The organism is Fundidesulfovibrio butyratiphilus, assembly GCF_054657235.1.
The window spans coordinates 800,237-914,221 of sequence record NZ_BAAHXA010000002.1 but is presented as its reverse complement, the minus strand read 5'-3'; the positions used below and the strand labels follow the sequence as shown (position 1 = coordinate 914,221).

Annotated in this window: 99 protein-coding genes and 1 tRNA gene (2 of these 100 only partly in view); 46 read left to right on the top strand and 54 right to left on the bottom strand. The window is 65.1% G+C overall.

Annotated features, from left to right (window positions below; all coding sequences use genetic code 11):
* The 4 genes from secF to ACYQ01_RS15120 form a co-directional block, all read right to left on the bottom strand.
* Nucleotides 1-1,003: the 5' portion of a protein translocase subunit SecF gene (gene secF / locus ACYQ01_RS15135; RefSeq protein ID WP_459934694.1), read on the bottom strand. The gene continues 86 nt to the left of window position 1, outside the view; only the first 1,003 of its 1,089 coding nucleotides appear in the window; the start codon lies at nucleotides 1,001-1,003; its stop codon lies beyond the left edge, outside the window.
* A gap of 633 nt (nucleotides 1,004-1,636) precedes the next feature.
* The gene (locus tag ACYQ01_RS15130; RefSeq protein WP_459934693.1) at nucleotides 1,637-1,978 is read right to left on the bottom strand and encodes a hypothetical protein; all 342 of its coding nucleotides are present in this window, start codon (nucleotides 1,976-1,978) and stop codon (nucleotides 1,637-1,639) included.
* Between the two features lie 245 nt (nucleotides 1,979-2,223).
* The gene (locus ACYQ01_RS15125; RefSeq protein WP_459934692.1) at nucleotides 2,224-3,006 is read right to left on the bottom strand and encodes an energy-coupling factor ABC transporter ATP-binding protein; all 783 of its coding nucleotides are present in this window, start codon (nucleotides 3,004-3,006) and stop codon (nucleotides 2,224-2,226) included.
* Nucleotides 3,003-3,815 (bottom strand): energy-coupling factor transporter transmembrane component T family protein, encoded by an 813-nt coding sequence (locus tag ACYQ01_RS15120; RefSeq protein WP_459934691.1) that lies wholly within the window; start codon nucleotides 3,813-3,815, stop codon nucleotides 3,003-3,005. Before ACYQ01_RS15120 ends, ACYQ01_RS15125 begins: the two co-directional genes overlap by 4 nt.
* 120 nt (nucleotides 3,816-3,935) lie before the next feature.
* On the opposite strand from ACYQ01_RS15120, the gene ACYQ01_RS15115 reads away from it, so the two are divergent.
* Nucleotides 3,936-5,012, top strand: a complete 1,077-nt coding sequence (locus ACYQ01_RS15115) for an energy-coupling factor ABC transporter permease (protein ID WP_459934690.1) — start codon at nucleotides 3,936-3,938, stop codon at nucleotides 5,010-5,012.
* Between the two features lie 187 nt (nucleotides 5,013-5,199).
* Here ACYQ01_RS15115 and ACYQ01_RS15110 read toward each other — a convergent pair whose 3' ends face one another.
* On the bottom strand, nucleotides 5,200-6,948 hold the full coding sequence (locus ACYQ01_RS15110) for an aldehyde ferredoxin oxidoreductase C-terminal domain-containing protein (RefSeq protein ID WP_459934689.1): 1,749 nt from the start codon (nucleotides 6,946-6,948) through the stop codon (nucleotides 5,200-5,202).
* 109 nt (nucleotides 6,949-7,057) lie between these two features.
* Between ACYQ01_RS15110 and ACYQ01_RS15105 the strand changes: the two genes are divergently transcribed.
* On the top strand, nucleotides 7,058-8,122 hold the full coding sequence (locus ACYQ01_RS15105) for a hypothetical protein (RefSeq protein ID WP_459934688.1): 1,065 nt from the start codon (nucleotides 7,058-7,060) through the stop codon (nucleotides 8,120-8,122).
* A gap of 396 nt (nucleotides 8,123-8,518) precedes the next feature.
* Complete coding sequence (gene uvrA, locus ACYQ01_RS15100; protein ID WP_459934687.1) at nucleotides 8,519-11,269, top strand: excinuclease ABC subunit UvrA; 2,751 nt, start codon at nucleotides 8,519-8,521, stop codon at nucleotides 11,267-11,269.
* An 18-nt stretch (nucleotides 11,270-11,287) separates the two neighbouring features.
* Here the strand turns inward: uvrA and ACYQ01_RS15095 are convergent, their stop codons facing one another.
* Nucleotides 11,288-12,256, bottom strand: a complete 969-nt coding sequence (locus ACYQ01_RS15095) for an HD-GYP domain-containing protein (protein WP_459934686.1) — start codon at nucleotides 12,254-12,256, stop codon at nucleotides 11,288-11,290.
* A gap of 259 nt (nucleotides 12,257-12,515) precedes the next feature.
* On the opposite strand from ACYQ01_RS15095, the gene ACYQ01_RS15090 reads away from it, so the two are divergent.
* The 4 genes from ACYQ01_RS15090 (at nucleotide 12,516) to ACYQ01_RS15075 (ending at nucleotide 16,691) form a co-directional block, all read left to right on the top strand.
* Complete coding sequence (locus tag ACYQ01_RS15090) at nucleotides 12,516-12,836, top strand: putative quinol monooxygenase (protein WP_459934685.1); 321 nt, start codon at nucleotides 12,516-12,518, stop codon at nucleotides 12,834-12,836.
* A 217-nt stretch (nucleotides 12,837-13,053) separates the two neighbouring features.
* On the top strand, nucleotides 13,054-14,037 hold the full coding sequence (locus ACYQ01_RS15085) for an NAD(P)-dependent oxidoreductase (RefSeq protein WP_459934684.1): 984 nt from the start codon (nucleotides 13,054-13,056) through the stop codon (nucleotides 14,035-14,037).
* Nucleotides 14,038-14,328: 291 nt separating this feature from the next.
* Nucleotides 14,329-15,486 (top strand): class II aldolase/adducin family protein, encoded by a 1,158-nt coding sequence (locus ACYQ01_RS15080; protein ID WP_459934683.1) that lies wholly within the window; start codon nucleotides 14,329-14,331, stop codon nucleotides 15,484-15,486.
* 248 nt (nucleotides 15,487-15,734) lie between these two features.
* On the top strand, nucleotides 15,735-16,691 hold the full coding sequence (locus ACYQ01_RS15075) for a sialate O-acetylesterase (protein ID WP_459934682.1): 957 nt from the start codon (nucleotides 15,735-15,737) through the stop codon (nucleotides 16,689-16,691).
* 145 nt (nucleotides 16,692-16,836) lie between these two features.
* On the opposite strand, the gene ACYQ01_RS15070 is transcribed toward ACYQ01_RS15075, so the two are convergent.
* Nucleotides 16,837-18,015 carry a response regulator gene (locus ACYQ01_RS15070; protein WP_459934681.1) on the bottom strand — a complete coding sequence of 393 codons (1,179 nt, stop codon included), beginning with the start codon at nucleotides 18,013-18,015 and terminating at the stop codon, nucleotides 16,837-16,839.
* Nucleotides 18,016-18,582: 567 nt separating this feature from the next.
* Here ACYQ01_RS15070 and ACYQ01_RS15065 point away from each other — a divergent pair.
* The 4 genes from ACYQ01_RS15065 (at nucleotide 18,583) to ACYQ01_RS15050 (ending at nucleotide 23,071) form a co-directional block, all read left to right on the top strand.
* Nucleotides 18,583-20,247, top strand: a complete 1,665-nt coding sequence (locus tag ACYQ01_RS15065) for a tetrathionate reductase family octaheme c-type cytochrome (RefSeq protein ID WP_459934680.1) — start codon at nucleotides 18,583-18,585, stop codon at nucleotides 20,245-20,247.
* Nucleotides 20,244-20,894 (top strand): cytochrome b/b6 domain-containing protein, encoded by a 651-nt coding sequence (locus tag ACYQ01_RS15060; protein WP_459934679.1) that lies wholly within the window; start codon nucleotides 20,244-20,246, stop codon nucleotides 20,892-20,894. Before ACYQ01_RS15065 ends, ACYQ01_RS15060 begins: the two co-directional genes overlap by 4 nt.
* 528 nt (nucleotides 20,895-21,422) lie before the next feature.
* The gene (locus ACYQ01_RS15055) at nucleotides 21,423-22,442 is read left to right on the top strand and encodes a hypothetical protein (RefSeq protein WP_459934678.1); all 1,020 of its coding nucleotides are present in this window, start codon (nucleotides 21,423-21,425) and stop codon (nucleotides 22,440-22,442) included.
* A gap of 17 nt (nucleotides 22,443-22,459) precedes the next feature.
* A complete protein-coding gene (locus tag ACYQ01_RS15050; protein ID WP_459934677.1) occupies nucleotides 22,460-23,071 on the top strand; it encodes a hypothetical protein in 612 nt (203 codons plus the stop codon).
* A 77-nt stretch (nucleotides 23,072-23,148) separates the two neighbouring features.
* On the opposite strand, the gene ACYQ01_RS15045 is transcribed toward ACYQ01_RS15050, so the two are convergent.
* From ACYQ01_RS15045 to ACYQ01_RS15025, 5 genes are all read right to left on the bottom strand, one after another.
* Entirely contained in the window at nucleotides 23,149-24,423 is a 1,275-nt protein-coding gene (locus ACYQ01_RS15045; protein ID WP_459934676.1) for an Nramp family divalent metal transporter, read from the bottom strand.
* Between the two features lie 118 nt (nucleotides 24,424-24,541).
* Nucleotides 24,542-24,781 carry a hypothetical protein gene (locus ACYQ01_RS15040; RefSeq protein ID WP_459934675.1) on the bottom strand — a complete coding sequence of 80 codons (240 nt, stop codon included), beginning with the start codon at nucleotides 24,779-24,781 and terminating at the stop codon, nucleotides 24,542-24,544.
* A gap of 274 nt (nucleotides 24,782-25,055) precedes the next feature.
* Nucleotides 25,056-25,835, bottom strand: coding sequence for an enoyl-CoA hydratase/isomerase family protein (locus tag ACYQ01_RS15035; RefSeq protein ID WP_459934674.1), 780 nt, complete (start codon nucleotides 25,833-25,835; stop codon nucleotides 25,056-25,058).
* Nucleotides 25,836-25,981: 146 nt separating this feature from the next.
* Nucleotides 25,982-26,869, bottom strand: coding sequence for a glycosyltransferase family 2 protein (locus ACYQ01_RS15030; RefSeq protein ID WP_459934673.1), 888 nt, complete (start codon nucleotides 26,867-26,869; stop codon nucleotides 25,982-25,984).
* 25 nt (nucleotides 26,870-26,894) lie between these two features.
* Nucleotides 26,895-27,242, bottom strand: a complete 348-nt coding sequence (locus tag ACYQ01_RS15025) for a hypothetical protein (RefSeq protein ID WP_459934672.1) — start codon at nucleotides 27,240-27,242, stop codon at nucleotides 26,895-26,897.
* Nucleotides 27,243-27,430: 188 nt separating this feature from the next.
* Between ACYQ01_RS15025 and ACYQ01_RS15020 the strand changes: the two genes are divergently transcribed.
* Nucleotides 27,431-27,916: a peroxiredoxin gene (locus ACYQ01_RS15020; RefSeq protein WP_459934671.1), complete on the top strand. Its 486-nt coding sequence runs from the start codon at nucleotides 27,431-27,433 to the stop codon at nucleotides 27,914-27,916.
* Nucleotides 27,917-27,925: 9 nt separating this feature from the next.
* On the opposite strand, the gene ACYQ01_RS15015 is transcribed toward ACYQ01_RS15020, so the two are convergent.
* Entirely contained in the window at nucleotides 27,926-28,135 is a 210-nt protein-coding gene (locus tag ACYQ01_RS15015; RefSeq protein ID WP_459934670.1) for a hypothetical protein, read from the bottom strand.
* A gap of 154 nt (nucleotides 28,136-28,289) precedes the next feature.
* On the opposite strand from ACYQ01_RS15015, the gene ACYQ01_RS15010 reads away from it, so the two are divergent.
* A complete protein-coding gene (locus ACYQ01_RS15010; RefSeq protein WP_459934669.1) occupies nucleotides 28,290-28,958 on the top strand; it encodes a TIGR04211 family SH3 domain-containing protein in 669 nt (222 codons plus the stop codon).
* 90 nt (nucleotides 28,959-29,048) lie between these two features.
* Here the strand turns inward: ACYQ01_RS15010 and ACYQ01_RS15005 are convergent, their stop codons facing one another.
* Nucleotides 29,049-29,246, bottom strand: a complete 198-nt coding sequence (locus ACYQ01_RS15005) for a DUF2065 domain-containing protein (RefSeq protein ID WP_459934668.1) — start codon at nucleotides 29,244-29,246, stop codon at nucleotides 29,049-29,051.
* A gap of 102 nt (nucleotides 29,247-29,348) precedes the next feature.
* On the opposite strand from ACYQ01_RS15005, the gene ACYQ01_RS15000 reads away from it, so the two are divergent.
* From ACYQ01_RS15000 to ACYQ01_RS14950, 11 genes are all read left to right on the top strand, one after another.
* On the top strand, nucleotides 29,349-30,662 hold the full coding sequence (locus tag ACYQ01_RS15000; protein ID WP_459934667.1) for a nucleotide sugar dehydrogenase: 1,314 nt from the start codon (nucleotides 29,349-29,351) through the stop codon (nucleotides 30,660-30,662).
* A gap of 227 nt (nucleotides 30,663-30,889) precedes the next feature.
* Nucleotides 30,890-31,594: a futalosine hydrolase gene (mqnB, locus tag ACYQ01_RS14995; protein WP_459934666.1), complete on the top strand. Its 705-nt coding sequence runs from the start codon at nucleotides 30,890-30,892 to the stop codon at nucleotides 31,592-31,594.
* A 44-nt stretch (nucleotides 31,595-31,638) separates the two neighbouring features.
* On the top strand, nucleotides 31,639-32,607 hold the full coding sequence (locus ACYQ01_RS14990) for a polyprenyl synthetase family protein (protein ID WP_459934665.1): 969 nt from the start codon (nucleotides 31,639-31,641) through the stop codon (nucleotides 32,605-32,607).
* Nucleotides 32,608-32,628: 21 nt separating this feature from the next.
* A complete protein-coding gene (locus tag ACYQ01_RS14985) occupies nucleotides 32,629-35,118 on the top strand; it encodes an HDOD domain-containing protein (RefSeq protein WP_459934664.1) in 2,490 nt (829 codons plus the stop codon).
* 20 nt (nucleotides 35,119-35,138) lie between these two features.
* Nucleotides 35,139-38,126, top strand: coding sequence for an AIR synthase-related protein (locus ACYQ01_RS14980; protein ID WP_459934663.1), 2,988 nt, complete (start codon nucleotides 35,139-35,141; stop codon nucleotides 38,124-38,126).
* A 314-nt stretch (nucleotides 38,127-38,440) separates the two neighbouring features.
* Nucleotides 38,441-38,599 (top strand): rubredoxin, encoded by a 159-nt coding sequence (rd, locus tag ACYQ01_RS14975; protein ID WP_459934662.1) that lies wholly within the window; start codon nucleotides 38,441-38,443, stop codon nucleotides 38,597-38,599.
* A gap of 62 nt (nucleotides 38,600-38,661) precedes the next feature.
* Nucleotides 38,662-39,870 carry an FprA family A-type flavoprotein gene (locus tag ACYQ01_RS14970; RefSeq protein ID WP_459934661.1) on the top strand — a complete coding sequence of 403 codons (1,209 nt, stop codon included), beginning with the start codon at nucleotides 38,662-38,664 and terminating at the stop codon, nucleotides 39,868-39,870.
* Nucleotides 39,871-40,196: 326 nt separating this feature from the next.
* A complete protein-coding gene (locus ACYQ01_RS14965) occupies nucleotides 40,197-40,661 on the top strand; it encodes an RrF2 family transcriptional regulator (RefSeq protein WP_459934660.1) in 465 nt (154 codons plus the stop codon).
* A 25-nt stretch (nucleotides 40,662-40,686) separates the two neighbouring features.
* Nucleotides 40,687-41,982, top strand: a complete 1,296-nt coding sequence (locus ACYQ01_RS14960) for a cytochrome ubiquinol oxidase subunit I (RefSeq protein ID WP_459934659.1) — start codon at nucleotides 40,687-40,689, stop codon at nucleotides 41,980-41,982.
* Between the two features lie 21 nt (nucleotides 41,983-42,003).
* Nucleotides 42,004-43,032 (top strand): cytochrome d ubiquinol oxidase subunit II, encoded by a 1,029-nt coding sequence (gene cydB, locus ACYQ01_RS14955; RefSeq protein ID WP_459934658.1) that lies wholly within the window; start codon nucleotides 42,004-42,006, stop codon nucleotides 43,030-43,032.
* Between the two features lie 104 nt (nucleotides 43,033-43,136).
* On the top strand, nucleotides 43,137-45,515 hold the full coding sequence (locus tag ACYQ01_RS14950) for a mechanosensitive ion channel family protein (RefSeq protein WP_459934657.1): 2,379 nt from the start codon (nucleotides 43,137-43,139) through the stop codon (nucleotides 45,513-45,515).
* A gap of 256 nt (nucleotides 45,516-45,771) precedes the next feature.
* Here the strand turns inward: ACYQ01_RS14950 and ACYQ01_RS14945 are convergent, their stop codons facing one another.
* From ACYQ01_RS14945 to ACYQ01_RS14900, 10 genes are all read right to left on the bottom strand, one after another.
* Nucleotides 45,772-46,749, bottom strand: a complete 978-nt coding sequence (locus ACYQ01_RS14945; RefSeq protein WP_459934656.1) for a hypothetical protein — start codon at nucleotides 46,747-46,749, stop codon at nucleotides 45,772-45,774.
* Nucleotides 46,736-48,007, bottom strand: coding sequence for an MFS transporter (locus ACYQ01_RS14940; RefSeq protein ID WP_459934655.1), 1,272 nt, complete (start codon nucleotides 48,005-48,007; stop codon nucleotides 46,736-46,738). The genes ACYQ01_RS14945 and ACYQ01_RS14940 overlap by 14 nt, the downstream gene beginning before the upstream one ends.
* Nucleotides 48,008-48,146: 139 nt before the next feature.
* On the bottom strand, nucleotides 48,147-48,866 hold the full coding sequence (locus ACYQ01_RS14935) for a LexA family transcriptional regulator (protein WP_459934654.1): 720 nt from the start codon (nucleotides 48,864-48,866) through the stop codon (nucleotides 48,147-48,149).
* A gap of 338 nt (nucleotides 48,867-49,204) precedes the next feature.
* Nucleotides 49,205-50,173 (bottom strand): thiamine-phosphate kinase, encoded by a 969-nt coding sequence (gene thiL / locus ACYQ01_RS14930; protein ID WP_459934653.1) that lies wholly within the window; start codon nucleotides 50,171-50,173, stop codon nucleotides 49,205-49,207.
* Nucleotides 50,170-51,375, bottom strand: coding sequence for an oligosaccharide flippase family protein (locus ACYQ01_RS14925; protein ID WP_459934652.1), 1,206 nt, complete (start codon nucleotides 51,373-51,375; stop codon nucleotides 50,170-50,172). The genes thiL and ACYQ01_RS14925 overlap by 4 nt, the downstream gene beginning before the upstream one ends.
* The gene (locus ACYQ01_RS14920; RefSeq protein ID WP_459934651.1) at nucleotides 51,372-51,977 is read right to left on the bottom strand and encodes a D-glycero-alpha-D-manno-heptose-1,7-bisphosphate 7-phosphatase; all 606 of its coding nucleotides are present in this window, start codon (nucleotides 51,975-51,977) and stop codon (nucleotides 51,372-51,374) included. The genes ACYQ01_RS14925 and ACYQ01_RS14920 overlap by 4 nt, the downstream gene beginning before the upstream one ends.
* 136 nt (nucleotides 51,978-52,113) lie before the next feature.
* Nucleotides 52,114-53,148, bottom strand: coding sequence for a tRNA-specific 2-thiouridylase (locus tag ACYQ01_RS14915; RefSeq protein WP_459934650.1), 1,035 nt, complete (start codon nucleotides 53,146-53,148; stop codon nucleotides 52,114-52,116).
* 72 nt (nucleotides 53,149-53,220) lie between these two features.
* Nucleotides 53,221-54,075 (bottom strand): zinc metalloprotease HtpX, encoded by an 855-nt coding sequence (locus tag ACYQ01_RS14910; protein ID WP_459934649.1) that lies wholly within the window; start codon nucleotides 54,073-54,075, stop codon nucleotides 53,221-53,223.
* An 87-nt stretch (nucleotides 54,076-54,162) separates the two neighbouring features.
* The gene (locus tag ACYQ01_RS14905; RefSeq protein ID WP_459934648.1) at nucleotides 54,163-54,615 is read right to left on the bottom strand and encodes an Hsp20/alpha crystallin family protein; all 453 of its coding nucleotides are present in this window, start codon (nucleotides 54,613-54,615) and stop codon (nucleotides 54,163-54,165) included.
* A gap of 322 nt (nucleotides 54,616-54,937) precedes the next feature.
* Nucleotides 54,938-55,141 (bottom strand): Trm112 family protein, encoded by a 204-nt coding sequence (locus ACYQ01_RS14900; RefSeq protein ID WP_459934647.1) that lies wholly within the window; start codon nucleotides 55,139-55,141, stop codon nucleotides 54,938-54,940.
* A 118-nt stretch (nucleotides 55,142-55,259) separates the two neighbouring features.
* Between ACYQ01_RS14900 and ACYQ01_RS14895 the strand changes: the two genes are divergently transcribed.
* Complete coding sequence (locus ACYQ01_RS14895; protein WP_459934646.1) at nucleotides 55,260-56,120, top strand: PHP domain-containing protein; 861 nt, start codon at nucleotides 55,260-55,262, stop codon at nucleotides 56,118-56,120.
* Nucleotides 56,121-56,308: 188 nt separating this feature from the next.
* Here ACYQ01_RS14895 and ACYQ01_RS14890 read toward each other — a convergent pair whose 3' ends face one another.
* The 7 genes from ACYQ01_RS14890 to ACYQ01_RS14860 are packed head-to-tail and all read right to left on the bottom strand — an operon-like array spanning nucleotide 56,309 to nucleotide 61,611.
* The gene (locus tag ACYQ01_RS14890) at nucleotides 56,309-56,770 is read right to left on the bottom strand and encodes a chemotaxis protein CheX (protein WP_459934645.1); all 462 of its coding nucleotides are present in this window, start codon (nucleotides 56,768-56,770) and stop codon (nucleotides 56,309-56,311) included.
* Nucleotides 56,767-57,183 (bottom strand): response regulator, encoded by a 417-nt coding sequence (locus ACYQ01_RS14885; protein ID WP_459934644.1) that lies wholly within the window; start codon nucleotides 57,181-57,183, stop codon nucleotides 56,767-56,769. The genes ACYQ01_RS14890 and ACYQ01_RS14885 overlap by 4 nt, the downstream gene beginning before the upstream one ends.
* 49 nt (nucleotides 57,184-57,232) lie before the next feature.
* Complete coding sequence (locus tag ACYQ01_RS14880) at nucleotides 57,233-57,976, bottom strand: hypothetical protein (RefSeq protein ID WP_459934643.1); 744 nt, start codon at nucleotides 57,974-57,976, stop codon at nucleotides 57,233-57,235.
* Nucleotides 57,973-58,287 (bottom strand): hypothetical protein, encoded by a 315-nt coding sequence (locus ACYQ01_RS14875; protein ID WP_459934642.1) that lies wholly within the window; start codon nucleotides 58,285-58,287, stop codon nucleotides 57,973-57,975. Before ACYQ01_RS14875 ends, ACYQ01_RS14880 begins: the two co-directional genes overlap by 4 nt.
* Nucleotides 58,265-59,215: a metallophosphoesterase gene (locus tag ACYQ01_RS14870; RefSeq protein WP_459934861.1), complete on the bottom strand. Its 951-nt coding sequence runs from the start codon at nucleotides 59,213-59,215 to the stop codon at nucleotides 58,265-58,267. Before ACYQ01_RS14870 ends, ACYQ01_RS14875 begins: the two co-directional genes overlap by 23 nt.
* A complete protein-coding gene (locus ACYQ01_RS14865; protein ID WP_459934641.1) occupies nucleotides 59,205-60,434 on the bottom strand; it encodes an AAA family ATPase in 1,230 nt (409 codons plus the stop codon). Before ACYQ01_RS14865 ends, ACYQ01_RS14870 begins: the two co-directional genes overlap by 11 nt.
* A gap of 22 nt (nucleotides 60,435-60,456) precedes the next feature.
* Complete coding sequence (locus ACYQ01_RS14860) at nucleotides 60,457-61,611, bottom strand: PAS domain-containing sensor histidine kinase (RefSeq protein WP_459934640.1); 1,155 nt, start codon at nucleotides 61,609-61,611, stop codon at nucleotides 60,457-60,459.
* Nucleotides 61,612-61,694: 83 nt separating this feature from the next.
* Here ACYQ01_RS14860 and ACYQ01_RS14855 point away from each other — a divergent pair, with 83 nt between their 5' ends.
* The 12 genes from ACYQ01_RS14855 to ACYQ01_RS14800 all read left to right on the top strand — a co-directional run bounded on the left by ACYQ01_RS14855 (nucleotide 61,695) and on the right by ACYQ01_RS14800 (nucleotide 77,767).
* A complete protein-coding gene (locus ACYQ01_RS14855; RefSeq protein ID WP_459934639.1) occupies nucleotides 61,695-63,401 on the top strand; it encodes a methyl-accepting chemotaxis protein in 1,707 nt (568 codons plus the stop codon).
* On the top strand, nucleotides 63,398-65,491 hold the full coding sequence (locus ACYQ01_RS14850) for a methyl-accepting chemotaxis protein (RefSeq protein ID WP_459934638.1): 2,094 nt from the start codon (nucleotides 63,398-63,400) through the stop codon (nucleotides 65,489-65,491). The genes ACYQ01_RS14855 and ACYQ01_RS14850 overlap by 4 nt, the downstream gene beginning before the upstream one ends.
* Complete coding sequence (locus ACYQ01_RS14845; protein WP_459934637.1) at nucleotides 65,491-66,030, top strand: chemotaxis protein CheW; 540 nt, start codon at nucleotides 65,491-65,493, stop codon at nucleotides 66,028-66,030. Before ACYQ01_RS14850 ends, ACYQ01_RS14845 begins: the two co-directional genes overlap by 1 nt.
* Nucleotides 66,027-67,346 (top strand): CheR family methyltransferase, encoded by a 1,320-nt coding sequence (locus tag ACYQ01_RS14840; protein WP_459934636.1) that lies wholly within the window; start codon nucleotides 66,027-66,029, stop codon nucleotides 67,344-67,346. Before ACYQ01_RS14845 ends, ACYQ01_RS14840 begins: the two co-directional genes overlap by 4 nt.
* 5 nt (nucleotides 67,347-67,351) lie before the next feature.
* Nucleotides 67,352-67,927, top strand: a complete 576-nt coding sequence (locus ACYQ01_RS14835) for a chemotaxis protein CheW (RefSeq protein WP_459934860.1) — start codon at nucleotides 67,352-67,354, stop codon at nucleotides 67,925-67,927.
* Nucleotides 67,924-70,341, top strand: a complete 2,418-nt coding sequence (locus ACYQ01_RS14830) for a hybrid sensor histidine kinase/response regulator (protein ID WP_459934635.1) — start codon at nucleotides 67,924-67,926, stop codon at nucleotides 70,339-70,341. The genes ACYQ01_RS14835 and ACYQ01_RS14830 overlap by 4 nt, the downstream gene beginning before the upstream one ends.
* Nucleotides 70,338-70,928: a CheB methylesterase domain-containing protein gene (locus ACYQ01_RS14825; protein WP_459934634.1), complete on the top strand. Its 591-nt coding sequence runs from the start codon at nucleotides 70,338-70,340 to the stop codon at nucleotides 70,926-70,928. Before ACYQ01_RS14830 ends, ACYQ01_RS14825 begins: the two co-directional genes overlap by 4 nt.
* Nucleotides 70,912-72,081, top strand: a complete 1,170-nt coding sequence (locus tag ACYQ01_RS14820) for a SpoIIE family protein phosphatase (protein WP_459934633.1) — start codon at nucleotides 70,912-70,914, stop codon at nucleotides 72,079-72,081. The genes ACYQ01_RS14825 and ACYQ01_RS14820 overlap by 17 nt, the downstream gene beginning before the upstream one ends.
* A 562-nt stretch (nucleotides 72,082-72,643) precedes the next feature.
* Entirely contained in the window at nucleotides 72,644-73,591 is a 948-nt protein-coding gene (locus tag ACYQ01_RS14815; protein ID WP_459934632.1) for a hydrogenase small subunit, read from the top strand.
* Nucleotides 73,592-73,637: 46 nt separating this feature from the next.
* Nucleotides 73,638-75,326, top strand: coding sequence for a nickel-dependent hydrogenase large subunit (locus tag ACYQ01_RS14810; RefSeq protein WP_459934631.1), 1,689 nt, complete (start codon nucleotides 73,638-73,640; stop codon nucleotides 75,324-75,326).
* A 161-nt stretch (nucleotides 75,327-75,487) separates the two neighbouring features.
* Nucleotides 75,488-76,003: a HyaD/HybD family hydrogenase maturation endopeptidase gene (locus ACYQ01_RS14805; RefSeq protein ID WP_459934630.1), complete on the top strand. Its 516-nt coding sequence runs from the start codon at nucleotides 75,488-75,490 to the stop codon at nucleotides 76,001-76,003.
* 72 nt (nucleotides 76,004-76,075) lie between these two features.
* Nucleotides 76,076-77,767, top strand: coding sequence for a bifunctional metallophosphatase/5'-nucleotidase (locus ACYQ01_RS14800; RefSeq protein ID WP_459934629.1), 1,692 nt, complete (start codon nucleotides 76,076-76,078; stop codon nucleotides 77,765-77,767).
* Nucleotides 77,768-77,944: 177 nt separating this feature from the next.
* On the opposite strand, the gene ACYQ01_RS14795 is transcribed toward ACYQ01_RS14800, so the two are convergent.
* The gene (locus tag ACYQ01_RS14795; RefSeq protein WP_459934628.1) at nucleotides 77,945-80,377 is read right to left on the bottom strand and encodes a ComEC/Rec2 family competence protein; all 2,433 of its coding nucleotides are present in this window, start codon (nucleotides 80,375-80,377) and stop codon (nucleotides 77,945-77,947) included.
* Nucleotides 80,378-80,650: 273 nt separating this feature from the next.
* Entirely contained in the window at nucleotides 80,651-81,904 is a 1,254-nt protein-coding gene (murA, locus tag ACYQ01_RS14790; protein WP_459934627.1) for a UDP-N-acetylglucosamine 1-carboxyvinyltransferase, read from the bottom strand.
* 153 nt (nucleotides 81,905-82,057) lie between these two features.
* Between murA and ACYQ01_RS14785 the strand changes: the two genes are divergently transcribed.
* Together ACYQ01_RS14785 and ACYQ01_RS14780 are read left to right on the top strand one after the other, a co-directional pair.
* A tRNA-His gene (locus tag ACYQ01_RS14785) sits at nucleotides 82,058-82,133 on the top strand.
* Between the two features lie 87 nt (nucleotides 82,134-82,220).
* Nucleotides 82,221-82,952, top strand: a complete 732-nt coding sequence (locus tag ACYQ01_RS14780; RefSeq protein WP_459934626.1) for a DUF1571 domain-containing protein — start codon at nucleotides 82,221-82,223, stop codon at nucleotides 82,950-82,952.
* A 125-nt stretch (nucleotides 82,953-83,077) separates the two neighbouring features.
* Here ACYQ01_RS14780 and ACYQ01_RS14775 read toward each other — a convergent pair whose 3' ends face one another.
* Nucleotides 83,078-83,500 carry a hypothetical protein gene (locus ACYQ01_RS14775; protein WP_459934625.1) on the bottom strand — a complete coding sequence of 141 codons (423 nt, stop codon included), beginning with the start codon at nucleotides 83,498-83,500 and terminating at the stop codon, nucleotides 83,078-83,080.
* 291 nt (nucleotides 83,501-83,791) lie between these two features.
* On the opposite strand from ACYQ01_RS14775, the gene ftsH reads away from it, so the two are divergent.
* Nucleotides 83,792-85,636 carry an ATP-dependent zinc metalloprotease FtsH gene (gene ftsH, locus ACYQ01_RS14770; RefSeq protein ID WP_459934859.1) on the top strand — a complete coding sequence of 615 codons (1,845 nt, stop codon included), beginning with the start codon at nucleotides 83,792-83,794 and terminating at the stop codon, nucleotides 85,634-85,636.
* Between the two features lie 63 nt (nucleotides 85,637-85,699).
* Complete coding sequence (locus ACYQ01_RS14765; protein WP_459934624.1) at nucleotides 85,700-86,344, top strand: VTT domain-containing protein; 645 nt, start codon at nucleotides 85,700-85,702, stop codon at nucleotides 86,342-86,344.
* Between the two features lie 404 nt (nucleotides 86,345-86,748).
* Here the strand turns inward: ACYQ01_RS14765 and ACYQ01_RS14760 are convergent, their stop codons facing one another.
* From ACYQ01_RS14760 to ACYQ01_RS14745, 4 genes are all read right to left on the bottom strand, one after another.
* Nucleotides 86,749-88,431 carry a glycosyltransferase family protein gene (locus ACYQ01_RS14760; protein WP_459934623.1) on the bottom strand — a complete coding sequence of 561 codons (1,683 nt, stop codon included), beginning with the start codon at nucleotides 88,429-88,431 and terminating at the stop codon, nucleotides 86,749-86,751.
* A 9-nt stretch (nucleotides 88,432-88,440) separates the two neighbouring features.
* Nucleotides 88,441-88,701 carry a hypothetical protein gene (locus ACYQ01_RS14755; RefSeq protein ID WP_459934622.1) on the bottom strand — a complete coding sequence of 87 codons (261 nt, stop codon included), beginning with the start codon at nucleotides 88,699-88,701 and terminating at the stop codon, nucleotides 88,441-88,443.
* Between the two features lie 19 nt (nucleotides 88,702-88,720).
* Nucleotides 88,721-89,353, bottom strand: a complete 633-nt coding sequence (locus ACYQ01_RS14750; RefSeq protein ID WP_459934621.1) for a hypothetical protein — start codon at nucleotides 89,351-89,353, stop codon at nucleotides 88,721-88,723.
* Between the two features lie 83 nt (nucleotides 89,354-89,436).
* Complete coding sequence (locus ACYQ01_RS14745) at nucleotides 89,437-89,835, bottom strand: flagellar protein FlaG (RefSeq protein ID WP_459934620.1); 399 nt, start codon at nucleotides 89,833-89,835, stop codon at nucleotides 89,437-89,439.
* 254 nt (nucleotides 89,836-90,089) lie between these two features.
* On the opposite strand from ACYQ01_RS14745, the gene ileS reads away from it, so the two are divergent.
* Entirely contained in the window at nucleotides 90,090-93,179 is a 3,090-nt protein-coding gene (gene ileS, locus ACYQ01_RS14740) for an isoleucine--tRNA ligase (protein ID WP_459934619.1), read from the top strand.
* A gap of 354 nt (nucleotides 93,180-93,533) precedes the next feature.
* Here the strand turns inward: ileS and ACYQ01_RS14735 are convergent, their stop codons facing one another.
* From ACYQ01_RS14735 to ACYQ01_RS14705, 7 genes are all read right to left on the bottom strand, one after another.
* The gene (locus tag ACYQ01_RS14735; protein ID WP_459934618.1) at nucleotides 93,534-94,397 is read right to left on the bottom strand and encodes a DMT family transporter; all 864 of its coding nucleotides are present in this window, start codon (nucleotides 94,395-94,397) and stop codon (nucleotides 93,534-93,536) included.
* A gap of 97 nt (nucleotides 94,398-94,494) precedes the next feature.
* Nucleotides 94,495-95,325, bottom strand: coding sequence for a helix-turn-helix transcriptional regulator (locus tag ACYQ01_RS14730; protein WP_459934617.1), 831 nt, complete (start codon nucleotides 95,323-95,325; stop codon nucleotides 94,495-94,497).
* A gap of 119 nt (nucleotides 95,326-95,444) precedes the next feature.
* Nucleotides 95,445-96,605: an ABC transporter substrate-binding protein gene (locus ACYQ01_RS14725; RefSeq protein ID WP_459934616.1), complete on the bottom strand. Its 1,161-nt coding sequence runs from the start codon at nucleotides 96,603-96,605 to the stop codon at nucleotides 95,445-95,447.
* 49 nt (nucleotides 96,606-96,654) lie between these two features.
* Nucleotides 96,655-97,578: a branched-chain amino acid ABC transporter permease gene (locus tag ACYQ01_RS14720; RefSeq protein ID WP_459934615.1), complete on the bottom strand. Its 924-nt coding sequence runs from the start codon at nucleotides 97,576-97,578 to the stop codon at nucleotides 96,655-96,657.
* Nucleotides 97,579-97,580: 2 nt separating this feature from the next.
* Nucleotides 97,581-98,453, bottom strand: coding sequence for a branched-chain amino acid ABC transporter permease (locus tag ACYQ01_RS14715; RefSeq protein WP_459934614.1), 873 nt, complete (start codon nucleotides 98,451-98,453; stop codon nucleotides 97,581-97,583).
* 18 nt (nucleotides 98,454-98,471) lie between these two features.
* Nucleotides 98,472-100,142, bottom strand: a complete 1,671-nt coding sequence (locus tag ACYQ01_RS14710) for a VCBS repeat-containing protein (RefSeq protein ID WP_459934613.1) — start codon at nucleotides 100,140-100,142, stop codon at nucleotides 98,472-98,474.
* A 368-nt stretch (nucleotides 100,143-100,510) separates the two neighbouring features.
* Entirely contained in the window at nucleotides 100,511-101,251 is a 741-nt protein-coding gene (locus ACYQ01_RS14705) for a TrmH family RNA methyltransferase (RefSeq protein WP_459934612.1), read from the bottom strand.
* 293 nt (nucleotides 101,252-101,544) lie between these two features.
* Between ACYQ01_RS14705 and ACYQ01_RS14700 the strand changes: the two genes are divergently transcribed.
* On the top strand, nucleotides 101,545-103,476 hold the full coding sequence (locus ACYQ01_RS14700) for a LysM peptidoglycan-binding domain-containing protein (RefSeq protein ID WP_459934611.1): 1,932 nt from the start codon (nucleotides 101,545-101,547) through the stop codon (nucleotides 103,474-103,476).
* Between the two features lie 236 nt (nucleotides 103,477-103,712).
* Here ACYQ01_RS14700 and ACYQ01_RS14695 read toward each other — a convergent pair whose 3' ends face one another.
* The 3 genes from ACYQ01_RS14695 to ACYQ01_RS14685 form a co-directional block, all read right to left on the bottom strand.
* Nucleotides 103,713-104,828, bottom strand: coding sequence for a glycosyltransferase (locus tag ACYQ01_RS14695; RefSeq protein ID WP_459934610.1), 1,116 nt, complete (start codon nucleotides 104,826-104,828; stop codon nucleotides 103,713-103,715).
* Between the two features lie 250 nt (nucleotides 104,829-105,078).
* Nucleotides 105,079-106,194, bottom strand: a complete 1,116-nt coding sequence (locus ACYQ01_RS14690; protein WP_459934609.1) for an N-acetylneuraminate synthase family protein — start codon at nucleotides 106,192-106,194, stop codon at nucleotides 105,079-105,081.
* Nucleotides 106,191-106,808, bottom strand: a complete 618-nt coding sequence (locus tag ACYQ01_RS14685) for a winged helix-turn-helix transcriptional regulator (RefSeq protein ID WP_459934608.1) — start codon at nucleotides 106,806-106,808, stop codon at nucleotides 106,191-106,193. The genes ACYQ01_RS14690 and ACYQ01_RS14685 overlap by 4 nt, the downstream gene beginning before the upstream one ends.
* Nucleotides 106,809-107,125: 317 nt before the next feature.
* Here ACYQ01_RS14685 and ACYQ01_RS14680 point away from each other — a divergent pair, with 317 nt between their 5' ends.
* The 3 genes from ACYQ01_RS14680 (at nucleotide 107,126) to ACYQ01_RS14670 (ending at nucleotide 109,346) form a co-directional block, all read left to right on the top strand.
* The gene (locus tag ACYQ01_RS14680) at nucleotides 107,126-107,878 is read left to right on the top strand and encodes an ABC transporter ATP-binding protein (RefSeq protein WP_459934607.1); all 753 of its coding nucleotides are present in this window, start codon (nucleotides 107,126-107,128) and stop codon (nucleotides 107,876-107,878) included.
* A 290-nt stretch (nucleotides 107,879-108,168) separates the two neighbouring features.
* Entirely contained in the window at nucleotides 108,169-109,032 is an 864-nt protein-coding gene (locus tag ACYQ01_RS14675) for a PilZ domain-containing protein (protein WP_459934606.1), read from the top strand.
* A gap of 113 nt (nucleotides 109,033-109,145) precedes the next feature.
* Entirely contained in the window at nucleotides 109,146-109,346 is a 201-nt protein-coding gene (locus tag ACYQ01_RS14670) for a hypothetical protein (RefSeq protein WP_459934605.1), read from the top strand.
* 255 nt (nucleotides 109,347-109,601) lie between these two features.
* Here the strand turns inward: ACYQ01_RS14670 and ACYQ01_RS14665 are convergent, their stop codons facing one another.
* The 6 genes from ACYQ01_RS14665 to ACYQ01_RS14640 all read right to left on the bottom strand — a co-directional run.
* Nucleotides 109,602-110,558 carry an RluA family pseudouridine synthase gene (locus ACYQ01_RS14665; RefSeq protein ID WP_459934604.1) on the bottom strand — a complete coding sequence of 319 codons (957 nt, stop codon included), beginning with the start codon at nucleotides 110,556-110,558 and terminating at the stop codon, nucleotides 109,602-109,604.
* A gap of 233 nt (nucleotides 110,559-110,791) precedes the next feature.
* Entirely contained in the window at nucleotides 110,792-111,670 is an 879-nt protein-coding gene (locus ACYQ01_RS14660) for a hypothetical protein (protein WP_459934603.1), read from the bottom strand.
* 61 nt (nucleotides 111,671-111,731) lie between these two features.
* Nucleotides 111,732-112,211, bottom strand: coding sequence for a hypothetical protein (locus ACYQ01_RS14655; protein WP_459934602.1), 480 nt, complete (start codon nucleotides 112,209-112,211; stop codon nucleotides 111,732-111,734).
* Nucleotide 112,212: 1 nt separating this feature from the next.
* The gene (locus ACYQ01_RS14650; protein ID WP_459934601.1) at nucleotides 112,213-112,878 is read right to left on the bottom strand and encodes a tetratricopeptide repeat protein; all 666 of its coding nucleotides are present in this window, start codon (nucleotides 112,876-112,878) and stop codon (nucleotides 112,213-112,215) included.
* Nucleotides 112,879-112,910: 32 nt separating this feature from the next.
* Nucleotides 112,911-113,678 carry a hypothetical protein gene (locus ACYQ01_RS14645; RefSeq protein ID WP_459934600.1) on the bottom strand — a complete coding sequence of 256 codons (768 nt, stop codon included), beginning with the start codon at nucleotides 113,676-113,678 and terminating at the stop codon, nucleotides 112,911-112,913.
* Between the two features lie 99 nt (nucleotides 113,679-113,777).
* Nucleotides 113,778-113,985 carry the 3' end of a hypothetical protein gene (locus ACYQ01_RS14640; protein ID WP_459934599.1) on the bottom strand. 1,154 nt of this gene lie beyond the right edge of the window, so only the last 208 of its 1,362 coding nucleotides appear in the window; the start codon falls outside the window, past its right edge — the gene reads right to left on this strand; its stop codon occupies nucleotides 113,778-113,780.

Genomic DNA, 113,985 nt, shown 5'->3' with positions numbered 1-113,985 from the left:
CCACGAAGATCGAAGAATATGTGCCCGTGACGATGCCGATGATCATGGCCAAGGAGAAGTCGCGCATCACGCTGCCCCCGAACAGGAACAGGCAGACCACGGCCAGCAAGCTGGTGCCCGACACCAGCAGGGTGCGCGACAGGGTCTGGTTGACGGCTTCGTTGATCACCTGGGCCATGGGTTTGCCGTCGCCGTGCCGGAAATTCTCACGGATGCGGTCGTAGACGATGATGGTGTCGTTGAGCGAATAGCCCAGAATGGTGAGCAACGCGGCCACGATGGTCAGGTCGAACTCGATATTGAACAACGAAAAGATGCCCACCGTGATCATGATGTCGTGTATGTCTGCCAGCACCGCTCCCAGGGCGAACTTGAGCTTGAGCGCCCAGCACAGGAGCAGGGTCACCGCCAAGGCCGCCAGAATGAGGTAGGCCGTGGGCACGCCCAGTTTGGCCAGGGCCCAGGAGCAGGTCCACAGGCCGCCGGCCATGGCCCCGGCCGCCAACCAACGTTGTTCGAACCGGCCGGAAATGTAGATGGCGATGAGCAACACGGCGTAATACACCGCGTTGAGCGCCCCGGCGCGTAGGTCCGCGCCGACCTTGGGGCCGACCATCTCCACGCGTTGCACGTCGTAATTTTTGTCGCCGAAGGCCTTGCGCAAGGCCGTGTCCACCGTGGAGCGCATGGTATCGAGCGCGTCGCCGTGTTCCGAGGCCCTGATAAGGAAGGTGTTGTCCTTTTCCTGTCCCAGGCGTTGCACCACCAGGTTCGGCAGTCCGGCCTCGTCCAGCGGGGCTTTTATTTTTTGCGGCGCCACGGGAGCCGTGAACTTCACCTGAATGGTCATGCCCCCGGCAAAGTCCACCCCGTAGCGGGGACCACCCTTGGCCACCAGCGAAACCACACCGGCCAGCACGAGCAATATGGAGAAACAATAGGCTATCTTGCGAAAACGCATGAAGTCGATATTGATGCCGGGTTTTATCAGCTCAAATCCCATGGGCCCCCCAATGGCGAGAGTTCGCGCCCAAGCGGCGCAAGAGCAGTGATTTCGGATTTTTCGCAGGCCTTGTCAAGGCGAACGCCCGGACAGAGGCGTTCCACCGGTCGCACCGTCCGCGCTCCCCGCCCTCGGCCACGACGACTCGTCGTCGCCAAGCGGGGGCGGCTGGGCCACTGCCGGCGCTGGACGCGCCTTTCCGACCGGGCATCTTCTTCAGCCCCCGCACGCGCGGACGCCATTTTGAGCGCCTGACGCAAGATAAGGTCGTCGCCCTTCTGCCCCCGCACGTGCGGACGCCATGCTCCGGCCACGTTCGTTTGCCACGCAATTCGGCGTCACCCCCCGCGGCGTGTACGCCGTTTCACCTTCCCCCGGGCAGCGCCCAGCTTTTGGCGTTCACGCCCCGCGCATGCGGACGCCGTGCGGTCGACCCGGGACGACTCTTGCCCGGTACCGTTCACGCCCCGCACATGCGGACGACGCCGTATTGGGAAAGACCCGGTTCGTTCACGCCCCACGCATGCGCACGCCGTTGCGACGCGGCGTGAACGCCTCACACCGGCACGCAAACGGAACCATGTCGTTCACGCTCCGCGCGAACAGATTAAAGGAGGGGGAGAACGCTTCCGGTCAGCCCTTTTTGCCGGCCTTTTTGGCCGAGTCCTTGGCGGACGGAGAGGAGCCGCTTTTGCCGGGCGGATTCGAGGCCTTGGAAACGGGAAGACGCGCGGGAGTCTTGACCACGCGCCTCGATGGCGTGATGCGTTCCGTCAAATCAGGACGCGGACTGATGCCGCGAAAGTCCTGCGCCGCGCTGCGCGGTTCGTAGGGAGCGACCGGGACGATACGCATGGGCTCAACCAATCGGGTCATGGCCATGACGCCGCCGGCCGAACAGATTTGCCCCCCCTTCACGCACAGAGCCACGAAGAGGGAGACCAACACGAGAATCTTGACAAAATAGATATTCATTTCAGACCTCTGGAATATCCCAACCCATCGGGAGTTCCACTGGCCAAGTGGTTACACCCGGCCCCGACGTTTGACAAGTTCGATGCCCTCCCTCGGGGCGGTCGCGGTCCCTCCCCCTCGCGAAAAAGCCCGTCCCGCCTGGCTTGCGGCGAACGAGCTTTTTTTTGCAAATCCCGCATTGCGACCCCGCCCAACGCGCCGAAAACGCCCGCAGGGCTCGAAACTGCCGGACGAACGTGGCGTTTTCACGCCCGTTCCGTGACATCCGGGGCCTTTCCTCTCGCTCCGCACAGGGGACATCCCTGCAGTCGCAGAGGACGTTCCAGCCTGCAGGACGCCAGCAGGGCGTCATCGCGAAAGATCGTGTCCACGGGACCGTCGGCGGCCACCCGGCCGGACCTGAGCACAATGGCCCGGGTGCACAGGTCCAGGGCCATGTCCAGGTCGTGGGTGGCCAGAATTTTGGTATGATCGAAGGTGCGCAACAGATTGATGAGCCCCCGGCGCGACACGGGGTCCAGGTTGGCGCTGGGCTCGTCCATGACCAAAACGTCCGGCCAGACGGAGAGCACGCTGGCAATGGCGGCCAGACGTTTCTCTCCGCCGGACAGGCGGTACGGCGGACGGTCGGCCAGGGCCTCGGCGCCCACCATGGCCAGGGCCTTTCGCACTCTGGCCCGCACCTCGTCTTCGGGCAGGCCGAGGTTTCTGGGGCCAAAGGCCACGTCCTCGGCCACGCTGGAAAGGAAAAGTTGGTCGTCCGGGTCCTGAAACACCAGTCCCACGCTGCGGCGCACGGTTTCCAGCGTGCCCGGGGTCACGGGCGTCTCGCCCACGCGCACCTCGCCCGAAGACGCCAGCAGGCACCCCGCAAAGTGCAACAGCAGAGTGGACTTGCCCGAACCGTTGGCCCCCACCACGGCCACGGACTCCCCGTGCACCACCCGGAAACTGACCCCGCACAGGGCTTCGCCGCCGCCGGGATAGGCGTACGTCAAATCGCGCGCTTCAACCAAATGGTGACTCACCGAAAACCTCCCAAGGCCAGACGGCCGACCAGAAGGGAAAGGTCATAGGTCCTGGCCAGGACCAGCCCCGCGCAGACGCCGGCCACCAGCACCGTGTCGCGCAGTCGCCAACGCGCGCGTTCGGGCAGGGGAACCTGTCCGGTAAATCCCCGGCAGAGCATGGCCTGGTGCACCCGCCTGGCGCGCCCCAGGCTTCGCAGGAGCAACTGTCCCAACAAGGCGGCGTACACGCCCAGGCCCAACCCCCTGCCGCCGAAACTGCGCAACTGTCTGGCCCGGCTCATCCGCGCCCCCTCCTCGGCCAGAACGAAGGCGAACCGGTACAAGAGTCCGAGTTGCACCACAAAGGCCCTGGGGGCGTACAGCCCGGAAAGCCCCGCGCAGACGCGGTCCATGCCCAGACCGGCGGCCAAGGCCAAGGCCGCCCAGGTGGTGAGCGCGAAACGCAAAAGAATGGAAGCGAACGACACCATCCCCCCGGTCACGGCATACGAGCCCAGATACAGCACCGTTCGGGTGTCCAACCAGAGGTTGGCCGCCCCGACCAGGGCCGCGAACGGCAGGGCCGCGCCCACGCGGGCCAGCAGGAACCCTGCGGACACCCCGCTCAAGCGTCCCAGCACCAGCGGAAAAACCGCAAGCGGCATCAAAGCCGCGAGCGACTGGGCGTCATACGATACCACCACCGCCGCGAATCCCAGCACGCACAGCACCAGCGCCCGGGGATCGAAATCCCTCAGGGCGTTCTCCCGACGACCGGCCTCGTCAAAGGTGCGCAGCCCGTGCAGGGCTCGGTCCAGAGCGTTCATGGCAGGGTATTACGAATTTTATCCATGTAACATGAAATGTGGTTGACTTCTTAAATTTTATACCACAGCATATTTCCGGTCAACAGCCCGCAACACACCACCACAGCAGGAGGGCTTGTCATGCACATGGCCGACGCCTTGATTTCACCCGCGATCGGCGGCACGTTCTGGGTCGTCTCCGCCTCCACTCTGGCTTTCGCCTCCAACCGCCTGGGCAAACAGGCCCAAAGTCCGGCCGCGCCGCTCATGGGCGTCATGGGGGCCTTCGTCTTTGCGGCGCAGATGATCAATTTTTCCATTCCCGGCACGGGATCGAGCGGACACTTGGCCGGCGGCCTGCTCCTGTCCGTTCTTCTCGGGCCGCACGCCGCCTTCATCACCATGGCCTCCATTCTCACGGTCCAGTGCCTGTTCTTCGCCGACGGAGGACTCTTGGCCCTGGGCTGCAACCTCTTCAACATGGGCTTTCTCTCGTGCTACGTGGCCTACCCGCTGATCTTCAAGCCCCTGGCCGGGAACTCGCCCTCCGGCGGCAAGCTCACCCTGGCCTGCGTCACGGCGTCCGTGCTGGGGCTGGCCATGGGCGCGGCCTGCGTGGTGGCGCAAACCACCCTTTCCGGCATCTCGGACCTGCCGGTGGGTCCCTTCGCCGCCCTCATGCTGCCCATCCACCTGGCCATCGGCCTTGTGGAAGGTCTGGTCACCGCCGGCGTGCTCAGCTTCGTGCGCCGAGCCGAACCGGAACTCCTGGCCGGAGACCATCACGCCGCCAAGCCCCTGGGCACCCACGGCAAGACCGTGGCCGGCTTGGCCGTTGTGGCCCTGCTCGTGGCGGGCGGCCTCTCCTGGTTCGCCTCGTCCGACCCTGACGGGTTGGAGTGGTCCATGAAGGGCCTGACCGGCAAGACCGAGATCGAAGCCCCGGAATCCGGCATGCACTCCACCGCGGCCAAGATTCAGGAAAGCACGACCGTTATGCCCGACTATGCCTTCAAGGCCGAAAAGAAGGAAGCCCCGACCGAACATAATGGAGCCGCGGCCGAACAAACCATGGCCCCGGCCGAGGAAGCCAAGCCCTGGCCCGACCCCTCGGCCGCCACATCCCTGGCCGGCGTGGCCGGCGGCGGCATCACCCTGGCCCTGGCCGCCGGCATCGGCATGCTCGCGGGGCGACGGAAGTTGAAGAGGGAAGAATAAGACACTCGAAAACCGGGTGAGGACGGTCTTTGCATCAAAGACGCCTCTCCAGAACATTTTCTCGGCTTCGCGTCGAACCAGGCGCGTTGCGAACGGACATCACCATCCCCTTCCCCTGAGGCCCGAGTCATGGCGAAAGCCTGGCCCGGGCCGTCTTGTTTCGAACCGGGCCGGGGTCAGGACGCTTTCACGCGGACAAAAGAGAGGAAAGCCCCAGTGACGCGGCGGTTTCCCGCGTGGGATGGCCTTCGGCGTCCAGACCGCGCAAGGCGTAGTACTTGGACCGGGCCAGGAGAAAGTCCTGGCGGGGAATGGGGCGCGCGTCCTGGTCCGCGCCTGAAGAGCCGGGCGCGGCGAACAGGCGCGCGGGCAGGTCGTCGTGTTGCGCCGAAAACCCCAGGCGAGCGAGCAGGATGCGTTCGCGGTAGCACACCCGCTCCCCCGAGGCGGCAAGCGACAGGGCCGAGGCCTCCACTCCGGTCACGGCCTGGAAAGCATGGGCGAATTCCTCCAGCGAGGCGGACAGCAGCGCCCGCGGACAGGCCGTCAGACACTCGGCGGCGGCCAGGGCGTCTTCGCTGTTCTTGATGATGCGGGCCTTTCCCTGAAACGTGAACCGGTCCGTGGACACCGGCTTGCGCAAGATTTCGTGGCTTACGGGATTGGCCCGGTCCTGCGTCGCGCCCAGGGTGGAGACGGCCATGGCCAGGGCCGCGCCGTAGGCCCCGCGCGGGTCCAGGGCGGGCGGTTCCAGGCCTTTGACGGTCATGTCGACCTCGGGACGGCGGCGCTCTTCGGCCAGGCTGGCCGCCCCCCGGGCGAGGGACGGCGCGCGGCCTCGGGCCATGTCGTCCAGCAGGGGCAAGACCTGGTCCGCAGCCAGGTCGCGGCCTTCCAACTCGGCGTGCGCGGCCAAGACGGCGGCCGCGCTCACCGGGTCCAGCCCCAGGTCCAGGCAGGCGCCGTGGGCGGCCACGGCAAGATCCAGGTCCGCCAGGCCGAGCAGGGCCGTAAAGTGGGACAGGGCGTCGCAGCCGGGCAGGAGCCGTCCGTCCGCCGCCCGCTGGGCGCACCCCACCGGGCAGTCGGAGCAGCCGGTCGAAACGCCGGAGAACTTCCGGTTCAGGGCCACCGCGCCCAACTCGGGGCCGTGCGCAAAGCGTGACGCCCGAAAGTTGCGCGTGGGCGTCATGCCCCGGGCGTCGAAGAGATCGAACAGGGCCGCCTCGCCGAACGAGGAAAACCCATGCCCCCCGGCCAGGGCCGGCGAGGCGGCGGTCAGGCGCAAAATATCCTCCCGGGCTGTTTCCAGGCCCGCCGGGTCGGCCACGTTCACCCTCCCGGAGCCTTTCACCGCCAGGTATTTGAGGTTCTTGGCCGCCAGGCACAAGCCCAGTCCTCCACGCACGGGGGCGCAGCCGTCCACCGAGATCCCGGCGAAGCGCACGCCGTTTTCCGCCGCCGGACCGGTGACGGCCACGGAGCCCGCCGCGCCCAGGGCGCGGAGCGCCTGGGAACAGGTCCGGCCGACCAAGTGGCTGGCGTCGTCGATTTCGGCCCGGCCATCCGTGACGCGCAGTCCAACGGGAACGTCGGCCCGTCCCGTGACCAGCACCGCGTCGAACCCGGCCCGCTTGAGCTGGACGCCCAGGCTGGCGCCGGTGGGCCAGTCGAAAAGCGCGCCGGTCAGGGGGGAGCGCGAGGCCAGGCGAGCCCGGCCGGAAAAGGGAACGCCCGTCCCGGTGAGGGGGCCGGCGGCCAGGACCACGGGCATGTCCGGGTGGTTCCACTCCAGAGAGATGCTCGGTGCGAGCAAATGTCCGACCAAGCCGCGCCCGCCGATCTCGCGGAGCAGGGTTTCCCGGTCCAGGGGCTCCGGGCGGGCCGTGCGGGCCGAAAGGTCCACGCGCAGGAGTTTTCCGGTCCAACCGTTCATGGGTCTCCTTGGCGCGCCGCCTGGCGACGCCGGCCCGGTTGTAGCCGCAGGCCTGGCCGGTTGCAAGGCGAGCCTAAAGATTCCCGCCGAGCAGTCCGATACGCTTTTTATGAAGATCGGTTCGACGCTCACCCAGTCCTCCCTGTTCGGACAGACCGCGACCACGCGCCTGTTCCAGGGCCAAATGGCCCTGGACACCAAGGCCGTGGACGGTTTCGCGCAGGAGTTGACCCGCCGGGCCCAGCAGGGAGCCGATCCGCAAACCTCCCAGACCGTGGACAATCAGGGCCTGACCCAGGCCATGACCGGAGCCGTGGACTGGGTGAAGGACACCCTGGGGTCCAACGCGGCCAGGGCGGTCATGGGCATCGTCATGGGCAGCGTGGGGAACGGGGCCCTGAGCGAGGAGTCGCTGGGCGACGGATTCGTCAAGGCGTTGCAATTCATCGACAACACCTTTGGCACGAAGATCGGCGACCAGGCCATAGGCACCTTCAACGGCCAGCTCAATCAGGCCCTGAACGGCTATTTTCAAAACGGCCAGGACGAATCGTTTCTGGCCATGGACCTCGACACCGCCATGAGCCAGGCCGGCGCGGCCATGGGCGAGGTGGTCTCCCAGTTCTTCAAGAACACCCAGGGCAATACGGCGGACGCCGGTTCCTCGCTTCTGGAGGGGATGGACAAGGACCGGCGCGAACGGGAAGCCGAAGAGGAAGCCCACCTGGAAGCCCAGCAAGAGGCCAAGGCCGAGGCCGAGGCCCAGACGCGCGACGCCTCCCTGGAAGGCAGCGGCCAGGGAGCGGTGACGGATCAGGTGCAGGCCACCGTGCAGGCGGCGGCCCGGGCCGCCCAGACCACCGCGCAGGGTTCGGGCCAGGGTTCGAGCCAGGTCGACACCGCCCAAAGCGTCGGGGACGCCGCCCAGACCCGGGACGGCGAAACCGCCCCGGCGGCGGACGCGGACGCCGCGCAGGCCTCCGAGGCCGCACAGACCACCGGCCAGGCTTCCGCCGAAGCCTCCGACGCCCAGACCCGGACCGCCCAAGCCACCCAGTCCGCGCCTTCGGTGAGCATGGCCAGGGTGCGCCGGCTTTCTCGGCACGCCGCATCCCTGCGGGGCTATGCCTCCTCGTCGTTGCCGACGGGCGTGGTGGTGCAGGCCACAGCCTAGCCCCAACCCCTTTCCCCTCCCTGCGCCCAGCCTCCAGGCCTTCTCCCCGCCCCTCCCGAGCCCAGCTCCCAGGCCTTTACCACGGCTTTGCTACGGCCCTTTCTCGCCGCGTCCCTTCCTCCCGCCCGTATCGCCCCCCCCTGACAAAGTTTTTTGAAGGCGGGGGCTCGGGGGAGGAAACTTTTTTTCAAAAAAGTTTCCTCCCCCGATTCCTCCCTTTTCACTTCCTCCCCAATCCCCCCCTTTCACTCTTCCTCACCCCCTGCCTGCCTCCCGCCGCCCCCCTTCCACACGCCCCATCTTCTCTCCTCACGTCCGCGCACAGCCCTTGCTTTTTCCTCACGGGGGCTTATCTGGCTAGGTCTTCGCATTTTTCCCACCGGAGCCGAACCAGCCATGAACCAGACCAAATCCATCCACATAGAGGGCGCACGCCAGCACAACCTGAAAAACGTTTCCCTGGACATCCCCCGCGACCAATTGGTGGTCATCTGCGGTCCGTCCGGGTCAGGCAAGTCCACGCTGGCCTTCGACATCGTGTACGCCGAGGGGCAGCGCCGCTACGTGGAGTCGCTGTCGGCCTACGCCAGACAGTTTCTGCCGCAGATGGACAAACCCCAGGTGGACAAGATCGAAGGGCTTTCTCCGGCCATCTCTCTGGAGCAGCAGTCCGCCACGCGCAATCCGCGCTCCACGGTGGGCACGGTGACCGAAATTTACGACTTTCTGCGCGTGTTCTTCGCCCGACTGGGCAAGCCGCACTGTCCCAAGTGCGGTCGGGCCATCTCGGCCCAGACCGCGGACCAGATCGTGGACTCCATAATGGCCCTGCCCGAGGGCAGTCGGTTCCTGGTGCTGGCCCCCCTGGCCGAGCACCAGAAGGGCAGCCAGGCCGACCGGCTGAAAAAGCTCAAGTCCCAGGGGTTCGCCCGGGTGCGGGCCGACGGCCAGGTGCTCTCCCTGGACCCTTTGCCGGAACTCGACAAAAACAAGCGCCACACCCTCGAACTCGTGGTGGACCGGCTGGTGGCCAAGGCCGGGGCGCGCTCGCGCCTGGCCGACTCGGTGGAGCTGGCCCTGGCCCAGGGCGGAGGACGCCTGACCGTCCACCTGCCCGACTCCGGCGAGGATCGTCCCTTTTCCACCACGTCGGCCTGTCCGCATTGCGACATCAGCCTGCCCACGCCGTCGCCGCAGCTTTTTTCCTTCAACAGCCCGCAGGGAGCCTGCCCCACCTGCGCCGGCATCGGCAGCGTGGAGTACTACGAACCCGACCTGCTGGCCCCGAACAAGGGCCTCTCCCTGGCCGAGGGCGGGGTCATTCCCTGGAGGGGAGCGGCCTTCACGCGCTTCAAGGCCCAACTGGAAGGCTTGGGCCAGCGCCACGGCTTCACCTTGTCCACGCCGTTGGCCAAGTTTTCGGAAAACGCCTGGCGGGCGCTCTTTCAGGGAGATACCGACCTGGGCTGGCGCGGCGTGGTGGCCCTCATGGAAATGGGCCAAGCCGTGGGCCAGACCTGGCGCGACGAACTGGCCCGTTTCCGCCAGAGCCGCCCCTGCCCGGCCTGCCAGGGAGCCCGGCTCAAGCCCGAGGCCCTGGCCGTGCGCGTGCAGGACAACAATATCCACGAGTTCTGTTCCCTGCCCATCGAACGGGCCCTGGCCTGGATCAAGGCCCTGGACTTCACAGGCGCGCGGGCCCTGGTGGCCGAACCCTTGCTCAAGGAACTCACCCACCGCCTGGGATTTCTCTCGGGCGTGGGGCTCGACTATCTGAGCCTGGGCCGGGCCATGGCCACCCTCTCCGGCGGCGAGGCCCAGCGCATCCGCCTGGCCGGGCAGTTGGGCTCGGGCCTGGTGGGCGTGACCTACGTGCTCGACGAACCGAGCATCGGCCTGCATCCCAGGGACAACGAACGCCTGCTGGCCACGTTGCGCACCCTGAACCGCCGGGGCAACACCGTGCTTGTGGTGGAGCACGACGAAGCCACCATCCAGAGCGCGGACCACGTGATCGAACTGGGGCCTGGATCGGGCATCCAGGGGGGGGAAATCGTGCACCAGGGCGACGTGAAAAGTCTGCTCGAAGCCGACACCCTGACCGGAAAGTACCTGCGCGGCGACCTGGTGATCCCCAGGCCCGAGACCAGGCGCACGTCCAAGGGGTTCGTCACGGTGCGCGGAGCCAGGGCCAACAACCTGAAAAACCTGGACGTCGCCTTTCCCCTGGGCTGCCTGACCTGCGTCACCGGGCCCTCGGGCTCGGGCAAAAGCTCGCTGGTGGTGGACACCCTCTACAAGCATCTGGCCCTGGCCCGGGGAATCAAAGTGGACCTGCCCGGCGGCATAGACGGCATCGAGGGGCTGGAACGCGTGGAAAAAATCGTCTCCATCGACCAGACCCCCATCGGGCGCACCCCGCGTTCCAACCCGGCCACCTACACCAAGATCTTCGACGAGATCCGAGACATCTTCGCCAACACCTCCGACGCCAAGAAGCGCGGCTACAAGCCCGGACGCTTCAGCTTCAACGTGCGCGGCGGACGGTGCGAGGCCTGCCAGGGCGACGGGGTGATCCGGGTGGAGATGCACTTTCTGCCCGACGTGAACGTCACCTGCGAGGTGTGCGGCGGCCGGCGCTACAACCGCGAAACCCTGGAAGTGCGCCACAAGGGACTCAACATCGCCGAAGTGCTGGATCTCTCGGTGAGCGAAGCCAAGCGGTTCTTCGAGAACCATCCGGCCCTTGCCCGACGGCTGGAGGTGCTCGAACAGGTGGGGCTCGAATACGTGCGCCTGGGCCAGCCGGCCACCACGCTCTCCGGCGGGGAAGCCCAGCGCATCAAGATTTCGCGGGAACTTGGCAAGCGCAGCCTGCCGGGAACGCTCTACATTCTGGACGAACCCACCACCGGACTGCACATGCACGAGGTGGGAAAGCTCATCGCGGTGCTACACCAGTTGGTGGACAAGGGCGCCACGGTGGTGGTCATCGAGCACAACACCGAGGTCATCCTGGCCGCGGACCACGTGGTGGACCTGGGGCCGGGCGGAGGCGAGTATGGAGGACAGGTGGTGGCCCAGGGCACGCCGGAGAGGATCATGGCCGACCCGGCGTCCGTGACCGGGCGGTTTCTCACGCCGTAAACGGCCCGGGGCCCCGGACTACAGGGTCATCCCCTCGGAACTGAGCAACTGCACGAAGTGGGTACAGACCTCGCGGTCCAGGCGCCCGGCTTCCACCTCTTTCAGGATGATGCGCATGGCCTCGAACGAGGTCATGGCCTTGCTGTAGGAGCGCTGCGAGGTGAGGGCGTCGTAGATGTCGGCCACGGCCACGGCCCGCACGTGCAGGCCGAGATTGCGAGCGTTGGCCGGATAGCCCGAACCGTCGAGCTTTTCATGGTGGAACACCACGCAATCCATGGAGGCCTTTTCCAGGCTCATGTGCTGACACATGAGCATGCCGCTCACGGGGTGCCCCTCGATGATCTGGCGTTCCTCCGGGGTGAGCGGGCCGGGCTTGTCCAGAATGGAGTTGGGCACCCGCACCTTGCCGATGTCGTGCAGGAAAGCCCCCACGCCGGCCGCGCGCACCAGGGATCTTTCCTGGCCCATGCGCACGAGCAGGGCGACGGTGTAGACCGACACGTTCACGCAGTGGCTGAAGGTCTTGTAGTTGTGCGACAACAGCTTGCCCAGGCTTTGCACCGCCCCCGCATTGCGCGAAACGTAGCTCAGGGTGCTGTCCACGATCTGCTGCACGCGCTCCAGCGTCTCCTGCCCGGGCGGGCTCTGCTCGTCGTGCAGGAAAAGCCGCGCAGCCACCGTGCCGGAATAGTCGTAGAGCACCTTGGAACGGTCGTCGAGGGGAATGGTCTCATCCTGAAGCAGGTCGGAAAGATTCTCCCGGACGTATTGCTCGTAGTCGCGCTTGTCCTTGTGTTCGAGATAGAGCTCCGTCACCTCGTTGTCGCACAGCCTGGACTTGAGCCGCTCGGGAACGTGCCCGTCGCGGGCGTAGAGAAAAAAGGTGTCGCCAGACTTGATATAGACGTTGAATCGGATCCCCCCGCGATAGGTCACGAGCATGGTGGGGATTTTGAAAAACATGTCCGGGCGTTTCGTATCCATGAACAAGGCGAATCCTGGTGGCTGACGCCGCATCCTGAGAAATTTCGGTATGATGCGCGCCATATGAGGCAAGAGTCCCAGGCAACGCGTCCGGCGGACGGTATTCGCCCTGCCGGTCGGGTGTCAACAACTCCGATGCGCTCGCCCGGGATTGTCCGGCCCAACTCCCGGCACAACCATGGCCTTTCCGGCCGGTTGCTGGTAAAAGCGCGAACCACGCCCCGACCCTTCGAGGCGAAATTCCCAGGGAGAATGCCATATGGTCATCGTCACGGCGCTGCTGACGGCCAAACCCGGCAAGGAAGCCGAACTCGAAGCCTTGGCCACGGCCATGGTGGAGCACGTCAAGGACGAGCCCGGCGCGTTGGAGTACACCCTGCACCGGGGCGTGGACAATCCCCACATCTTTGTCTTCCATGAACGCTACGCCGACCAGACGGCCTGCGAAGCCCACATGGGCACGCCCTACCTGGCGCGATTCCTGGGCCAGGCAGCCGAACTTCTCGCCTGTGAACCGCAGGTCCATTTCCTGCGCGAAGTGACCCGCATTCCGGTGAAGGACGCGGACAAGCGGGTCTGAGGCCGGATCGCCCCGCGTCGGACTGAAGCGGCCCGCCGCGATCCCCGGCCGATCGCGTCGTTTCGAAAGGCCCCCTCTCCAGTATGCAAGCGGCTGTTGGGCCTGACTTTTTTCGCGCCCTACCGGCGCGGCTTTCAGCAGGCCCCGCGCATCGCGCCCGTGCAACACCCTGTCAGGGCCGACTTCTGGAACAACCACGACCCACCGGAGGTCAATCATGAACACTCCCGTCATCCTGGTGGCTCTGCCGGTCAACGCTCAGGACCGCGTCCTGCTCGACGGCCTCATCACCCCGCTGGGCGCGCCCGTCTATCTGGGCGACGTCCCCGAAGAAAAACGCGGCGAGGCCCTGGCCGGGGCCAAGGCCGTGATCTCTTTTCATCCCGAACAGGAGTTCGGCCCCCACCTGGACGCCCTGGGACCGGGCCAGCTCCTGCAACTGTCCTCGGCCGGGCTCGACGTGTTGCCCTTCGACCGTCTGCCCGCCGGCCTCGTGGTGGCCGGCAACGCCGGCGTGTTCGGCCCGACCATGGCCGAGCACGCTCTGGGCATGCTCCTGTGCATGGCCAAACGGCTGCGGGAGGAAGACGTGCTCATGCGCCAGGGCCAGTTCAACCAGATGCGCCAGAACGTGCTCCTGGCCGGCAAAAAGGCCGCCATCCTGGGCCTGGGCGGAGCCGGCGGGGCCATCGCCCGGCTCCTTGACGCCATGGGCATGGAGGTCTGGGGCGTCAACACCGACGCCAGGCCCCACCCCCACGCGCGGCGCACCGCCACCCTGGCCGATCTGCGCGCCGTGGTGCAAGACGCCCTGGCCGTGTTCGTCACCCTGCCCTTCACCCGGCACACCCGGGGCCTGGTCAATGCCGAAGTGCTCGGCTGGATGCGCCCGGACGCCATGTTCATCAACATCGCGCGGGGGGAGATCGTCAACGAAAAGGACCTGTACGAACACCTCGCGGCTAACCCCGGATTTAGGGCCGGCATCGAATCCTGGTGGGTGGAGCCCTTCCGGCACGGACACTTCGCCGTGGACTACCCGTTCCTCGATCTGCCCAACGTGTTGGCCTGTCCGCACAACTCGTTCAACGTGCCCGAGTGGCGCGGACTGGCCCTGAGTTCGGCCGTGGCCAACGTGAAGCGCTATCTGGAAGGCAAGCCCCTGAACGGACTCATGCGGCCGGAACTGCACGCCGTCTAGCAGCCTGAAAAGTCCTTGCTGGCTGCGTTGCTGCGAAACGCTCAACCCCTCAACGGATGCCAACTCCGCTTCGGGCTTGACTTTTTCTCGCGCCTTGCCAGCACGTTTTGTGAACAGGCTGCAAGAATCGACTTTTTGGGCGGGCTGCTAGCGGGGGCGCTGGACACCGTGGGTTCGTGGGCCTGTTCACGAACAGACTGACACGACGCGAAAGAACGTCAAGCCCGAAGCGGAGTGCGAAGGCGCGTCCTTGCGACCGTTGCGGTCCGTCTTGCGGCATGGAGGATTTCGATGCAGGCGCTCTTGCGCAACTACGCGGCAAAACTGGCCGCCGCCGGCCTGTGCGAGCCGGACGGCGCGGTATTCGCCGCCCTGGACGACACCCTGGTGACGAACCGGACGGCTGAAGTTTCCGGGCCTATGGCCGAAATCATGGCCCTGACCGGCGCTTCGGCCCTGCTTTTCACGCCTCCGGCCGAGCCCTACCGCACCATAGTCGACTTTCTGGCCCGACGCGCCGACACGGCCATCGTTCCCAGCGACTGCGAGACCCGCACCTTCCAGCACGACCTGCCCGTGGTCAGGAACTTCGATCCCGGGGCCATCGCCGCCGCGCTCACCCGGCGAAAAAGCGTGATCGTCCCCGGGCGTGGGGTGCTGACCCACGGGTCCATCAGCCCGGAGCAAGCCTTTGTGAGCGCCTGCTCGGTGCTGTTCGCCTGTTTCGTCAAGTTCTTCAACGACTACCTGCCCTTGCACCGCCACGGGACTGCCGATCGCGACTACCGCCTGGCCATGGAACGGGCCGCCCGTTTGCTGCCGCCCAAACGCACGGACCTTCCCCGACTCCTGCCCGGGCCGTTCACGAACCGCGCCCAGGCCGAAGCGGCCATGATCCAGGTCGGCAAGGCCACGGTGGACTACGCGCTGGTGGATTCCTCGTTCGGCAACGTTTCGGCCCTGGTGGACGGCGTGCTGCACATCAGCCAGACCGGCTCCAGCCTGGACGAACTGGCCGACTGCATCGACCCCTGTCCGCTGGACGGCTCCACCTGCGCCGGCCTGACGGCCTCGAGCGAATTCGTGGCGCACCGGGGAATCGTGGAACGCGCCGGCGCGCGCACCATTTTGCACGGGCATCCCCGTTTCGCGGTGATCCTCTCCATGGATTGCCAGGAACCGAACTGCCCCCACCGGGGACGCTGCCACCTCGATTGCGACCGTCCGCGCTTTCTGGGCGACATCCCCGTGGTTCCCGGAGAAGTGGGCACCGGCCCCAAGGGGCTGGCCACCACCCTGCCCCCGGCCATGGAGGGGCGCCGGGGCGCGATCGTCTACGGACACGGCCTGTTCGCCGTGGGCGAGAGGGATTTCAACGCGCCCTTCGCCACCCTGCTCGAAGTGGAGAATTTCTGCCGGGACGAATATTTTCGCCGCATCGCCGAGTAAAGCCCCCAAGCGGACTCCCTGCGACTCGCCGGACGCGCTTTTGCCCCGAAGGCCAACCGGACGCGGCGCGGCAATCCGCTTGACAGTTCTTGCGGGAACACGAAAAAGAGTCCGGTTCCGCGCTCGCTCCCCGGGCCCGAGGGCCTTGCGCGTCGCGTCGGGCGTCGCGCCCGAACGGACCGCGCCCCCCGGCGCGCAACGAAACCCTTCCTTTTCCGGCCGCGCCCCGCGGACCGACGGGGCTGTCGATGACGATCAAAAAGCATTCGAAAACCGCCGCCGCGCACAAACGCCTTCGCGTCCTGCTGGTGGTCGTCGCGCTGTCGGCTGCGATGGCCTGGATATGGGGCTCGTTCTGCGACGACATCACCCAGCTCAAGTACATGCGCTGGGAGATCGGCCCCAAGATGATCGACCTGGCCAAATTCCAGGGCACCGAAGGATTCACCGACACCAGCGCCAAGCAGGAGGTCCACCCCGTCTATTCGCCGGCGGACTCCTACTGCTTTCTGATCTTCGGCCAGTCCAACGTGGCCAACTCCAGCGCCAGCGATTTTCAGCCGCGAAACGAACTGTACAACCTCTACAAGGGCAAGATCTACAAGGCCACGCCGCCGCTGCTCGGCGCGGACGGCATTCTCTCCAACCCGGCCCTGAAGGCCCTGGACATCTTCGCCTCCAAGCATCCCGGCAAGAAAATCTTCATCATATCCATAAGCATCTCCGGGAGTTCCGTCTTTCACTGGGCCAAGGACGGCTCGCTGCACAACAAACTGGTCCAAGCCGTTGCCGAGGCCGACCGGGCGGGACTGCCCATCACCCACGTCATCTACCACCAGGGCGAAACCGACTGCACCATCCACACGCCGGTGGGCTACTACAAGGCCGCGCTCAAGTCGGTACTGGACGACGTGCGCGCCCTGGGCGTCACGGCCCCTATTTTTCTGGGCCAGGTCTCGATGTACAAGAGTTTCGACTGCCCCGATGTCTCGAACCCGGACTGCTACACGCAGTGCCCCAGGTTGCTGAGGGCCCAGGCCGAATTGTGTCGGGAGATCGAAAACGTCCATCCCTGCGTGAATTCCGACCGGATTGTGGGCTGGTCCCACCGCTACGACGGCTACCACTTCGACGCCCAGGGCGAAGCCCTCTTCGCCAGGGAGATGGATCGCATTCTCGAAGACTACGCCGCCAAGCCCCAGTGACGCCCCCGCGCCCCGTCGACGACGTTTCGCGCGACGGGTTTCCGGTGGTCCCAGGCCTTTTTCACAAGCCCCGGAGCGCACCCGCGCAAACGGCGCGTTTCCGCCCCGCTCCCGGAACCGATGAGACTTCGCCTCAGGCGGCCCCTCAGGCGGCCATGTCGCGGCGCACCTTGTGCAGCCCCTCGGTGACCACAGCGGCCACGTAGAGCACGGCGTTGATGATGCCCATGGTCAGATCGGGCCGGCGCTTGCGTTCGGGCGCGACCTCTTCTTCCTGGCCCTCCTCCCGGCCGTAGGTCACGCCGGTCAAGCGCTCGTACAGGGTCACGGCCTCGGGGTCCTCGCCACCCAGGCTGATGGCCTTGAGGGCGCTTTCCCGGGCCTTTTCCGGCTCGCGGCGAAAGTGATGGGCCTTGGCCAATTCCAGATGGATCCGGGGATCGCCGGGGGAAAGCCACAGGGCGTTTTGCAGGGCCATGTGCGCGCCGTCCCAGTCGCGCCCGCTGCCCAGCTTCAGGGCCAGGCTCAGGAAGGGATTGAACTCGCTGGAATCCTTTTGCAAAATGGTCAGGAATTCCTGCTTGTAGCGTTCAAAGCGCTCCGCCTCGGCGCAGACCTTGGCCGCGCGGGTCAGGGCCACCCGGTAGCGCACGGCGTCGCCCTTGGCCAGCCAGCACCGGGCCAACCCCAGGTGCGCCTCGGCCAAAAGGGCGCACAGCCTGGTCGCCGCGCTGAAGTTCTCGATGGCCTGATCGTAGCGCCCTTCGGCCAGGCTGCGAAATCCCTGCTCGCAGTGGCGCACCGCGTCGGCCTCGTCGCTTACGGCCTGATCGAGAACCGGACGCGCGCTCTCCACGTCCCCGGCTTCGACCTGCAGCACCGCCTGGGCCACGGCCCTGGATTCGCGGGCGAGAAACGCCCCGGCCTGGCGAGCCAACGCCAGATGCTTGCAAAAGGCCTCCATGGAATAGGGGCGCACGAGATACCCCACACATCCCAGGCGGATGGCCTCCAGCACCGACTGGCGACGTCCGTCGGCGCTGACCCTGATGGCGGGCTGAGTCCTGAAGTCGGAACGGGCGCGCAGGCGGCGCAGAAATTCCCACCCGGTCATGTCGGCCAGTTGGTCGTCCACAAAGAGCATGTCCACGCGCTGGCGTTCGAGAATCCGGAAGGCCATGGCGCCTGTGGCCACGGCCCGAGTGGCGGAAATACGGGCGTTCTTGGCGAACTGGCGGTCGATCTTGGCGTGTCCCTCGTGGGCGGTGACCACCAGGGCGAACACCGGAAGGACACGGGGAGAGCGCTCTCGTGCTGCATTCATGACTGACCTCTCTCACGGAATGTGGCGGCGGCACCGATCCGCCGGACCGCGGCGCGGCCGTCGCAAACGTGCAACGAACGACCGCGTCGCGATCTCCTCTCCCCACAACCCCTATCGGAGAGACTCGAAATTGCTTTAGGGGGCTTTCGGGCAGAAAATCCGAACGCCTCCCCCTCGCCCGCGGCCACGCGCTTTCCCCGCCCCGCCGTCATCGTCCCGAAGCCGGAGAGCCGCAGTATCCGTGCGCAACGGTCGAGTTTCCCGGCGCGGAAAATAGTCCTTCCATATTTTTTCTCTCCTATGATATTCTTGCGCCATTAGGCTCCTTCCGGGCTTAGCAGCCTGTTGAAAAATTCTTGCTGGCTGCGTTGCTGCGAAAAGCTCAACCCCTCAACGGATGCCAACTACGCTTCGGGCTTGATTTTTTCTTGCGCCTTGCCGGAAAATTTTTTGAACAGGCTGCAAGAATCGACTTTTTTAGGCGGGCTGTTAGGCCTTGACCAGGACGACTTCCCCCGACTCGGGCGCGCGCCGCCGTTTCGCGGGACGATGATCTCAGGAGGATACATGAGGCATTGCACAAAGCCATGGACGTGGACCGCCGCCTTGGCCGCACTGGTCCTGACCGCCTGTCTCGGCGCTCCCGAAGCGTTCGCGACCCCGCGGGAGGACGCGGACAAGGCCCCGGGCCGACAGCTCGCCCGCAACGCGGTCAAGGCCCCGGGGGCGCGCTGGACCACCGCCGACCACTCGACCTTCGAGGCGCTCAAAAAGGACTTCGCCAAACCCGAGGATGTCACTGCGGCGTGCCTTTCCTGTCACGACCTGGCGTCCGACCAGATCCACCACTCCATCCACTGGACCTGGATCTGCTCCGAATGCGGCGACGGAAAGTCCATGGGCAAATACGGCAAGACCCTCAACAACTTCTGCATCGCCGTACCGTCCAACGAACCGCGCTGCACCTCGTGCCACATCGGCTACGGCTGGAAGGACAAGAACTTCGACTTCGCCTCCAAGGATCGCATCGACTGCCTGGTCTGCCACGACACCACCCACACCTATAAGAAGTTCCCCACCAAGGCCGGATATCCGGTCACCGAACCCACCCTCTTTCCCGAGGACGGCGTGACGTATCTGCCCCCGGACTACAAACTCATCGCCGGCAAGGTGGGACGCCCGGACCGCGTCAACTGCGGAGCCTGCCACTTCTACGGCGGCGGAGGCGACGGCGTGAAGCACGGCGACCTGGACAGCTCCATGGCCGCGCCGAAAAAGTCCCTGGACGTGCACATGAACGCCGAGGGACTCAACTTCACCTGCCAGCGCTGCCACACCACCAAGCAGCACCAGATCGCCGGCCGCCTCTACACCACTCCGGCCGCGCCCGAGCGCATCAGCCTCACCGAGGCGGACCTGGCTTCCAAGATCGCCTGCGAGTCCTGCCACGGGCAAAATCCCCACAAGGACGACGCCAAGGCCAACGACCATACCGACAAGGTGGCCTGCCAGGCCTGTCATATCCCCCGCTTCGCCAGGGTGCTGCCCACCAAGATGTCCTGGGACTGGTCCACCGCGGGCAAGAAGAACGCCGAGGGCAAGCCCTTCAAGAAGAAGGGACCCTTCGGCAAGGCGATCTACGACACCAAGAAGGGCGATTTCGTCTGGGAAAAGAACGTCGTTCCCAGCTACTTCTGGTTCAACGGGGCCATGAGCAACCTGCTGGTCACCGACACCATCGATCCGAGCACGGTCGTTTCCCTGAACCACCCGGTGGGATCGCCGGACGATCCCAAGTCCCGCATCATGCCCTTCAAGCGCCACACCGGGAAGCAGCCCTACGACCCGGTCAGCTCCACCATGGTCATCCCGCACCTGTTCGGTCCCAAGGACCCCACCGCCTACTGGACCAGCTACGACTGGAAGACCGCCATCGAGTCCGGCATGCGCTCCGTAGACCTGCCGTTCTCCGGCCAGGTCGGCTTCGTGGACACGGAATTCTTCTATCCCACAACCCATATGGTCGCCCCCAAGGACGACGTGCTCCCCTGCCGGGAATGCCACGCCGTGGAAGGACGGCTCAAGGGATTGCCGGGGGTCTACGTTCCGGGTCGCGACGTCCACGCCACGGTGACCACGGTCGGCTGGACGGCCGTGGCGGCCGCGCTGTTGGCCGTGCTCGGCCACGGCATCATGCGCCTTGTTTCCCGCAAGAGGAGGAACGGACAATGAGCGGCGAAAAGACCACCGGAAAGATGTTCTACATCTATACCCGCTACGAACGCTTCTGGCACTGGTTGCAGGCCGCGCTGATCGCCTGTCTGCTCGTCACCGGATTCGAGGTGCACGGGACCTTCACCCTGATCGGGTTTCGAAAGGCCGTGGCCGTCCACACCTGGCTCGGCGTGTTCTGGCTGGTGGCTTTCGCTTTCTTCCTCTTCTGGGTGGCCACCACCGGCGAATGGAAGCAGTACGTGCCCACCACGAAAAAGATGTTCGAAGTCATGCGCTTCTACGCCTACGGCATCTTCCTGGGTTATCCCCATCCCTGCCCCAAGACGCCCGACGTCAAGCACAACCCCTTGCAGCGCCTGACCTACCTGACCCTGGCCGCCCTGCTGCTGCCCTTCATGATGGTCACCGGGCTGCTCTACTGCGTGTACAACGACTGGCCCACGCTGGGCCTGGACGGCTTGAAGCTCTCCGTCGTGGCCCTGGCCCACCTGATCGGGGCGTTCGCGGTGCTGGTGTTCCTGGTGGTGCACGTCTACATGACCACCACCGGCCACACCCCCCTGGCCCACGTGAAGGCCATGATCACCGGCTGGGAAGAGACCGCCTCGGAGCAACACCAGGACTGGGAGAAGCGATCGGCATAGCAGCCTGTCGGGAATTCGCGACAGGCCCCCGGAAACGACGCGTTGACCGAGCCCTGGGCAGGTCCAACGCGAGGTGATCCAAAACAACCGAAACGCCCGGGGAGCGGAGAGACCGTTCCCCGGGCGTTGACGCAAAGGATATTTCACGAAGATAGAGGTTGAAATCAAACACAAAAATCCTCAGATCTGTATTCCTTGACAATCCGCCTATCTGTTAATAATATAATAATATTTTATGTTTCGACAAGTTTACACAGAAACAACGCCAGAAAGTAAAATCATAGTTCAGGCCAAACCCCATTGAAAAACAAAATAGCATCACTCCTTAAGCGTTGTAGAATTTTTTTTAAAAACCCCATAGTTATTACACTCGTTACCATATTTACAGCCATTACCACAGTTTTTATTACACCACCAATACAAAACCACAAGGACACAACCAAAATTGACTGCCTCGTCAAATATTACAACGACATGCGAGCAGATAACCATAGAACTGACGAAGTCTCCGATTGCGAATGCCAAAAAATGTGCGACAAAGCTTCGGACAAGAATAATTTTGATGATTTATACCACAAGGCGGACGAAAAAGAGCAAGAAGCACTAAAGCCGTACATGATATGTTTTAACAAAAAAGATCAAATGCAAAAACAATATGACACCATCATCGAAGCCCACAGCAACTATAGACACACGCCTAACATGACCAATGCCCAAGCGTTCCTTGATACTGCCGCAGAACTCATTCCTAATGAGGACTGTTTCTTTCCCAATAAATATAAAAAGTATTCCCGGATCAGAGAAGAGATCCGTTCAAAGGTGAACCGAATCATATCTAATAGATTAACACTTGAGAATTTGTTTCAGGACTTTAAGCACGCACCCAATGACTCAACAAAGAAAATCCTAGAATCCCAGAGCAATGAATACCATAACTTGTTAAGCAGCCTTGGGTTCGTCCCGGAACATGACGAAGCACTTATCAAGACCATCCAAGAAACGATTACCGACTATAACAAAGCAAAATTGGACAAGCTGGCAACGAGAAACAATGACACACAAGCCCAACCGCATTCAATCGGAAATGGCCCTCCGCAAGTCAAGATCGAGTCTGACAACCAATCACCACTTTTACGTTCAGAACGTACAGCTCTCACAATTACAATATATTTTGAGAATTCCATAAAACTAACCCCTGATGTCACAAGCGTAGCGGGTTATGTCATAGAAAAACTACACACCCATGACATTCTAGCGCTAGAGGAACAAAATCCTCACGCAAACTATTCATTTTATATTTTACCAGGAGATATACGCGTTAGCGAATCCCGCAACAAAGATGGCGACTTTGAAGTATATCTTCAAATACGTTGCCGACAATTCACTGTTCCATTCCATGGCAGTGGCAAATCCAGCAACGCAAAGGGAGCAATGACCATGGCTCAACAAGGAGTTGCAAAAGCAATCAGCAACGAGATAGCAAAGAAGATAATCACGAGCAACGAACAGACCATACACAGCAGATATACGACCATACAAAAACTATAGCCAGGGAGATACGTTCCATGAAGAAGTCAACCACCACATACACTCTATACATATTAATACTACTGCTAACTCCATCAAACATAGCTTTTTCTCAGCAACAACATAGCAGTAGCCCTCCAACCCAACAAGCAGGACCTCTTGAGTTCACAGCAACGGATGCAACACTCACACTGTTCAAGGGCGGTATGGGCAACACAATATTTCAACCAAATATTACAGTTAAAATAAAAAATATTTCCGCATCTACCGTTGGGATACTACTATGCAAAAGCTGTTTTTCAGCATCAGACAATCAGGGACAGCAGCTATTCGGCCATGGCCTCACAATATCTGGCGCCAGCTTTTCAAATACAAACCCTGATTCTTTTCAAAAAACCTATCGGAATGAGCTCGACATAGTTACAACATTATTTCCAAACCAATCTTATGAAGTCCAATTTCATTGCAACACTACCAATATGACTACCAATTGTCTCATGCTCCATGATTCTAGCGGAAAAATTCACGACACGTACAACTCAACAAGTGTACGAATCTCTGGATTAATTGCCTTAAAATTTGCCGCTGCAGAACCCATGTTAATCCCGTTTTCACTTTCAAATATCCCTCTTAAGACTTTTTCAAGATAATAGACTGTGCCCTACAAAAAATATGACACCAATCTTATCAAGTTCCAAAAGAGCCCGCGTCAACCATTTCAATAGGGCTAGACACCCCCCCCCAGCATCTCCCGCAAAAGCATCACGTTGAGCCACGTCACCACCGCGCCAATGCCGACGAGCAGCCACTTCGTGCCCGGAGGGTTGGCCCATTTGCCCATGACCCGGGGCGACGAGGTGAGGTGGACGAGCAGGAAGATGGTCAGGGGCAGTTGCACGGACAGGGCGATCTGCGAATAGATGAGCCCCTGAAACGCGTCGGGCAGCACGAGAATCACCAGATAGGCCACACCCAGGGTGATCCCCACGCCCAGACGGGTATGCACGTCGCAGATATTGTAGGGCTCCTTGAAGAGCCCGGCGAAGATGGCCCCTCCGGCCATGCCGGCGGTCACCGACGAGGCCAGGCCCGCGAGCAGAAGGGCCACGGCGAACACCACCGCCGCCGCCTTGCCCAGAAGCGGAGCGAGCAGTTCCTGGGCCTGGGGCAGTTCGGTCACCGCGACGCCGGACTTGAAGAACGTGGCCGCCGCCAGGAGAATCATGGCCGAATTGATGGCCCAGCCGATGATCATGGAGAGCAGGGTGTCCAGAAATTCGTAAGAGAGCTGACGCTTGATGGTGGCGTCGTCTTCGAGGTTCCACTGCCGGCTCTGGATGATTTCGGAGTGCAGAAACAGGTTGTGGGGCATGACCACGGCCCCGAGCACGCTCATGATCACGGGCAGGGCTCCCTCGGGAAAGGCCGGGGTCACCCAGCCGGCGGCGGCCCGCACCCAGTCGATCTTCACCAGCCAGAGCTCGAAGATGAACGACAGGCCGATGAGCGACACGAAACCGATGATGACCCGCTCGATGCGTCGATAGCCGTGGGCGTAGAGCATCCAGGCCACCACGGCCAGGACCAGGAGCGCCCCCACGCCCAGGGGGATATCGAAGAGCATGTGCAGGGCGATGGCCCCGCCCAACAGCTCCGCCAGGGCCGTGGAGACCGAAGCCAGCACGGCCGTGCCCAGCACGAAACGCGAGACCGGCTTGGGAAGATGTTCGGTGGCGGCTTCGGACAGGCACAGCCCCGTGGCGATGCCCAGGTGGGCGGCGTTGTGTTGCAGGGCGATGAGCATGAGCGTGGACAGGGTGACCATCCACAACAGGGCGTAGCCGAACCCCGCTCCGGCGGCCACGTTGGAGGCCCAGTTGCCGGGATCGATGAAGCCCACGGTGACGAGCAGTCCGGGGCCGATGTATTTGAGGATCTCCCTGGCTGAAAAATGCGGCTTGTGACGCACCTTCAGGGAATCGAAAAAGTCGGCCAGGCTCACGGCGCGCCCCTCCTTGCAAAAAGCGCCCCCGCCCGGACGTGGTCCCGGCGGGGGCTGTTTTCCGCTTCCGCCTCCGGCGAACCGGTTGGTCCGGCCGAAAGCGGTCCGATGGTCATGCTCAGGCCTTGTCCAGGGCGTCGTTCACCGCCGTGGAGACGATGTCGTAGAACCCCTCGTGCTTGCGACCCGGTTCGGACTTCACCTGGTCGGCCGCGCGGGCCACCTTGGCCAGGAGCTCGTTGAAGCTCTTTTCGTCCATCCCGCTCATGGCCAGGGCGTCTTCCTTGGTGATGCTGCCCATGTGGGCCATGGCCGCGGCCGTCGTGGCCATCACGGTCTTAACGCCTTCTTCGTGCATGGTGCTCCTCCGCGCGCTACGGTTATCGGCGCATGCGGACCATTGCGCCGGATACATTCGTGAACCCTTTTCCTATTTACCGGAAATATCGTGCCATTGTCCAGGGACCGGACCCGATTTTCCAGGCTTCCCGAACGATTCGAACGCCCGGTTCACGCCCGCCGACACGTTTCCGGGCGTGACCACGCGAAGTCCGTCGAAAAAAACGCCGCGCAAGCCCGTTCACACGGCACACCGGCGGGGAGCACAACACCGTCCGCCACCGCGTCCCGCGTCATTTTCCTTGCCACAGGGGCTGGCGTTTCTCGCGAAAGGCGGACACGCCCTCTTTGGCGTCTTCCGTGGCGCACAGACGGGTAAAGGCCTCGTTCATGAACTCAAACGCCTTGTAGTAGTCGCAATCCGCCGCCGAATAGAAGGACTTCTTGGCGATCCGCATGGCCACGGGGCTTTTGGCGGCCAGGGTCCTGGCCCAACTGCGCGCTTCCCCGGCCAGTTCCTCGTCCGGGACCACCCGGTTGACCAGGCCCATGCGCGCCGCCTCCTCGGCCGGGACGAATTCGCCGAAGAACAGCATCTCCAGGGCTTTTTTCCTGCCCACGGATTTGGACACCGGAATCACCGGGCCAATACAATTCAGTCCCACATTGATGGCGGTCAGGCCGATGCGCGCCTTCGCGCCGACAATGGCCAAGTCCGCCGCCGCCACGAGCCCGGCCCCATTGGCGGCCGCCACGCCCTGCACCTGCGCGATCACGGGTTTTCCCATCCGGCTGATCGAAACCAGGGGCGCCTCCATGCACTCGATCCAGGCGCGCAACTCCTGGATGGACTTGCCTTCGATATGGCTGACGTCAATCCCGGCGCAAAAGGCCTTGCCTTCTCCCTTGATCAGGACAACCCGCACCCTGTCGTCGGCCTCGACCTCCCACAAGGCCCGGTCCAGTTCCACGGCGAGCCCGGGGGTGAAGGTGTTCAACTGGGCCGGACGATTGAGCGTGATCTCGGCGACGAAATCGTCACCCACGCTGACAGCGATATTTTCGTACTCCATGAACGGTTCCTCCTTGCTTGGGTGTCGGTCGGGCGCTCCACGAGAGCGTCGTCCCAAAGACAAATATACCGTTGAAGGGAAGCCCGACGCAACTGTCCGAACCGCCTCTGCGCCTCCGGGGCGAGCGCCGGAAGCGTCGGGGCGGATCACCCCCGCGCCGGGAAATCCCGCTCCCCGTAGCGCTGTCGCATCCAGCGGGCGATGCGTTGCGGCGGCACGGCGGCGAGCATGGCCTCCAGACAACGGGCATGACTGTAGTGATGGGCCAGGGCGGCGCTGGGCAGGACGGCGCACGCATTCGCGCGACGCAGGGCCATGTTCACGGCCAGTTCGTCCGTCACGGGGGCTCCCCCCACCATGCCGGTGGGAAAGGGACCGATGACCTCCACGGCCTTGCGGTCGTACAGCACGCAATGGATGATGAGACTCGGGGTCAAAAAATAGCGCCCATGGGGAAAGCGAGCGTATTCTTCCAGGTAGCGGCCCTCCAGCACCGCCTTCCAGACCAGGAGGTGGTACTCGGGGTCGTCGAAAACCCGGCTGCCGGCGCCCTGCCGGGCTATTTGCGGAAAGCGGGACCGATGGAAGGAGGTCAGGCACTGCCTCCCCGTGACGCTCACCGGGGTGGGACAGCCCACCAGCAGCACGCTGGGGTCGGTGCGCGTCTGCCGGTGCGCCGCCAACAGATGATCGAGCCAGTGGGGGCCGACGAACACGTCCTCGTCGAGCTTCACGACGCCTTCGTCCGCGTGCCGGGCCAGGATCCGGTTCTGGGCCTCCATCACGGCGGGCACCAGCCCCCGGGGCGAACACCGGACATGCCTCGCGTTGGCCCGACGCGCGACGAAGGCCTCGACGCTTTGCCGGTGGTCCGGTTCCACGTCGTTGTCCAGCACGTAAATGGTCCGGAAACGGTCCAGGTCGGTGAAGCGCTCCAGACACCACAGGCACAGTTCGAAACAGTCCCTCCGGTGCGAGGTGAGAAGCATGAGCGCGGGATGACGAATGCGGCCCGTTCCGGCGGGGCTGGTCACGGTGGAACTCCTTGGCGCCCGGCTTTCAGACGCGCTCGTCGACGAGCGCTCCGCCGGGGGACTCGGGGGAAAGTCCCCGGGTCAGGGCTTCGCCCTGAACGGTGGCCTCCTGGGCGGCGGACGCTTCTTGGCGTTGCCGTTGCCCTTCGGCTTCGGCCGAAGCCAGAATGTTTTGCGGCAGGTCGGCGGGAATGGCGACCGTTCCGTCGCGCAGGGGCCGGGTGACGTTGCTCGGCCGGTCCGGGCTGTCCAGAGGTTTTTCGTAGACTTCCCCGGCGCGCATGGCCTCGGACGCGACAGATTGGGTCTTTCGCATTTCCCGTACGCTCGGAGCGCCGGCGTAGCGCAGAAATCCCTTGAGGGCAAATCCCATGCTTTCAGGCCCTTGTCCCCGGACGCGCCGGGAAAGCCGGCCGCCCGGGACGGTGACATTTTCCGGCCGCGCGTTTAAGAAAACGCCAACCCCCCGCGCCGGAGCGTTGCAAAATCCCCGTTGGCCGCGTGGCTCTCGATACCAACCGCGCGAACCGGCTTTTTCAACGAACCGCCAAGGAGCAACCCGTGACAAAACTCACCATCGGCCAGCCCGTCCCGGACTTTAGACTTCCCGCCGCCCTGCCCGGAGGCGAAGTGCGGGAGCTTTCCCCGGCCGCGTTCGCCGGCAAGTGGCTCGTGCTCTACGTCTACCCCCGGGACAACACTCCGGGCTGCACCGTGGAAAATCAGGAGTTCTCGGCCCTGGCCAAGGATTTCGAAGCCCTGGGCGCGGCCGTGGTCGGGATGTCGAAGGACTCGATCAAGTCCCACCAGGGCTTCCAGGACAAAAAGGACCTGTCCGTGCCCCTGGTTTCAGACCTCAAGACCGAAACGCTCGACGCCTACGGGGCATGGGGAGAAAAAAAGGTTCGGGGCAAGGTCGGCATGGGGACGATCCGGTCCACGGTCCTGGTGGACCCAAACGGCGTGGTGGCGCGGCATTGGCCCCAGGCCAAGAGCAAGGGACACGCCGCCGAGGTGCTGGAGGCGCTCAAGGAACTTGCCGGCTGAAACGGGGTGTCAACCTTCCGTCACGCGTTGGGGCGCCACGGGCATATCCGGGTCCTGGGCTTTTTTGTTCCAATGGTCCTTGACCGCCAAGTAGTCCGCCGGGGAGAGGCTCTGTTTCATCAAGGCGTAATACCGCCCGCGGAAGACCACCAAATCGTGGTAGCTCCCCGCCCGGTCGATGAGGGCCATATAGTATTGGGCGTTCTGTACGTCACTCATAGGGGGATCGTTACATAATCTCCGGGCCCCTGGCAACATTCGCGGGGTGGGCCTTGAACTGGGCCCCAATATTGTATATTACCTCAAGCGATGGAGCCTTCTCGCGCGTGCGAGAGGCTTTTTCCCGGTCTAATCTCTCTTGCGGCGGACGCTCATGCACATTCTGTTGACGATCTGGTGTATCGCTTTTGTTCTTTTCGCTCCCGCACAGGGATTGGCCCAGCCGCAATGCTACGTGGCCGAGGTTCAGGAAATCACCATGCGCACCGGCCCCTCGCTGGAAAACAAGGTCGTGCAGATTCTCAAGAGCGGCTCGCCCCTGGACAAAGTGCGCGAGGAAGGCGACTGGGTCCAGGTGCGCACGGAAACCGGCCGGGAAGGCTGGGTGCTCAAGCGCTACATTACGCGCGAAGTCCCCGCGCGCATCCAGTTCGAAAATTTCAAGGCCAAGAACGCCGAACTCATCGACAAGGCCGACCGGGTCGAATCCATCGTCGGCAAGTACGAGCGGGAAAACAAGGCCCTCCAGGAGAGCCTGGCCAATCTGCAGACGCAGTTGACGGCGGTCAAGAACGACTACGACGCCCTGGCCCGGGCCAACGCCGACGTGACCGACATGACCAGAAAGTTCCAGGAAATGAAAGCCGCCCTGGAAACCGCCCGACAGGACATGGAGAAGATCAAGCGGGAAAACGAAACCCTGCGCGACCTCTCCGACGTGAAATGGTTCCTGGCCGGAGCCGGAGTATTTTTCGGCGGCTGGCTCTTCGGCTACTTCATCGGCCGTTCCGCCAGAAAGAAATCCAACCGCATGTACCTCTGATCGCCCGTCGGAACACGCCGTTGAATCATCGTTTTTCGTTCGATGAACGCCGTCGCGCGGGCAGGTCCCGCTTTGCGGCCATCCCCCGCCTCACCGTCTGGCCAGGGCGACCAGGACCACCCCGCAGACCAGGGCGACCCCGCCCACAAGCCGCAAGACGCGCGGAGGCAGCAGGGCCACCGCCCGCAAGGTCCGGGGCATTTTTTCCGCAAAGAGAAAATAGGGCAGGCCCTCGATGACGCACACAAGCCCCAAGGCCGTGAGCACGGATTTCCAGTCGATGTTCATGGACCGTGTGTGGCCCAAGCCGACGCGGTTGTCCAGCCGCTTGCCGGTCGGGGCAAAGTCCGGTACTGACTGGCCGATTTGTCCTGATCGCATGGAGCGAGGATGATAACGCACCAAGAATTGCAAGAGAAAAAAATCCCCCTCGGCGTCGTGGGCCTGGGATACGTGGGCCTGCCTTTGGCCGTGGCCCTGGCCGAACACTACGCCGTGGTGGGATTCGACATATCGCGCAAACGCATCGAACGCCTGCGCGCCGGACACGACGACACCGGCGAAGTGGAAGGCCTGGCCCTGGCCCGCGCTCCCATCGACTTCACCGACGATCCCAAGCGGCTTCGCGAGTGCGGCCTGGTTATCGTGGCCGTGCCCACCCCCATCGACTCCCACCGCAGCCCGGATCTCACGCCCATTCGCAAGTCTTCGATCACCGTGGGCGAGAACCTGCGCCCCGGCTGCGTGGTGGCCTACGAATCCACGGTCTATCCGGGCCTGACCGAGTCGGTGTGCGTGCCCCTGCTTGAAGAACGGTCGGGGCTCAAGGCCGGCCGGGATTTTTTCGTGGGCTACTCGCCCGAGCGCATCAATCCCGGCGACAAGGTCAACACCCTGGAAACCATCGTCAAGATCGTGGCCGGGCAGGACGAACCCACGCGCGAGCTCCTGGCGGCCGTGTACTCCTCGGTGGTCAAGGCCGGCGTGCACCTGGCCAGCTCCATCAAGGTGGCCGAAGCCGCCAAGGTGATTGAAAACACCCAGCGCGACTTGAACATCGCCCTGATGAACGAGCTGGCGCTGATCTGCGAAAAAATCGGCATCGACACCAAGGAAGTCCTGGAAGCGGCGGGCACCAAGTGGAATTTTCTGCCCTTTCGCCCCGGCCTGGTGGGCGGGCACTGCATCGGCGTGGACCCCTACTATCTGACCTTCCTGGCCGAGGGGCTGGGCCTGCACCCCCAGGTGATCCTGGCCGGGCGGCGCATCAACGACTCCATGGCCAAACACGTGGCCGAGGTGTGCATCAAGCGTCTCATCGCGGCCAAGCGCCCGGTGAGCGGGGCCAAGGTGGCGGTGCTGGGATTGACCTTCAAGGAAAACGTTCCCGACCTGCGCAACACGAAGGTAGTGGACATCATCGCGGAATTGCGCGCATACGGAGTGGAAGTTCTCGTGCACGATCCCCTGGCCGACCCGGAAGAGGCCCGCGACGAATACGGCCTCTGCCTGCGCGACCTCGAAGACGTGCATGGCGTGGAGGCGGTCATCGTGGCCGTGCCCCACGCGGCCTACAAGGCCCTGGATCCGGCCGACCTGGCCCGACGCTTCGCGGGCTCCGGCTCCGGTTTGGTCATGGACGTGCGCGGCGCCCTCGACCGAAAGAGCGTGACCGACGCCGGCCTATGCTACTGGAGGCTGTAACGTGGAGAACCTGCCCCACGTATGCTGCATCGGCGATTGTTGACGGGGTTTTCTGGAAGCGAGTTCGCTTCTGAGATCCCTGCCCAGCGGAGAGGCCATAACCATTGCGTTCGAACCGGACCAGCAGCGGCGCATCCAGATGATCGTCGACCACCGGAAGGCCGATATGTTCGACATCCGGGAGACCGGCCCAGGCGCCCTGGCCGCCGTCATCAGGAAACGCTGAGATGACCCTGGCCCTGGCCGCGGCCACCGAGATCGAGATGCGCCGAGCCCTGGCCCTGGTCGGCGCCCATGTGGCCGTTCCCCGCCGGGGCGCGGTGCGCGCCCGGGTGGCCGAACGCGAGATCCTGGCGCTGGTGACCGGAGTGGGCCCGGTGAGCGCCGCGCTGGAGGCCGGCGCGGCCCTGGCCGCCAACCCGGACGTGACGGGCCTGGTGAATTTGGGACTGGCCGGCGTGTTCGACCTTTGCACCGCCCCGTTGGGCGGTGTGGCCTGCGCCACGGCCGAGGTCTGGCCCGAGTACGGCGTGGCCGGCGAGATGGGCTTGGCCGACGCCAAGGCCCTGGGGTTCGCCCAATACGACGGGCCGGAAGGCGCCGTGTGGGACCGTTTGCCCCTGGCGCCGGACGATGCGGCCGGACGCATGGGGCTGTGTCTGCCCGTCGGGTGGGCGCGGGGAACTTTCGTCACGGTGGGGCAGGTGAGCGGCCCGGACCGGGCCGCGTTGCTGGCCGAACGTCACCAGGCCCTGGCGGAAAATATGGAAGGGTTTTCGCTGGCTCTGGCCGCATGGTCCCGGGGGGTGGCTTTTCTCGAAGTGCGCACCCTCTCCAACGAGGTCGGCGAGCGGGACAAATCCCGCTGGAAGGCGAAGGCGGCCCTCGGGGGCCTGGGCCAGGCGCTGGCCGTACTGCTCGGCAGGGCGTGAAGTTCCCTGACGGCGAACTCTGCAAATGGTAGTTGAATCGAACAATGAGTGAACTTCGCCTCTACATCGCCGAGGAACTTCCCCACGTGGAAGCCTGTCTGCGTCGCCATGTCATGGCCCTGCCCAGCACGGTGCGTCCCGTGGCCCTGCACGTGCTCGAAGCCGGAGGCAAACGCCTGCGTCCCATGCTTCTCCTGCTCACGGCCAGGGCGCTCGGATACGGTGCGCCGGACATCTACCCCCTGGCCTGCTCCCTGGAATTTCTCCACTCCGCCACCCTGCTGCACGACGACATCCTCGACGACGCGGACTTGCGGCGCGGACGCCCCACGGCCCACACCCTCTTCGGCGCCACCCGCACCATCCTGGCCGGCGACGCCCTGCTGGCCCTGGGCAACTCCCTGGCCGCCAACTACGGCCTGGCCTCCATAACGGCCTGTCTTTCCGAAGGAATCCTGAACACCGTCTCGGGCGAGATCGCGGAGATCGACCGGGTGCGCGACGTGACCCTCACCCACAACGAATACCTGGACATCATCGTGGGCAAGACGGCCTGCCTCATCCAGACCGCCTGCCGCTGCGGAGCGCTCCTGGCCCAGGCCCCGGACGAGTTGTGCCGCGACGCCGCCGGCTACGGGCTCAACCTGGGCGTGGCCTTCCAACTGGCCGACGACGCCCTGGACTACTCCTCCGCCCGGGAGGTCTCGGGCAAACCGCGCGGCGGCGACCTGCGGGAGGGCAAACTCACCCTGCCCTTGCTGGCCTATATCGAGACCCTGACCGGCGAGGAAAAAGAACGGTTTACTTCGAGCTTCAAAGAGAACACTCTTGCCTCGACCCAGATTGACGCCATAGTCGAGCGTATCGTTCGGGAAGGGCACACCACGAGCACCAGGGAACTGGCCTCCCATTACCTGAACAAGGCCCGCGCCTGTCTGAGCGGTTTTCCCAAGGTCCGCGAGACATCGCTCCTGGCCGAAGCCCTTGAGGGAATGGCCGACCGGAACACCTAACCGAACGTCCGGACGCCGCGCATGAAAGACACCTTGGCCGCCCTGCGGGAATGCCTGCAAATCACCTTTCCACCGGTGATGGTCGGTCTGCTGGAAGAAGCGGTCAAACCCCAGCCCGATTTCCACGTCATCGCCGAAATTCTGGGGCTCGACCCGGTGTTGACGGCCACGGTGCTCCACCTGGCCAACTCGCCTTATTACGGGTCCGTGCAGAAGGTGACCAGCCTGGAGCGGGCCGCCACCATCCTGGGCGCCAAAGAGATTCTCAAGATCGCCCTGTCGGTCACCTACCAAAGACATCTCGGGGAAACCTGCCTGAAAAACGGCGTGGATTTCTACGCCAACTGGCGCGTGACCATCTGGTCGGCCATAGCGGCCGAGCTGCTGGCCCAGACGCTGTGCCCCGCCCTGGCCAACGAAGCCTACCTCACCGCCCTGCTCAAGGACATTTCCCTGCTCATGATGGCCTGCGCCAAGTCCGAACGCTTCGACAACACCTGCCACGGCAAGGTCATCACCGCCCTGGTGGACGGCCAGCTCGAAAACGAACGCACCCACTGGGAAACCGACCACTGCCAGCTCTCCTCGGAACTGCTCAAGGACTGGAACATCCCCGTGGAGCAGACCGAGACCATCCTGCACCATCACGACATCGACCACCTGAGCGCCCATCCGCCCCTGACCCAATGCGTGATCCTGGCCACGCGCTGGGCCGAACTGGAGCTCAATTCTCCGCACAATCCGGGCATGGTGGTGCACTTCCGGGCGCAACTGCCCAGGCTTCTCAATATCGACGAAGAACAGGCGCAAAACCTCTTCGCGCGCTGCACCCAGCGCTTTCAGGCCATATTGGCCACCTTGGGCATCGCCGAGGCCCCGCCGAGCGACCGCTTCTATCAGCACAGCCTGCAGCTCATGCAGCAGTACCATTTTCTGGCTTCCGAACTGGCCGACGCGGGCAGCGGCAAAAAAGCGGCGGCGCGCATCATCGCCCGCCATCTGCGCTTCGAGTGGGGCGTCACCCGGTGGGAGTTGGCCCTGAGCATTCCCGACTACCAGGAATGGGACCTCTACGTCCCCGACTCCGACGGCCTGCCCAAACTGGCCGGACTGGCCCGCACCGCCTCGGCCCTGCCCTGGACCGTGCAGGGCGGCTCGGTGTTTCCCCTGGAGGTCGAGGGCGGACGCCTGGGCGAACTGCGTCTGCCGCCCAAGGCCGCGTCCAAGGAGGCCCTCAAACAGATCGCCCTGTACGTGCGCTTCGCCAGCCGCGGCTACGAGCAGTTCTCCCTGCGCCTGACCGTGCTCGAACTCAAGGCCCACACGCTGGACTACCTGCCCGTGGGCGTGGCTCGTCTGACCCCCGGCGGCAAGGTCCTGGAAGCCAACGACCGTCTGCGCCGGTTCATGGGCCTGTCCGGCTCGGCCCGTGGGCTCGATCTCTGGCGAGACCTGGGCGAGGGCAAGGGGTTCGCGCAAGACACCCAATGGGACCGGTTCCTGGCGGATTCCTCGCTCAAGAGCCTGCACAAGATCTTCTGCCTGTGGCGCGGGGCCGGGCATCACGAGGACATCTGCGTCTATCTGGCGGCCGAAAAGCGCACTTGGCACGGACGGGAAGAAATCCTCGTGTTTCTCGAAGACGTGAGCCTGGTTTCCGGCTGGGAGTTCAAGGCCCTCAAGCAGGGGGAATTCCTCGAAAAGCTCGTCCGCTCCATGCGCGACGGGGTGCTCACCATCGACCATACCGGCCGCATTACCTTCACCTCTCCCCGCCTGTCCCACCTGCTGGACAAGGATCTCTTCGAGGTGGCCAAGCCCCTTCCCACCTACCAGGGCCCCTGGGGCCCCGACATCCTGGCCGGCGCGCCAGCTCCCGTGGAAGCCCATTTCGGCCTCAACACCGAGGAAATGCGTACCCTGGAGATCGTGTTCTCCCCCCTGGCCAAACAGCCCGGAGTGGGCATGCAATGGCTGGTGGTGGGCCGCGACATCACCACGGTGCGACGCCTCGAAGCCAAGCTCAAGCGCCTGGCCATGTTCGACGGCCTGACGGGTCTGCTCAACCACTACCAGTTTCACGTCATTCTCGAACGGGAAACGCAGCGTTCCGCCCGCACCGGCAGGCCGCTGGGACTTTTGTTCTTCGACCTGGACAACTTCAAGGCCATCAACGACCAACTGGGACACCAGGCGGGCGACGACGTGTTGCGCAACGTGGCCCGCATTCTCAAGGGCAAGCTGCGCGCCGGCATGGACTATCCCTGTCGCTACGGCGGAGACGAATTCGCGGTAGTGGTCACCGAAGTGGACTCCGAACAATTGCGTTCATTGGCCGAACGACTCCTGCGCAGCGCCTCGGACACGTTCAAGGGACGGGTGGGGCTCTCGGTGGGGTTGGCCATATCGCGCCCGAACGAAAGTCCGTCGGCCCTGCTCAAACGGGCCGACCAGGCGTCGTACCTGGCGAAATCCCAGGGAGGCCATCGTCAAGTCTGGGCTCCCGAATAAACGCTTTCAAGGAACCGATTATGTTGCTTCGCATGGAAGTCGCGTGCAAACCGCACGTTCCCGACGCTCCGGGCCGCCGCACGGCCCAGCGCATTCGCCAGGAACTGGGCGTTCCGGTCACGGAAGCCGCCCTGGTCAAGGTCTACACCATCGCCGGACTCTCGGCCCCGGAGGCCGAAAAGGCCATCCAGGCCGCGGCCCTGCACGATCCGGTGTCGCACCGGGCGTCCCTTTCGCCCCTGGCCGACAACTTCGACTGGGTCGTGGAGGTGGGCTTTCGCCCCGGCGTCACGGACAACGAGGGACGCACGGCCAAGGCCACCCTGGCCCTGGCCCTGGGACTCGATGCCGAACGGGCCGGCGGCTTGGCCGTGTACGCGTCCAACCAGTACGCGCTCAAGGGCGCGCTCTCGGCCAAGGACGTGGAGCGCGTGGCCAAGGACTGCCTGGCCAACGAACTCATTCAGCGTTTCGAGATGAAAAGCGCCGACGACTGGGCCAAGGCTCCGGGGTTCGCTCCCAAGGCGGCACGGGTCACGGGCCAGGCCAGCGACGCCGTGGCCGAGGTGGACCTGGACCGGATGAGCGACGAAGAACTGGTGGCCTTCAGCCGCGACAACGTGCTCGCGCTCACGCTTGAAGAAATGCGGGCCATCCGCGACTTTCACGCCGCGCCCGAAACCCGCGCCGCGCGCCGGGCCGCCGGCCTGCCCGCGAGCCCCACGGACGCCGAGATCGAGGTGCTGGCCCAGACCTGGTCCGAGCACTGCAAACACAAGATCTTCTCTTCCCGCATCCGGTACGAAAACCGGGAGACCGGCCGCACCACGGAGCTCGACAACCTGTTCAAGACCCTGATCCAAGGGTCCACGGCCGCCATCCGCAAAACCAAGGGCGACAAGGACTTCTGCCTGTCTGTCTTCAAGGACAACGCGGGCGTGGTCCGCTTTACCGAGGATCATCATCTCTGCGTCAAGGTCGAGACCCACAACTCCCCCTCGGCGCTCGACCCCTACGGCGGCGCGCTCACCGGAATCGTGGGCGTCAACCGGGACCCCATGGGCACGGGCATGGGGGCCAACCTGTTGTGCAACACCGACGTGTTTTGTTTCGCCTCGCCCTTCTACGACAAGCCCATGCCGCCGCGGCTCTTGCATCCGCGCCGGGTGTTCGAGGGCGTGCGCGAAGGCGTGGAGCACGGGGGCAACAAGTCGGGCATCCCCACGGTGAACGGCTCGGTGGTGTTTCACGAGCGGTTCCTGGGCAAGCCCCTGGTGTTTTGCGGCACCGTGGGCATCATGCCCGCCACCGTGAACGGCCATCCCAGCCAGGACAAGCTGGCCCTGCCCGGCGACGCCATCGTGATGGTGGGCGGACGCATCGGCAAGGACGGCATCCACGGGGCCACGTTCTCGTCCGAAGAACTGCACGAGGGCTCTCCGGCCACGGCCGTGCAGATCGGCGACCCCATCACCCAGCGCAAGATGTACGACTTTCTCATGCGCGCCCGTGACGCCGGACTCTACCACGCCATTACCGACAACGGCGCGGGCGGACTTTCCTCGTCCGTGGGCGAGATGGCCCAGGACTCGGGCGGCGCGGTGCTCGACCTCAGCCTGGCCCCGCTCAAGTACGACGGCCTGCGGCCGTGGGAAATCCTGCTGTCCGAGGCCCAGGAACGCATGACCCTGGCCGTGCCCCAGGACGCGTTGGCCGAATTCCTGGCCCTGTCGAAAGAGATGGGCGTGGAGTCCACCAACCTGGGCCGTTTCACGGATTCGGGCTTTTTCGAGGTGACCTACGGCCAAAAGCCCGTGGCCCGCATCGATATGGACTTTCTGCACGACGGCGCGCCCCAGCTGCATTTGGACGCCCGCTGGGAGCGCCCGACCCCGGCCGACGACCCCCTGCCCGAAGTGGCGGACCACAAGGCCCTGCTCCTTGGCATGCTCGGACGCCTGAACATCTGCAGCAAGGAATACCTCATCCGCCAGTACGACCACGAGGTGAAGGGTGCGAGCGTGGTCAAGCCCCTGGTCGGGGCCCGGCGCGACGGCCCGGCCGACGCGGCGGTCATGCGTCCGGTGCTGGGGCGTCCCGAGGGCTTGGTGCTCTCCCACGGCATCTGCCCCAAATACTCCGACCTGGACACCTACTGGATGATGGCCGGAGCCATCGACGAGGCCGTGCGCAACGCCGTGGCCACCGGAGCCGACCTGGCCCACATGGCCGGAGTGGACAACTTCTGCTGGTGCGACCCCGTGGCCTCGGAAAAGACCCCGGACGGCCCCTACAAGTTGGCCCAGCTCGTGCGCGCCAACCAGGCCCTGGCCCACTTCTGCCAAGCCTACGGCGTGCCCTGCATTTCCGGCAAGGACTCCATGAAGAACGACTATTCCGTGGGCGGGGTGAAGATCTCCATTCCTCCCACCGTGCTCTTCACGGCCATGTCGGTCATCGGCGACGCCACCCGGACGGTGACCAGCGATTTCAAGCATGCGGGCGACGTGATCTATCTGCTGGGCATTACCGACAACGAACTGGGCGGGTCCGAAGCGGCCGACCAGTTGGGATTTTCCAGCTCCCGCGTTCCCCAGGTGGACGCCGTGGCGGCCCGCACGCGCTATGAAAGCTTCCATCGCGCCGCGCACGGCGGTTTGGTCAGCGCCTGCCACGACTGCTCCGACGGCGGCCTGGGCGTGGCCCTGGCCGAAATGTGCCTGGCCGGCCGGCTGGGGGCCGAGGTGGACCTGGCGCTCGTCCCGGCCACGCCCGACTGCGACGCCCCCCTGGCCCTGCTCTACTCCGAAAGCCACTCCCGCCTCGTGGTGAGCGTGCCTTCGGAAAATGTGGCCTCGTTCGAAAAAATATTCGCCGGGCAGTGGATGGCCGCCATTGGACGGGTCACAGCCGCCTCCGAACTGATCGTAAGCAGGAATGGTGACGAAATTCTGCGCGCGGACGTGGAGGAACTGGCCAAAGCCTTCAAAACCACCCTGGATTGGTAGCGCCGAAGCGGGCCGCGCGATGGCCTGGGACAAGACTTCGCGCTTGACAGGCCGCAAAGGATTGCCAAATACACGAGTGGTGTAGGCTCTGCTGAACCCGCCCGGTCGGAACGCGTCCGCGTGTTCCGGCCGGGTCGTCAACCCCGTAAACGTCCGGCCCAAGGCCGGAAGACGGAATCGACGAAAGCGCGATCCCGTTTTGGCCGAACGCCGCAGGCCCTTTGCCGCCCAGGCAAGGCTTCGCGCCCCGAGCGCGGGCCGGCGCTGGGGGCCAGAAGGACGCGGATCACCGGCCACACACCAGGAGGCATCTTATGGACAAATACGTCTGCGGCGTCTGTGGTTACGTCTACGACCCCAAGGAAGGCGATCCCGAAAACGGTGTCGCCGCCGGAACCGCCTTTGCCGACCTGCCTGAAGATTGGGTCTGCCCGGTCTGCGGCGCGCCCAAGAGCGAGTTCGAAAAGGAATAACCCCTTCTTCCCTCCCGCCGGGGCGTCGGCTCCGGCGGGTCTCTCCCTTTAGAGGTATCTCTATGAATCCGATCGAAATTCTCCCCGGCGTCCACTTCGTGGGCGCGGTGGACTGGGAACGCCGCAACTTCCACGGCTATTCCGTCTCTCCCAAAGGCACCACCTACAACGCCTTCCTGCTCAAGGACGAAAAGAACACCCTGGTGGACACCGTGTCCGCCGAGTTCGCCGGCACCCTGCTGTGCAACGTGGCCCGGGCCCTGGACGGACAAAAGCTCGACTACATCGTGGTCAACCACGTGGAGCCGGACCACTCCGGCGCGCTGCCCCGCCTGGTGGCGGCCCACAAGCCCGAAAAGATCTTCTGCTCCCCCATGGGGCTCAAGTGCCTCAAGGAATACTACGACGTGGAAGGCTGGCCCCTGGAAGTGGTCAAGACCGGTTCGAGCCTGTCCATCGGCCGGCGCGAACTGCGTTTCGTCGAGACGCGCATGCTCCACTGGCCCGACTCCATGATGACCTACGTGGTGGAAGACAAGCTGCTCATCTCCTCCGACGCCTTCGGTCAGAACTACGCCAGCAGCGAACGCTTCGCCGATCAGGTTGACCAGGGAGAACTCTACACACAGCTCGTGCGCTACTACGCCAACATCGTGCTGCCGTATTCGCCCATCGTGACCAAGCTCTTTGCCGAAATCGCCGAGCTCGGTTGGCCCATCGAGATGATCGCCCCGGACCACGGCCTGCTCTGGCGCGGCCAGGGCGTGACCGACGTGCTCGCCCACTACGACCGCTTCGCCAAGCAGCCGGCCTGCAACAAGGCCGTCATCGCCTACGATACCATGTGGCACTCCACCGAGCACATGGCCGAAGCCATCGCCGACGGCCTGGACCAGGAAGGCGTGTCCGTGCGGCTCATGTCGCTCAAGATGAACCACCACTCCGACGTCATGTCCGAAATCATGGAGGCCGGCGCGGTGCTGGTGGGATCGCCCACCCACAACAACACCATCTTGCCCCTGGTGTCGGGCTTCCTCACCTACATGAAGGGCCTTCGCCCCCAGAACAAGATCGCCGCGGGCTTCGGCTCCTTCGGTTGGTCCGGCGAATGCCTCAAGCAGATCACCGAACGCCTGGAAAGCATGGGACTCACCGTGCTCGACGGCATGAAGGTGAAAAACGCCCCCAAGCACGAACACCTCGCCGCCTGCGTCGAGCTCGGACGCACCGTCGCCCGCGCCCTGAAGGAAAAGATCGCGCAGCAGGGTTAGAGAAGAGTAAGAGTAAGAGTTAAGATCGGGAGAGGGACCTTTTGTGAACAAAAGGTCCCTCCCCCGAACCCCCTCCTCCAAAAAACTTTGCTTTGGGTGACGACGTGGCGCGAACCTGCTGGCCGCAGCCCGAGCCCCCCAAACGGCGATTTCGAAAACTGACCCGGCAGGGGTGCCTGATATGCCTGCTTGCTCAGTCCCTGCCCGCCTGTCCGCCTTGTCCGGACTTTTCCCACCTGCAAAACTATTGCAAAAGAGTTGACGGGTCGTTTCGACTCCAATATAAGACAAAACGACTCTTTTTTATCTTTATTAAAGGGCGCCCCATGAAAATAACACGAGCGGCCGACTACGCCATACGATGCGTGCTCTACCTGGCCAAACAGCCTCCGCGCGAGGTGGTGAGCCGACGCGAAGTGGCCGAAGCCATGGACATCCCCATGGCTTTTCTCGGAAAAATCGCGCAAGGTCTGGCCAAGGCCGGGCTGGTGGTGGTACGGCAAGGGGCTAAGGGCGGCTACCAGTTGGCCAAGGTTCCGGCGCGCATCACCCTGCTGGACGTGATCGAAGCCCTGGACGGCGAAATAGAAGTCAACGACTGCCTTACAAGACCCGAGGAATGCGGACGCATGCCGAGTTGCCGCGTGCACAGGGCCTTGATCGATATCCGCACGGCGCTTCGGCGTCACCTTGAAGCCGTGACCTTCGAGGACTTGGCCAAGGGGGACGAGTGTCCCGGGACCGCCGCCAGGCGTGATTCCGAAGGCGCGCTCGGTTGTTTGGAATCCTGAAACGGCTCGGTTAGGAGAACGGCGCATGGACACCTTGATGCTTTCCAGACTGCAGTTCGCAGCCGCCACCTTCTTCCATTTCATCTTCGTTCCGCTCACTCTGGGCCTTTCCATCATCACCGCGATCATGGAAACCCAGTACGTGCGCACCGGCGACGAAATGTACAAGAAGATGGCCAAATTCTGGGGAAAACTCTTTCTCATCAACTTCGCCCTGGGCATCGTCACCGGCATCACGCTCGAATTCCAGTTCGGCACCAACTGGTCCCGGTATTCGGCCTACGTGGGCGACATTTTCGGCCCCCTGTTGGCCATCGAGGCCACGGTGGCCTTTTTTCTCGAGTCCACCTTCGTGGCGGTCTGGGTCTTCGGCTGGGACAAGCTCTCCCCCAAGTTCCATGCCGTTTGCATATGGATAGCCGCCCTGGCCGCGAGCCTTTCCGCCCTGTGGATCATTCTGGCCAACGGCTTCATGCAAAATCCCCAGGGGTTCGTGCTGCGTAACGGCCGGGCCGAGCTGGAGAGCTTCTGGGCCGTAGTCCAGAACCCCTTCGCCTGGCACATCTACGCCCACACCCTGTTCGCGGCTTTCCTGCTCTCGGGCTTTTTCGTCATGGGCGTGTCCGCCTGGCACCTGATGCGCAAGCAGCATGTGGAGTTCTTCACCCGCTCGTTCAAGTACGGCGCCGTGTTCGCCCTGATCTTCTCGGTGGCCGTGGCCGCCCAGGGCCACCTGCACGGAGCCGAAGTGGCCCGCATGCAGCCGGCCAAGCTGGCCGCCATGGAAGCCCACTTCCACACCCAGAAGAACGCCCCCATGTATCTCCTGGCCATCCCCGGCCAGGACGGCAACTATGTCGAAGCCATAGGGATTCCCGGCCTGCTCTCCTGGCTGGCCTTCAACGATCCCTCCGCGGAAGTGAAGGGCCTCAACGACTTCGCCCCGGCCGACCGTCCCCCCGTGGCCATCACCTTCTGGGCCTTTCGCCTGATGGTGGGAATTGGCACCATCATGCCGCTCCTGGCCCTGTACGGTCTGTGGAGACTGCGCAAGATCACTCAGGAATCCAAGTACCTGCGCCTCATGCTCTGGGCCATCCCCCTGCCCTACCTCGCCATTGAGGCCGGTTGGACCGTGGCCGAAGTCGGACGCCAGCCCTGGATCGTCTACGGACTCATGCGCACCAGGGACGCCGTTTCGCCCGTCGATCCCTCCCAGGTGGCCATTTCGCTTCTGGCCTTTCTGGTGGTGTACGGCTTCCTGGGCGCCGTCGACATCTGGCTGTTGGCCAAGTACGCCAAAAAGGGCCCGGTCCACTAACGTTTCGTGGGAGGTAGTGTCATGGAACTCGGAACCATCTGGTTTCTCTTGTGGGGCGTGTTGTGGGCCGTCTACTTCATCCTGGACGGCTTCGATCTGGGCGTGGCCATGCTCATGCCCGTTCTGGCCAAAAACGACGTGGAGCGTCGCATCTTCTACAATAGCGTCGGCCCCTTCTGGGACGGCAACGAAGTCTGGCTCATCACTGCCGGCGGCGTGACCTTCGCGGCCTTTCCCGGCACCTACGCGGTCATGTTCTCGGCCCTGTACACGCCGCTTCTGCTTCTGCTCTTCGCCCTGATCTTTCGGGGCATCAGCTTCGAATTCCGCTCCAAGGTGGAAAGCGCCAGCTGGCGCCGGATGTGGGACTCCTTCCACATCACCGGCAGCTTCCTCTCCGCTTTGCTCCTGGGCGTGGCCTTCGCCAACATCTTCAAGGGCATTCCCATCGACCAGGCCGGCGTGAACCAGGGCAACCTCTTCACCCTGCTGAACCCCTACGGCCTGCTGGGCGGCCTGCTCTTCGTGTGCGCCTTTCTCATGCACGGCGCCCTGTGGCTGGCCATCAAGACCGAGGGCGTCCTGCACGAGCGGGCCATGAACTTCACCGTGAAGATCTGGCCGGCCCTGCTCATCGTGGCCGCCCTCTTCCTGGGCTACACCGGCGTGTCCACCAAGGTGTTCGCCAACTACCTGAGCAACCCCCTGCTCTTCGTCATCGTGCTCCTGCCCGTGGGCGGACTGGTCATGCAGCGCGTCTACATCGGCCAGCACAGGCCCGGGCGGGCCTGGGTCGCCAGCGCCGTCACCATCGCCGGCGTGGCCCTGTTCGGCGTGATCGGCATCTTCCCCGCGCTGCTGCCCTCGAGCCTCAACCCGGCCTGGTCCATGACCATCGCCAACAGCGCGTCCTCGCCGCTCACCCTCAAGATCATGCTCGGCGTGGCCCTGGTCTTCGTGCCCCTGGTGATCATCTACCAGGGCTGGGTCTACAAGACCTTCCTGCACAAGGTCACCGAAAAGGATCTGGACTACGACGAGGCCTATTGAGAAAAACGGGACTTCTCTTTGCACTTGACCCATGCCATAAGGCCCCTGGAGACCGCTCCGGGGGCCTTTTTCAGGTCTCCCATCCATCCCGCGAGGAATGCCGCATGCGCTTCGGATTTCGCTTGGCCGCCTGGTTCCTCTGGCTGCTCGTCGCGACCTGCCTTCCCGGCCCGGTCCTGGCCGGCGAAGACGACGTCCTGCGTCCGGCGCTCGATTCCTACCACCGTGAACTCAATATCGCCCATGTTTCGTTGAACAACCTGGAAAGCCGCCTCAAGACCGAAGTCGACACCATGAGCAGGCGGGCCACCTCCCTGGGCAAGAAACGCGACCAACTGGTCCTGCTCTTCGGCTCGGCCCAGAACCCTTGGGATCTGCGAGACGTGGCCCAGGCCAATTCCCTGCTGTTGGCCCAGGCCGAAAGCGTGCTCAGCAAGCCCGAAACCCTGGACCTGGAGTTGCAAAACAGCATCCGCTCGTTGCGCGACACGGAAGCCAAGATCGAAACCCGCCTGCAGGAAAGCGTCACCCCGGAAGTGGAGTCCGACCTGCGTTCCCTGCTGGCCGACATCAACGTGCTGGCGGACCGGATCACCGCGACCCGCGAAGAACTGGGCCGGGGCATCCGACCCGTCCGCGAGCTTCAAAAAAGCCTGAAGATCGAGGAGGAAAAGCTCCGCACCGAACTCAAAACCGTCTGGACCGCCTACTACAGCGAGCGCACCCCCACCCTGTTCAGCCGCTACATCCTGGACGTCGTCCACTTCGAACTGGAACAGTGGATGAACTGGTTCGAATTCGTGATCGGCGTGATCACCGGTGAAAGCCAGGCCCAGCAGGTGCGCCAGGCCATCCTGCACAGCCTGGGGTTGACCTTCGCCGTGGCCCTGGGCGGTTTGGCCTTCTTCCGCCGTCTGGGCGCCGGCCGGAGCGCGCCCCCCTTTCGCCGCGCCCTGCGCCACGCCACCCTGTGCGTGAGTGTGGCCGTGGGCCTGGGCTACCTGGCCTCCACCCTGAACGCCGTGGTCTATTCCCTGGTGCTGGGCCTTTCCGAAGCGAGCTTTTCCGCCGGGCTGGTGTTCCTTTCGAAGTTCTTCACCCTGTTTCACAAAGGACGCCCCGACGAACCCAAAACCGCCACCCGGTGGCCCCTCTGGGCGGTGTTTTCCCTGGGTTTGATGCTTCAGTCCATGCGCGCGCCCGACATCGTCATGCAACCCTTCATGGCCCTGGTTTTTCTTGCGCTCGCCTGGCGCATCAAGCGCCAGGGGCTCAACTCCCGGCTTTGGCTCGACCGCTTTCTGGCCGGATTGTGCACCACCGTGCTGCCCACCCTGGCCGTCCTGGCCCTGGCCGGCTTCTGCCGGGCCGCGGTGCTGGCCGCATCGGCCCTTTTCTACTTCGTGTTGTGCGTGCGCTTCTCCAACGCCGTGATCGGACTCCTGGACGCCTGGCAGGAAACCATGGCCGGCAAGTGGTCCCCCGTGGCCATGGGCCTGGTCTCGGGGGTGGGCTTCCCCCTGGTGTTTTTGTGCAGCTTCTCGCTGTGCCTCTGGCTGGGGTCGAGCCAATTCGAAGGGCAGCGCGTCTTTCTTGACGCCCTGAGCTTCGAAGCCAAGTTCGAGGCCTTCGCCATCAGCGCCGGACGCCTAGCCCTGGTGCTTTTCGGCTACTACCTGCTCAAAAGCGCCATTCACGCCACAAACGGCTTGCTCGCCGCCTACGGCGAAACCCGAAACGACCTGGAACCCGGCGCGGTGGAATCGCTTCAGACCATCTCCAGCTATGCCTGGTGGGCCCTGTTTCTCCTGCTCTCCCTCTATGTCCTTGGGTTTTCCTTCACCAGCCTCGCGGTTGTGGCCGGCGGCCTGTCCGTGGGCATCGGCTTCGGCCTGCAACAGATCGTCAACAACTTCCTGAGCGGCCTCATCCTGCTGTTCGGTCGCTCCGTGGAAGTGGGTGACGTGCTGCAAATGGGCGATACCACCGGCGTGGTGCAACGGGTCAATATCCGAAACACCGTGGTGCAGACCTACGACAACGCCACCATCTTCATTCCCAACTCGTCCCTGGTCAGCACCCAGATCATCAACTGGAGCCACCGCGACCGCCGCGTGCGCCGCGAAGTCAATGTGGGCGTGGCCTACGGCTCGGACCGCAACAAGGTGCGCGACCTGCTCGTGCGCGCGGCCCTCTCCGTGCCCGAAGTCCTGCGCGATCCGCCGCCAAACGTGCTCTTCTGGGACTTCGGAGCCAGCACCCTGGACTTCAAACTCCGTATCTGGATCGCCGACGTGGAAGACGGACTGAGCATCCAGTCGCGCGTGCGCGAAGCCATCGGACGACTCTTCGATGAAAATGACGTGGAAATCGCCTTCCCCCAAACCGATATCCACCTCCGCACCGCACCCGCCCTGGAAAAACTGGGCTGGAAGCGCTTGTCGAAGGACCAGGGAGAGAAGGTGGAAAAGAGGGAAGAGTAAAGAATTTGGGGGAAGGGACCTTGTGTGAACAAAAGGTCCCTTCCCCCAAACCCCCATCCTCCAAAAAACTTTCACCTGGGGATGACGAAGCGCGCGGAGCAAGACCCCGGGAGAAAAAACAAGGCAGGCTCTCGACGACGCGCCCCACACCGAAGTTTTTTGAGGAAGGAGGGAGGACTGGGGGGAGGAAACCCCTTTTGTGAACAAAAGGGGTTTCCTCCCCCCGGTCTTCACGCTGTATTCCCCGCCAACGCGCCTACCGGCAGACCAACCCCTCGTCCAGGTCGCCGGCGCTCATGGGGACCACGGCCACGTCCTTGGCGAGTCGAGCCATGTCGTCGCGCAACTTTTTGGCCTGGTCCAGGGTGTCGCGCCAGCCGAGCACCACGCCCCAAAGCCGTCGGCCTTCGGACTCCATCTGCCGCACGCAGGGCTTGGCTCCCAGCCCCTTGAGCAGCGCGGCCATCCACAAGGCGCGGCCCTCCTCGGAGAACACGCCGCCCATGACCACATACACGCGCCGCTCCGGAGAGCCGCTCACGCTCCCCCCTGAAGGCGCCTTGGGCGCAACGTTTTTTTCGGCTCCGCCATGGGGCTGGGACGCGCGCTCCCGCTGCGGCTCGGAGGGTTTGGTTGGCGAACGTTCCGGCGACTTTTCCGGTTGGCGGCCGGAGGTTTTGTCGGATGTCTTGCTGGAGGACTTTCCCGGCGACCGATCGAGAACCGCGTCCATACGCAGAGGGGCAGTCCCGCTTTCGCCCGTGACACCGGTGGACGTTTTGGACACCACGAAGACCGCTCCGGTCAACCGGGTCTCTCCGCACAGCACTTCCATGCTCCAAGTTCCCGGCAGAACTTCCCAGTCGTAGACGAATTGATAGGCCAGGCGCATGCCTTGTCCCATGCGTCCGGCCGCGAGAAACACCACCGGATCGACGACGCGGTTGCTGCCAGGCGGGGTCACGCGCACTTCGAGCACCACGGGCGCGTCCTTTGGCCCCCCCTCGGGAGCGACTTCCAGGCCGAAACGGGTTCCCGGACCGGCTTGGACCACGGCGGACGACTTCGGAGAGGAAAAATCGCCATAATAGAGAACCCGGGCCGATGTGGCCAAGGTTTGCGCCCAGGCCGCAGTGGAAGCGCCGACCAGGAGCAAAGCGACGACCAGGGCGAACAAAAGTCGCCTCACGGCCTGGGGGACGGATGCGGGGCGCGCACGGTCAGGCCGCCGCACGGGACGCCTCCGGCACGCGGGTCAACAGAGCCAGCCCCACGCAGAAAAAGGCCACCAGCGACAACATGGCCGGACGCGACGATCCGGTAAACTGGCGCACCAGGGCGAACACCACCGGCCCCAGGATGGCCGAAAGCTTTACCAGCACGGAATAGAATCCGAAATAGACCGTGGATCGCTCGGTGGGCACAAGTCGGCTGAGCAGAGCGCGCGACAGGGATTGGCTGCCGCCCAGGGCCAAACCAACGCCCAATCCCAGGGCGAAAAAATGTTCCGGGGTATTGATGAACCGGGCCAGGATCGCAAGCCCCGTCCAGCACACCAGGGAGGCCATGAGGGCCGCCTTTCCGCCGATACTGCCGGCCAACCGGGTAAACAGGGCGGCTCCGCACAGGGCCACCCCCTGAATGAACAGAAGCGTGAGCAACAGTGTGCTTTCGGAAAGGTGCAATTCGTCCTTGCCGTAGAGGGTGGCCATGCTGATCACGGTGCCAATGGCGTCGTTATAGAAGAAAAAAGCCAGATAGAAGGCTTTGAGGGGCGCGTTGGCAAGGGCCAAGCGGGCGGCGGCCAGGGTGTCGGAAAAGGCTTGGCCCACGGCGGCGAACAGGGACGCGGAGCGGGACGGCCCCCGGCCCTCGGGCAAGCCGGAAACGGAGGGCAGTCCGAAGCCCAGCCACCACAGGCCGCCCAGAACCAAAGCCAACTGCACGGCTTGCGGCATGGAAAGCCCCAGGGCGTTGTGCAGGCTCACCAAGCCCAGAGACAGGGCCAAGTGCACTCCCCCGCCCAGGTAGCCCGCGGCATAGCCCAGGCCGGAGACGCGTTCGCGCGCCGCGGGCGAGGCCAGGTCGGGCAGATAGGCGTCGTAAAACGCGTTGCCGGCGCTGTAGGACACATGCGCGGTGACGAACCAGCCCAAAGCCCACCACGTGTCGCCCGGTCCGGCCAGAGCGGCCAGACAGACGGCCACGCCGCCGATCAGGCAGCATGCGCCCAGGCAGGCTTTGCGACCCGGTCCCCGGTCGCCTAGGGCGGCCAGCAGGGGACCGAGCGTCACCACGGCCAGGGCGGCCGTCCCCACGGCATAGCCCCAGAGGCTGGCCGCGGGCAGAACGGTTCCGGCCAGCGTGGCCCCATGCGGCGCCACCACGGCGGCGAAATAGGCCGGAAGCAAGGCGGTCGCCACTCCGGTCAGGTAGGCCGAGCCGGCCCAATCATAGACGGCCCAGCCGAACACGCGGCGGGAGAATTCCATGAACGGAATATATCCGTTTGGCGCGACCAAGGCAAATGGAGCTGCGACTCGCCAACTTGCGGGACCGGGCTGGCTTTTCAAAAAGAAGTACGGGGGTTGCGCGTCGGACCGCGCTCATGTCCAAAAAAACGCGGCCGGCCTAGAGCACTTCGCGTCCCATCCAGATCACCCGGCCGAGCACGCGCACGTTGGACTCTTCCACGAGCTCGACTTCCAGGGGGGGGTAGAACTGGCGATTGTCGCTCACCAGCACGAGCTTTCCGGGCTTTTTGTCCAGGCGCTTGACCACGATCTCCTCGTCGATGCCCACGGCGTAGATTTTTCCCGTGTAGATTTCCGTCTGGGAGAGGTCGATGAGCACCACGTCCTCGTCGCGCAAAATGGGCTCCATGCTGTCGCCGGTGACGCGCATGAGACGCATCTGGCTGATCTGGCCCTTGCGTTTGAGCCACGCGTGGCGGAAGGCGTAATAGGTTTCGATGGTCTCGTCCACCATGAGGCTGCCCCCGCCGGCCGAAAGCCTGGCCCGGACCTTGGGCACGTAGGCGAACTCCTCGGGGTGGGCGCCGGACACGCCCGGAGACCGGGGTTGGCCCGGCGGAGTTTGCCCGCCGACGTACATGGGGCCCAGACCGGACTCCAACCACTGCGGATTGAGACCGTACTTGCGGCACAGGTAAAGATACCAGTCCGCCGGGATATGCGAGCGTTTCTTGGCGTCCGTCACGGCCTGGCGTCCGATGCCCAGCGCCCTGGCCAACTCGGACTGGGATTTGATGCCCGTGGCGGCCATGATGCGTGACAGGACGGATTCAGCCGTGAAGCCCTTGACGGGTGAGGTGGGTGTCGCGCGTTTCATGTTCCGAATCGTCCGCAGCAAGAGCGTTTTGTCGTCTTATCGTCGATGCGGCCCGAGTTGTCAAGTCCGCCTGTGCGAGTTCAAATACGACGTACAGCATTTTCTCGTCCCAAGCCGTCCAACAGCGGACAAAAGCTAGGAAGTGCGCAAGTGTCGAGCCTTTATCCCTACGCCAAGCACATCAAGATACACAGGACATTTATGACAATCCTGGACATCGCATGGTTCTTTCACACAAACTCCGCGCGAGGCGTTTCGATTTTCTTTTCGTCTATTTTTTATATTGGCAAATATATTTTTGCCGCGTGAAACCGCCCCGGTCCGAAGCGCTTCCGGGCCTAGCGGCTGAAGTGGTCGAAACCCGCACCCTGCAGGGGAAGTCCGGCGAAGCGGATACCCGGCCGGGCCGTCACCCGGCCGAGCGGTCTGGCTTCGGGCACAGCCTCCAGCACCTGGGGGAAAGCCTGAGGCGGACACACGCCCAACAGCGCGTAATCTTCCCCGCCGACGAGGGTCAGACGGACCGGATCGGCTCCGGTCCCGGCCGCCAGGCGGGCCACCTCGGGGTGGACGAATTCCGGTCCGAACTCCAGATCGGCGCCCAGCGAACCGAGGAAACGGGGGAGGTCCCTGGCCAGGCCGTCGGAAACATCCATGAGCCCGCGCACGCCGGGAACGCCGGCCAGGGCCAATCCTTGGTCCACCAGCACCCGAGGGCGCAGATGGGCCAAGGCGCACTGGGGATAGTCGCGCCTCGCCCCTTCGCGTCCCTGCTCCGACAGGGCCCACAGGCCGGCGGCGGAAAGCCCGAGTTCGCCCACGCAGAAAAGCATGTCTTCCTCGCGCGCGGCCTTTCGGGTGAGAAACCGCCCTCCCGGACCTTTTTCGGCCCACAAGGTGATGGAAAAAACCACCGTGGCGCAGGCATTCAGGTCGCCGCCGGTGAGGGGCAGGTCGAGTTGCGCGGCCAGGCGAGCCATGCCGTCCAAGGCGGATTCCCAAAAGGCGGCGGGAGCATCCGGCGGACCGGCCAGGCCCAGGCTGAAGCCCACGGGACGCGCCCCCATGCCGGCCGCGTCGCTCACGTTCACGGCCAAGGCCTTGTAGCCGATCTCTTCGGGCAAAAAGTAGTCGGTGCGAAAATGTACGTCTTCGATGAACAAATCCGTGGTGACGGCCAGGGTTTGCGGACAGGCCAACACCGCGCAGTCGTCCCCGCGTCCGAGCAGCATTCGCGGATGGACATTGGGAAAACGGGCCGAGATGGCGGCCAGAAACGCGTCTTCCGAAACGAACGGAGCGCTCACGAGGGGGATTTCCGCATGTAGCACAGCCCCAGCCCGGCTGTGAGCAGGGCCTCGGTGGCCACGGTGGACAGGGCCGAGCCCTTCACGCCCAAATGGGGAATGAGCAGCACGTTGAGGCCCACGTTCACCAGGGCCGTAAGCACCGTGAGCCGCGCATAGGCCCGCTCGCGTCCCATGGCCACCAGGGCCTGAGTAAGCACGCCGTTGGGCATGAGAAAGGCCAGGGCGGGCAGCAGCCAGGGGCACAGGTCTCCGGCCGGTTCGTACCGGTGTCCGAAGGCCAGAGTGATGATCCAGGGCCCCAGCAGCACCGCCAGACCGGAACCCACAAGCCCGAGACCGGTCATGACCCCGAGCATGAGGCGAAACGAGCGCTTGAAATCCGCCGGCTGGGTCAGGCTCAGGCGAAGGCGGCGGAAAAACAGGTGGGTGAGCGGCGTGGCGAAGAGCACCGCGGCCTCCACCAGCCGGTAGGCGGCGGCATACTGTCCCACCTGGGCGTTGTCGCCGGTGAGCCATCCCAGGAGCAGGATGTCGGACTTGAAATAGATGGTGGTGGCCGCCGTGATGATCAGAAACGAGCCGCAATGCCGGTACAACGTTTTCCCCAGGTGAAAGGAGGGACGCACCCGCAGCCCCCCGGCCATGGGCAGGGCCAAGGCCAGGGCCTGTCCGGCCAGCATGCCGGCGAAGATGGCCGCCGGTCCGGCGCCGGGCAAAAAAAGGGCCCCTCCCACCCCCACGGCGGTCAGGGTGCGCACGGCCATGCGCCAGCGGGCTTCGCCGGGAAAGCGGCCCTGTCCCTTGAGACTGGCCGACAGATAGTTGCCCGCGCAAAACAGGGCGTAGTACCCCAGGGCCAAAAAACCGGCCAACTTGTCGCCCACGGGAACGACCAGCAGAAGGAGCGCCCCGGCTCCGGTCACGGCCAGCAGGTGTCCCAGTCCCAGCCCCAGAAGCGGTCCCGGAACGAAACCCGGCGTGGGCCGGGCGGTCTCCCGAAAGATGAGCGGGGAAAACCCGCCGTCCTGGGCTATGGCGAAGAGCGAAGCCGCGGTAAGCCAGGCGTTGTACCCGCCAAACGCCTCGGGACCGAGCACCCGGCCCAGGGCGAAGGACAGGCCCGTGGCCACCACCGCGCTGTAGAGCGTGGCGGCCCACTGTCCGGCCAACGCGGAAACAAAGGACTTGGCCTGGCTCACGACTCGTCCCCGAAGGAGCGCAAAAGAAAGCTCGCGGCCGCCGGAAGGTCCCGGGCTAGCACCGTGGGATGCCCGGACCGGCCGGAGGCGATGCGGACCCAGGGTCCCTCGGGCGCCGTCAGGCCCATTTCGGCGGCGAAACGCGCCCCATGTCCCGTGAGCACGAGGATGGATTCGGCCAGTCCGCAGCCCAGTCCGAAGGCCACATCCGACGCGTTGTCCCCCACCATGACCGTACTGGCCGGATCGAGCCCGGCCTGCCGGGACAAGCGCGACCACAATCCCGGCGCCGGCTTGCGGCAGTCGCACCCGTCCTTGGGGTCGTGGGGGCAGTGGGCCACGCCGTTCAGGCGCACGCCGTAGTCGGCCAGAAGCGCGTCAAGGCGGGCCTGTACGGCCAGAAAGTCGGCCTCGCCGTAGTAGCCGCGTCCAATGCCGGACTGGTTGGTCACCACATACAGGCCCACCCCGGCCCGGCTGAGTCTGGCCAGGGCCGGCCCCGCCCCGGCGGCCAGTTCGACCTGGTCGGGATCGCACAGGTAGTGCTTTTCCACGATGATGGTGCCGTCTCGGTCGAGAAGGACGTTTCGAAGCCTGGCCATCAGGCGGCCCCCCGGGCGCGGCGAAGCGTTCTTCGGGACGACATGTTCACGCGATCTCCTGCCTTTTTTGAGTGTCGGGGACCGATACGCCAGGCCGAAAGCAAACTCAACAGGCGGGCGGAAAAAACCCGTCCCTTCAGACGATGATGCCCCCGGCCAACACCCGGCCGGCCGCGTCGTAGACCACGGCCAACTGCCCGGGGGTCGGTTTCTCCACCGGTTGGCGAAAGTCCAGGCGAAAGCCGTCCGGTCCCTCGATCCGGGCCGTGGCCTCGCGGGGGCGTTGGCGAAAACACGTGCGGGCCAGCACGGTTTCCGGCCAATGCGCCGGATCCACCAGGAAATTGGCCTGGCGGGTCCGGCAGACGTCGGCGGCCAAGTCGGCCTTGCCCCCCACGGTCAGGACGTTTCGGACCATGTCCTTGCCGATCGCGTAGAGCGGTTCGGACCAGGGCACGCCAAGTCCCCGGCGCTGCCCCAGAGTATGACGCCACAGGCCCCGATGGGTTCCCACCCGCCGGCCGTCGGCCAGTTCGATGGGCCCGGGACCGGGCAGGTCGTAGCCCTGGGCCTCCAGGTAGGCCGCGTAGTCCTTGTTGGGAATAAAGCACACGTCCTGGCTCTCGCCGGGCAGGGGGGGGGCCAGGTTCCGGGCGGCCAGGGCGGCGGGAACGTCGGCCTTGCGCGTCCCGGACAGGGGGAAACGCGCCCGGGCCAAGGCGCAGGCGGGCACCAGGGCCAGGAAATAGCTCTGGTCCTTGGCCGGATCGAGCCCCTGGCCGAGCGCTCCCCCCTCCAGACGGGCGTAATGACCCGTGGCCAGCGCGTCCGCGCCCAGCCGCGCGGCATGGTCGGCCAGGAGACCGAATTTCATGTCCCGATTGCACAAGACGCAGGGATTGGGCGTGCCCCCCTGGAGATAGGCGCGGGCGAAGGGCTCGATGACCAGGCGGCGAAAGTCCCGGGAGAGGTCCGCCACGGCGAAGTCCACGCCGAGCCCCCGGCACAGGTCGTCCAGGGCCCGGGCCAGGCGATGGCCTCGCCCGTCCCGGTGGTCCGGGGGCAGAAAATGGGCGTGCAGGGCCGTGACCGCGAAACCGGCCTCCCGGACCAGCGCCAGGGCCAGCAGGCTGTCCATGCCGCCGGAAACGGCCACGGCCACGCGTTTCATGGGACGGTCCTCGCAAAAAAACGGCCCGCCGCGGCAATCACGCCGGGGCGGGCCGGAAGGGTCGATTTCGTATCAGTACCCGGCCATGGCCCGCAACCGGGCCACGCGCTCGGCCGTGGAGGGGTGGGTGGAAAACAGGCTCATCACCCCGCCCCCCGAAAGGGGACTGACGATGAACATGTTTTCCGTGGCCGGATTGACCCCGTTCATGGGCACGGCCCGGGCCGTGCGTTCCAGCTTTTCCAGCGCGCCTGCCAGGGGCAGCGGATTGCCCGCCAGCTTGGCCCCGGTGGCGTCGGCCAGGTACTCGCGCGAGCGGGAGATGGCCATCTGGATGAGCAACGCCGCGATGGGAGCCACAATGGCCAAGGCGATGGCGCTCAGTCCGCCGGCACCGCCTTCGTCGTCGCCGGAGCGGCCCATGCCGAAGAGGGCCCCCCACTGCAACATGCTGGCGATGCTGGTCACGGCTCCGGCCACCACGGCGGCCACGGTCTGCACGAGGATGTCGCGGTTCTTCACGTGGGCCATCTCGTGGGCCAGCACGCCCGTGAGTTCCTCGCGCGACACCAGGTGCAAAAGTCCCTCGGTCACAGCCACGGCGGCGTGTTCGGGATCGCGCCCCGTGGCGAAGGCGTTGGGCTGCTCCTGCGCGACGAGGTAGAGCTTGGGCATGGGCACCCCGGCGTTGGAAGCCAGTTGGCGCACGATGTCATGCAGGCCCGGGGCGTCTTCTTCGGAAAGCTCCTGCGCCCGGTACATGGAAAGCACGATGCGATCCGAATACCAATAACTGCCCACGTTCATGACCACGGCCAAGCCGAGGGCGATGACAAGTCCGGTCCTGCCGCCCAGGGCCTGACCCATGAGAAGCAGGAGCGCGGTCAAAAGCCCCAGAAGCAAGGCCGTCTTGATCTGACTGGTCATGCGAATCCTCCTGGAGATTCGTCCGGTGTCCCGCCCATGCGCTCGGCCGCGCGCCGCGCGCCCCGGGCGGACCCGCTCTTTTCGTATTTAGAAGATGGGAATTCTGCGACGGCGCGCCTCGCGGCGTTCCTTGGGGATGGTGACTTCCAGCAGGCCGTTTCGAAAAACCGCGCTCACGGCCCCGAGATCCACACCCTTGGGCAGGGAAAAGCGCCTGGCGAACGGTCCGTACGAACGCTCCACGGCGTGAAACACGCCTTCGCCCTCGCACGGTTTTTGCTGACGGCGCTCGCCGTAGATCCACAGCGTTTTGGACTTCATCTCGACCACCACGCTTTCGTGGTCCACGCCGGGCAGCTCGACGCAAATGACAAAGGCCTCGGGGCTTTCGAGCACGTCCGCCACCGGGGTCCAAAAGTAGGCCGCGTTCCTGAGCCCTCCGGGCTGATCCGGTTTCAAGCGGGTGCGGCGCAGAAGGCGCTCTTCCTCGGTCTTGACTTCGGTGAGACCGATCCACGGGTTCCAATTCAGCTTGGCCATGCGTCACCTCGCGGCGAATGCGCCGCCATCCTGGTGGAACAAACTAATCACCGTCGCCGTGGTGTCAAGCGCCCGCAACCACTTGGCGCCCCAGGCTTTCCGCCGCGGCGCGCCCCGCGGCGCCCTTGCCCGGCCTCCCCGGAGGGGCCGACCCCGGTGTCCTGAGCGCCGCCCTCGCAGCCCGCCCAAAAAGTCGATTCTTGCAGCCTGTTCAAAAACCTGCTGGCAAGGCGCGAGAAAAAGTCAAGCCCGAAGCGGAATTGGCATCCGTTGAGGGTTTGAGTTTTTCGCAACAACGCAGCCAGCAAGGATTAACAGGCTGCTAGGGCTTGGCCTGACGCTGTCCGTCCTTCCAGCCGGCCAGGGGCACGGCCTCTTCTATGAGCATGATGGGAATGTCGTCCCGCACGGGATAGACCACCTGGCAGGCCTCACAGACCAAGCCTTGCCCTTGGTCGATAAGGGCGATGTCGCCTTTGCATTTGGGGCAGGCCAGAATGGAAAGCAGTTCGCTGGCGATGGGCACAAAGAACCTCCTGAAGCGTTTGCGTCGGTATACGCCACCTCGTCCCCGCGCTCAAGGGGCAGGCTCTTGCCGATCCCGGATTGACGCCGGCGACTTTCGGACCTAGGCTTAAACGATCATGCCCGGAATAGACTTGCATACCCACTCCAGCGCCTCGGACGGAGAACTCAGGCCCAGCGAACTCGTGCGCCTGGCTGCCGACACGGGGCTTGTGGCCCTGGCCCTGACCGACCACGACACCATCGGCGGCCTGGAGGAGGCTCGCGAAGCCGCCACTGGCACCACCATGGAGTTCGTACCCGGCTGCGAACTCTCGGTGCTGGACCAGGACCGCCAGATGCACCTGGTGGGCCTGTGGATTCCCAGGCCGGCCCCGCACATCGAAGAACTGCTCGCGGACCAGCGGGCCAGCCGGCACGAGCGCAACCGGGCCATTTTGCAGAAACTCAAGGCTTTCGGGATAACCATCGACTACGACGAAGTGCGCGCCCTGGCCAAGGGAACCGTGGGTCGGCCCCACATCGCCCACATTTTGCTCAAGCGCGGAGTGGTGAAGAACTACAACGACGCGTTCAAGAAATACCTGGGCCGCCAGACCGGCCGGGCCTACGCGCCCAAGAAGGAACTGCCCCTGTCCCAGGCCGTGGAGGTGCTGCACTCCGACGGGGCCACGGCGATCCTGGCCCATCCCTACCTGCTGGGCGAGACCGGAAAGCCCATGGAAGACCTGGCCCGGCGTTTTCAGTCCCTGGGCGTGGACGGGCTGGAAGCCTACTACACCGACCACTCGGCCCAGCGCACGCAGGAATTTCTCCACCTGGCCCGCAAGCTTGGCATGCCCGTGTCCGGCGGATCGGACTTCCACGGCCGCCTGAAACCCCAGATCAAGCTCGGCGTGGGCAAGGGGACGCTCTTTGTGCCCGAATCCGTACTCGACGCGCTCAAGGCCTACCGCAGGGAGCGGGGGCTTTGGGTGTGAGGGGCCGGCAGATCGCGAAAAATCCCCGCTGACCGCGCCCGCCCCACGCACGCCGACCCTGCGGCGGGTTGCAACGACGCTACGGGCGGGACAGCCTTTCGCGTCCTGGCGGAAAGCGTGTTGCCCAGGCTCCTCGACTCGACCGCTTCACCGCTCGACCAGGCCCCTTTCGCCGGGGCCGAAACCGGTTACGAAAAACAAAACTCCACGCTGAACTTGCCGTGGTCGGTGACGAAGGGAATGGCCACCACCGGGCCGGACCCCGTGTGGCTGATCTCGTGGTTGTCGCCGAAGATGACCATGGGCGTGCCCGCCGACAGGCTCACCCCGGCCTTGGCCAGATGCCCGCGCGCCTGCCCCGAGATCATGTTGGTGATCTCGCCCACCGCGTCCTTCACGTCGGCCAGTATGTCCTGAATATCGTCGCCCAGCATGGCCTTGACCACCGCGATGGCGCACGCCTTGTCGAAAGTGATGGAAATGGAGCCGGTTTTGTCTCCGGTCACGCCGATGATGCCCGAGACATCGCCCGTGGCCGCGCGGTCCTCCTTGATGAAGGGGGTTTTGGGCCGGGGGGTGATGCGCGCCATGGTGGAAAGCACCGACACGGTGGCGTCCACGAACGGCTTGGCGGTGGCGACGTCGATCATGGCAGGTCCCCGCACATCGTTTCCATGTCTGGGTGGGTTTTGATGATGGCGTTGATCTTCTTGAACAGGACTTCTTCAGTAAACGGTTTGACGATATAGTTTGTCACCCCGGCCTGCACGGCGATGAGCACCTGGGACTCCAGGGCTTCGCTCGTGACCATGAGCACGGGCATGCAGTGCAGTCTTTCGTCGGCGCGGATGGTCTTGAGCACGTCCAACCCGGACACGCCGGGCATGTTCCAGTCGAGAACCACCAGATTGAAGGCCTGGCGTTCCAGCATCTCCAGCGCCACCTTGCCGTTTTCGGCCTCCACGACCTGTTTGACGCCGGCCTTCCTGAGCATGTTCTTGACGATCTTTCGCATGGTGGAAAAGTCGTCCACCACGAGCACTCTCAGCTTGGAATATTCCATGGCGCGTTCCTCATGGGTCATCCCGGTCGTTGGAGTATTTTCCGGCACCCTACCCGCCCGGAGGCGCTTCCACAAGCGTATCCGCCCCTCGAATGAGGGGATCGACCACGCAGCCCGGCCCCAGGGTGGAGGGATCGGCCCGGACCTGCAACTGGTCCAGGCGCACGCCGTGCTCCCGATCCGGGCTCAGGCGTATCACCTTGTCGGCGTGGCCGTAAAACATGTCCACTCCGTGGTGGCTGATATAAAGGACCTGTATCGAAAGACGCGAGGCGATGGCCGCCACGATGCGCACGAAGGCCGACACCAGCTCGGGACGCAGCCAGCAGTCCTGTTCGTCCAGGGCCAGAAAGGGCCTGTGGGTCTCGGGAGAGAGCTGGGCCAACCCGATCAGACGCAATCCCACGGACACGATGTTGCACACCGAGCCGCCCTGGCCGCGCAGAATGTCCTCGGCGCGGCCCTGATTTTCCATTTCCAGGGTGATGAAGAGCTTGCCGTTCTTGAGCTCGCGGTGGCTTTTGACCCGCCGGTCCTGGCCGAGGATCTCGCGCACGGCGTGGGTGAGGTTGGTTTCCACCTCTTCCATAAGTTCGCCCAAAAGCTCCTGGGAAAGCTCCTCCAGCCGGGCCTGGGCCGCCGGAGCCGCGTCCAGAAAGGCGTCCAACTCCCCCAGCTCGCCTTGAACCCGCGTATGGGAGCGGACCAGGGCCTGGGCTTCGCCTTCCAGGCGTCCGGCCCGGCGGGTCAGTTCCGCCAGGGACTCGCGCAGTCCGGCGGGCACGGTGCTCACGCCCCGTCGCTCCGGGAGGACTCCAGGACATCCAGGCCCTGGCTGATGGCGGCCAAGTGGGCCCGGTAGTCGTCCACCAGGCGGCGGTTCTCGGCGCGCATGGATTCGAGCATGCGTCCAAGTTCCTCGGGATCGGCGGTGCCGTAGAGTTCGCGCGCCCGGTCCGACAGGGCGCTCAACTCGCCCTCCAGGTGGGAGAGGGTCTGTTCCGAGCGGACCTTGTCCTCGCGCAGGGCGTCGTATTGCTTTTTGAGTTCGGCCAGTTCGCGTTCAAGGGCCGCGTCATGGTCATGAGGATTGGGACGGGCCACCGGCCACCTCCTGGTAGAGTTCCCAGATGAGCGGGGTTTCGGGATTTTCGGGATTCAAATTGGCCGCCAGAAAGTCGCGCAGGCCCAGGCCTTCGCGGGTGCGCCGCCAGGCCAGGCGCTCCAGGCCGTCCACGAAGAGCGACCCCTTGGGGGCCTCCTGGGGCGTGGGTGGAAACGGCTGATCGGGAAATACCGCCTCGAAAGGCAACAGGGGCACGGGCCAGGGCGTCAGGTCTTCGCACCCCGGGGTCCAGATGGAGGCGGAAGGCGTACGCCGCTTGGTCACGGCCGTGAAGGTGAGCCGGGTGATGTTGCCAGGGTTGGCGTAGCGCGTCCTCCCCACCAGGGTGGTGGGCTGGGGGCGATGGATGTGGCCGTTGACCACCCAGTCCACGCCCTCGATGGGGCGCAGGGCGATGGGCTTTTCCGGGAAATCCACAAAGGAAAGATTGTGGTGGCTGATCCAGACCACGCTCAAGGCCTCCCCCCGGTCCACCCGCCGGGGCAGGGGGCAGCCGTCGGGCGAGGCGCCCAGGAGCACCCGCCCCTGGGGCGTGCGCAGCCAAAAGGCCGGGCCCGGTTCGGCCAACAGACGCACGGCCCCGGCCGAGGCCAGGACCGCCAGGGAGACGTCGTTGCTGAAGCGGGCCAGGTACTTGTCGTGGTTGCCCACCAAAGCGGCCGGCCGGTACGGCTCGAAGAGCTTGATGAGCTCCACCAGCAGGTTGTTGGGATTCTCCCGGGGCCAGTGAAACAGGTCGCCCAGGAACACCGGATAGAGGTCCAGGGACTTGGCCCGCTCCAGGCAGGCGCGCAGCTTGTCGAGCACCTGGCCCATGTAGCCTTCCAGGCGTTGGGCCGGCGGATGGGCCGCCAGGTGCGGGTCGGCGATGAAGAAAAAGCCCTTGGCTTCGATTTCAGGCAGAATCGCCACGCGAAACCTCCCCGAGAAAGAGCCTGGCTTCCAGGTCGTTGCCGCACAGGGGGCACTGTCCCACCTCGGCCAGGCGCTCCTTCACCCGGGACGCCAGGGCCTCAAGCTCCCGCTTCTGTCTGGCCACCACCTGGCGGCCCTTGTCCAGACGCGCGGAAAGTTCGGCCATGCCCCCCAGAATTTTCGCCAACTCCGTCGGCTCGGCCAGGACCGGCGGCTCGGTCAGGCCGGCCAGCACGCCGAGGCGCCTTGTCTGGGCTGTGACCCTGGCCGTCACGGCGCGTCCGCGCGCCAGATGGTCCGACAGCCCGGCGGCCGGGGCCAGCGCGGGCGGAACGGAAAGCGGCGCCAGAGTCTCGAGCGTGCGGCGGGCGTTGCCCAGTCGCCTGACCAGCCCGTCCAGGGCCGCGACGTGTCGGGCCAGCTCCCGAGCGGGCCGGACGGTCGGCGGAACCGACAGGACGGACAGGCGGTCAAGCCGTTCGGTCAGGCCGGCCTTGGTCCTGGCGGCCAGGCGCAGGCGTCCGGCCAGGCGCGCAAGCTCGGGCTCGGCGCGCAAGCGGGACTCCAGGTCGTCCAGGGCCGCTTCCAGGTTTTCCACCCCGAGGGTGAGCGCCGGCAGGGGGGTCAGGCGGTCGAGGCGCGCCCGGGTCCGGTCCAGGGTTTCGCCCTTGGCCTTGCGGGCCAGCTTGGCCCGGCGCACCTTGTCGCGCAGCAGATCCTGCATGGCCATGAGGTGGGCGCTCTCGGTGGAAGAGGCCAGGAAGTCGGCCATGGCCGAACCGGGCCGGTCCAACAGAAAAATGGGGTGGCGCTGATCGCCCAGGTGCACGTCCACCTCGTCGCCCTTTTCCGTGCCCACCGGTCCCAGACGCAGGAGCTTGGACACGTCTTCGGGCACCTTGCCCCGTCCCAGCTTGGCGTAGGTCTCGGTCTGGCCGCCCGGCGCGGTGACCTCGTAGAGGGCGTAGGCCTTGCGCCGCACCCAGGCCACGAGCGAACCGTCGTCGAGCAGGGCTTCCACGCGGGCCTCGGACGCCCCGTGGCGGATGACGTGGCGGGGCGTGGGGTTCGTGCACAGACAGCGCAGGGCCTCGACAACCGCGGACTTGCCCGTATTGTTGGGGCCGCACAAAACATTGAGCCCGGGTCCCAGGTCGAGAACCGTGCGGGAGTGGGCCATGAAATCGATAAGCGTCAGCGTACGAATCATACCAAACAGTGCGACGTTTTTCTCACGGGCGCGTCGGTTCGTCCTCGGGCGGGGTCAGGGGCAGCCACAGGGTGAAGACCGTGCCCAGTCCCGTTTCGCTGCGAAAGGTCACGCGCCCCTTGAGGTAACCTTCGCCCAGAAGTTTCATGCCGTATCCACCCAGGCCCCGGCCCAATCCCTTGGTGGAAAAATTACGCCGAAACATCTGGGATTGTACGTCTTTTACCATAACGGATTCGTTTTTCACCCAAAAGGCCACGCCGCCCTCGGACTTTTCGCAGCCCAAGAGCACGTCCTGGCCGGGCTGGGAAGCCTCCAGGGCGTTCTTGATCATGTTCCCGATCACCCGGCGCAACAGCCTGGGATCGGTCGTCAACGCCATGTGGGCCGGAGACGGCGCCAGCACCACCCGGCGTCCCTCGGCCACCTGGAGATTGAGCCCCATCTTGAGGGACTCGTCCAGCACTTCTCCGGTGTGCACTTCGGACCAGACCGGGGTCAGCTCTTTTTTCTCCGCGGCCATGATCTGCTTGTGAAACAGGAGTTCCTCCACCAGGTCGCCCAGCATGTCGTGGATGAAGTCCGCGTCCTCGCGCAGTTCCACGGGCGCCTGCTGGCGCAGCATGTCCATGAGCCCGCGCAGGCTGCCCACGGTGTTCAGGACATCGTGAAAAAACAGGTGTTCCAGGTTTCTGCGCCGGCCCAGGCTGCCCGCGTCCTGCAGGGTGAAGAGCACGAGCTTGCGCCCCTGGATTTCCAGGGGCGAGGCGCTGACCAGCAGGTCCAGGGCCATGGTCTGGCCCTTGTCCTCCACGATCAAGCTGCACTCCTGGGTATTGGCCATGTCGTTTATGCCCATGAGAATCGAGCGCACCGCCCCGCAACGCGAACAAAACTGCGACGTGCCGCAACCGCAGGGGCCGTGATCCCGGTGAATGCAGTGAAAGGCCTCCCCCGGGCGCATCCCGAGAATGGACTGGCCCTGCTGGCGCGTGACTTCGAGCACCCTGGCGTTGGCGTAGACAATCTGGCGTTCGGGATTGAGCAGCACCAGGAACACCGGGATGGCGTCCAACAGGCGGGGGACATCGCTATGGCCGAGCATGTCGCGTACGGCTTCGACCTCCTCGGGCATGGCCCTGGCCGCCGGGGCGAACTCGGTTGCGGGAATAGTCATAGTTCTTCATGATATCCTTTCGTCGTTGATCCTTCAAGGGCCATTCGGTTGTGCGCGAAAGGGAACTGCGTTACGAATAGGGCATGAACATGCCGCTTCGCCGCAAGGTCATGCTCCTGGCCTGCCTGGCCGCCTTCGTCACCCTGGCCGCCACGCTGGCCGTGGCCTGGCGAACCAAGGCCGGCCTCGACACGCGTCTGGGCGACGAAATGGAGCACTCCGCCACCACCCTGGTGACCGTGGCCGCCCAGAACGCCGCCAACCTCTGCCTCTCCTGGAGCGGGGGTCCGCTTTCCGACCAGGACCGGCAGCGGCTGCTGCAAACGCTTTCCCGGCTGCGCATCGGCGCGAAGGGCTCCGTCTGGGCCATTTCGGCCGAGCCGAACTCCCCGCCCCGGCTGCTGGTGGGCGAAGGGTCCATGCAAGAGGTGGATCTGGACGCCCTGGCCGACCCCCACATGCGCGACCTGGCCCTGCTGACGCTCATGCGGGCCAGAAATTCGCGCCCGGGCGAGATTCTCCATGCCCACGGCGTCTGGAAAGGCCAAAACGACGACGAACCGCGCGAACGCATCCTGGCCTGCATCCACCTGCCCCGCCTGAACTGGGTGGTGGGGGCCTCCATCCCCCTGGACGAGTTCGCCCAGGCGCGGGAAAACGCCTCCACGTCCCTGACGAACATGCTGATCGCGATGACCGCGGGCGGCGTGGCGGCCCTGGGCGTGGCCGCGCTCATGGCCGGGTCCCTGGCCAAACGCCTGACCGCCCCTCTGGAAGCCTTCAACACCGCCGGACGCGACATGTCCCGGGGCCAAATCGGCAAGGCCCAGGAGCGAATGCGGGCCATTCACGACCACGCCCAAATCCTGGGCCAGCTTCCGGCGACCTTTCTCGTCCTGACCGACAACCTGGCCCGCCTGATTCGGCGCATGCGCCAGGCCGGCGGCCAGGTGGAAGCGGCCGCCACCGACCTGATGACCCAGGCGGGCGAGCTTTCCCTGACCTCCCAGGGCCAGTTCGAAACCGCCGGCAACCTGTCGGCCGAAGCCGCCGCCATCGCCCTGACCGCAAACGACCTGGACCGGTCCATGCGCGAAGCCTTCGCCGCCCTGGACGCCACCGCCGCCGAAGCCGGGGCCCGGCGCGAAGACCTGACCGCCATGGAAGACGCCATGCGCTCCATCGTCAGCGGAGCCGGCCACGTCTCGGCCAAGCTCTCGGTCATCGCCAACAAGGCCGACGAGGCCCAGAGCCTCATCGCCTTAATCACCACCATAGCCGACCAGACCAACCTCCTGTCGCTCAACGCCTCCATCGAGGCCGAAAAAGCCGGGGAGCACGGCCAGGGATTCGCCGTGGTGTCCAGGGAAATGCGACGCCTGGCCGACATGGCCGCGACCAACGCCGAAGACGTGGAACGCCTTGTGCGCCAGATGCACTCGGCGGTCTCGGCGGAAGTGATGGAAATGGACAAGTTCGCCCAGGATCTGGGGGGCGCGTCCGGGGCGCTCAGCGCCGCCGCCGCCGGGCTGGCCAAGGTGCTCTCGGCCGTGACCGGACTGTTCGAACGGTTTTCCTCCCTCAAGGACACCGCCGCCTCCCAGTCGGCATCGGCCGGGGAAATACGACGCTTCTCCGACGGTCTGGCCGACTGCGCCGCCTCCATGCGACGCGCGGCCGAAGGGTTCCAGCACACCGCCGGGTCCTTGCGCTCGGCCGCCGCCGGACTCGGCGAGGAAGTGTCCAAGCTCGTGATCGAAACCCCGAAACCAAAGGACGCCAAGTCATGATCGCCTGGTGGAGCAACTGTCGACTTTCCGCGAAACTGGCCGTGTGCGGCGCCGGGTTTTTGGTTCCCATCGTGCTGCTGGTGGCCCTGCTCACGTGGCAGATGCTGCGCGACATCGACCTGACCACCACGGAAATCCAGGGAATGGAGGTCATGGCCCCCCTGGAGGACTTCAACGAGCTCCTGCCCGATCACCTGCGCCTGGCCCTGGCCCGCCTGGCCGGCGAAAACGTGGACCACGAACTCGAACGCACCGCCCAGGCCATGCACGCGACCCTCGCCGCCCTGAGCCAGTCCGCCACGTCCCACAGCCGCGTCCTGGGACTCGACCCGACCACCCTGGCTTCCTCGGGCAAGGACCAGATCGACCTGAAGGACATCATCAAGTCCCTGTCGGCCCTGACCGACTCCAAACCGACCTCGGCCATCCAGGCCATGTCCGACCACGACCAGGCCCAGACCCAGGTGAACCGCCTGCGCGACTACCTGGGCGACGCGGCCCAGTTGGTGCTCGATCCCGAGTTGTCGTCGTACTATCTGCTCTATCTCATGGTGAACGATCTGCCCCGCGCCCTGGAACGCCTGGGCAGGCTCAGTTCCTCGGGCTACCTGCACTATTCCGGCCTGAGCGGGTACGACGCGCGCCACCTGAGCCTCAGCCAATACGCCACGCTCTGGGAGCAGTCGGTGGTGGGACGCATACAGAACAAGACCGACAAGGTGCTGCGCGACCTCGACCCGCAACATCAGGCCCAGTTTTCCAAGGCCCTGATCGAGTTCGTGGACGCGGCCAACCTCTTCTTCTCCGCGGCCCAGGCCATGCCCGACAAGTTCGACCCCAAGGCCCTGGCCCGGTTCCAGGCCACCGGATCGGCCGCCAACAAGGCCGGCGGGGTGTTGTGGGACACCTGCAACGCCCTGGCCAAGGACCTGCTCGAAGCCCGGGCCAACCAGCTCAAATGGCGCATGGGAGTGACTCTGGGCGTGTGTCTGGCCTCGGTGCTGGCGGCCATGTTTCTGGCCTGGGCCGTGGCGAGCTCCATCACCAATCCCCTGGCCCGGCTGGCCTCGATCGCCGGACGCATGGCCGACGGCAAGGTGGTGGAGGCCGACAGCCTGCTGGCTTCCCTGTGCCCCCGGCAAGCGGCCTCCGCCTCGGAACTGGCCAGACAGCGAGCCTCGGGGTCGGAAATCGTGCGGCTCTACTCCGCCGTGGCCGGCATGATCGAAGGCCTGAGCGAGCTTCTGCGCGAAACCAACGCCTCGGGCGGACGCATCCAGGGGTCTGCCGAACGCATCGCCGCTTCGGCCCGGCAGTTGGAGGCCGCCGCCGCCCAGCAGGCCGCTTCCACCACCGAGGTGGGGGCCACCAGCATGGAAATCTCCAAGACCGCCCAGGCCCTGGCCGGAGGCATGGCCGACGTGCTGGACTCGGCCAGCCGCTCGGCCGAACTGGCCCAGGAAGGCCGCGCCGGCCTCGGGGAAATGGAACTGGCCATGGCCGAACTGGGCCAGGCCAGCCGCGACATGACCGCCAAGCTTTCAGTCATACGGGAAAAGACCTCGGGTATCGGGCAGTTTCTCTCCACCATCGCCAAGGTGGCCAACCAGACCAATTTGCTTTCGCTCAACGCCGCCATCGAGGCGGAAAAGGCCGGCGAATTCGGTCTGGGCTTTTCCGTGGTGGCCCGGGAGATCCGCCGCCTGGCCGACCAGACGGCCGCGGCCGCCCTGGACATCGAGCGCACCATCCGCGAAATGCAGGCCTCCGTGGCCGACGGCGTGCAGGCCATGGACGGCTTCTCGGCCAAGACGGCCCAGGCGTCCGACACCTCGCGCTCCGTGGGACAGAAGCTCGCCCGCATCATCGCCTCCGGCGAGGAGCTGACCCCCAGGCTCTCCAAGGCCAGCCAGGACATGAGCGCGCAGGCCGAAGGCGCGGACCAGATCAGCGATGTCATCTCCCACTTGGCCGACGCGGCCGGACAGACCCGCGACGCCCTGGCCGACTTCCGCCTTGCCGCCGAAGACCTGAACGACACGGCCAAAGCCCTGCGCCAAGCCCTCTCCCACTTCGAACTGAGGGACTGATGCTCTGCGTGCTCTTCAAGGCGGCAAGCCAGCGTTACGCGGTCAAGGCCCTGCTCGTGGACGAGGTGACCCCCCTGACCAGGCTCTCGCCCCTGCCCGGAGCGCCCGACTACGTGTCCGGCATCATGAATCTTCGCGGAGAGCCCGTGCCCGTGGTCGACCTGACCATGCTCCTGTGCGGCCGTCCCAGCCGCTTATGGGCCTCCACGCGCATTCTGGCCGTGCGCCTGGCGAACTCCGCCGCCACCGCCGCCGGCGATCCGGTCGCGACGTCCCGAAGCGCGCCCGGCCGGACCCCTTCGCGTCGGACGGACGCGCAAAACGTTTCCCGGGCGCCCCTGGTGGGCCTCATGGCCGAGCGGGCCATGCGCGCGGTGCGCATCGAAACCGACCGCATTCGCCCGCCCAAGGCTCCAGCCGCCGCATACGTCGCGGGCGTGGCCGTGACCGAACGCGGCATCATCGAAATTCTCGACCCGGCCAAACTGTTGCCCGCCGAATTTTTTCAACACCTGGCCGAAACGTCGGAGGACGCGTGAGCGCCATCGCCACGTCCATGGCCGACCTGCTTGGCCTGGACCCTTCGGCGGTGGGCCCGGCCAACCTGGACCGGGCGGCCGGTGAACGCATGCGCGCCCTGGGACTCGACTCGCAACAGGACTATCTGCGCGCCCTGCGCCTGGACCCCGAGGAACGCCGCCTGGCCTGCGGACTGGCCGTGGTGGGGGAAACCTGGTTTTTCCGCGATCCCGGCGTGTTCGACCATCTGGGACGCCAAGCCCCGGCCCTGGCCAAGCCGGTCAAGGTGTTGTGCGCCCCCTGCTCCACGGGAGAAGAGGCCTACGGCGCGGCCCTGGCCCTCCTGCGCGCGGGCCTGCGGCCGGACGAATTCCTGATCGACGCCTTCGACGCCAACGCCGAGTCCTTGACCCGGGCCCGGGCCGGCCGGTTCGGACCGACCAGCTTCCGCAATCCGCCCGCCGCGCTCATGCGCCGTTTCCAGGGCATGGAAAACGGCCTGCGCCAGGTCCCGCCCGAGGCCGTCGCGCGGGTGCGCTTTCGCCCCGCAGACCTGTTGTCCGGCGGATTCGGTCTGGGCTACGGCCCCTATCAGTTCGTCTTCTGCCGAAACTTCGCCATGTATCTGGACGCCAAGGCCCGTGTCCGACTGGGGGCCACGCTGTCCGCGCTCATGGCCCCCGGGGCCGTACTCTATGTGGGACACGCCGAAGTGACCGTGTTCTCCGCCCTGGGGTTCCCCCCCCTGGGCCTGCCGGGCGTCTTCGCCTGCGCCCCGCCCGGCCAGGCCTCGTCCCGGCCCCGCCGGTCCAACGGGGCCAAGTCCGCCCTGGCGGCCCGCGCCGGCTTGCACGCGTCCCCGGTCAGAGGCGCCAGGGCGGACGGAGCCGGACGCGCGCCGGGGCACGGTTCCCCCCGGACCACGGAGCCGCCGTTTCGCGCCCTCTCCCGGCCCGGCGCGCTGTCCACGGACTTCGACGCCAAGGTCCCCTCCCGTCCCCCGGCGGCCCCGGACGACGCGCGAGAGCGGGCCGTTCGCGCCCTGGCCGACGCCGGTCGCCTGCGCGAGGCCCTGACCCTGGCCCAGGCCGCCCTGGACCAGGGCCCGCCCACGGCGGAGCTGTTTCATCTCCTGGCCGTGGCCCGTCTGGGGCTTGGCCAGAAAGACCTGGCGGAACGGGCCCTGCGTCGGGCGATCTATCTCTGCCCCGGCCACGTGGAAGCCCTGACCCTGCTTGAACTGCTGGCCGCCGCCCGGGGCGACGAGACCCAGGCCGCCCTGCTGGCCAGGCGGGCCGACCGGGCCGCGGCCGACTCCCGGGAGGCCAAACCGTGAGCCCCATGGATTTCACCCAGGCCGCCAAGCTCCTGCACGACCGGGAAGCCCCCGGCGAACTGCTCGACGAGTGGACCGAACTGACCGCCGCTCCCAAGTCCGAGGTGCGCCGGGGAGAAAGCAAGGCCCTGCTCCTGCGCGCGGGCGAGGAGTGGCTGGCCCTGCCCGGCCGCCTGCTGCGGGAGGCCCTGATCGCAGGCCCCGTGCATCGGACTCCGTACCTGTCGGGCGAGGTGTTTCTCGGCCTGACCAACGTGGGCGGCGAACTCTGGCCCTGCATGAGTCTGGCCGCCCTGGTGGGCGCGGTCCAGCCCGAGGGCTCGGATCAGGCCATCCAGCCCCGACGTCTTTTGGCCGTGATCGTGGACTCGGGACGCTACGCCCTGTTGGCCGACGAGGCGCGCGGGGTGAGCCCCTACGATCCCGCCCGCCTGGAGCCCCCGCCGGACACGGTGCGCCTGGGGCCGAACCGGCTGGTGGCCGGCATGGCGCTTCTGGAGGGCCGTCTGGCCGGACTTCTCGACGACGACGCGCTCAGCCGGGCTCTGGCCGAGGCCCTGCGCGGCAGGAGACACGCATGAGCCCGGACATTGCCGACCTCTCTCTGGTGGAGCTTTTCGCCATGGAGCTCGGCGCGCACCATCAGGCCCTGGAAAACGGCCTGGTGGGCCTGGAGGCCGACCCCAGCCCGTCCCGGGTGGAGCCGCTCATGCGCGCGGCCCACTCCATCAAGGGCGCGGCGCGCATCGTGGGCCTGCTCCAGGCCGTGGATCTGGCCCACGCCATGGAAGACGCCCTGCTGGACGTCCAAAAAACCGCCAGCCTGCCCCCGGGACGCATCGACGCTCTGCTGGCGGCCAACGATTTTTTCGGTCGCCTCGCCCGCCTGAGCCCGGCGGCCATGCCCCAGGCCCTGGAGGACGGCGCCCAGGAGGCCAGGAATCTGGCCGAAATCCTGCGCGCCCAGCAGGCGGCCACCCCCGAAGCCGACGCCCAAAGCGCGGAAGGCCCCTCGAACACCCCGGCGGCGGATTCCACGCCCCACGCTCCCGGTCCGGACGTGCCGCAAGCGCCCTCCCCGCCCGTCTCCGCCCCGCCCTCCGGCGAACCCAAGGCCGCCCGTTCCGGCAAGGACGCGGCCGCGCTTCCCAGTCCGGACCGAAACATTCGGCCCCGGGCCACGCCCTCGTGCGCATGCGCTCCCGCCCCCCCGACGGATTGCGCGGACCAGCCCCAGGAGGGTTCGGTCCGGCTCTCGGCGGAGGTGCTCGGCCGTCTCATGGGCCTGGCCGCCCAGTGCCTGGTGGAAACGTCCAGCCTGCCCGCCGTGCTCTCCGATCTGCGCCGGCTGCGCATGGCCATCCGCGAGACGGGCGACCTCCTGGCCGAACATCTGGCCGGCCTGGCCGCCCAGGGTCCCCAGACCCCGGACGGGGAAGACTCCCCCGTGGGACGCGAAGCCGCCCAGGCCGTGTCCCTGGTCAAGGAACTGGGCGAGGTGCAGGCGAAAGTGTGCGCGGCCGTGGAGGCCCATTCCCGCAGGATGGAGACCTTCGCCCATCGCCTGTACAGCCAGGTGCGTCGAAGCCGCATGCGTCCCTTTGGCGAGGGCGTGCGGGCCTTTCCCCGCATGGTGCGCGATTTGGCGCGCGAGCTGGGCAAGAAGGCCCGCTTGAACGTGGAAGGGGGACTGTCCGCCGTGGACCGGGACATCCTGGAAAAGCTCGAAGCCCCGCTCATCCATCTGGTGCGAAACTCCCTGGACCACGGGCTGGAGAACCCGGAAGAGCGCACGGCCGCGGGAAAGCCCGAAACCGGGCGGATAACGCTCAGCGCCAGACACGTGGGCGGCATGCTCGAAGTGCGGGTCGGCGACGACGGCCGTGGCATCGACCAGGCGGACTTGGCCCGTCGCGTTTCCGAACACGGCCTGGCGTCCCAGGAAATGGCCCAGCGCATGAGCCCGGCCGAACTCTACGATTTTCTTTTCCTGCCCGGTTTCACCACGGCCAAAACCGTCAGCGGCGTCTCCGGGCGCGGCGTGGGGCTCGACGTGGTGAAGACCATGGTCCACGCCGCCGGCGGCCACCTCAGGGTGGAGAGCGCCCCCGGCCTGGGCACGGGCTTCGTCATGCGCCTGCCGGTGACCCTGTCGGTGGTGCGCTCCCTGGTGATGCGCGTGGCCGGCCAGCCCTACGCCCTGCCCCTGGCCCGCATCGGAAGGGTGTTCGAGGCCGCGCGCGAGGACGTGTCGTCCGTGGGCGGACGCCAGTTCATCCAGGTGGACGGGGCGAACGTGGGTCTGGTGCAGGCGGCCCAACTCCTGGGTTTCGAACCCGAGGCGACCGAATCCGAGGCCCTGCCCCTGGTGCTGCTCACCGGAGAGGAAGGCACCTACGCCCTGGCCGTGGAGGCTTTTTTGGGCGAGCGCGAGCTTGCGGTCAAACCCCTGGACCCGCGCCTGGGCAAGGTGCCGAACGTCTCCGCCGCCGCTCTCCTGGAAGACGGCTCGCCGGCGCTGATCCTGGACGGCGAAGACCTGGTGCGTTCCGTGGCGGCGTTGCTCGGGTCGGGCAGGCTCACACGGGTGGGCCGGCCCCGCGGTGGCCGGGAAGCCAAGGGCCCCAAGCGGGTGTTGGTGGTGGACGACTCGCTCACCGTGCGCGAAGTGGAGCGCCAGTTGCTTTCCAACCGGGGCTACGAAGTGATCACCGCCTCCGACGGCATGGAGGGACTCTCCGTGGCCCGGTCCGGAGACTTCGATCTTGTGCTCACGGATGTGGACATGCCTCGAATGACCGGTATAGAGTTGACTCGGCGTCTCAAGGCGGATCCGGTTCTTGCGGGCATGCCCGTGATGATCGTTTCGTACAAGGACCGCGAGGAAGACCGCCTGGCAGGACTTTCCGCCGGGGCGGACCACTACTTGGCCAAATCCGGCTTCCGGGACGAAACCCTGCTGGAAGCGGTGACCGACCTCATCGGAGAACCATGACCATAAGGCCAGCCGCGACATTTTTCGCTCTCGGGGCATCCTGCGGAGGCCCCAAGGCCTTGGCCACCGTGCTGAGGGGGCTTCCCTCGGACTTGAGGGCCGCCGTGGTGGTGGTCCAACACCTGGACCCCCAATTTTTCGCCAATCTGGCCGGCTGGCTGGACTCCCAAAGCTCCCTGCCCACAACCGTCGCCCAGGCGGGCGAAGTGCCCTTGGTCGGCCGGGTCTATGTGGCCAAGGGCCCCGACCACCTTGTGCTCGGCCCGAAGCGGACCTTCGAGTATCGGACCGATCCCGAGACCCCCTTCCGCCCCTCGGTGGACGCCCTGTTCACAAGTCTGGCCCGCAACGCCCCGTGGCCCGGCGTGGCCGCGCTGCTCACCGGCATGGGCCGCGACGGGGCCCAAGGGCTTCTGGCCCTGCGCCGGGCCGGCTGGACCACCCTGGCCCAGGACGAAAAGACCTGCGAAATCTTCGGCATGCCCAAGGCCGCCCTGGAACTGGGAGCCGCCGGCCTGACCCTTCCCCTCGACTCCATCGCGGCCGTGGCCGCAAAGGCGTTTTCCCCCCATGGCCGAACCGCTTAGCCAACTGCTCGCCGAACACCCGGTCTCGGTGCTGCTCGTGGACGACCAGGCCATGGTGGCCGAAGCCGTGCGCCGCATGCTCGCGCCGGAAAAAGACATTCGCTTCATAAGCGTCCAGGACCCGGCCCAGGCCCTGCCCGCCGCCCTGGAACACCAGCCCACCGTGGCCCTGCTCGACCTGGTCATGCCCGACATCGACGGCCTGACCCTGGTGCGCTATTTCCGCGCCCATCCCAAGCTGCGCGACCTGCCCCTGGTGATGCTCTCCACCCGCGAAGACCCCGAGACCAAGGCCCAGGCCTTCGCCCTGGGGGCCAACGACTACCTGGTCAAGCTGCCCGACCGCGTGGAGCTGGTGGCCAGGCTGCGCTACCACTCCCAGTCCTATATCCGCCTCATGGAGCGAAACGACGCCCACCGCGCCCTGGCCCGCCAGCTCGACCAGGCGGCCCAGTACGTGCGCGAACTCCTGCCGCCTCCCCTGACCGAAGGACCGGTGAAGGCGCAGTGGCTCTTCGTTCCCTCGGCCCAACTGGGCGGCGACGCCCTGGGCTATCACATGGTGGACCCGGAACACTTCGCCTTCTACCTGCTCGACGTGTGCGACCACGGCGTGGGGCCGGCGCTCCTGTCGGTGTCGGCGCTCAACGTGTTGCGTTCGCAAACCCTGCCGGGCGTGGATTTCCATTCTCCGGCCCAGGTTTTGACCGGACTCAACCAGGTGTTCCAGATGGAACGCCAGAACAATCTCTATTTCACCCTGTTCTACGGCGTGTGGGCTCCAGCCAAACGCGAACTGCGCTTCGCCTCGGCCGGGCACCCCCCGGCCCTGGTCCGAAGCCTAAACGGCGACGTGAGCGAACTGCGCCGGCCCAACATCTTCATCGGCGCCATCGAGGACGTGGATTTCAAGGAAGAAACCGTGCACATCGACACCCCGGCCCGGGTATTCGTCTATTCGGACGGGGCCTACGAGGTGACGCGCCCCGGCCTGCCCATGTGGACCTATGAGGAATTCAAGGCCTACATGGGCTCGCTGCCCGAGGGGGACGGCGACGAAATGATGAACCAGGCCCTGGCCCACGTGCGCGCCATCCACGGACAGGACGTGCTCGACGACGACTTCAGCATGCTCACCTTGCGACTGGAGTAGTGTTCGACCGTTCCGTGCGGGCGGAGGCTTCCATACAACAGTAACACGAATTTATCATTCTTATACAATATTCTTTCAAGGCCCCGGACTCTCTCTTTTTTGCCCCGAAGTAGCGAGCGATTTTCGTTTCCGACGAGCGCACTTGCGGCTCTTTAGGCCGTGGCGGAAAGTATTTCTCCGTCTTTGCGCTGGAAAAAAAAAGAATCCTCTGCTACCCTGGCTTCAAGTCGTCGTCCGCAATGTCAGTTCACAGGGCGCTTTTTTCAACAAAGAGGTCACGCCCGCGCGGACCTTCGGCTCTTCGGAAGGGGTAGCCGGGCCAAACGCTCCAGATGTCCGCACGGTCGGCTCGCCACAAGGTTTAGCAGCCTGTTGAAAAATTCTTGCTGGCTGCGTTGCTGCGAAAAGCTCAAACCCTCAACGGATGCCAACTCCGCTTCGTGTTTGATTTTTTCTTGAGCCTTGCCAGCAAGTGTTTTGAACAGGCTGCAAGAATCGACTTTTGGGGCGGGCTGTTAACGACGTATCCAGCACTTCACCTGTAACGATTTGGGAGGTCCTTATGCGCGTTTCCATTGGTCTTGCCAAGGACGATGCCGAGAAACGCCTGGAACGAAGGGGCGTTTCCCGCCGTGAATTCATGAAGTTCTGCGCGGCCGTCGGCGCCGCTTTGGGCATGGGTCCGGGCGCGGCGGCCGAGGTCGCGGCCGCGTTGACCGCCAAGAAACGCCCGTCCGTGGTCTATCTGCACTGCGCGGAATGCACCGGCTGTTCCGAAGCCGTGCTGCGCACGGTCAATCCGTTCATCGACGAGCTCATTCTCGACACCATTTCGCTGGACTACCATGAAACCCTCATGGCCGCGGCCGGCGAAGCCGTCGAACAGGCCCTGCACACGGCCGTGAACTCGCCCGAGGGGTTCGTGTGCGTGGTCGAAGGCGGCATTCCCACCAAGGACGACGGCGTCTACGGCATGGTCGCGGGCAAGACCATGCTCTCCATCGTCAAGGACATCTGTCCCAAGGCCAAGGCGATCATCGCCATCGGCACCTGCGCCAGCTTCGGCGGCGTGCAGGCGGCCAAGCCCAATCCCACGGGCGCGGTGTCCTTGTCCAAAGCCTTGGATCGCAAGGATATCATCAACATTTCCGGCTGTCCGCCCAACCCGATCAACTTCGTGGGCGCGGTGGTGCATTATCTCACCAAGGGCGTGCCCGAACTCGACCAGTTCGGCCGGCCCAAGGTCTTCTACGGACAGACCGTGCATGACCAGTGCCCCCGCGCCAAACACTTCGACGCCGGAGAATTCGCCAAGAGCTTCGACTCGGAAGAAGCCAAGAAAGGCTGGTGCCTCTATGAGCTGGGCTGCCGCGGCCCCGAGACGTACAACAACTGCCCGAAGGCGCTCTTCAACCAGACCAACTGGCCCGTTCAGGCCGGTCATCCCTGCATCGGCTGCTCCGAGCCCGATTTCTGGGACGCCATGTCGCCTTTCTACATCGGCAGATAAGAGGTCCGTCGCGGTCCAACCCTAGCACTCCATTAGGAGGTCGATCATGGCTGACAGCAAGCCTCAAGCCAAGAAAACGCCCCAGAGCACCTTCACCGGCCCCGTCGTGGTGGATCCGGTCACCCGCATCGAGGGGCATTTGCGCATAGTCGTCGAAGTGGACAACGGGAAGGTGAAGAACGCCTGGAGCTCGTCGCAGCTCTTCCGCGGCCTCGAAATCATCCTCAAGGGCCGCGACCCCCGCGACGCCCAGCACTTCACCCAGCGCGCCTGCGGCGTGTGCACCTACGTGCACGCCCTGGCCTCCACCCGCGCCGTGGACAACGCCGTGGGCGTGAAAATTCCCGAAAACGCCATGCTCATGCGCAACCTGGTCATGGCCACGCAATACCTGCACGACCACATCGTGCATTTCTACCACCTCCACGCCCTGGACTGGGTGGACGTGACCTCCGCCCTGAAGGCCGATCCGGCCAAGGCGGCCAAGATCGCCTCCACCCTGAGCCCGCGCAAGACCACCGCCGCCGACCTCAAGGCCGTGCAGGACAAGGTCAAGGCCCTGGTGGACTCCGGGCAGTTGGGCATCTTCACCAACGCCTACTTCCTGGGCGGGCACCCGGCCTACTACCTCGATCCCGAGATCAACCTCATCGCCACGGCCCACTACCTCGAAGCCCTGCGCCTGCAGGTCAAGGCCGCCCGGGCCATGGCCATCTTCGGGGCCAAGAACCCCCACACCCAGTTCACCGTGGTGGGCGGCTGCACCAACTACGACTCCCTGCGCCCCGAACGACTGGCCGAATTCATGAACCTCTACAAAGAAACCAAGAAGTTCGTGGACGAGGTCTACATCCCGGACCTTCTCGCCGTGGCCGGCAACTACAAGGACTGGGGCCACATCGGCGGCACCACCAACTTCATGACCTTCGGCGAGTTCCCCACGGACGACTCCAAGATGGAAAGCCGCTACCTGCCCGCCGGCGTCATCATGAAGCGCAACCTGGCCAAGGTGGACAAGATCGACCAGAAGCAGATCCTCGAACACGTGAAGCACTCCTGGTATGTGGGCGACCAGGCCAGGCACCCCTATCAGGGCGTGACCGATCCCAAGTACACCACCCTGGACGACAAGGACCGCTACTCCTGGATGAAGGCCCCCCGCTACATGGGCGAGGCCATGGAGACCGGCCCCCTGGCCAAGGTGCTGGTGGCCTACGGCAAAAAGCATCCGGCCACGGTCAAAACCGTGAACATGGTGCTCAAGAACCTGGGCATTCCCAAGGAAGCCCTCTTCTCCACCCTGGGCCGCACGGCCGCGCGCGGCATCGAAACCGCCGTGGTGGCCGCCGAGATGGACAAGTGGGTCAAGAAGCTGGCCGCCAACGTGAAAAAGGGCGACACCAAGCTGGTCGAAAAGTGGGAGATGCCCGACAAGGCCCAGGGCGTGGGCTTTGTCGACGCCCCGCGCGGCGGCCTTTCCCACTGGATCGTCATCGAGGACAAGAAGATCGCCAACTTCCAACTGGTGGTGCCCTCCACCTGGAACCTGGGACCGCGCTGCGCCGCCGGCAAGCTCTCCCCCGTGGAAGAGGCCCTGATCGGCACGCCCATCGCCGACCCCAAGCGCCCGGTGGAAATCCTACGCACCGTGCACTCGTTCGACCCCTGTATCGCCTGCGGCGTGCACGTGATTCAGCCCGACTCCAACGAGGTGCTGAGCTTCAAGGTTCTCTAGCAAAACGAAACCCGCGGCCGGAAAGGCCGACAAAAACAAGCGGCCGGGGCGACAGTCCCGGCCGTTTTCGTTGGGAACGCGCACCGCGACGTTCGCTTTCGCGCCACTGCCGCCTTGCTTCGGCCCGGGCAAACGGGCATGATGCGACCAGCGAGGTGCGCATGGAAACCGGTGCGAAGAAAATCCTGGTGCTGGGCGTGGGCAACATCCTCTATACCGACGAGGGAGTGGGCGTGCGCCTGGTGGAAAAACTCCAGCGCGAATACGACTTTTCCGACAACGTCACCCTGCTCGACGGCGGCACCCTGGGCATGCGCCTGATGGACCCTCTGCTCGAATGCGACCTGGCCCTGGTGCTCGACGCGGTTCTGGGCGGCGAGGCGCCGGGCACGGTCTACCGCCTGACCGGCGACGACCTGCGCAAATCCCTGGCCTTTAAGGACTCCATGCACCAGACCGACCTGGTGGACACCCTGATCTACTGCGATCTGGTGGGCAAACGTCCGGACTGCGTGGTCGTCGGCGTCGAACCCTTCGACTACCAGACCATGGGCGTGGACATCTCTCCCGGCCTGGGCGAACGCCTGGACGCCATGGCCGCCTTCGCCCTCAAGGAAATCGAGGCCGGCGGAGGCTCCTTCACCGTCCGCCAGGCCCCGGACGCCGTTCAAGACTGAGCCGCCAAGCCCCTTTCCGGCTGTCTTTCCCGTACGCCCGAGCAACACCAACCCGAGTTAAGGATGCCCTTCATGTCTTGCGCTCGCCCTTCGGCCACGGGCCGTTTCGCCCCTGTTCGCGCTCCGCGCTTCCGGTGCGCCGCCGTCCTGGTCCTTTCCGTGCTCCTGGTCCTGGCCGGGGCGGCTCCCGCCCTGTGCGCGTCGGCCAGGCACTTTGTCCTGACCGTGTTGCACACCAACGACATCCACGCCCACGTGGCCGAATCCGACCGCATGGGCCAGACTTGCACCGAGGCCGAAAGCGCGACCGGACAGTGCCTGGGCGGGTATCCGCGCATCGCGGCCGAGGCGGCCAAAGTGCGGGCCCAGGGCGGACACGTTCTCCTGCTCGACGCCGGAGACCAGTTCCAGGGGACCATGTTCTACACCGAACTCAAGGGACGCCCCATGCGCGACTGCGTCAACGCCATGGCCTACACGGCCATGACCCTGGGCAACCACGAATTCGACGACGGACCGGGCGTTCTGGCCGAAACCTTTCTCGAAGGCCTGCACGTCCCGGTGCTGGCCGCCAACATGGACGCCTCGCGCGAGCCTCTGCTGCAAGGGCGCTTCAAGCCCTCGACCGTGGTCACCGTGGGCGGACGCAAAATCGGACTCGTGGGCCTGACCCACGAACACACCAACCGCATTTCCAGCCCCGGCCCCAACCTGGTCTTTTCCGACGCGGAAAAGGCCCTGCGCGACCAGGTCAAGGAACTGCGCGCCCATGGGGTCAAAACCGTCATCGCCATCACCCACGTGGGCTACCAACGCGACATGGAACTGGCTTCCAAGGTGGACGGCGTGGACCTTATCGTGGGCGGGCACAGCCATACCCTGCTCTCCGACACCGACTCCAACGCCGCCGGCCCCTACCCCACGGTGGTGAAATCCCCGTCGGGCAAGCCCGTTCTGGTGGTGCAGGCCAAATGCTGGGGCCAATACCTGGGCCGCCTGGACCTCACCCTGGACGACGCCGGGGCCGTGGTGGCCCACACGGGCGCTCCCCTCCTGATGGACGCCTCCAAACCGCAAGACAAGGCCCTGCTCGAGCGGGTGCGCGCCTGGCAAAAGGACATCGCCCCCATGGCCAACCGCCCCCTGGGAAGCGTCACCGAGGACGTCTCGGGCGCCTGTCGGTTCGGCGAATGCGCCCTGGGCGACCTCCTGGCCGACGCCCTGCGCATGGCCGCCAAGAATCAGGGCGTGCAGGCCGCCTTTGTCAACGGCGGCGCCCTGCGCTCGGGCCTGCGCGCCGGGCCGGTGACCCTGGGCGATCTCCTGACCGTGTATCCCTTCCAGGACACCGTGGCCACCTTCGACCTCTCCGGCGCGGATCTGCTGGCCGTGCTGGAACATTCCGTCTCCAGGGCGGACACGCCGGACGGCCAAGGCACGGGGCGTTTTCTTCAGGTCTCGGGCCTACGTTTCAGCTTCGATCCCGGCAAACCGGTGGGACACCGCCTGGCCAGCGTGGCCATCCTGGGGACCGACGGCGAATACGCGCCCGTGGACCCGGCCAAGACCTACACCCTGGCCTCCACCGGATACCTGATGAAAGGCGGAGACGGCTACACCGTGCTCAAGGACAAGGCCAAACGCGTCTACGCCTTCGGCATCCCGGTGGCGGACGCCCTGACCGACTACTTCACCACCCACTCCCCCTTCACCCCCCGACCGGAGGGACGCATCGTGCGTCTGGGCGACGCCCTGGGCAAATAGGCGACGCCGGACGGCCGGGAAAAAAGACGAACCAAACGACCCGGCTGGCCGTTGTCCGTGGCCCGTGACCCGTGGTCCCTATTGCCTGGGCCATGGCCCGCGGGAATCGCCGTGCGCGCGGCCCAAGTCGCCGCCCGGGCCGGTCAACCGGACTCGTGGGGGAATCCGCGTGCTTCGTCAGCGAAGGGAAACGGGCGCGCCCGTTTCCTCCCGGCACCCCGCGCACGGCTTGCGGGTGACGACACGGGGCGCCGCGTCCGGCGAGTCCCACACGGCCGTGATGGCCCCGCACCGGGCCGTGCCGAGCAGGCGCATGCCGGCCCGCTCCATGGCCCGGACAACGGTTTCGGCCGGCAAGCCGAAGGAATTCCCCTGTCCCGAGCTCACGAAGGCCCATCCGGCCCCCACGGCCCGGTAGAAGTTCGGAGCCAGGGCGGTGCGGCTGCCGTGATGAGGGGCCAACAGCACCCGGGCCGAGCAATCGCCCCCCGAAGCGGCCAAGGCCTCAAGCACCGACCGGCCGCTGTCGCCGGGCAGCACGGCCAGTCCGCGCCCCCGCCAGACAAGACGCAGCACCAGGGAGGCGTCGTTGGAGTTGTCCAACGGACCCGGCGGCGGGGACAACACCTCGAACCAGACATCCGGGGCCAAGTCCACCCGCTGGCCCGCGCTCCAGAGCTCCGGGGTCAGGGTCGCGCCGGCCAGGGCCCGCTGGAGCCGCCGGTCCAGCTCCCCCGTGGGACGTTCGCCGTGGCTGGCGAAAAACGTCGGGTGAAACGCTGTCAGCAAAAAGGGGATGCCCCCGGCATGGTCCGTGTCCGGGTGGCTCATGACCAGGCCGTACAGGGCGGGCGGCCTCCCCCAGGTCAGGGCCTGCCCCACCACGGCCCGGCCGGGATCGAACCCCGGAGAGGCGGACCCGGCCCCGTCCACCAGCACCCGCCTGCCTCCCGGCAGGACCAGGACCACGGCCTGGGCCTGGCCCACGTCGAGCACGGTGAGTTCCACCCGGTCGGCGCGGTCCTGCCCGGCGCGCCAGGCCCAGGGGCCGAGCAGGAGCGCCAGCCCCAGGGCGAGAAAGGCCGCCAGACGACGGCGAGAAAGGCCTCGCGCCCAGGCGAGGGTTCCGCCCAGCACGAGGAAGCCGAAGGTTTCGGGCGGCCAGGGGCGCAATACGGGATGCACGGTCAAAAGCCCCCTGGAGTCGAGAAAGGACAGATGGTCCAGCATGAGGCCGCAGACCTTGGCCGACAGGGCCAACAAGGGGTCGCCCACGGCCGGGAGCCAGGTGACGCACAACGCCCCCACGTAGGCCGGAGGCTGGGCCAGCCATTCCACCACCGGCACCCAGAGCAGGTTGAGGTACAGATGCCAGCCCGCCTCGCCGAACACTCCCGCCTGCACGGGCAGCACGCCGATCTGGGCCGCGAGCGTCACCAGGGCCCAGCCCGAGACCAGGGCCAGGGCCCTTCCGGCCAGGCCCTGCCCGGCCAACCGGCGCAGAAACGCCCCGCCCAGGGGCAGCAGCAACACCAGTCCGGCCACCGCTCCGGCCGAAAGCAGCAACCCCACCTCGAAGGCCTGAAGGGGATCGAACACCAGCATGGCGGCCAGGGCCAAAAACAGGCCCTCCAGGGCCACGCGCGAGCGTCCGACAAGGATGAGCGCGCCCCATGAGGCGAACATCAGGGAGGCGCGCACAAGCGAGGGCTCGAAGTTGGCCAACCAGAGATAGGCCAGGACCAGCGGCAGGCTGAGCGCCACGACCAGCTTGGGCCGAGGCGCAACCAGATACAGTCCGGGCCAAACCAGACCCGCCAGCCAGGCCGAGATCCAGGCCAAAGCCACCACGGCGGTCAGGTTCATGCCCGAGACGGCCAGCAGATGGGAAAGACTGGCCCGCCGCACCATGTCCAGGTCCGCGGGACTTACGGCGAAACGTTCGCCGGTGACCAGCCCCAACACCATGCCGCCGGCCGATCCCGACCCGGCCGCGCGCAGGATGTCGGCGCGCAGGGCCTGCCGCCAGACTTCCACCCGGGAAGGCGGGGCGCGCTCCTCCACCCGGGCCTCCTGCGGCCCCAGGGTGTAGGCGCGCAAAAACACTCCACGCAATCGCCAGCGCCAGCCCCAGCCCATTTCCCCGGCATTGTCGTACCCCGCCGCGACCTTGGGCCTGGCTAGCAGGGACACCGCGTCGCCCGCGTTCGGGCGCGGTCCGGGATTTTGCCAGGTCCAGACCAGCAGTCCGGGCAGGTCGGCGCGGAGGCCGTTCTTGCGGGTATAGCGCAGGCGGTCCAGCAGAATTTCCAACCGGTTGTCGGGTTTTTCCCGTACGGAAACCACCCGGGCGTCCAGCCGACCCCGTCCGCGTTCGTCCAGCCAGGGCGGCAGATCCGCAACGGCCGGCAGGCGCACCCACGCCCAGCCCAGTCCGGCCAGGGCGGCGAGCAGAAAAAAGGCCGGACGGGGAACGCTCCGTCCGGCCAGATGATTGCAAACAATGGTCAGGGCCACGCCCAGTCCCCCGGCCCAGGGAGCGGCCAGGCACCAGATGCCGCACGCGTAGGCGAAAAAGAGCGCCTGCCAGGGCAGAAGCACCGGGGGCACGGGCGTCAGCCTTGCGCGCCCCGGCCGGCGGGACGCGCTACGGCAGGGTGGGCGACGGGACATCGCCACAAGACGGGCCACGGGATGGGCCACGAGCCGGGCCCCCGGCCGGATTGAGCCGGCTTTCGACCGGTTGCTCCGGCGGACCGTGCAGATTTTGCCGACGGAAAATGCCGGGCGGGCAGTTCCAGGGAGCGCAAGCCCCGTGGCCGCCGGAGGCGTTGCCCCGCGAACGTCGCCGCGGCCCGGACCATCTCCGCCCCCGCGCCGGCCCTATTCCTTGGCCCGCTTGATGCGCGCGCCCACGGCCTGAAGCTTCTTTTCCATGCCTTCGTAGCCCCGGTCCAGGTGGTAGATGCGCGAGACTTCGGTGGTGCCCTGGGCGGCCAGACCGGCCAGGACCAGACAGGCGCTGGCCCGCAGGTCCGAGGCCATGACCGGAGCGCCGATCAGGCGGGGTACGCCGTGTACGAAGGCGCTCTGGGCGCTGACCTTGATCTTGGCCCCCAGGCGCATGAGCTCCTGCACGTGCATGAACCGGTTTTCGAAAATGGTCTCGCGCACCGTGCCCGCGCCGCTGGCCACGCACATGAGCGCCATGACCTGGGCCTGCATGTCCGTGGGAAATCCGGGATAGGGAATGGTGGTCACGTCCACGCAGCGAAGCGTTCCGTTGCGTTTCACCACCACGCCCTCGGGGGTTTCGTCGATGAGCACGCCCATCTCGCGCAGCTTGCTGAACACGGCGTCCAGGGCGTGACTGGGGCAGTCCTTGAGAAGCAGGTTTCCGCCGGTGATGGCGGCGGCCACCAGATAGGTCCCGGCCTCGATGCGGTCGGGCATGACGGAGTATTCGCAGCCCTTGAGCGAGGACACGCCCTCGATACGGATGACCGCCGTGCCGTGGCCGCTGATCTTGGCCCCGCAGGCGATGAGGAAATTGGCCAGGTCCACCACTTCGGGCTCGCGGGCGGCGTTTTCCAGCACGGTTTCGCCCTTGGCCAGGCTGGCGGCCATGATAAGGTTCTCCGTGCCGCCCACGGTCACCTGGTCGAAGACGATCTTGGCCCCGGTAAGGCCCGAGGTCCTGCCGTCGATGTAGCCCGAATCGAGATCAAAGCGCGCGCCCATGCGTTCCAGGGCGGAAAGGTGCAGGTTGACCGGCCTGGCTCCGATGGCGCATCCGCCGGGCAGGGCCACGCGGGCCTGTCCCAGGCGGGCCAGGAGCGGTCCCAGGCACAGCACCGAGGCCCGCATGGTCTTGACCAAATCGTAGGGGGCCTCGGGATTGAGGGCCGTCGCCGGCGCGGCCGTGACCGTGCCGGCCTCGAACGCGGTCTCCAGGCCCAGGATGTTCAAGAGCTTGAGGGTGGTGTGGATGTCGCGCAGATCGGGCACGTTGCGAAACGTGACCGGCGTGTCCAGAAGGGGGGCGGCCAACAAAATGGGCAGGGCCGCGTTTTTCGAACCGCTTATGCGCACCGCGCCCGAAAGGGGCAGGCCGCCCTCGATGACGAGTTTGTCCATGGATTCTCCAAGCCGAAAGGCTCAAATCGGATTCGGCCGGGCCTTCCGCCCGGTCCTTGGCCGCTCTTAGCCCGAGGCGGCCTCGATCTCAAGAGGGTGCGGCAAGACGCTTGACCTGAAAGTCCGGTTGCGGTAAACATTCGCGTTCCGACGGTGGCTGTAGCTCAGTTGGCAGAGCACCTGGTTGTGGCCCAGGTGGCCGTGGGTTCAAGTCCCATCAGCCACCCCACCGAGATCTTCGGGAATGCCGGACAGCGTTTGGTCTGTCCGGCATTCTTCGTTGCCCCAAAGGGGCGACGAGGCAGGGAATCGCAACATGCTGCGTAGCGTCACGTCCTGGTGTCTCTCCCTGGTTCTGGTCCTGGTCGCCTGCCGGACCGCCGAAGCGTCTTCGCTTCAAGAAACCCTTCTCGCCCTGGTCGATCAGATGGAGGCCGGCTACGCCTCCATAAACGACTACACGGCGGTCTTCCAGAAGCACGAGCGCGTGGAAAACAAGCTCATGCCCAAGGAATCCATCTATATCAAATTCCAGAAGCCGTTCAAGGTCTACATGCGTTGGCTGGACGTGCCTTCGAAAGAGGCCATCTTCGTCAAGGGCGAAAACAACAACAAGGTCGTGGCCCATTGCGCCGGCCTGCTGGGACTGTGGACCTGGTCCTTCAACCCCCGCGACCCCGCCCTGTTGCAGGACAATCGCCACGACATCACCGAAATCGGCATGGGATTCGTCATCGAAATGATGCGCGTGAACATCCCCAAGGCCATCGAGCACGCCGAAGTGGAAGTGATGAGAATCGTGGACGAGATGTTCGAAGGCCGTCCCACCACCCTGGTCGAGGCCAAGTTCAGCCCCAAGGCGCCGCGCAGGTACTACACCACCCGCATGGTGGCCCACATCGACAAGCAATACCACGTGCCCATCGGCATCGCCTGCTACGACGAAAAAGGGCAACTCGAAGAACAGTACGCCTACAAGGACCTCAAGGTGAACGTGGGCCTTACGGGCATGGATTTTTCCCGCAAGAACAAGCAATACAAGTTCTAGCCCGGTCGCGCGGGCCTGCCTTCCGGCCGGGGCACTTCAGACCGGCCGGTCCGAATCGCGCGGGCCTTCCCCGTGCGGAACGCCCACGTCCCCTTCTCGGCCGTTTCCATCCGGCCCGGCGCGCCTCACCCCTTGGCCGCCTGGACTTGCAGCTCAACCAACTGCTGGCGCAACGTGGCGATCTGCTGTTGCAGCCCCTGCACCACGGGCTTCTTGGTTTCGTCGGACAGCTTGGATTGCTCGACCTGGACAATCTTTTTTTCCAATTCCTCGATCTGCTTTTCGAGCTCCTCCGCGGACTGGCTCGACGCGCCCAACCCCGACGAACCGGAACCCGATTCGGCTTCCGAAGCCTGCTTTCGCCCTCTGGCCTCGGCGAGCATTTTGGAAAGTTCCCTGGCCGTATCGGAAACGGTCACGGTATCCTTCGTTCCTGACGCGGCGCCGGAGTCCGCGGCCGTCTCGCCGGTCTTGCGCCGGTCGTTCGCACCGTACGCGGCGGTGACGGCCGCGCCGGCGTATCCGTTCAGGGCGTCGATCGTGTTCATGGTCCTCTCCCGGGGAAAACGGCGCGGCGGATGTTGGGGGCACGCGCCAAACGCCCGGCAAAATCGTCCGGGCCACGCCCGGTGGAGCACAAAGCGTTCCTGCGGACGGTTTTTCCTGACGCACTGGCCAAAACGATATCGCAACGACCACACGGACACGCCCGGCCCACCGTCCTTGTCCGGGAAACGAAGGAACCGGGCTTTTCGCCCTCCCGGTCATTGACCGAAGCGTCGCAAGGCTCTATCTGAAACACCATGAACGACGACCAGAAAAAACCCAACGGACCCAAGCTGCAATCCAAGCATCACTTCACCATCTGGTATTTCGTGGCCGCGCTGTGGGCCATGCTCTTCATTCAAGATTATCTTTCCGCGCACTACGGTCCCAAGGCCCTGGCCTATTCCGACTTCCTCAAGGCCCTGCAGGACGGCAAGATCATCGAGGTGTCCATCACCCAGGGCGCCATACAGGGCAAAATGCACGAAACCGTGGACGGCCAGGAAATCGAAGAACGGTTCGTGGCCGTGCGGGTCGATCCCGAACTCTCGGCCCTGCTGGCCAAGTACAACGTGGTGTTCCGGGGGCAACCCGAATCCACCTTCCTGCGCGACATCATGGGCTGGGTGCTGCCGGCGGTCATCTTTTTCGGCCTATGGTACGTGTTGATGAAGCGTTTCAATCCCGGAGACCAGCTCATGGCCATGGGCCGCAACCGGGCCAAGATCGCGGCCGAGTCCGACCTGGACACCACCTTCGCCGACGTGGCCGGATGCGACGAGGCCAAGGACGAACTCAAGGAAATCATCGACTTTCTCAAGGAGCCCGAACGATACCAGCACCTGGGCGGACGCATGCCCAAGGGCGTCTTGCTGGTGGGGCCCCCGGGCACGGGCAAGACCTTGCTGGCGCGCGCCGTGGCCGGCGAGGCGGGCGTGCCGTTCTTTTCCATTTCCGGTTCGGAATTCGTGGAGATGTTCGTGGGCGTGGGCGCCTCGCGCGTGCGCGAACTGTTCAACCAGGCCCGTGAAAAGGCCCCTTGCATCATTTTCATCGACGAGCTCGACGCCATCGGCAAGGCCCGCGGCATCGCGGTCATGGGCGGACACGACGAGCGCGAACAGACCCTCAACCAGTTGCTCGTGGAAATGGACGGCTTCGACCCGCGCACCGGCGTGGTCATCATGGCCGCGACCAACCGCCCCGAGACCCTGGACCCGGCCCTGTTGCGCGCCGGACGCTTCGACCGCCAGGTGCTGGTGGACAAGCCCGACGTGAACGGCCGCCTGGCCATCCTTGAAGTACATGCCAAAAACGTGAAACTCTCGCCCAAGGTGAACCTGCGCGAGGTGGCCCAACGCACGCCCGGCTTTTCCGGGGCGGACCTGGCCAACATCGTCAACGAAGCCGCACTCCTGGCCGCGCGCCACGACAAGGAAGCCGTGGACATGGACGACCTCTCCGAGGCCGTGGACCGGGTCATCGCCGGTCTGGAGAAGAAAAACCGGGTCATCAACCCCAAGGAAAAGACCATTGTGGCCTACCACGAGACCGGGCACGCCCTGGTGGCGGCCTTCACCCCGGGGTCGGACAAGGTGAACAAGATCTCCATCGTGCCCCGGGGACTGGGCGCGCTGGGCTACACCCAGCAGTTGCCCACCGAAGACCGCTACCTCATGACCCGCGCCGAACTGCTCGGACGCATCGACGTGCTGCTTGGCGGACGCAGCTCCGAGGAGCTCGTTTTCAACGAGGTCTCCACAGGCGCGCAAAACGACCTGCAACGCGCCACGGACATCGCCCGGGCCATGGTCACGGAATACGGCATGGGCGCCACGCTCGGCCTGTCCACCTATCCCCGCCAGTCCAGGCCCCTGTTCCTTTCCCCGGAACAGGCCCCGCTCACGGGCAAGGAATACAGCGAATCCACGGCCGCGCGCGTGGACCAGGAGGTCAAGGCCATCCTGGACGACGCCCACGCCCGGGTGCGCTCCCTGCTCGAAACCCATCGCCCGACGATCGAGGCCGTGGCCAAAAAGCTCCTGGAAGTCGAAGTGCTCGACCAGGCCCAGTTCGAAGCGTTTCTCGCCGCCGAAAAGCCCGCGCCGTCACACGACGACGCCGCGCCGGCGGCCTGAGACCGCACGGGCCGGGTCGCTTCGCGCGGGCCGCCGCCCGCGACAGAACAAGGACCGATCCCCATGGACCTGGCCCACCTCTGGGAGCTGGCCGCCCACCTGGAAAACCACCTCCTCGAACTGGCCGGCGCCTGGGGCGTGTGGAGTTACGTCGCCCTGTTCGCCGTGGTCTTCGCCGAAACCGGACTGGTGGTGGCCACGGCCCTGCCCTCCGATACCGTGCTCTTCGCCGTGGGCGCGCTGGCGGCGCGAGGCGCGGTTTTCAATCTCTGGACCACCCTTTTTCTCATGATGGCGGCGGCCTTCCTGGGCGACACCGCGAACTTCTCCTGGGGGCGCCTGCTGGGAACGCACCTCCTGGCCGGGCGCACGATCCCCTTTCTCTCGCCCCAGGCCCTGGGCAAGGTCCGGGAATACTACGCGCGCCACGGCGGCGTCACCGTGGTGGCCGCGCGGTTCGTGCCCGTGCTGCGGGGACTGGCCCCCCTGGTGGGCGGCGCGGTCGGCATGCGCTGGGGCGAATTCCTCACATACAACGCCCTGGGCAAACTCCTGTGGACGCCCCTCTACTTGTTCGGCGGCTACTTCTTCGGCCGCATCCCCTGGGTGGAACGCAACTTCTCCCTGGCCATCTTCCTCGCCCTGGGCGCGCCCCTGCTGGGCGTCCTCGTCCGAGCCCTGTATACGAGCGTGTTTCGTGGACGGTAAACGAGAAGAATGAAGAGCCTCCGGCGGCCGGGGGGAATGATTCCCCCCGGTCCCCCCCGTGTGCGAGCGCGAGAGGTGGCTCCAAGCGGTGGGATGAGGACCGGGGCGGGAAGGGGGATGGAAGAGTCGTTGCCGGATGTCCGGGCAGGCTTTGCCCGCCCGGACATCCGGCAACGACGCCCTCGCCGCTTCGCGGCGACATGCTACGCAAACGTTATTCTTTAATTCCACCCACAATGGCGCGTAGCGCCGTGGGCCGTGTTTCGGGACGTTCCGGGACCGGCTTTGCGGTCCCGGAACGTCCCGAAACAACGCCTTTCTCCCCCTCCCTGCACTTTCGCGCCTGTCCTTCTTCCCGCCAGACCGCCCCCCTTCCCGCAAGCAATCGGGGATTCCAAAGGGGATCATCCCCTTTGGCCGCCGGAGGCCTCTTCCCTCTTTTCTTCCCGCGCCCGCGCCAACGCCCGTCGCACCCGCCCCGACGGGTCGCGTCCGGCCAGGGCGCGGTCGAAGGAGGCCAATCGCCCTTGTCCCAGGGCGTTGCGTCGGGCTTGGAGGAGTTCCTTCAAGCCTTGCTCGGGCCGGAAGGCGGCGATCTCGGCCAAGCCCACGGCCAGGCTTTGGCGAAAATCCTGCTGGTTGGCCAGGCTCAATTCGCAGACCAGCCCCAGGTGAGGCACTTCCATGCCGGGCATGCGCCCGAGGGTATCCGCCAGTCGACGTTTGACGACGATGTCCGCCGGGGCGAGGTGATGGGCGAGCATCAGACATTCCAGGGCGCTGGCGGGCAGGGTGAGACCGGGTTCGAAGGGAAAGCCGGGACGGCGCTCGACGCCCAGACGCAGCCAGGCCTGGGCCATGGCCAGACAGGTCCCGGCCGGTCCGGCGTCGGACGGCGCGCGATCGACCAGACGCAGGGCCACCAACCGGGCAACCGCCCGAAGGACGAGGGCGGCCTGCCCCCGGTCCAGGGCCAGGGCGGCCAGGGCGAGGAGAAACGGTCCGTAGGCCGGAGCGAAACCCGCCTCGAAAGCGGAGGCGGCCATCCCCAGGGCCTGATCCCGCTTCCCGGCCCGGACCAGGAGGGCCAACAGGGCGCAACAGGCGTCGGGATCGTCGCGGCGGCGGACGAGTTCGGCCGACACCGCGCTTTCGCAGCCGGGCAGCAGGTTCGCTTCCAGACAGCGGGCCGCTCCCAGCCAGAAGAGCTTTTCGCCAGCCGGACCGCGCGGACCGGTGCGGCCAAGGGTCCGTGCGGCCTGGCCCAGAGTTTCCATGCGGTTGCGGGGTTGATGCGCGGCTTCCAGGCGGAGACGGGCCGCTTCCCCCATGGACTGGACCGCTTCGGGGTGGGCCAGCCCCCATGTCAGGACTTCGGCCAATTCCAGCGCTCCCTCGTAGAGGAGAACTTCGCTTCCGGGGGTGAAAAGCTCCTCCAGACCGTTGTCCGCCCGAGGGACAACAGGCAGGCAGCCGGCCGCGGCGGCCGCGAACAGACGATGCGTAATCTCGCCGTGCAGGGATTCGTCCGGGGCCAGACGGGTTTGGGCGTAGAAGTCCCGCACCTCGGCCGGTGGCAAGTCGGTCTCCACCCTGGCGTCGAAGGAGCGGGCGAGAAACTCGGCGAACAGACGACGCTTGGGTCGATGAACGCTGACGCGCCCCACAAAACCCACGGGGTGGGAACGTGCGACGTGAGGACGAAAGGCGTGCGGCGATTCGCACCAGGGCAGCCAAAGCGTGCGGGAGACGCCCAGGGCCTGAAACGGGGCCAGCCAGTCCTTTTGGGTGCTGGCCACCAAGTCGAATTGGGAGACGTAGGGAGCCTGCCAGGAGTGATTGAGGTGGGGATCGCGGCTCCAGTAGACGACCGGCCGGTCAAAGGTCCACAGGCCCTTGATGAGCACGCGCGGGGCCAAAATTTCGTCTTGCAGGACAAGGTCCGGCGACAGACCGGTTTGTTCCAGATAGGCGGGCAGGTCGAAGAGTCCCGGCGGGGGAGAAACCGTATGCACCCGAAATCCCGAACTCTCGAGCGCGGCCGGATAGCCCGGCGAGACGTACAGGGCCGTGGGCCTGTCGGGCATGGGCCGGGGTTAGTCCTGGTCTTCGCTCAGGACCTGCTCCATCTTTTCGGAAAACAGGAACAGGCAATCCACCATGAAGGCGTACTCCGGGCATTCCTGACGCCACAGGCCCATGAGCTCCTTGACCCGCTCGCGGGCCTGGCGCACTTCCTCGGGGGACTGGGCGTTGTTGATGTCCGCCAGCACGCTTAAGAATTCGTCGCTGTAAAAGGCCGTGACCACGGCCCGGGAGACGCGTTCCTTGTCGAGATCGTCCCAGACGCCTTGCATGGGGTTTCCTCCTGAGGGGTTACGGCGCGGCCATGCCCTCGCAGGGAGAGAACAGCCCGGCGGCGAAATAGGCCACAGCACCGGTGGCTCCCCTGCTGGAATACTCGATCATGAGGGTGGCTTTCCCGTCGTCGAACCGCCAGGAGCGGTCGTCGACCGAGTTGGGCGGGCTTTCCTTGGGTGCGCCGTACATGCCGGTGAGCTTGCCCATGAGGGCCTGATGCGTGATCACGCCGTCGTAGCGCATGAGCGCCCCGGCAAGCTTGTTTTTGCAGAAGACGTAGACGATCTCGCGCATGGTGACGCCGTCGAAATCCATGTCGTCGCCGGGGAGCACGCAGTACTTGGCGTCGCCCGCCCGCTCGCGCACTTCCAGGCCGGGCACGTCGGCAAGGGCCGTGCCCCAGGCCAGGGACCGAAACCCGCCGGCGAACTTGCTCGTTCCGCCGGAATCGGCCTTGTCTTTTTTGGATTTGGACTTGGATTTGGATTTGGACTGCTTGGACTTTTCCGAGGATTTCTTTTTCGACTTGTCCGAGTGCTTGGACGAGGACTTGTGGCTGTCCGAGCCATGGTCCTTGGCCAGGACCGGGCCGCAAAAGGCCACCCCCAGGCACAAGACGAGACAGAGAGCGCGAAGAATGGTGTACACGGGGCTCCCATACTGGATGCCGGGGCCGGCATCAAGCGTCGGGAGCCCTGTTTCGCTGTATCTGTCCGAATCGTAATGCCCGCTCACACCGCGACGTCCTTGACGCCCTTGGCCATGCGCTTCATGCTGTCGCGCAGCTTGACGATGTCGTCGCTGGGAATCTTGCAGATGACCTTCTCGGTGCCGTCCTCCACCATCTCCACCTGCACGGCCTGATTGTTGTCCGAGACCTTGAAATGCAGGTTCACCCCCTTGGCCTGGAAATACTGGTCCGCTTGCTTGACTATGGCGGTCACGTCGGCGTTTTCGGACTTGTTGTCCTTGTCCTTCTTCTTGTTCTTGCCGCCGGCCTGGTCGGTCTTGGACTGCGCCTCGCCCGTCCGTTCAACCGACAAAGCGGTCTCCCGGCGCGTCATGGTCGCGGAGGTTTCCACCGTCTGCATCTGGGCGTCCCGCGCCCCGTCGATCGGTTGCATGTTCATGGTTCACCCCTCCCTGGATGAGACCCCGCCTTATCCGCGTTCGTCGCTGTATCCATCGGCATTGGGGGGCAAAACTTTAGGCCTTGCGCCCTTGTTTTCCGAATTCGGCCCAAGGCCCCGAAATCCCGGAGAACGGCCCGGGGCCACGGCCCGGAGCCTTCCTTGACATATGGCGCATTTTCATCAATCTCCTTGCTTCCCGATCTTCAAATGATTCTTCGCGCGGACCAGCCCGCGCTCGTGGAGCCACTCACGTGAAAGCCGCACCGTCAAGCGTCTCGTTTCCCAAGCTCGAAGAGGACGTGCTCGCCTCCTGGCAAGCCGACCGGACCTTCCAGAAGTCCCTGGAAAAAACCCGACAGGGCAAGCCCTACGTGTTCTACGACGGCCCGCCCTTCGCCACGGGCCTGCCCCACTACGGGCACATCCTGACCAGCTACGTCAAGGACACCGTGCCCCGCTATTTCACCATGCGCGGCCGGTTCGTGGACCGCACCTGGGGCTGGGACTGCCATGGACTGCCCATCGAATACGAGGTGGAGAAGATCCTGGCCATCTCGGGCAAGAACGAGATCCAAAAGTACGGCATCGACAAGTTCAACCAGAAGTGTCGCGACATCGTGCTGGGCTACGCCGGCGAGTGGGAGCGCGTCATCACCCGCATCGGCCGCTGGGTCGATTTCAAGCGCCAGTACAAGACCATGGACCTCACCTTCATGGAAACCGTGCTCTGGCTGTTCTCCCAGTTTCACAAAAAAGGCCTGGTCTACGAAAGCCCCCGCGTGGTGGCCTACTGCAACCGGTGCATGACCCCGCTGTCGAATTTCGAAACCGGATTGGACGACGCCTTCCGCGAACGCGACGACATGGCCATCACCGTGCGCCTGCGCGACCGGGAAAATCCCCACTGGTCCTATCTGGCCTGGACCACCACCCCCTGGACCCTTCCCTCGAACCTGGCCCTGGCCGTGGGACCGGAGCTCACCTACGTGCTGCTCGAAATCGGCGAGAACGATTTCGTCTGGATGGCCAAGGAACGCATGGAGAGCTACAAGAAGTTCCTGCCCGAAACCGCGCGCGTGGTGGAGGAACGTCCGGGATCGGCCTTGGTCGGCCGGGCCTACGCGCCGCTTTTCGACTACGCCTCCCGTCCCGGAACCCACGTCATCCTGTCGGGTTCGTTCGTGGACACCTCCATGGGTACGGGCATCGTGCACATGGCCCCGGCCTTTGGCGAGGACGACTATGCGCTATGCACCAGCCAGGGCATTTCGCTCTTCGACCCGGTGGACCACCAGGGCAAGTTCACGGCCCAGGCCCCGGATTTCGAAGGCATGGGCGTGTTCGAGTCCAACAAGCACGTGGCCAGGCATTTGCGCGAATCGGGCGCGCTTTTCGCCCAGGAAAACTACCGCCACAAGTACCCGCACTGCTGGCGCTGCGACCATCCGCTGATCTACCGGGCCATATCCAGCTGGTACGTGCGGGTGAGCGAGCACCGGGACAAGCTGCTGGCCTGCAACGAGGACATCAACTGGGTGCCCGCGCATATTGGCGGCGGCCGCTTCAAGAACTGGATCGCGGACGCGCGAGACTGGTCCGTGTCGCGCAACCGCTTCTGGGGCACGCCCATCCCCGTGTGGCGCTGCGACAAGTGCGGCGCCGACGAGGTGCCGGGCAGCCTGGCCGAACTGGAAACCAAGACCGGGAAAAGCGTCACGGATCTGCACCGGCCCTTCTGCGACGAGCTCACCTGGGGATGTTCGGCCTCCGGCTGCTCCGGGACCATGCGTCGCGTGCCGGAAGTGTTCGACTGCTGGTTCGAATCCGGAGCCATGCCCTATGGCCAGGCCCACTACCCCTTCGAAAACGAGCAGTGGTTCAACGACAACTATCCGGCCTCGTTCATCGTGGAATACATCGCCCAAACCAGGGGCTGGTTCTACACCCTCTTGGTGGAAGGCGCGCTCCTCAAGGACAAGGCGCCGTTCTCCAACGCCATCTGCCACGGCGTGGTGCTGGCCGAAGACGGGCGCAAGATGTCCAAGCGGCTCAAGAACTTTCCCGACCCCATGGAAGTGGTGGAAAAGCACGGCTCGGACGCGCTGCGCATCTACCTGCTCTCCTCTCCGGTGGTGCGCGGCCTGGACGTGCGCTTCTCCGAACGCGACGTGGAAGAGGCCGTGCGCCGCTACCTGATTCCCTACTGGAACGTCTTCCACTTCTTTACCTCGTACGCGGCCCTGGCCAAGGGCTACGAACCGGCGCTCATCCAGTCCGCCACGGTGCTGGCCGACCGGCATCTCCTGGCCGAACTGGAAAACCTGCGCGAGAACGTGGAACGCCACATCGAAGCCTACGACCTGCCGCGCTGCTACCAGGCCATACTCGAATTCGTCGACACCCTCTCGGGCTGGTACGTGCGGCTGAACCGCCCCCGGTTCTGGACCGAACAGATCACCGACGACGCCCGCGCCGCCTTCGACACCCTGTACACCGCCCTGGTGGAGTCCTGCCGCATCTTCGCGCCCTTCATTCCCTTCACCATGGATCACGTGCACAAGCACCTGACCGGGGAATCCGTCCACCTGGCCGACTGGCCCACGGCCTGTCCCGTCCGGCGCGACGAAAAACTCACGGCCGAAATCGATACCGTGCGCCGCATCATCGAAAGCGGACGCTCCATTCGGGAAAAGGCCCGCATCAATCTGCGTCAGCCCTTGTCGGCCATCCTGGTGGCGGGGGTGGACAAGGATCGCACGGAGCCCTACCGCGACTTGGTGCTCGAACAGGTCAACGTCAAGGACATGGAATACCCCGCGAACGCCCAGGAGTTCGCCCGGCAAAGCGTGGTGCTGGACGCCAAGAAGCTTGGCCCGGCCCTCAAGGGCGCTTTCGGACCGGTCATGGGCGCGGTGAAGTCCGGCCAGTACGAAATCGACCCCGCTTCCGGTGCGCTCACCGCCGCCGGAACCCGCATCGAACCCGGTGACTACCAGGTGCGTTTCGAAGCCCTGGACAAGGGCGTGGGCGTGGCCGAAGACAAGGGCCTGGTGGTGGGACTCAGGCTCGAAGTGACGCCGGAGCTCAAGCGCGAAGGCGCGGCCCGCACGCTCAACCGCTACGTGCAGGACCAGCGCAAAAAGCTGGACCTGGCCTACGAACAGCGCATCACCCTGGCCATCGAAGCCGACGGCGTTTGGAAGGAAGCCCTGGACGCCCACGGCGCCTGGCTGGCCGAACAGTGCCTGGCCACGGCCATGACCGCGGACGTGACCGCGCCCCAGATAGAAGTGAAGGACAAGGAAAACGGCACCGTGCGCATCGAGGTGCGGCCGGTCTAGCCTGCCCGCCGTACGGCTTGGGACCTGAAGCCGGCGGGGTTGACGCAGGAGAAGAGGCCTCCGGCGGCCAAAGGGGGTGATCCCCTTTGGAATCCCCGATTGCCTGCGTAAAAGGGTCCTCCGCGCCCGCTAACGGTCAGGCGCGAAAAGACAAAGAGTTAAGTCCGGGGGTGTTTTCGGCTTTGCCGAAAGCACCCCCGGACTTTTTCTTGTGCTATCGAGCGAGTCTATCGCCTTGCCCCGTCTCACCTCTCCCGCTCTCACTCGGGGGGGATTGGGGGGAATCACTCCCCCCAACGGGGTCCAGGGACGGAGCCCCTGGCCGCCGGGGCTCTTTCCTCTCCTGTCGTCTTCTTACTCTCTTTCTCCTCTCGGGGCGGTTGCCCAGACGCAGACCAGAATGACGGCTCCGCCCAGGGCCTGCATGGCGGTGATCGACTCGTCCAGCACCAGGTGCGCGCCCGCGACGCCCACCAGAGGCACGGCGTTGATACACATGGAAGCGGTCGTGGCCGACACCTTGGTCAGGGCGTAGTTGTAGGCCAGGAACGCCCCGACGGTGGCAAATAGGGCCAGGGCGACCACGGCGGCCAGGCTTTGGCCGGGAACCTCGGACCAACTCGGCATGTCGGCCGCGAAGAAGGGCAGAAAAAACAGTGCGCCCCAACACATTTGCAAGGCGGTAAACCCCAGGGGGGAAACACCTTCGAGCCTGGACGCGGCCACCATGTAGACGGCGGCGCAGACCACTGCGCCAGCCATCAAGGCATCGCCGGAGTTGGCCGGCCCGGCGGAAAACCCGACGAGCAGGCCCACGCCGGCCAGGGATGAAAACACGCCCAGGGCCTGCCCCGCCGTGGGCAGTCTGCGCGCCAGGATCGAGGCCAATGCCAGCACGGCCATGGGCACGGCGGCGGCGATAAGGGAGGCGCTGGTGGCGGTGGTCAAACGCAGGGCCCAGGTTTCCAGGGCGAAGTAGCAACCGGGAAACAGAATAGCGATTCCGAAAACGCGCGCATGTCTGGCCAGGGACAGACGCAAGGCATTGGTGGCCAGCGCTGCCGGCAAGAGGATCAGCGCGGCCAGGGTGAAACGCAAAAAGGCCACGGCCGGAGGGGAAAAACCCAACAGGGCCACCTTCGTGACGGTGAAGGAGAGTCCCCAGAAGAGCACGGTGGCCAACAGAGCGGCGTAGGCCTTGAGAAGTGCATATCGCATGAAACACCTCGCGGGAAAGGTATCGGCCCTGAGGGCCGCGAACGCGGGGTGTAGCCTGGTCAAGGGATTCGGTCTTGGACGAAATTGCGCACCGGACTCAGGAAGCGTCTGCCTGGTACTGTCCGGGAGTGGCTCCGGCGTAGCGGCGAAAAACCCGGTTCAGGTGGCTCTGGTCGGAAAACCCGGCCTGGACGGCCACCTGGGCGATAGGCAGCCCCCGGGCCAACAGGGTCTTGGCCAACTCCACCCGCAACTGATTCTGGTAGGCGTGGGGAGTCATGGCATGAACCCGACGAAAGACCCTGGCCAGATGACAGGGCGTCACACCGCTGACCCGCGCCAATTCGGAAAGGGCGATGCGGCTGGCCGGCCGGCGGGCCAGGTGGGCGGCGGCCAGGCCGGCGGCCCGGTGGACGGCCGGGGAATCCTCGCCCGCAAGAACGCCCTCGCCCAGGCGGTCGAGAAAGGGCCGCAGGGCCGCGTCCAGCAGTCGAACCTTGTTTTCGGGGCGCACCCGTCCGGCAAGAAGCGCCCGCCCCAATTCCACGAACTCCCGCACGGCCGGAACACGATCCAGCACGGCCGGACGAAGGACGATTCCTGCGCGGTGCAGTCCGGCCGAGGACAGCCGCGCCTCGAACCAGTCGGGAGCGAACGCGAAGAGCACGTATTCCAGGGTGCCGCCGGGCAGGGGGTTGCAGGCGTGGACCACGCCGGGCGGCACGAACACGAGCGTACCGGCCGGAGCGGGACGCCGGCCGCCGCGCCATACCAGGGTGGTGGCCCCGCGCAGGGTGACGCTCAGGGAATAGGTGGTATGGGTGTGAAGTCCAAAGGGGTGGCCGGAGATGTGCGAGTCGCGCACTTCCAGAAAAGGCAGGTCCGCGTCGCGCAGGAAGGTGGAATGACTTTTCGGTCTCGTACTCATGGCCGCCATTTCCCCCGCGCGGATCACTCCTCCCGGCGAAACCCGCCGAAAGCCACTCGGGAGAGGGGTTGGGGGAACAGTGTCCCCCCAACGCTTCCCTCTTGACGCTTTTTTCGTGCCTACTTCTCTTCCACGAACTTCCCGCCCTTGACCGTCACCATGACCAGCGAGTCGGTGGCCAGGCCGTTGTGGTCCTGGGGGGTGACGTTGAAGATGCCCGAGACGCCCACCACGTTCTTCAGGTTCTCCAGGGCGTCCCGCAGGGCCTTGCGGTCGGCCTTGCCGGCCTTGTGCAGGCCGTCGTCGAGCAGGAGCAGGGCGTCGGAGGCGTAGCCGGAGTGGGTGTTCATGGGGAATTTGGCCTGAAGCCCGGCGGTTTCATAATCGGTCACAAAGCGGGTAATCACCGGCTTTTGCGGGTCGTTCGCGGTCAGTTCCCCGGCGATCATGAGCTTGGTGGCGGGCATGATCACGCCTTCGGCCGCGTCGCCGGCCAGCTTGAGGAAGTTGGGACCGGCGATGCCGTGGGACTGCACGAGCACGGGCTTTTCCCCGGGCAGGGAGGCGAAATTCTTGGCCGCTATGGCCGCGGCGGGCCCGATGGTCCAGATCACCACGGCCTGGGGCTTGGCCATGACCAGCTTGAAGGCTTCGGCGGAAAAATCCGCTCCCTTGGCGTCCAGGTTTTCTTCGGCCACAATCTCGATGCCGTACTTGGGGGCCTGGGCCTTGAGGGCGGCCAGGCCGTCCTGCCCGAAGGGGTCCTTGGCGGTGAGCAGAGCCACCTTGGTCAGGCCCTTGGCCTTGAGGTGGCCGAAAATCTTGTCCACGGCGATGGCGGTGCGCTGGGGCACCTTGAAGGTCCAAAAGAAGGGACCGTACTTTCCTCCGGCCACGATGGCGTCGCCGCCCACGGTCATGATGGTGGGCACCTGATGTTCCTCGGTGTACTTCTTCACGGCCATGCCCTCGCCGGTGGACGTGGGTCCGATGACGGCCAGCACCTTGTCGGATTCCACGAGCTGGCGCACCATGCGCAGGGCCACCTCGGGACTGGATTGGGTGTCGTAGGTGATGAGCTTGACCGGCCGGCCGAGAATGCCGCCCTTTTCGTTGATGCGGGCCAGGGCCATTTCGGCGACCAGACGGGTGGCGGCCCCGATTTCCGCGGCAGGACCCGATTCGGCGAAAACGCCGCCGATGAGAATGGGATCGGCGGCCAGGGCTCTGGAGCCCAGACCCAGGATGACGAGCAGCAACAAGACGACAAGGCGCGGCATAATTCCCTCCCGGAAACGTGAGATGGGCAAAATGCCTACACGCCTTTGCCTAGCGGGGCAACCTCGCGGGCCAACGGGCCTGACGCAGTTGTCCGGCCAGGAGGGCGGCCGCCAACACCAGTCCGTGCAGAAGCACGCTGGATTCGCCCAAGGTATAGAAACGATCCAGGATCGTTTCCAGCAACAACACGGCCAGAATGGGCCGCAAAAGCCGGCCCGGCCCGCCGATGACCAAAAACAGCAGGGTCTTGAGCGAGAGAAACAAATCGAACTGTCCCGGACTGATGAAGCCCGTGGAGTTGGCCTGCACCATGCCGGCCAGGGCGGAAAGCGTTCCTCCCAGTCCGAAGGCCAGGGCGCGGACCTTGAGTCGGTCCACGCCGCAGCTCGACGCAGCCAGGGCGTCCTCCTTGCAGGCCAGCAGGGCCCGACCCAGACGCGAGGCGCGAAGGGCCGAGAACACGTAGCCGCCCACCCCCAAAAGGACCAGCAGGGCGAAAAAGTTGGCCCGGTCGCCAACCAGACGCCCGATGCCGGGCAGCCCGGGGTGGATCTCCACCATCATGCCGTTGGACCCGCCGGTTTCCGGGGTGAAGGCCAGAAGCAGGTTGGTGAAGACCAGACACAGGCACAGAGTGGCCATGACCAAAAAGCCTTCGCCGAGCTTTTCCATGGGGTAGCTGACGGCCGCGGCCAGGAGAAACACCGCGAAGGCCGCGCCCGGCACGATGATCGGGGCGCCGTCGGGCCACACGGGAAGCAGCAGGGCCATGGCGTAGGCCCCCAGCCCGCAGAAGGCTCCGGTGGCCATGGAGGCTTGTCCGCCCAGCCCCAGACAGAAATTGAGCGCCAGCACGTTGACCGCCAGCACCAGGTGTTGGTTGAGCGTCAGCAGTTGAAACGACGGCAGGAACAAGCCAAGTCCCACCAGCACGGCCAGCAAGGCGGCCAGACGAACGAGATCCCCGCGCACGGCTAGACCTTTTCCAGCTTGGCTTGGGGTGCGGGAACGAGCACCAGCACGGCGATGAGCAACCCGTAGGTCAGGGTTTCCTTGAGATCGGCGGAAAAGGCCAGGGTGAGCACGGCTTCCAGGAGCCCGAGCGCCAAGCCGCCGGCGAAGGCCTTGGGCAGGGAGGCGTAGCCGCCCAGGGTGGCGGCCACGAAGCCCTTGAGCCCCAGGCCGAAGCCCATGTCGTAGCGCAGCATGGTCTGGGGACCGATGGCCATGGCGGCCAGGGCGGCCAACACGCCGGAAAGGGCGAAGGTAAGCGCCTGGCAGCGTACCGGATTCACGCCCTGCAGGCTTGCGGCCAGAGCGTTCATGGACACGGCCCGCACGGCGCGTCCCGTACGGGTGCGGCCGAGAAAGAGCGACAGGCCCACCACGCTGGAGACGCTGACGGCCAGCGCGGTCACCGTGTTCTGGGAAAAAAACAGCGGTCCCAGCCGGAGCGCGGGCAAGGGAAGGAACTGATCGAGCTTCAGGGGGTTCTTGCCCCAGATGAGGATGGCCGCGCCCTGCCAGACCAGGCTCGCGGCCACGGTGAGCATGAGTTGGTTCAGCGGATCGGCCCGCAGGCTGACTCCCAGGGTGGTGGCGTAGAGCACATGGCCCAGCGCGAAACCGAAGAGCCCCGTGGCGATCAGGGCGGACACCGGTCCCAGATGTGCGGCCTGGGACAGGCTGTAGAGGACAAGTCCGCCCAGGAGGAGCAGTTCCCCCTGGGCGAAATTGATCAGTCGGCTCGAATTGTAGACCAGGGAAAAACCCAGGGCCATGAGCCCGTACACGGCGCCCAGAGCCAACCCGGAGTTGACGGCCTGGGCCAGATACAGCGCCAGCACGAAGCGGTTTGTGGCGGGCTAGTTGCCCACCTCCTCCATATTGCCGTACTGGCCGCCCTTGCCCATGGAGTTCACGTCCATGGAGTAGGCCATGACCAGGGTACGCCGGGTCTTGAAGCCGGTGGGGCCGGGATAGGTGTTCAGGCAGACCACCAGGGCGGGTTGCCCGCTGCCGTCGAAATCGGACACTTCGTAGCCCACCACGGTGCCCTTGATGCGCCGGGTCTTCCAGAGCAGGTTGAGTCCCACGCCGTCCCAGACCAGGGAGTGGATCTCGCCCTGGGAGAAGTAGCGGTAGTTCTGAAAGAACTGGGACGCGATGGAGATGTTCTTGCTCACCAGCAACTGCGGCCTCTTGCCGCGCTCCAGGGTGGCCACTACGAGCGGCAGGGGAACGTAGTAGTAGTTCCAGAGATAGTCGTCGTTGGCCTGCATCATGGGCGTCAGCATGGCGTCGTGTTCGAGGCCCAGGCTCGATCCGCAATACTGTTCTTCGGTCTTGGCCTGCACGTCGTTCTTGGCGGTATAGACTTCCAGCCGGTCGTCGTCGTTGACCAACACGAGCTTGTAGCCGGACTCATCGGGCAGATAGGTGAAATTGAAGGGGTTGGCCTTGTTGGGCAGGCTGATTCTCGGTCCCAGGGTCAGCTTTCCGCCGGTGTAGACCATTTCGTGGACGCCGCCGGTGAAAAGGTTCTTCTGGTCGCCCCGGCAGCCCACGAGCTGCGGCTGGAAACGCGGAGGCAGACCAGCGGCCGCCAGGTAGAAGGGCAGGCGTTCGGCTTCGGGCACCAGCTTGTTGCCTTCCAGGCGCAGGATGGTGGACCAGGGGTTGTGGTCGAAATACCCGGTGACCACGATCTTGGGACGCTTGTCCGAGCCCAGCGGGATGATGGTCACGCGGATGTTGCGCACGCGCGGGGGGCCGCTCCACTTGGCCACCTGGGCCAGGGCGCGGTCCTGATAGCGGTAGACGAACAGATCCGAGTCGGTGATGAACGCGAATTCATTCTTGCCGTTGCCGTCCAGGTCGCCCAGGGCCATGCCGTTGGCGGCGAAGGGCAGGCTCTGGCTGCGCCAGGAGCCGGGGGACTCGATGTTGCCGGCGTAACGGAAGTTGGGATTGAGGTAGACCTGCTGGTTCGGGGCGTTCTGATTAACCACGAAGGACGGGTTCATCTGGTTGATGCGCTGCGCGGGCTGTCCGGTCTTGGGGTCGATCGCGGCCTGGGGGCGCTTGAAGACGCTGGCGTTGATGTCGCGGGCCACGCTTTCCATGGTGGGGACCAGCGTGTTGAGCTTGGTCTGGGTGTTCTTGGGCGTGACCGTTCCGTCGGGTCCGACGATTTTCATGTCCAGACTGGCGTCGTCGCCGGCGATGGTCATGGAGCCGTAGATCAGGTAGTCGGCCCTGAGCTGGCTCATGACCGCCTTGGCGTCGGCTTCGGACCGGGGCAGGGATTTGCCTTTGGCGTCCACGCTGGCCCGGTCGGCCGGTTGGTACTGTCCCGGGGCGGTGAGACGGGAAATGAGCATGTCCTGCACGCCCTGGGAGAGATAGCTGAACTTGTCGGGGCCGTTGACCGCGAAGGGCAGGACGGCGAAGGTTTTGACCTTCTGCGCCCAGGCGGGTTGGCAGACGAACAAGAGGGCCAGAACGGCCAAAAGCGCGGTGCGCACGCGGATCATGAAGATACCTCCATGGAGTGGGAAAACCCGGTCGGTTCGACTGGCGCCTTGACCGGGCGCTGGCTTGATACCATCTTCCTTCTTCATTCGCAAACAAATGTGGAGTGGCGTTCCTGGTATGATGTGGACCTTTCGCCCGTTTCGGTTACCTCCGGGAACAAAATGGAATCGGGCGCGGCGTCACAGCGGCCGACAGGCGTCACGGTGTCGTTTTGACATCGGGGCGGGGCCATGCATGAAAAATTCTTGCTGGCTGCGTTGCTGCGAAAAGCTCACCCCCCTCAACGAATGCCCACTCCGCTTCGGGCTTGACTTTTTCCCGCGCCTTGCCAGCAAGTTTATTGAACAGGCTGCAAGAATCGACGTTTTCAACGGGCTGCAAAGGCCTGGCGGGCCATCTGGCCCAGCACCACGGCGCCGGCCTGGGCCACGTTGAGCGAATCGAATCCGCCCGGCATGGGAATGAAGTAGCTGGCCTCGCAGCGTTTGGCCACGCCGGGACGCACCCCTTTTCCCTCGGCGCCGAGCACCAGGACCAGCGGAAAGCGGAATGTGGCCCGGAACACGTCGTCGCCGGCCGGACCGGCTTCGGCCCGGCAGACCAGGAAATCGGCCATGGCGCAGGCGTCCAGGGCGTGGCCCAGGTTCACGGCCTGATGCACGGGCAGCCGCTCCAGCGCCCCGGCCGAAGCTCGGGAGGCCGCCCCGCCCAGACGAGCCGCATGATCCCGAAGAACGATGAGTCCGGCCCCGCCCAGGGCCAGCAGCGTGCGCGACAGCGCCCCGACGTTTCCGGGATCCTGCACCTGGTCCAGGGCCAGGACCACCGGCAAGGGCGCGCGGACGGCCCTGGACAACAGATCGTCCAACTCCACGAAGCCCCGGGAAAACACCATGGCGGCCACGCCCTGCCGACAGCCGGGAGCAAGGCGCGCCAACACCTCCGCGGGCAGAAAACGCCAACGCACGCCGGCCTTGCGGCAGGCTGCGGTCAACTCCTTGATGTCTTGCCCCTGGATCCCCTGGCGCAACACGACCTGCTCCACCTCTCCCGGGCGGGAGAGCACCAGCTCCAGTACGGGCTTTCGCCCGGTCACGATGTTTTCCATCACGCGTTCCTGCCGCATTTTCCTGTGGCGGGCAAGTGGAGTTTTGCTTCGTACCCTATGATGTTTTGCGCCCGCACTCTGTTGTACAATGTCATCGCAACGTTGTTTTCCCAAAGTAACGTCCGAAACAACGGAGCACGGTGGGAAGCGGCGGCACCATTACACAGAATTCACGTTTGGCATGTTGCCTTTTCGAACCTGCTGAGTTAGAGAGTCTTCTATTCTCGACAAATCAGCACTTTGCAGCCGGAGCCGGACACGATGCTCCCCGTGAAACGGCCGCCGGAGGTGGCATGAACAAAAAAACAGCCGTATTCGTCCTGTTCGTCCTTTTTCTTGTGTCCGCGTGCGCGAAAAAATACCATTCCGACAATGGGGACATGACCCCCAACCTCGAACCCGAAATCACCGCCGACACGCTCAAGATCAATCGGCCCCGGCCCCTCACCGAGCAGGAAAAAAAGGCCCTGGCTTCGAAAATCGACATTCCCTTCAATCTGGATGTCAGGCAGACCGAAGAAGTCCAGATGTTTCTCACCTACTTCACCCAGGAACGCCGCGACACCATGCGCCGGTGGCTGGAGCGGGCCCAACCGCACCTGCCCTACATTCGCGCCGTGCTCTCCACCTACAAGCTGCCGCCCGACCTCATCGCCCTGCCGTTCATCGAATCGGGCTACAACACCATGGCCTACTCCCCGGTGGGCGCGGGCGGCATGTGGCAGTTCATGCCCGCCACGGGACGACGCTTCGGCCTGAACCTCGACTGGTGGGAGGACGAACGCCGCAACCCCTACCTGGCCACCATCGCCGCGGCCAAGTACCTTTCGGAACTCTACAACATGTTCGGCGATTGGAATCTGGCCCTGGCCGCCTACAACTGCGGTGAAGGCAAGATGAGCCGGGTCATGGCCCAGTCCGGACAGAGCGATTTCTTCGATATCGCCAAAAACCCGAACCTGCTCAAGCAGGAAACCCGCCACTACGTGCCCAAGTTCCTGGCCGTGCTCTACATCTTCAAGAACCTGGAGAGCCTGGGCTTCAATTCCGTGCAGTGGAACGACGGCCGCGTCATCGAGGAGGTCAACGTCCCGGGCGGAACCGACCTGGCCGCCATGGCCGACGCCTGTTCCATGAGCTGGGAGGAATTCCACGGCCTCAATCCCAGCTTTCGCCGCCAGGTGAGCCCGCCGGACCGCCAGACCCACGCCTACCTGCCCCAGGCCAATAAGGAACGGGCCCTGGCCTACCTCTCCAATCCGGCCTGCTTCCCCAACAAGGGATTGCGCGCCTTCGCCGCCGTGCCCGGCGACACCTGGTGGACCTTTTCGCGGCGCACCGGCGTGCCCGTGGCCGCCCTGCGCCAGATGAACCCCAACCTGGGGGAAACCATCCTGGCCGACCAGACCGTGGTGATCCCCATGGACAGCTCCGCCCAGGATACCGCCCTGGCCTCCATGGGCGAGGAACGTCCCGTGGCCAAGCCCCAACCCGAAGTGCGCCGCAACGTGGCCTACAAGCTCAAGCGGGGGGAAACCCTGGCTTCGGTCTCCAAGCAGTTCGGCGTGTCGCGGGCCGACATTCTCAAGGCCAACAACGCGAAGTACGAATCGCAGATCGGCGGGGCCGGGCGCACCATCACCGTTCCGGTCACAGTGCGGGGCGCGGCGGCCTGCCAACTGGTGCTGGCTCCCACCCACTCCCAGCCCGCTCCGGCCAGTGCGGCCCAGACCCGGACCGTGGAGGTGCGCAAGGGTGACACCCTCTCCAGTTTGGCCCAGACGCACAAGATTTCGGTCAAGGACCTGATGGCCGCCAACAAGCTCAAGTCGGGCAAGGACCTGCGGGCGGGCATGCGCCTAACCCTGCCCGGACAGGCGCAGCCGGCGGCGCCCGTCCAGGTCGCCTCCAGGGATCGCGACCGGGACGACAACAAAAAGACCGACGCCCGCACGAGTAGCAAGAGCGACAAGCGCGACAAGCGCGAGAAGTCCCCTGACCCCAAGACCGCGGCCAAGGCCGACTCCAAGTCGCGCTCCAGCAAGGTTGAAGACAAGAAGCCGTCCGGCCCCCAGAAGCCGATCCAATACCATGTGGCCAGCGGAGAAACCGTGTGGAGCATCGCCCGCAAGCTCAAGGTCGATCCCCATGCCATCCTGGCCTGGAACAACCTGAACAAGTCCGTGACGCTGCGTCCCGGGGACAAGCTGAAGATCTTCCAGTAGGCCCCCCTCCCGGGCGCGGCGGACAAAACGTCATGCGCCGCGTGCGTTCCCCGGCGGGAGGGCGTGGAGTTGTTGAAACCGCGCGAGCGGAAGGAATTTTTCAGCAGATCGTCAGGAATTTCGGCGAAGCAAAGCGTCAGGGCCCGTTTCCGGCATGATCGGAAACGGGCCCTGGCGCTTTCGTTTCATCGCCTTCCCCGGCGTGGTGACCGGTCCGTGCCGGCCGTTTTGCCGGTTCAGTCCTGTGTCCACCCCTTCCAGAAGGCCTCGGCCCCGGCCTCGTAGGCCAGCCCTCTGGCTGTGTGCACAAGGTCGGGCAGGGTGCGGGTGGCGAAGATGCGGTCCGGTCCGTCCAGGGCCAAAAGGGGTTGGCGGCGCACCAGGGCGGGGTCTTCGAGCAACAGGTCGTAGGCGGCCTGGTAGTGCCCGACCATGCGTTCCTCGCGCCAATGGGCCAACAGCCAGCGGCGTCCGGCCAAGCCCAAGGCCCGGCAGAGTTCCGGCTCCCCGGCCAGGTGGGCGATGACCTTCGGGGCTTCTTCCAGGCGGGTGTTGATGAAGGGATGCCAGTCCGCGCCGGAAAAGCGGCGCAACAGGGCCTGGCTGCGTTCGTCGAGACAACTCAGCACCGGCACGCCCTGGGCCAGGGCTTCCAGGCCGGTCAGATGATAGCTTCCGGTCACCATGTCGTCGAGGGCGATGCGGCTGCGACGCTTGTCGGCCAGGACTTCGGCCAGGGGACGATCCGTGACCGTGCGCACGCGCAAGTCCAGGTCCTTGGCCAGAGTGTCCAGCATGCGCAGGGTCTGGGGCGCGCCCTTGGTGTTCCAGCGGTCGGTCCAGGCGTCGATGTCCTTGGTGTAGCTGTAGAAAACGTCCCAGAGCGGGGGCGACGTGGACGGCTGGCAGGCGGGATCGTCTTCGAAAACGAAATTGGGCACCACCAGGGCGTCGGGATAGAGCCGCTCGGGATATTGGGCGATGACCAGGGAGGGAATCGGTTGGGCGAGCAACGCCTGCGGCGTGATACCCATGACCTGGGCCACCAAGTCCGGCGTGGAATGGAACTGGCGCACCACGGCCGCGCCCTTGTGCACCAGGTCGCGAAAATCGATGGGCGCGAAGGCGTCGGAATCGAGGTCGAGGTAATTGTGGAGATGGACGATGTCGGCCTTTCGGGCCAGGTCCACAGCCAGTTCCGGGGTTTCGTCAAAGACCACGTCGTGGTCGAAAAGTCCGAATCGGCTTGAATCCACCAGGCGAGCCGTGAGCGGCAGGTGGCGGTTTTGGGCCTGACAGAGGCGAATGGGCATGCCCGCCAGGGGCGTGCGGGAAAAATGCAGCACCAACATGGCCGGGGATCTCCTTGGTCCTTGCGCGCGCGGCGTTTCGGACGCCGGGGTCGGGGCGTCCGGGAAAGCGCTGTGTCTTCAATTCGAAATGCACGAGTCAAACGGCTTTTTGATACTAGAAGAACATTCGCCTGTTTTCAAGGCGCGCAATCGCGGGACCGCATCGGCGGCCGTGGATCGGCCGCCGTTCGCAAGAGATCGAGGAGCCGGAACGGATGGCGCGAAATCCGGCTTTTTGGCGAGCTTTCCCTTAAATTCGTCCGCGCACCAGGGAAAGCTCGTCAAGCAAAGGGGCGGGCCTGCGCGCGGGCGGAGCCACATGCTCCCACTGGACCATTTCCTCGTGGCGGGCCGGAGTGAGCAGGGCTCGCCCGACAATTTCGTCCCACTGGACCGGACAGATGCCGCTGCCCGGGCACTTCACCGTGAGGTCGGCCGGGGTGAGCACGTGTCCGGCCGGCAGATCGCGGGCGAAAACAATGCTCTTTCTGAGCTTTATCGCCACCTGGCGCTCGCTGTCGAACACTTCCTTGCGCCGTACGGTCATGGCCGCCTGGGTCTGGCGGATCATGTCCACCATCTGGGCCATGCCCTCCGGCTCCAGAGAGGCCTGGTGGTCGGTGCCGCGCTGGGCGCGATCCAGGGTAAAGTGGCGCTCCACCACGCAGGCTCCCAGGGCGGCCGCGGCCACGCTGGGCCCCAGCCCCTGCTCATGGCCGGAGTACCCCACGGGCAGGCGATAGCGCCGGGCCAATTCGGCCATGACGGGCAGGCCCACGTGTTCGTCCGGGCAGGGATAGGTGGAGTTGCAGTGCAGGATCACGATTTCGTCGTGATACTTGCGCAATTCGGTGACGGCCAGGTCGATCTCGCCGACGATGCTCATGCCCGTGGAAAGAAACACCGGCACCCCCATGGAGCCGGCCTGACGCAGCAGGGGAATGTTCACCATGTCGGCGGAGCCGATCTTGACCAGCTCCACGTCCAGCTCGGCCATTTCGCTCAGGCTCACGCTGTCCCAGGCCGAGGCGAAAAAGACCAGCCCCAGGTTTTCGGCATGGGCCTTGAGTTCGGCCATGTCCTCGATGGAAAGTTCCAGGGCCTGGCGGTGTTCGCCGTAGGTGGCCCCGAAGCTGTTGGGCCCGGAATAGGGCATTTGCAGCCCGGCGGTGGTGAACAGGGCGTTCATGTCCCGCTTTTGGAACTTGACGGCCTGCACTCCCGCCCGCGCGGCCTCCTCGACCATCCGCCGAGCGACGGACAGGTCGCCTTGGTGGTTGTTGCCGATCTCGGCCACCACGAAACACGGCTGGCCGTGCCCGATGGACACCCCTGATCTGAGACGGATGGGAGGAAGGAGTTTCATAAGCGTACGATCTCCACGTTGTGCTGTTCGCTGAAGGGCTGAAGTTGCCCGTGGATCTCATCCTGACAGCCGAAGGACGTGATCACCACGGCCTTGGGCCGCACCGTCTCGAGCAGTTGCGGAGGGCCGATGACATGGCCTCCCAAGGATTTGCCGTGCTTTTGCGCGTCGTTGTCCACCAGGGCAACGACTTCGAAGCAGGCCAAGTTCCGAAGGGCCTGCAAAACGATCTCGCAGGTCTCCGAGGCCCCGAACAAGGCCAGTTTCACGACCCCGTTCTGGTTCAGGGCCCTGAGTTTTCGAATGATGTCGTTTTTGAGCGCGGTGTAGATCTGCACGGTCTCGCTCGAAAACGACGAAAACATGGCCCGCCGGCGGGCTTCTCCCTGGGGAGTGAGCAGGTAGCGATAGCTCTTGCCGTTGACCCGTTGGTATTCGATGAAGCCCTTGTCCACCATCTCCTTGAGGTACTGGTTCACCATGGCCCCGGAGATGTTGGCCCTGTGTCCGAGCTCGGTCTGGCTCACCCGGCCGTTCTGGGCGAGGGAGTCCAGAATGGAAAGGTAGCGCGCGGCCTTGCTCGGGCGGTAGTAGGCCTTGTTTACGAGAAACATGGCGATTCCTCATCGATCATTTGGGACATGAACGCCACCCGGGAGCCCGTCTGGAGCCGAATCGTATCCACCTACTTGAGTTCACATGGAATAACAAGAGGTTGCATGGCATTCTTTTCCAGTGTCATTTCAGCCGGATGATGGGAACGAATCCCGGTCGATCATTCGGTCGTCAAATGATTTATCGGCAATTTTGACCGTTTCCTTTAGTTCGAGTCGGTGAATAATTCGAAAGCAAATATCATGCCATTCCCTGGAAGCCGTCGCCGGTTGCATTTGCCCGCCGCTTGGGTACAACGTGCCACGGAGGCCGACACGTGAGCGCATCTCTCATTGAAATCCGCGACCTGCGCAAATCCTTTCAGGGCAAGCCCGTCCTGTCCGGCGTGAACCTGTCCATTCCCGCCGGCGGACTCACGGCCATCATCGGGCGCAGCGGTGAAGGCAAAAGCGTGCTGTTGCGCCACATCATCGGCCTGATACGCCCGGACTCGGGCGATGTCTGGTTCGAGGGGCGGCCCTTGGGGGACATGGACAGGACCAGCCTGCGCACCTTGCGTTCCGGCATGTCGTACATGTTCCAGAGCATGGCCCTGTTCGATTCGCTCACCGTGTTCGACAACGTTGCCCTGCCCCTGCGCGAAAAATTCCATATGCCCGAAGCCGAAGTGCGCTCCCGGGTGATGGGCATCCTCACCCGGCTGGAACTGGCGGACGTGCCCGCCAAATTTCCGTCTCAACTCTCCGGCGGCATGCAAAAACGCGTGGCCCTGGCCAGGGCACTGGTCACCGAGCCGCGCATCGTGCTCTTCGACGAGCCCACCACCGGGCTCGATCCCCTGCGCAAGCGGGCCGTGTTCAAACTGGTGGACGACTCGCGCCGGGCCTTCGGTTTTACCGCGGTCATGGTCAGCCACGACGTGCCCGACGTGTTCCACATCGCCCAAAAAATCGCCCTGCTCGACGGCGGGCGCATCGTCTTCGAGGGCGACGCGCGACAGGCGCTCGACTCCGACCTGCCGCTCTTGCGGGCCTTCATGCCCGGTCCGGGCGAACTGTACGCGGACTGATCGCGAAAAAAATCGCCTCCCTCACGCGTGCCTCGGCCGTGGCATCCTCGCCGCGCGGTTCTTTTTTGCCGGTTGAAGGCCTTGGCCGAGCTTTTGCATCTCCTGCCCTTGCGTGAAGGGCGTTATCGCCTATAGAGTGTTGTGGCCTTGTCAAAAACCAGACGATGGAACATGACATCCGGGATGGCCCGGCCACTAACAAAAAGCAATACGCATCTTGCCATACAGGGTGGCGCAAGGCGCGGTTTCCTCCGCGATTGGGATCGACAACCCCACATCCAGGCGGCCGTATGATTTTCGACCTGTTCAAGCGCAAGGCTTCGTCCCTCGACGACCACTCGCGGGAAGTGCTCGACCAGGCCTTGGCCCAACGGGCCAAGATGGACATGGAGTTCCCGCCCGAAGTCACCACGCTCAAGGGTTTGAGCTGCGCCCTGAGCGGCGTGGGCGAAAACCAGCTCGTCCTCGACGTCTACGGCATCAAGGAGCCGGCCGCCCGGTTTGTGGGCGCGCAGGTGCATTGTCATTTTCGCATCCGGGAAGGCAAGGGGAACACGGGCTTTTTCGCCTTCACCGTCCAGGTGACGCGCACGGCCCTGGGCAAGAACGGGGCCCTGTTTTTCGTCACCACCCTGCCGGACAAGGTGGAGCGCTCCCAGCGTCGCAAAAGCCTTCGCATGCGCCCCGAAGCCGCCTGGTTCTCGGACCTGCGCCTGTGGCCGGGAGACGACGCCTTCCAGACGCCGGATGCGCCGCCGCTGCTTCGCTTCGCGGACCTGCGCCAAACGGCGCTGTGTCGGCTGGAAAATTTCTCGGCCGGCGGGATGGGGCTGTTCGTGACCCGGCGCCTTTCCCAGGAGCGGGGATTCACGCCCGCGCCCGACAGCCTGGTCACCGTGTACATCCGTTTTGCCGAGCCCATGCGCAACCAGCCCGAACAACTCTGGCTCACGGCCCGCATCGTACGCGCCCAGATGGACCCCGTAACCCGCGATATCTCCGTGGGCCTGGAGTTCGAACGGGTCGGCACGCCCCGCGCCGACGGCTCCATCCCCATGGCCGAGGTGAAAGACAACGTGGTCGGCGAAATGAGCGAGCGCCTTTTCGAGTGGCACCTCAGGCAAAACAGGGAGCGGGGCCTGCGCATGGACTAGGCGAGTCCGCTTCGCTGTCGAGGTAACGCAGATTTCTCTGTGGACGCATTGATTCGCAACACAAGATGAACTACAGCCGAAACCGTAAGCATTCGCCAAGGAGGCCAAACGCCATGACAATGAAAGAGATTCGCGAAAAGGCCAAAAGCGTGGGCGTCAAGGTCGGCGTAGGATGGACCAAGATAAACGCCGTACGCGCCGTTCAGACGGCGGAAGGGTTCGATCCCTGCTTTGCAAGAGGCCTGTGGAACGTCTGCGGACAGGACGATTGTTGCTTCCGCGCTGACTGCATCAAAGCCTCGGGATCGCGCTAACCGGTTGCGCGGTCACCGGACGCCGCCCGCTGACGGGCGAGGCGTTCGCTGGAACCGGCGCCGGTCCCGATTCGTTCTGTTCGATCCCCGGAAACGGACCGTCCGTTTCGTCTCCGTGCCGCCTCACGCGAGGGATTCGGGTTGAGGCCGCGTCCTTCGCGCACTCCACGCCGCACGCCCCCTCCCCCGCCCACCGCATCCGTCCGGCTCCAGGATTTCCCGGCGGGCGACCGGCCATGCCCTGAAACGGACGCATCACGCCGGCGGCTGGAAACCCTCGGGCCAGGGCGGCGGGCACGACACCTGCGCGCCTTCCAGGGTGAGTCGCCAGGCGTGCAGGAAGAGAGGTCCCTTGCCCCCCCCGTACTTGGCGTCGCCCAAAAGGGGAAACCCCCGCGAGGCCAACTGAACCCGTATCTGGTGGGTGCGTCCGGTGCCCAGGCGCACCCGAAGAAGCGAGCGCTTCGCCTCGACCCGCAGGGGCCAGGCGGTCAGCCAGGCGGCTTTGCCCTGTCCGGCGGCCATGCGTTGCGCGCCGTGCGGTCCGGTCTTGGCCACCAGGTCGCGCAGTTCCACGCCTTGTCCCACCGGACAGAGGTCGAAACGGCCGCGCACCCAGGCCAGATATTCCTTCACGATCCGCCCGGACTTGAACCCTTCGTGGGCGCGGGCCAGGGCCTGAAAGGTCTTGGCCACCAGCAGCAGGCCCGAGGTGTCCCGGTCCAGCCGGTGGGCGATGGTGGGCGTGAAGCCGCCGGGAGGACAGCTTTGCGTGATGCGGGTCTGCACCGAGTCGGTCCAGCCGCTGCCCGGATGGACGGGCAATCCGGCCGGTTTGACCAGTACCAGGAGGTCGTCGGTTTCGGCCGCGGCGGCCAGGCCGGCCCGAAGCAGGCGCTGCGTCAGGCTCGGTTCCGGGATGGTCGCCGCCTCGCCCAGTGAGCCGTCTTCAGGCGCGCCCGTTGTCGGTTCGGCGCCGTCCCGATGTCCCGCCGCGCAGCGCAAAACGGCAAACGGCGGCACGCGCACGGTCTGGCCCTGCTCCAGCCGGTCAAAAGGCCCGGCCCGGCGGCCGTCCACCCGCACCTGGCCGGTGCGAATCCAACGCATCAAGGCCGAACGGGGGACCTCGCCTTCCAGCACCCGCCCCAAATACTGCGTGAGCTTCTGGCCCGCTTCGGCCTTGGTGACGACGCGTGTTGGCGGGGTCATGGGAAAAGAAAAAAGGAAAAGAAATCCGGGGGGAATGATTCCCCCTGGACCCCCTCGATTATGGGGAGGACCGCCTGGCTAAAAAATCTCGCGAACTCGAACATAACGTCAGCGTCCCCCCCAAACTCCCCCGCAGAAAAGCCTCGCCGACGAAACCCATGACGCGGGGGTCCGGGGGCGGGCTCCACCCCCGGCCGCCGGAGGCATCTTAACGCTTCTCTTCCTTCTTCCTCTTACTGAGCCGACTTGCCGCTCAAGTCCTGGGGCGCGGGCTGGCTTCCGGGAACGACCAGATCCATGAACTGGGTCTTCGATCCCGAATCCCGGGTGAGGTTTGCCTTGCCGCCGTCGCGCTGCTGTTGCTGTTCGGGGGTCACTTCGTCCACCTGGGCGCCGCGCCCGGTGACTTCAAGGATGTTCTCGGTCTTGTGAACCACCAGGTTGCCCAGCATGTCGCGGACCTTGCGGGCGTCCATTTCGAGCTTCAGGAAGGCGTTGCCGTTTTCGTCCCAGCCCCACCCGCGTTGCGGGTCGTTGAGCGCGGGATGGGGCACATAGGCTCCGAACACGGCGGCGCAGACCAGGGACCGGTTGACGTCCTTGGTGAGGACGAAATTTTCCGTGGTGGAGCGCGAATAGATGCGTTCGCCCACCAGAAGCGCGGCCATCTGGTCGTAGGCGTTGATCTGGGCGGCGCGCAGGGCGCGAAGGGGTGGGCGCGACGATTCGGTCATGGTGCCGAACCCGAAGCCTTCCACGCGAACGTCGCGCAGGTCCATGCGTTCACCGAGCACGTTGACCAGTTGTCCCAGGTCCACGTGTCCGAAGCACAGGGCGATGTCCTTTTCGCGGTCATAGATCATCTTATCCACGGTAACGCCCTTGAGAATGGACTTGGCCACGGTGTCGGCCTTGTATTGGGCGTCTTCGGTCAGGCCGGACTCGGTGGAGCTTTTGAGCTTGTAGCCGACCACGGCCTCGATCAGGTTGCGTTTCAGGTCCTGGGTGGCCATTTTTTCGCTCATGAGCTGCTTGTTGCCCTGGGCCAGGACGGGGGAGCCCGTCAGAAAAAGGGCCAGGCAGATGGCGAGGATTGCGACTGGGCGCTGCATGGGGTTTCCTCCGTATGAAAGTGCGAACGGTTCGGGCGGGTGTGGACCGGGACGATGCCGATCAGGGCTTGGCCCGCAACTGGCCGTCGACAATGGAAAAGGTCTCGTTCACCCGGCGTCCCTCGCCGGACGTGTCTTTGCCCGAATCCGGGCCGGTCGGAGGCAGAACCTCACGCGCGGGGGCGTCGACTCCCGGGGTCGAGGTGTCGCGCACCTGGAGCGAATCGATGCGCACCACGGTTTGGCCCGGATGTTTGGGGTCAGGCAACAGGGTGGCCTCCACAAGGACCTGCCCGGTGCGCGGCAGGGCGTTCAGACGCTTGAGGGCCAGGTGGGCCTGGTCGCGCACCAGACGCTTCTGGCGCGCCCAATCTTCCATGAGCGCCCTGTTGCCGCCCCTGTGCGCGGCCGGCGCGGCCGTGGGCACGGGGAGCGGTCCCGAAGTTTGCTGGGCCCGGGCGGGCGTGACGAACGCTCCCGCCGTCGCGAGCAGGGCGGCCAGGGTCAGGGCCCCGGCCGCCGCGTACAGGGGATTTCGCATTTCAGAATGATCCCGGGTTCATCGGCGCGGCTCCCCCCTGCAGACTGGAGGGGCTCGCCGGTTTTGCCGCCCTGTGCGACGCCTTGCGCCGGAATTTGCCGGAACGCTTGGCCTTGCCGCAGCGGGTTTTGGCCGTTTGCAGATCGGCCTTCAGGGCGGGGTTGGACGAATCAAGCGTCAGGCCGCGCGAAAGGGCTTCCGCGGCATCGGCGCACCGCGACTCCATGAGGTAGATTCTCCCCAGGGCCAGGTAGACCTCCACGTTGACGGAATTCAACCCCCGGGCGATTTCCAGTTGTTTTCTGGCCTCGTCGTAGCGCCCCTGGCTGTAGAGCAGGATGCCCAACGACTCCCTGGCCTGGGGGTTCGAGGGATTCAGGTTGAGCACATCCACGAAGGCCTGCCGGGCCTTGTCGGGCTGGTTCAACTTCCAGTGGCAGAGTCCCAGATAGTACTGGGCTTCGCTCATGCTGGCGCTTTTGAACACGGCCTGCTCGAACTGCCCCGACGCGTAGGCGTAGTTGCCCTGGCGAAAGGCCACCAGTCCGGCGTCGAAAAACTCCTGCGCCGTGGGTTCGGGCGGAGGGGGCGGGGCTTTTCTGGCGCACCCCGCCAGGGAAAGCGTCAGGACCGCCAGGATGGCGAAAAGCGCGGCGACGTTGCGCATGGCTTCTCCTGTCTTTGTCGTCGTTTCCGGGCTTATTTCATTTTGTCGAGGTCGGACACGCACATCTGGATAAGACGCTGCACCAGGGTGTCCAGGGTGACGCCGGAGGTGGTCTTTTCGCTCACGCCCAGCACCGCGCCGCCCCGGGTTCCCATTTCCATCTTGTCTTCGAAGTAGCCGGTGGCCTTCTGTTCGCCGGTGTTGGCGTCGAACACCTTGTAGCGCATGCCCACGATCCACACGCCGGCGGCATCTTCGGACTTGATGGACGCCGTGCCCGCGCCCGAGGCGATGCCCAGGCCCGCGCTGCCCGTGGTGTGGCCCACGATGCCGCCGATCACGCCGCCCAGGTACGAGCCGTCGAAGCTCTTTTGCACGTTGGCTACGGGTTCGGCCCGCAGCACGTCGAAGCGGATGAGCCAGTTGGTGGCCTGGAACCGGCCCCGCTTGAACTTCTGGAGGGTTTGCGCGTCGCCCAGGTTGGCGGCCACTTCGATTTCCTGCAACATGCTGCCCAGGTCCTGGCGTTCCAGCACCTGAAAGTTGTCCCTGCCCAGTTCGAGTTCGGCGAAGTCGGCGATGTTGTTGGGGCCGTACTTCTGCGCGAAGGTGGCGTTCATGCTCTTCACCGCACCGGGTATGACCACCACCTGCGGGCCTGGTTTGCTCGCGTTGGCGTAGGTCACGGGCTGGTACATGGCCTGGTCGGCCTGCTGATTGGCCTTTTGCGAGGCGCTCTGGCAGCCGGCCAGGGCCACAAAGGCCAAGAGGATGAGAAAAAGTACCGTCCGTTTGGTCATGTCGCACTCCTTGCGAAAGCGTTGTCCGTTTTCGGGATGCACCGCGCGCGGCGGGTAGTCACCTGTTTCTCCCTTTGCCTAGCACGCCGGGTGGCGTTTTCAGAAGTTTTTCACGGCGTCGAGCGCCTTGACCGGAGTCGCTCCTCCCTGTCCGGAAAGCGCGCTTTCCGCCTGGGGAGAGAGTTCTTTGATCTTGGCCTTGGCTTCATCGCTCTTGACCACTTCGCGCAGCCGTTCGGGCGAGGCTGCGGCCAGTCCGGCCGGAGGCAGGGCCTCGATGCGCTTCGCGAAGTCCTCGCCCCGGACC

Excerpts from the sequence above, each read along its gene's own strand:
- ACYQ01_RS14810 (WP_459934631.1), top strand. The coding sequence starts at position 73,638 with ATGGCTGACAGCAAGCCTCAAGCCAAGAAAACGCCCCAGAGCACCTTC.
- ACYQ01_RS14940 (WP_459934655.1), bottom strand. The coding sequence starts at position 48,007 with ATGGAATTCTCCCGCCGCGTGTTCGGCTGGGCCGTCTATGATTGGGCC.
- ACYQ01_RS14980 (WP_459934663.1), top strand. The coding sequence starts at position 35,139 with ATGTTGCTTCGCATGGAAGTCGCGTGCAAACCGCACGTTCCCGACGCT.
- ACYQ01_RS14960 (WP_459934659.1), top strand. The coding sequence starts at position 40,687 with ATGGACACCTTGATGCTTTCCAGACTGCAGTTCGCAGCCGCCACCTTC.
- ACYQ01_RS15025 (WP_459934672.1), bottom strand. The coding sequence starts at position 27,242 with ATGGGATTTGCCCTCAAGGGATTTCTGCGCTACGCCGGCGCTCCGAGC.
- ACYQ01_RS14735 (WP_459934618.1), bottom strand. The coding sequence starts at position 94,397 with ATGCGATATGCACTTCTCAAGGCCTACGCCGCTCTGTTGGCCACCGTG.
- ACYQ01_RS14835 (WP_459934860.1), top strand. The coding sequence starts at position 67,352 with ATGGATTTCACCCAGGCCGCCAAGCTCCTGCACGACCGGGAAGCCCCC.
- ACYQ01_RS15055 (WP_459934678.1), top strand. The coding sequence starts at position 21,423 with ATGTGCGACAAAGCTTCGGACAAGAATAATTTTGATGATTTATACCAC.
- ACYQ01_RS15000 (WP_459934667.1), top strand. The coding sequence starts at position 29,349 with ATGATAACGCACCAAGAATTGCAAGAGAAAAAAATCCCCCTCGGCGTC.
- ACYQ01_RS14890 (WP_459934645.1), bottom strand. The coding sequence starts at position 56,770 with ATGATCGACGTCGCCACCGCCAAGCCGTTCGTGGACGCCACCGTGTCG.
- ACYQ01_RS14820 (WP_459934633.1), top strand. The coding sequence starts at position 70,912 with ATGGCCGAACCGCTTAGCCAACTGCTCGCCGAACACCCGGTCTCGGTG.
- ACYQ01_RS14815 (WP_459934632.1), top strand. The coding sequence starts at position 72,644 with ATGCGCGTTTCCATTGGTCTTGCCAAGGACGATGCCGAGAAACGCCTG.
- ACYQ01_RS14725 (WP_459934616.1), bottom strand. The coding sequence starts at position 96,605 with ATGCCGCGCCTTGTCGTCTTGTTGCTGCTCGTCATCCTGGGTCTGGGC.
- ACYQ01_RS14895 (WP_459934646.1), top strand. The coding sequence starts at position 55,260 with ATGCCCGGAATAGACTTGCATACCCACTCCAGCGCCTCGGACGGAGAA.
- ACYQ01_RS14765 (WP_459934624.1), top strand. The coding sequence starts at position 85,700 with ATGGACCTGGCCCACCTCTGGGAGCTGGCCGCCCACCTGGAAAACCAC.
- ACYQ01_RS14650 (WP_459934601.1), bottom strand. The coding sequence starts at position 112,878 with ATGCGCAACGTCGCCGCGCTTTTCGCCATCCTGGCGGTCCTGACGCTT.
- ACYQ01_RS14860 (WP_459934640.1), bottom strand. The coding sequence starts at position 61,611 with ATGACTATTCCCGCAACCGAGTTCGCCCCGGCGGCCAGGGCCATGCCC.
- ACYQ01_RS14760 (WP_459934623.1), bottom strand. The coding sequence starts at position 88,431 with ATGCCCGACAGGCCCACGGCCCTGTACGTCTCGCCGGGCTATCCGGCC.
- ACYQ01_RS15035 (WP_459934674.1), bottom strand. The coding sequence starts at position 25,835 with ATGGAGTACGAAAATATCGCTGTCAGCGTGGGTGACGATTTCGTCGCC.
- ACYQ01_RS15110 (WP_459934689.1), bottom strand. The coding sequence starts at position 6,948 with ATGAACGGTTGGACCGGAAAACTCCTGCGCGTGGACCTTTCGGCCCGC.
- ACYQ01_RS15115 (WP_459934690.1), top strand. The coding sequence starts at position 3,936 with ATGCACATGGCCGACGCCTTGATTTCACCCGCGATCGGCGGCACGTTC.
- ACYQ01_RS14905 (WP_459934648.1), bottom strand. The coding sequence starts at position 54,615 with ATGGCCAAGCTGAATTGGAACCCGTGGATCGGTCTCACCGAAGTCAAG.
- ACYQ01_RS15130 (WP_459934693.1), bottom strand. The coding sequence starts at position 1,978 with ATGAATATCTATTTTGTCAAGATTCTCGTGTTGGTCTCCCTCTTCGTG.
- ACYQ01_RS14710 (WP_459934613.1), bottom strand. The coding sequence starts at position 100,142 with ATGATCCGCGTGCGCACCGCGCTTTTGGCCGTTCTGGCCCTCTTGTTC.
- ACYQ01_RS15070 (WP_459934681.1), bottom strand. The coding sequence starts at position 18,015 with ATGAATGCAGCACGAGAGCGCTCTCCCCGTGTCCTTCCGGTGTTCGCC.
- ACYQ01_RS14845 (WP_459934637.1), top strand. The coding sequence starts at position 65,491 with ATGCTCTGCGTGCTCTTCAAGGCGGCAAGCCAGCGTTACGCGGTCAAG.
- ACYQ01_RS14775 (WP_459934625.1), bottom strand. The coding sequence starts at position 83,500 with ATGAACACGATCGACGCCCTGAACGGATACGCCGGCGCGGCCGTCACC.
- ACYQ01_RS14850 (WP_459934638.1), top strand. The coding sequence starts at position 63,398 with ATGATCGCCTGGTGGAGCAACTGTCGACTTTCCGCGAAACTGGCCGTG.
- ACYQ01_RS14780 (WP_459934626.1), top strand. The coding sequence starts at position 82,221 with ATGCTGCGTAGCGTCACGTCCTGGTGTCTCTCCCTGGTTCTGGTCCTG.
- ACYQ01_RS14990 (WP_459934665.1), top strand. The coding sequence starts at position 31,639 with ATGAGTGAACTTCGCCTCTACATCGCCGAGGAACTTCCCCACGTGGAA.
- ACYQ01_RS14655 (WP_459934602.1), bottom strand. The coding sequence starts at position 112,211 with ATGCGAAATCCCCTGTACGCGGCGGCCGGGGCCCTGACCCTGGCCGCC.
- ACYQ01_RS14865 (WP_459934641.1), bottom strand. The coding sequence starts at position 60,434 with ATGATTCGTACGCTGACGCTTATCGATTTCATGGCCCACTCCCGCACG.
- ACYQ01_RS15010 (WP_459934669.1), top strand. The coding sequence starts at position 28,290 with ATGCACATTCTGTTGACGATCTGGTGTATCGCTTTTGTTCTTTTCGCT.
- ACYQ01_RS14745 (WP_459934620.1), bottom strand. The coding sequence starts at position 89,835 with ATGAACATGCAACCGATCGACGGGGCGCGGGACGCCCAGATGCAGACG.
- ACYQ01_RS15040 (WP_459934675.1), bottom strand. The coding sequence starts at position 24,781 with ATGCACGAAGAAGGCGTTAAGACCGTGATGGCCACGACGGCCGCGGCC.
- ACYQ01_RS15060 (WP_459934679.1), top strand. The coding sequence starts at position 20,244 with ATGAGCGGCGAAAAGACCACCGGAAAGATGTTCTACATCTATACCCGC.
- ACYQ01_RS15085 (WP_459934684.1), top strand. The coding sequence starts at position 13,054 with ATGAACACTCCCGTCATCCTGGTGGCTCTGCCGGTCAACGCTCAGGAC.
- ACYQ01_RS14915 (WP_459934650.1), bottom strand. The coding sequence starts at position 53,148 with ATGAAACGCGTGGCCGTGGCCGTTTCCGGCGGCATGGACAGCCTGCTG.
- rd (WP_459934662.1), top strand. The coding sequence starts at position 38,441 with ATGGACAAATACGTCTGCGGCGTCTGTGGTTACGTCTACGACCCCAAG.
- ACYQ01_RS14685 (WP_459934608.1), bottom strand. The coding sequence starts at position 106,808 with ATGTTTCTCGTAAACAAGGCCTACTACCGCCCGAGCAAGGCCGCGCGC.
- ACYQ01_RS14855 (WP_459934639.1), top strand. The coding sequence starts at position 61,695 with ATGAACATGCCGCTTCGCCGCAAGGTCATGCTCCTGGCCTGCCTGGCC.
- ACYQ01_RS14700 (WP_459934611.1), top strand. The coding sequence starts at position 101,545 with ATGAACAAAAAAACAGCCGTATTCGTCCTGTTCGTCCTTTTTCTTGTG.
- ACYQ01_RS14910 (WP_459934649.1), bottom strand. The coding sequence starts at position 54,075 with ATGACCAGTCAGATCAAGACGGCCTTGCTTCTGGGGCTTTTGACCGCG.
- ACYQ01_RS14730 (WP_459934617.1), bottom strand. The coding sequence starts at position 95,325 with ATGAGTACGAGACCGAAAAGTCATTCCACCTTCCTGCGCGACGCGGAC.
- uvrA (WP_459934687.1), top strand. The coding sequence starts at position 8,519 with ATGAACCAGACCAAATCCATCCACATAGAGGGCGCACGCCAGCACAAC.
- ACYQ01_RS14705 (WP_459934612.1), bottom strand. The coding sequence starts at position 101,251 with ATGGAAAACATCGTGACCGGGCGAAAGCCCGTACTGGAGCTGGTGCTC.
- ACYQ01_RS15065 (WP_459934680.1), top strand. The coding sequence starts at position 18,583 with ATGAGGCATTGCACAAAGCCATGGACGTGGACCGCCGCCTTGGCCGCA.
- ACYQ01_RS14665 (WP_459934604.1), bottom strand. The coding sequence starts at position 110,558 with ATGACCCCGCCAACACGCGTCGTCACCAAGGCCGAAGCGGGCCAGAAG.
- ACYQ01_RS15120 (WP_459934691.1), bottom strand. The coding sequence starts at position 3,815 with ATGAACGCTCTGGACCGAGCCCTGCACGGGCTGCGCACCTTTGACGAG.
- ACYQ01_RS14885 (WP_459934644.1), bottom strand. The coding sequence starts at position 57,183 with ATGGAATATTCCAAGCTGAGAGTGCTCGTGGTGGACGACTTTTCCACC.
- ACYQ01_RS14670 (WP_459934605.1), top strand. The coding sequence starts at position 109,146 with ATGACAATGAAAGAGATTCGCGAAAAGGCCAAAAGCGTGGGCGTCAAG.
- ACYQ01_RS14690 (WP_459934609.1), bottom strand. The coding sequence starts at position 106,194 with ATGAAACTCCTTCCTCCCATCCGTCTCAGATCAGGGGTGTCCATCGGG.
- ACYQ01_RS14920 (WP_459934651.1), bottom strand. The coding sequence starts at position 51,977 with ATGGCCAGGCTTCGAAACGTCCTTCTCGACCGAGACGGCACCATCATC.
- ACYQ01_RS15050 (WP_459934677.1), top strand. The coding sequence starts at position 22,460 with ATGAAGAAGTCAACCACCACATACACTCTATACATATTAATACTACTG.
- ACYQ01_RS15080 (WP_459934683.1), top strand. The coding sequence starts at position 14,329 with ATGCAGGCGCTCTTGCGCAACTACGCGGCAAAACTGGCCGCCGCCGGC.
- ACYQ01_RS15075 (WP_459934682.1), top strand. The coding sequence starts at position 15,735 with ATGACGATCAAAAAGCATTCGAAAACCGCCGCCGCGCACAAACGCCTT.
- ACYQ01_RS14825 (WP_459934634.1), top strand. The coding sequence starts at position 70,338 with ATGACCATAAGGCCAGCCGCGACATTTTTCGCTCTCGGGGCATCCTGC.
- ACYQ01_RS15015 (WP_459934670.1), bottom strand. The coding sequence starts at position 28,135 with ATGAGTGACGTACAGAACGCCCAATACTATATGGCCCTCATCGACCGG.
- ACYQ01_RS14695 (WP_459934610.1), bottom strand. The coding sequence starts at position 104,828 with ATGTTGGTGCTGCATTTTTCCCGCACGCCCCTGGCGGGCATGCCCATT.
- ACYQ01_RS15005 (WP_459934668.1), bottom strand. The coding sequence starts at position 29,246 with ATGAACATCGACTGGAAATCCGTGCTCACGGCCTTGGGGCTTGTGTGC.
- ACYQ01_RS14970 (WP_459934661.1), top strand. The coding sequence starts at position 38,662 with ATGAATCCGATCGAAATTCTCCCCGGCGTCCACTTCGTGGGCGCGGTG.
- ACYQ01_RS14985 (WP_459934664.1), top strand. The coding sequence starts at position 32,629 with ATGAAAGACACCTTGGCCGCCCTGCGGGAATGCCTGCAAATCACCTTT.
- ACYQ01_RS14935 (WP_459934654.1), bottom strand. The coding sequence starts at position 48,866 with ATGAAACGCGCGACACCCACCTCACCCGTCAAGGGCTTCACGGCTGAA.
- ACYQ01_RS15090 (WP_459934685.1), top strand. The coding sequence starts at position 12,516 with ATGGTCATCGTCACGGCGCTGCTGACGGCCAAACCCGGCAAGGAAGCC.
- ACYQ01_RS14755 (WP_459934622.1), bottom strand. The coding sequence starts at position 88,701 with ATGCAAGGCGTCTGGGACGATCTCGACAAGGAACGCGTCTCCCGGGCC.
- ACYQ01_RS14805 (WP_459934630.1), top strand. The coding sequence starts at position 75,488 with ATGGAAACCGGTGCGAAGAAAATCCTGGTGCTGGGCGTGGGCAACATC.
- mqnB (WP_459934666.1), top strand. The coding sequence starts at position 30,890 with ATGACCCTGGCCCTGGCCGCGGCCACCGAGATCGAGATGCGCCGAGCC.
- ACYQ01_RS14675 (WP_459934606.1), top strand. The coding sequence starts at position 108,169 with ATGATTTTCGACCTGTTCAAGCGCAAGGCTTCGTCCCTCGACGACCAC.
- ACYQ01_RS15095 (WP_459934686.1), bottom strand. The coding sequence starts at position 12,256 with ATGGATACGAAACGCCCGGACATGTTTTTCAAAATCCCCACCATGCTC.
- ACYQ01_RS14660 (WP_459934603.1), bottom strand. The coding sequence starts at position 111,670 with ATGCAGCGCCCAGTCGCAATCCTCGCCATCTGCCTGGCCCTTTTTCTG.
- ACYQ01_RS14965 (WP_459934660.1), top strand. The coding sequence starts at position 40,197 with ATGAAAATAACACGAGCGGCCGACTACGCCATACGATGCGTGCTCTAC.
- ACYQ01_RS14830 (WP_459934635.1), top strand. The coding sequence starts at position 67,924 with ATGAGCCCGGACATTGCCGACCTCTCTCTGGTGGAGCTTTTCGCCATG.
- ACYQ01_RS14950 (WP_459934657.1), top strand. The coding sequence starts at position 43,137 with ATGCGCTTCGGATTTCGCTTGGCCGCCTGGTTCCTCTGGCTGCTCGTC.
- ACYQ01_RS14800 (WP_459934629.1), top strand. The coding sequence starts at position 76,076 with ATGTCTTGCGCTCGCCCTTCGGCCACGGGCCGTTTCGCCCCTGTTCGC.
- ACYQ01_RS14645 (WP_459934600.1), bottom strand. The coding sequence starts at position 113,678 with ATGACCAAACGGACGGTACTTTTTCTCATCCTCTTGGCCTTTGTGGCC.
- murA (WP_459934627.1), bottom strand. The coding sequence starts at position 81,904 with ATGGACAAACTCGTCATCGAGGGCGGCCTGCCCCTTTCGGGCGCGGTG.
- cydB (WP_459934658.1), top strand. The coding sequence starts at position 42,004 with ATGGAACTCGGAACCATCTGGTTTCTCTTGTGGGGCGTGTTGTGGGCC.
- ACYQ01_RS15105 (WP_459934688.1), top strand. The coding sequence starts at position 7,058 with ATGAAGATCGGTTCGACGCTCACCCAGTCCTCCCTGTTCGGACAGACC.